The organism is Corynebacterium afermentans subsp. lipophilum, assembly GCF_030408375.1.
GTDB classification, from domain to species: Bacteria; Actinomycetota; Actinomycetes; order Mycobacteriales; family Mycobacteriaceae; genus Corynebacterium; species Corynebacterium lipophilum.
On sequence record NZ_CP046530.1, the window covers coordinates 449,280 to 562,034 of the forward strand.

Annotated in this window: 108 protein-coding genes and 1 pseudogene (2 of these 109 running past the window's edge); 63 read left to right on the forward strand and 46 right to left on the reverse strand. The window is 66.2% G+C overall.

Translation table 11 applies throughout. From position 1 onward, the window contains the following. Window positions 1-219 carry the start of an AMIN-like domain-containing (lipo)protein gene (locus tag CAFEL_RS02150; RefSeq protein ID WP_228496487.1) on the reverse strand. 369 nt of this gene lie to the left of the window's left edge, so the window shows 219 of its 588 coding nt (coding positions 1-219); the start codon lies at window positions 217-219; its stop codon lies off the left edge, out of view. Between the two features lie 139 nt (window positions 220-358). Here CAFEL_RS02150 and CAFEL_RS02155 point away from each other — a divergent pair, with 139 nt between their 5' ends. Further along, window positions 359-1,240: a sucrase ferredoxin gene (locus CAFEL_RS02155; RefSeq protein WP_194560799.1), complete on the forward strand. Its 882-nt coding sequence runs from the start codon at window positions 359-361 to the stop codon at window positions 1,238-1,240. A gap of 187 nt (window positions 1,241-1,427) precedes the next feature. Here CAFEL_RS02155 and CAFEL_RS02160 read toward each other — a convergent pair whose 3' ends face one another. Genes CAFEL_RS02160 through CAFEL_RS02180 form a run of 5 tightly spaced genes read right to left on the reverse strand, consistent with a single transcriptional unit; the run spans window position 1,428 to window position 5,764 of the window. After that, window positions 1,428-2,198 (reverse strand): HAD family hydrolase, encoded by a 771-nt coding sequence (locus tag CAFEL_RS02160; protein ID WP_194560800.1) that lies wholly within the window; start codon window positions 2,196-2,198, stop codon window positions 1,428-1,430. Window positions 2,199-2,209: 11 nt separating this feature from the next. Continuing rightward, window positions 2,210-2,911 (reverse strand): methionine ABC transporter permease, encoded by a 702-nt coding sequence (locus tag CAFEL_RS02165; RefSeq protein WP_194560801.1) that lies wholly within the window; start codon window positions 2,909-2,911, stop codon window positions 2,210-2,212. Next, entirely contained in the window at window positions 2,908-3,936 is a 1,029-nt protein-coding gene (locus CAFEL_RS02170) for a methionine ABC transporter ATP-binding protein (RefSeq protein WP_194560802.1), read from the reverse strand. Before CAFEL_RS02170 ends, CAFEL_RS02165 begins: the two co-directional genes overlap by 4 nt. Beyond that, the gene (locus tag CAFEL_RS02175; RefSeq protein WP_194560803.1) at window positions 3,937-4,827 is read right to left on the reverse strand and encodes a MetQ/NlpA family ABC transporter substrate-binding protein; all 891 of its coding nucleotides are present in this window, start codon (window positions 4,825-4,827) and stop codon (window positions 3,937-3,939) included. Between the two features lie 40 nt (window positions 4,828-4,867). After that, window positions 4,868-5,764, reverse strand: a complete 897-nt coding sequence (locus CAFEL_RS02180; RefSeq protein ID WP_194560804.1) for a MetQ/NlpA family ABC transporter substrate-binding protein — start codon at window positions 5,762-5,764, stop codon at window positions 4,868-4,870. Window positions 5,765-6,043: 279 nt separating this feature from the next. Between CAFEL_RS02180 and CAFEL_RS02185 the strand changes: the two genes are divergently transcribed. From CAFEL_RS02185 to CAFEL_RS02195, 3 genes are all read left to right on the forward strand, one after another. Next, entirely contained in the window at window positions 6,044-9,232 is a 3,189-nt protein-coding gene (locus CAFEL_RS02185) for an error-prone DNA polymerase (protein ID WP_194560805.1), read from the forward strand. 237 nt (window positions 9,233-9,469) lie between these two features. Beyond that, the gene (locus CAFEL_RS02190; protein WP_228496488.1) at window positions 9,470-9,964 is read left to right on the forward strand and encodes a PH domain-containing protein; all 495 of its coding nucleotides are present in this window, start codon (window positions 9,470-9,472) and stop codon (window positions 9,962-9,964) included. Continuing rightward, on the forward strand, window positions 9,961-11,364 hold the full coding sequence (locus CAFEL_RS02195) for a PH domain-containing protein (protein WP_290172123.1): 1,404 nt from the start codon (window positions 9,961-9,963) through the stop codon (window positions 11,362-11,364). The genes CAFEL_RS02190 and CAFEL_RS02195 overlap by 4 nt, the downstream gene beginning before the upstream one ends. Here CAFEL_RS02195 and CAFEL_RS02200 read toward each other — a convergent pair. Beyond that, on the reverse strand, window positions 11,311-11,784 hold the full coding sequence (locus tag CAFEL_RS02200; protein ID WP_194560942.1) for a tRNA (cytidine(34)-2'-O)-methyltransferase: 474 nt from the start codon (window positions 11,782-11,784) through the stop codon (window positions 11,311-11,313). The two genes, CAFEL_RS02195 and CAFEL_RS02200, sit on opposite strands and share 54 nt — an antisense overlap. A 15-nt stretch (window positions 11,785-11,799) precedes the next feature. Between CAFEL_RS02200 and CAFEL_RS02205 the strand changes: the two genes are divergently transcribed. The 7 genes from CAFEL_RS02205 (at window position 11,800) to CAFEL_RS02235 (ending at window position 18,976) form a co-directional block, all read left to right on the forward strand. Then, window positions 11,800-12,672 carry a bifunctional methylenetetrahydrofolate dehydrogenase/methenyltetrahydrofolate cyclohydrolase gene (locus CAFEL_RS02205; protein WP_194560806.1) on the forward strand — a complete coding sequence of 291 codons (873 nt, stop codon included), beginning with the start codon at window positions 11,800-11,802 and terminating at the stop codon, window positions 12,670-12,672. A gap of 60 nt (window positions 12,673-12,732) precedes the next feature. After that, a complete protein-coding gene (locus CAFEL_RS02210; protein ID WP_194560943.1) occupies window positions 12,733-13,071 on the forward strand; it encodes a DUF3017 domain-containing protein in 339 nt (112 codons plus the stop codon). A 138-nt stretch (window positions 13,072-13,209) separates the two neighbouring features. Next, window positions 13,210-14,169 carry an ABC transporter ATP-binding protein gene (locus tag CAFEL_RS02215; RefSeq protein WP_228496489.1) on the forward strand — a complete coding sequence of 320 codons (960 nt, stop codon included), beginning with the start codon at window positions 13,210-13,212 and terminating at the stop codon, window positions 14,167-14,169. Between the two features lie 32 nt (window positions 14,170-14,201). Continuing rightward, window positions 14,202-15,263 (forward strand): ABC transporter substrate-binding protein, encoded by a 1,062-nt coding sequence (locus CAFEL_RS02220; RefSeq protein WP_194560808.1) that lies wholly within the window; start codon window positions 14,202-14,204, stop codon window positions 15,261-15,263. A 9-nt stretch (window positions 15,264-15,272) separates the two neighbouring features. Then, complete coding sequence (locus tag CAFEL_RS02225) at window positions 15,273-16,931, forward strand: ABC transporter permease (RefSeq protein ID WP_194560809.1); 1,659 nt, start codon at window positions 15,273-15,275, stop codon at window positions 16,929-16,931. A 63-nt stretch (window positions 16,932-16,994) separates the two neighbouring features. Continuing rightward, window positions 16,995-18,290 carry a hypothetical protein gene (locus tag CAFEL_RS02230; protein ID WP_194560810.1) on the forward strand — a complete coding sequence of 432 codons (1,296 nt, stop codon included), beginning with the start codon at window positions 16,995-16,997 and terminating at the stop codon, window positions 18,288-18,290. 20 nt (window positions 18,291-18,310) lie between these two features. Then, window positions 18,311-18,976, forward strand: coding sequence for a metallophosphoesterase family protein (locus CAFEL_RS02235; protein ID WP_194560811.1), 666 nt, complete (start codon window positions 18,311-18,313; stop codon window positions 18,974-18,976). Here the strand turns inward: CAFEL_RS02235 and metX are convergent. After that, on the reverse strand, window positions 18,973-20,109 hold the full coding sequence (gene metX, locus CAFEL_RS02240; RefSeq protein ID WP_194560812.1) for a homoserine O-acetyltransferase MetX: 1,137 nt from the start codon (window positions 20,107-20,109) through the stop codon (window positions 18,973-18,975). The two genes, CAFEL_RS02235 and metX, sit on opposite strands and share 4 nt — an antisense overlap. Further along, entirely contained in the window at window positions 20,110-21,444 is a 1,335-nt protein-coding gene (locus tag CAFEL_RS02245) for an O-acetylhomoserine/O-acetylserine sulfhydrylase (protein WP_194560813.1), read from the reverse strand. A 187-nt stretch (window positions 21,445-21,631) separates the two neighbouring features. Between CAFEL_RS02245 and CAFEL_RS02250 the strand changes: the two genes are divergently transcribed. After that, a complete protein-coding gene (locus CAFEL_RS02250) occupies window positions 21,632-22,510 on the forward strand; it encodes a DUF559 domain-containing protein (RefSeq protein ID WP_194560814.1) in 879 nt (292 codons plus the stop codon). Window positions 22,511-22,757: 247 nt separating this feature from the next. Here CAFEL_RS02250 and CAFEL_RS02255 read toward each other — a convergent pair whose 3' ends face one another. Continuing rightward, window positions 22,758-24,944 (reverse strand): NADP-dependent isocitrate dehydrogenase, encoded by a 2,187-nt coding sequence (locus tag CAFEL_RS02255; protein WP_194560815.1) that lies wholly within the window; start codon window positions 24,942-24,944, stop codon window positions 22,758-22,760. Window positions 24,945-25,004: 60 nt separating this feature from the next. On the opposite strand from CAFEL_RS02255, the gene CAFEL_RS02260 reads away from it, so the two are divergent. From CAFEL_RS02260 to bsaP, 3 genes are all read left to right on the forward strand, one after another. Beyond that, window positions 25,005-25,919, forward strand: coding sequence for an exodeoxyribonuclease III (locus CAFEL_RS02260; RefSeq protein WP_194560816.1), 915 nt, complete (start codon window positions 25,005-25,007; stop codon window positions 25,917-25,919). 75 nt (window positions 25,920-25,994) lie between these two features. Then, window positions 25,995-27,056 (forward strand): biotin synthase BioB, encoded by a 1,062-nt coding sequence (gene bioB / locus CAFEL_RS02265; RefSeq protein ID WP_194560817.1) that lies wholly within the window; start codon window positions 25,995-25,997, stop codon window positions 27,054-27,056. Window positions 27,057-27,069: 13 nt separating this feature from the next. After that, complete coding sequence (bsaP, locus tag CAFEL_RS02270; protein WP_179154827.1) at window positions 27,070-27,273, forward strand: biotin synthase auxiliary protein BsaP; 204 nt, start codon at window positions 27,070-27,072, stop codon at window positions 27,271-27,273. A gap of 18 nt (window positions 27,274-27,291) precedes the next feature. Here the strand turns inward: bsaP and CAFEL_RS02275 are convergent, their stop codons facing one another. Genes CAFEL_RS02275 through CAFEL_RS02285 form a run of 3 tightly spaced genes read right to left on the reverse strand, consistent with a single transcriptional unit; the run spans window position 27,292 to window position 29,005 of the window. Then, window positions 27,292-27,975 carry a hypothetical protein gene (locus CAFEL_RS02275; RefSeq protein WP_194560818.1) on the reverse strand — a complete coding sequence of 228 codons (684 nt, stop codon included), beginning with the start codon at window positions 27,973-27,975 and terminating at the stop codon, window positions 27,292-27,294. Further along, window positions 27,972-28,655 (reverse strand): ATP-binding cassette domain-containing protein, encoded by a 684-nt coding sequence (locus tag CAFEL_RS02280; RefSeq protein WP_194560819.1) that lies wholly within the window; start codon window positions 28,653-28,655, stop codon window positions 27,972-27,974. Before CAFEL_RS02280 ends, CAFEL_RS02275 begins: the two co-directional genes overlap by 4 nt. Then, window positions 28,652-29,005 carry a GntR family transcriptional regulator gene (locus CAFEL_RS02285; protein ID WP_194560820.1) on the reverse strand — a complete coding sequence of 118 codons (354 nt, stop codon included), beginning with the start codon at window positions 29,003-29,005 and terminating at the stop codon, window positions 28,652-28,654. The genes CAFEL_RS02280 and CAFEL_RS02285 overlap by 4 nt, the downstream gene beginning before the upstream one ends. Before the next feature lie 493 nt (window positions 29,006-29,498). Here CAFEL_RS02285 and trpS point away from each other — a divergent pair, with 493 nt between their 5' ends. Beyond that, complete coding sequence (trpS, locus tag CAFEL_RS02290) at window positions 29,499-30,509, forward strand: tryptophan--tRNA ligase (protein WP_194560821.1); 1,011 nt, start codon at window positions 29,499-29,501, stop codon at window positions 30,507-30,509. Between the two features lie 39 nt (window positions 30,510-30,548). Here the strand turns inward: trpS and CAFEL_RS02295 are convergent, their stop codons facing one another. Both CAFEL_RS02295 and cmtR read right to left on the reverse strand, forming a co-directional pair. Beyond that, on the reverse strand, window positions 30,549-32,441 hold the full coding sequence (locus tag CAFEL_RS02295; protein ID WP_194560822.1) for a heavy metal translocating P-type ATPase: 1,893 nt from the start codon (window positions 32,439-32,441) through the stop codon (window positions 30,549-30,551). Beyond that, entirely contained in the window at window positions 32,438-32,797 is a 360-nt protein-coding gene (gene cmtR / locus CAFEL_RS02300; protein WP_034662574.1) for a Cd(II)/Pb(II)-sensing metalloregulatory transcriptional regulator CmtR, read from the reverse strand. The genes CAFEL_RS02295 and cmtR overlap by 4 nt, the downstream gene beginning before the upstream one ends. A gap of 149 nt (window positions 32,798-32,946) precedes the next feature. Here cmtR and CAFEL_RS02305 point away from each other — a divergent pair, with 149 nt between their 5' ends. Then, window positions 32,947-34,041 carry a YhjD/YihY/BrkB family envelope integrity protein gene (locus CAFEL_RS02305; RefSeq protein ID WP_194560823.1) on the forward strand — a complete coding sequence of 365 codons (1,095 nt, stop codon included), beginning with the start codon at window positions 32,947-32,949 and terminating at the stop codon, window positions 34,039-34,041. Here CAFEL_RS02305 and CAFEL_RS02310 read toward each other — a convergent pair. The 5 genes from CAFEL_RS02310 to CAFEL_RS02330 form a co-directional block, all read right to left on the reverse strand. Beyond that, on the reverse strand, window positions 34,001-35,257 hold the full coding sequence (locus CAFEL_RS02310) for a D-alanyl-D-alanine carboxypeptidase family protein (protein ID WP_194560824.1): 1,257 nt from the start codon (window positions 35,255-35,257) through the stop codon (window positions 34,001-34,003). The two genes, CAFEL_RS02305 and CAFEL_RS02310, sit on opposite strands and share 41 nt — an antisense overlap. Beyond that, window positions 35,258-36,394 carry a trimeric intracellular cation channel family protein gene (locus tag CAFEL_RS02315; protein WP_194560825.1) on the reverse strand — a complete coding sequence of 379 codons (1,137 nt, stop codon included), beginning with the start codon at window positions 36,392-36,394 and terminating at the stop codon, window positions 35,258-35,260. Between the two features lie 67 nt (window positions 36,395-36,461). After that, window positions 36,462-37,700, reverse strand: a complete 1,239-nt coding sequence (locus CAFEL_RS02320) for a SatS C-terminal domain-containing protein (protein ID WP_194560826.1) — start codon at window positions 37,698-37,700, stop codon at window positions 36,462-36,464. Window positions 37,701-37,710: 10 nt separating this feature from the next. After that, complete coding sequence (locus tag CAFEL_RS02325; protein ID WP_228496490.1) at window positions 37,711-38,805, reverse strand: C40 family peptidase; 1,095 nt, start codon at window positions 38,803-38,805, stop codon at window positions 37,711-37,713. Then, complete coding sequence (locus tag CAFEL_RS02330; protein WP_194560827.1) at window positions 38,802-39,083, reverse strand: hypothetical protein; 282 nt, start codon at window positions 39,081-39,083, stop codon at window positions 38,802-38,804. Before CAFEL_RS02330 ends, CAFEL_RS02325 begins: the two co-directional genes overlap by 4 nt. Window positions 39,084-39,169: 86 nt before the next feature. On the opposite strand from CAFEL_RS02330, the gene upp reads away from it, so the two are divergent. The 4 genes from upp (at window position 39,170) to CAFEL_RS02350 (ending at window position 43,072) form a co-directional block, all read left to right on the forward strand. Then, window positions 39,170-39,805 carry a uracil phosphoribosyltransferase gene (upp, locus tag CAFEL_RS02335; protein WP_194560828.1) on the forward strand — a complete coding sequence of 212 codons (636 nt, stop codon included), beginning with the start codon at window positions 39,170-39,172 and terminating at the stop codon, window positions 39,803-39,805. A 105-nt stretch (window positions 39,806-39,910) separates the two neighbouring features. Then, complete coding sequence (locus tag CAFEL_RS02340) at window positions 39,911-40,312, forward strand: helix-turn-helix domain-containing protein (RefSeq protein WP_194560829.1); 402 nt, start codon at window positions 39,911-39,913, stop codon at window positions 40,310-40,312. 61 nt (window positions 40,313-40,373) lie between these two features. After that, window positions 40,374-41,600, forward strand: a complete 1,227-nt coding sequence (locus CAFEL_RS02345; protein ID WP_194560830.1) for an amidohydrolase — start codon at window positions 40,374-40,376, stop codon at window positions 41,598-41,600. A gap of 65 nt (window positions 41,601-41,665) precedes the next feature. Beyond that, on the forward strand, window positions 41,666-43,072 hold the full coding sequence (locus tag CAFEL_RS02350) for an NAD(P)H-quinone dehydrogenase (protein ID WP_394354804.1): 1,407 nt from the start codon (window positions 41,666-41,668) through the stop codon (window positions 43,070-43,072). Between the two features lie 10 nt (window positions 43,073-43,082). Here CAFEL_RS02350 and CAFEL_RS02355 read toward each other — a convergent pair whose 3' ends face one another. Beyond that, a complete protein-coding gene (locus tag CAFEL_RS02355; RefSeq protein ID WP_290172145.1) occupies window positions 43,083-43,292 on the reverse strand; it encodes a short-chain fatty acyl-CoA regulator family protein in 210 nt (69 codons plus the stop codon). A 40-nt stretch (window positions 43,293-43,332) separates the two neighbouring features. On the opposite strand from CAFEL_RS02355, the pseudogene CAFEL_RS02360 reads away from it, so the two are divergent. After that, a pseudogene (locus tag CAFEL_RS02360) lies at window positions 43,333-43,503 on the forward strand (citrate/2-methylcitrate synthase); the annotation flags it as partial. A 155-nt stretch (window positions 43,504-43,658) separates the two neighbouring features. Continuing rightward, window positions 43,659-47,087 (forward strand): pyruvate carboxylase, encoded by a 3,429-nt coding sequence (locus tag CAFEL_RS02365; protein ID WP_194560832.1) that lies wholly within the window; start codon window positions 43,659-43,661, stop codon window positions 47,085-47,087. A gap of 173 nt (window positions 47,088-47,260) precedes the next feature. Here CAFEL_RS02365 and CAFEL_RS02370 read toward each other — a convergent pair whose 3' ends face one another. Beyond that, window positions 47,261-47,764 carry a GNAT family N-acetyltransferase gene (locus tag CAFEL_RS02370; RefSeq protein WP_194560833.1) on the reverse strand — a complete coding sequence of 168 codons (504 nt, stop codon included), beginning with the start codon at window positions 47,762-47,764 and terminating at the stop codon, window positions 47,261-47,263. A gap of 23 nt (window positions 47,765-47,787) precedes the next feature. On the opposite strand from CAFEL_RS02370, the gene CAFEL_RS02375 reads away from it, so the two are divergent. After that, entirely contained in the window at window positions 47,788-48,717 is a 930-nt protein-coding gene (locus CAFEL_RS02375) for a chymotrypsin family serine protease (protein ID WP_194560834.1), read from the forward strand. 8 nt (window positions 48,718-48,725) lie between these two features. Here the strand turns inward: CAFEL_RS02375 and CAFEL_RS02380 are convergent, their stop codons facing one another. Both CAFEL_RS02380 and CAFEL_RS02385 read right to left on the reverse strand, forming a co-directional pair. After that, window positions 48,726-50,510 (reverse strand): acetyl-CoA carboxylase biotin carboxylase subunit, encoded by a 1,785-nt coding sequence (locus CAFEL_RS02380; RefSeq protein ID WP_290172148.1) that lies wholly within the window; start codon window positions 50,508-50,510, stop codon window positions 48,726-48,728. 92 nt (window positions 50,511-50,602) lie between these two features. Then, window positions 50,603-51,487 carry a sulfurtransferase gene (locus CAFEL_RS02385; protein ID WP_194560835.1) on the reverse strand — a complete coding sequence of 295 codons (885 nt, stop codon included), beginning with the start codon at window positions 51,485-51,487 and terminating at the stop codon, window positions 50,603-50,605. A gap of 273 nt (window positions 51,488-51,760) precedes the next feature. Between CAFEL_RS02385 and CAFEL_RS02390 the strand changes: the two genes are divergently transcribed. Then, entirely contained in the window at window positions 51,761-52,822 is a 1,062-nt protein-coding gene (locus tag CAFEL_RS02390; protein WP_194560836.1) for a Cj0069 family protein, read from the forward strand. 213 nt (window positions 52,823-53,035) lie between these two features. Here the strand turns inward: CAFEL_RS02390 and CAFEL_RS02395 are convergent, their stop codons facing one another. Together CAFEL_RS02395 and CAFEL_RS02400 are read right to left on the reverse strand one after the other, a co-directional pair. Beyond that, complete coding sequence (locus tag CAFEL_RS02395; RefSeq protein ID WP_194560837.1) at window positions 53,036-53,758, reverse strand: hypothetical protein; 723 nt, start codon at window positions 53,756-53,758, stop codon at window positions 53,036-53,038. A 6-nt stretch (window positions 53,759-53,764) separates the two neighbouring features. Further along, window positions 53,765-54,163 (reverse strand): DUF3151 domain-containing protein, encoded by a 399-nt coding sequence (locus CAFEL_RS02400; RefSeq protein ID WP_194560838.1) that lies wholly within the window; start codon window positions 54,161-54,163, stop codon window positions 53,765-53,767. A gap of 107 nt (window positions 54,164-54,270) precedes the next feature. Here CAFEL_RS02400 and CAFEL_RS02405 point away from each other — a divergent pair, with 107 nt between their 5' ends. The 3 genes from CAFEL_RS02405 to CAFEL_RS02415 are packed head-to-tail and all read left to right on the forward strand — an operon-like array spanning window position 54,271 to window position 55,862. Then, the gene (locus tag CAFEL_RS02405) at window positions 54,271-54,792 is read left to right on the forward strand and encodes a hypothetical protein (protein WP_194560839.1); all 522 of its coding nucleotides are present in this window, start codon (window positions 54,271-54,273) and stop codon (window positions 54,790-54,792) included. Between the two features lie 9 nt (window positions 54,793-54,801). After that, window positions 54,802-55,329 (forward strand): hypothetical protein, encoded by a 528-nt coding sequence (locus CAFEL_RS02410; RefSeq protein WP_194560840.1) that lies wholly within the window; start codon window positions 54,802-54,804, stop codon window positions 55,327-55,329. Window positions 55,330-55,340: 11 nt separating this feature from the next. Continuing rightward, a complete protein-coding gene (locus CAFEL_RS02415; RefSeq protein ID WP_194560841.1) occupies window positions 55,341-55,862 on the forward strand; it encodes an ankyrin repeat domain-containing protein in 522 nt (173 codons plus the stop codon). Between the two features lie 19 nt (window positions 55,863-55,881). On the opposite strand, the gene CAFEL_RS02420 is transcribed toward CAFEL_RS02415, so the two are convergent. The 5 genes from CAFEL_RS02420 to CAFEL_RS02440 form a co-directional block, all read right to left on the reverse strand. Beyond that, complete coding sequence (locus CAFEL_RS02420; RefSeq protein WP_194560842.1) at window positions 55,882-56,472, reverse strand: Maf family protein; 591 nt, start codon at window positions 56,470-56,472, stop codon at window positions 55,882-55,884. Beyond that, window positions 56,472-56,657 carry an acyl-CoA carboxylase subunit epsilon gene (locus CAFEL_RS02425; RefSeq protein ID WP_194560843.1) on the reverse strand — a complete coding sequence of 62 codons (186 nt, stop codon included), beginning with the start codon at window positions 56,655-56,657 and terminating at the stop codon, window positions 56,472-56,474. The genes CAFEL_RS02420 and CAFEL_RS02425 overlap by 1 nt, the downstream gene beginning before the upstream one ends. A gap of 10 nt (window positions 56,658-56,667) precedes the next feature. Next, window positions 56,668-58,182 (reverse strand): acyl-CoA carboxylase subunit beta, encoded by a 1,515-nt coding sequence (locus tag CAFEL_RS02430; protein ID WP_194560844.1) that lies wholly within the window; start codon window positions 58,180-58,182, stop codon window positions 56,668-56,670. A gap of 94 nt (window positions 58,183-58,276) precedes the next feature. Next, entirely contained in the window at window positions 58,277-59,524 is a 1,248-nt protein-coding gene (locus CAFEL_RS02435) for an ATP-binding protein (protein WP_194560845.1), read from the reverse strand. A 174-nt stretch (window positions 59,525-59,698) separates the two neighbouring features. Continuing rightward, complete coding sequence (locus CAFEL_RS02440; protein ID WP_194560846.1) at window positions 59,699-61,879, reverse strand: catalase; 2,181 nt, start codon at window positions 61,877-61,879, stop codon at window positions 59,699-59,701. A 95-nt stretch (window positions 61,880-61,974) separates the two neighbouring features. Here CAFEL_RS02440 and CAFEL_RS02445 point away from each other — a divergent pair, with 95 nt between their 5' ends. Further along, on the forward strand, window positions 61,975-62,706 hold the full coding sequence (locus tag CAFEL_RS02445) for a biotin--[acetyl-CoA-carboxylase] ligase (RefSeq protein WP_194560847.1): 732 nt from the start codon (window positions 61,975-61,977) through the stop codon (window positions 62,704-62,706). A gap of 22 nt (window positions 62,707-62,728) precedes the next feature. Next, a complete protein-coding gene (locus CAFEL_RS02450) occupies window positions 62,729-63,190 on the forward strand; it encodes a hypothetical protein (protein WP_194560848.1) in 462 nt (153 codons plus the stop codon). Between the two features lie 175 nt (window positions 63,191-63,365). On the opposite strand, the gene budA is transcribed toward CAFEL_RS02450, so the two are convergent. Beyond that, window positions 63,366-64,100, reverse strand: a complete 735-nt coding sequence (budA, locus tag CAFEL_RS02455; RefSeq protein WP_194560849.1) for an acetolactate decarboxylase — start codon at window positions 64,098-64,100, stop codon at window positions 63,366-63,368. Window positions 64,101-64,140: 40 nt separating this feature from the next. On the opposite strand from budA, the gene CAFEL_RS02460 reads away from it, so the two are divergent. The 3 genes from CAFEL_RS02460 to CAFEL_RS02470 are packed head-to-tail and all read left to right on the forward strand — an operon-like array spanning window position 64,141 to window position 66,290. Next, complete coding sequence (locus CAFEL_RS02460; protein WP_290172154.1) at window positions 64,141-65,322, forward strand: 5-(carboxyamino)imidazole ribonucleotide synthase; 1,182 nt, start codon at window positions 64,141-64,143, stop codon at window positions 65,320-65,322. A 4-nt stretch (window positions 65,323-65,326) separates the two neighbouring features. Next, complete coding sequence (gene purE / locus CAFEL_RS02465) at window positions 65,327-65,830, forward strand: 5-(carboxyamino)imidazole ribonucleotide mutase (protein WP_194560850.1); 504 nt, start codon at window positions 65,327-65,329, stop codon at window positions 65,828-65,830. Next, window positions 65,823-66,290: a YdcF family protein gene (locus tag CAFEL_RS02470; protein ID WP_194560851.1), complete on the forward strand. Its 468-nt coding sequence runs from the start codon at window positions 65,823-65,825 to the stop codon at window positions 66,288-66,290. Before purE ends, CAFEL_RS02470 begins: the two co-directional genes overlap by 8 nt. Before the next feature lie 234 nt (window positions 66,291-66,524). Here the strand turns inward: CAFEL_RS02470 and CAFEL_RS02475 are convergent, their stop codons facing one another. From CAFEL_RS02475 to CAFEL_RS02490, 4 genes are all read right to left on the reverse strand, one after another. After that, the gene (locus CAFEL_RS02475; protein ID WP_194560852.1) at window positions 66,525-66,860 is read right to left on the reverse strand and encodes a hypothetical protein; all 336 of its coding nucleotides are present in this window, start codon (window positions 66,858-66,860) and stop codon (window positions 66,525-66,527) included. Between the two features lie 78 nt (window positions 66,861-66,938). Further along, window positions 66,939-67,598 (reverse strand): TIGR03089 family protein, encoded by a 660-nt coding sequence (locus tag CAFEL_RS02480; protein WP_194560853.1) that lies wholly within the window; start codon window positions 67,596-67,598, stop codon window positions 66,939-66,941. A 27-nt stretch (window positions 67,599-67,625) separates the two neighbouring features. Further along, on the reverse strand, window positions 67,626-69,269 hold the full coding sequence (locus tag CAFEL_RS02485; RefSeq protein ID WP_394354805.1) for an AbgT family transporter: 1,644 nt from the start codon (window positions 69,267-69,269) through the stop codon (window positions 67,626-67,628). Between the two features lie 157 nt (window positions 69,270-69,426). After that, window positions 69,427-71,022 (reverse strand): LCP family protein, encoded by a 1,596-nt coding sequence (locus tag CAFEL_RS02490; protein WP_194560855.1) that lies wholly within the window; start codon window positions 71,020-71,022, stop codon window positions 69,427-69,429. A gap of 96 nt (window positions 71,023-71,118) precedes the next feature. On the opposite strand from CAFEL_RS02490, the gene CAFEL_RS02495 reads away from it, so the two are divergent. From CAFEL_RS02495 to CAFEL_RS02505, 3 genes are all read left to right on the forward strand, one after another. Further along, window positions 71,119-72,051, forward strand: coding sequence for a glycosyltransferase family 2 protein (locus tag CAFEL_RS02495; RefSeq protein WP_290172158.1), 933 nt, complete (start codon window positions 71,119-71,121; stop codon window positions 72,049-72,051). A 36-nt stretch (window positions 72,052-72,087) separates the two neighbouring features. Next, window positions 72,088-73,206 carry a mannose-1-phosphate guanylyltransferase gene (manB, locus tag CAFEL_RS02500; RefSeq protein ID WP_194560857.1) on the forward strand — a complete coding sequence of 373 codons (1,119 nt, stop codon included), beginning with the start codon at window positions 72,088-72,090 and terminating at the stop codon, window positions 73,204-73,206. Window positions 73,207-73,534: 328 nt separating this feature from the next. After that, window positions 73,535-73,783, forward strand: coding sequence for a WhiB family transcriptional regulator (locus tag CAFEL_RS02505; protein ID WP_172796738.1), 249 nt, complete (start codon window positions 73,535-73,537; stop codon window positions 73,781-73,783). A 3-nt stretch (window positions 73,784-73,786) separates the two neighbouring features. Here the strand turns inward: CAFEL_RS02505 and CAFEL_RS02510 are convergent, their stop codons facing one another. Further along, window positions 73,787-74,260: a metallopeptidase family protein gene (locus CAFEL_RS02510; RefSeq protein ID WP_194560858.1), complete on the reverse strand. Its 474-nt coding sequence runs from the start codon at window positions 74,258-74,260 to the stop codon at window positions 73,787-73,789. Between the two features lie 93 nt (window positions 74,261-74,353). On the opposite strand from CAFEL_RS02510, the gene CAFEL_RS02515 reads away from it, so the two are divergent. The 4 genes from CAFEL_RS02515 (at window position 74,354) to manA (ending at window position 78,466) form a co-directional block, all read left to right on the forward strand. Next, window positions 74,354-74,818, forward strand: a complete 465-nt coding sequence (locus CAFEL_RS02515; RefSeq protein WP_194560859.1) for a DUF3499 domain-containing protein — start codon at window positions 74,354-74,356, stop codon at window positions 74,816-74,818. 61 nt (window positions 74,819-74,879) lie between these two features. Further along, window positions 74,880-76,250, forward strand: a complete 1,371-nt coding sequence (locus CAFEL_RS02520; protein WP_194560860.1) for a phosphomannomutase/phosphoglucomutase — start codon at window positions 74,880-74,882, stop codon at window positions 76,248-76,250. Between the two features lie 25 nt (window positions 76,251-76,275). Beyond that, window positions 76,276-77,274 carry a hypothetical protein gene (locus CAFEL_RS02525; protein ID WP_194560861.1) on the forward strand — a complete coding sequence of 333 codons (999 nt, stop codon included), beginning with the start codon at window positions 76,276-76,278 and terminating at the stop codon, window positions 77,272-77,274. Window positions 77,275-77,284: 10 nt separating this feature from the next. Then, a complete protein-coding gene (gene manA, locus CAFEL_RS02530) occupies window positions 77,285-78,466 on the forward strand; it encodes a mannose-6-phosphate isomerase, class I (RefSeq protein WP_194560862.1) in 1,182 nt (393 codons plus the stop codon). Here manA and CAFEL_RS02535 read toward each other — a convergent pair. Continuing rightward, the gene (locus CAFEL_RS02535) at window positions 78,463-79,575 is read right to left on the reverse strand and encodes a hypothetical protein (protein ID WP_194560863.1); all 1,113 of its coding nucleotides are present in this window, start codon (window positions 79,573-79,575) and stop codon (window positions 78,463-78,465) included. The genes manA and CAFEL_RS02535 overlap by 4 nt on opposite strands. 224 nt (window positions 79,576-79,799) lie before the next feature. Between CAFEL_RS02535 and CAFEL_RS02540 the strand changes: the two genes are divergently transcribed. From CAFEL_RS02540 to secA, 8 genes are all read left to right on the forward strand, one after another. Then, complete coding sequence (locus CAFEL_RS02540; RefSeq protein ID WP_194560864.1) at window positions 79,800-80,150, forward strand: hypothetical protein; 351 nt, start codon at window positions 79,800-79,802, stop codon at window positions 80,148-80,150. A 4-nt stretch (window positions 80,151-80,154) separates the two neighbouring features. Then, entirely contained in the window at window positions 80,155-80,763 is a 609-nt protein-coding gene (locus CAFEL_RS02545; protein ID WP_194560865.1) for a dTMP kinase, read from the forward strand. 51 nt (window positions 80,764-80,814) lie between these two features. Beyond that, the gene (gene mtrA, locus CAFEL_RS02550) at window positions 80,815-81,498 is read left to right on the forward strand and encodes an MtrAB system response regulator MtrA (protein WP_063938587.1); all 684 of its coding nucleotides are present in this window, start codon (window positions 80,815-80,817) and stop codon (window positions 81,496-81,498) included. 33 nt (window positions 81,499-81,531) lie between these two features. After that, on the forward strand, window positions 81,532-83,169 hold the full coding sequence (gene mtrB / locus CAFEL_RS02555) for an MtrAB system histidine kinase MtrB (protein ID WP_290172164.1): 1,638 nt from the start codon (window positions 81,532-81,534) through the stop codon (window positions 83,167-83,169). After that, on the forward strand, window positions 83,162-84,865 hold the full coding sequence (lpqB, locus tag CAFEL_RS02560; RefSeq protein ID WP_194560866.1) for an MtrAB system accessory lipoprotein LpqB: 1,704 nt from the start codon (window positions 83,162-83,164) through the stop codon (window positions 84,863-84,865). Before mtrB ends, lpqB begins: the two co-directional genes overlap by 8 nt. A gap of 10 nt (window positions 84,866-84,875) precedes the next feature. Further along, entirely contained in the window at window positions 84,876-85,502 is a 627-nt protein-coding gene (locus CAFEL_RS02565; RefSeq protein WP_228496493.1) for a ComF family protein, read from the forward strand. A 499-nt stretch (window positions 85,503-86,001) separates the two neighbouring features. Further along, a complete protein-coding gene (gene hpf / locus CAFEL_RS02570; protein WP_194560867.1) occupies window positions 86,002-86,694 on the forward strand; it encodes a ribosome hibernation-promoting factor, HPF/YfiA family in 693 nt (230 codons plus the stop codon). Window positions 86,695-86,896: 202 nt separating this feature from the next. Next, complete coding sequence (gene secA, locus CAFEL_RS02575) at window positions 86,897-89,458, forward strand: preprotein translocase subunit SecA (protein ID WP_194560868.1); 2,562 nt, start codon at window positions 86,897-86,899, stop codon at window positions 89,456-89,458. 26 nt (window positions 89,459-89,484) lie between these two features. Here the strand turns inward: secA and CAFEL_RS02580 are convergent, their stop codons facing one another. Beyond that, entirely contained in the window at window positions 89,485-89,772 is a 288-nt protein-coding gene (locus tag CAFEL_RS02580) for a hypothetical protein (protein WP_194560869.1), read from the reverse strand. A gap of 300 nt (window positions 89,773-90,072) precedes the next feature. On the opposite strand from CAFEL_RS02580, the gene CAFEL_RS02585 reads away from it, so the two are divergent. After that, window positions 90,073-90,486, forward strand: coding sequence for an HAD family hydrolase (locus CAFEL_RS02585; protein WP_194560870.1), 414 nt, complete (start codon window positions 90,073-90,075; stop codon window positions 90,484-90,486). Next, on the forward strand, window positions 90,486-90,989 hold the full coding sequence (locus CAFEL_RS02590; RefSeq protein ID WP_194560871.1) for a DUF6912 family protein: 504 nt from the start codon (window positions 90,486-90,488) through the stop codon (window positions 90,987-90,989). Before CAFEL_RS02585 ends, CAFEL_RS02590 begins: the two co-directional genes overlap by 1 nt. Here the strand turns inward: CAFEL_RS02590 and rsgA are convergent. Continuing rightward, window positions 90,963-91,988 carry a ribosome small subunit-dependent GTPase A gene (gene rsgA / locus CAFEL_RS02595; RefSeq protein WP_194560872.1) on the reverse strand — a complete coding sequence of 342 codons (1,026 nt, stop codon included), beginning with the start codon at window positions 91,986-91,988 and terminating at the stop codon, window positions 90,963-90,965. The genes CAFEL_RS02590 and rsgA overlap by 27 nt on opposite strands. Further along, window positions 91,988-93,268 carry a 3-phosphoshikimate 1-carboxyvinyltransferase gene (gene aroA, locus CAFEL_RS02600; protein WP_194560949.1) on the reverse strand — a complete coding sequence of 427 codons (1,281 nt, stop codon included), beginning with the start codon at window positions 93,266-93,268 and terminating at the stop codon, window positions 91,988-91,990. Before aroA ends, rsgA begins: the two co-directional genes overlap by 1 nt. Window positions 93,269-93,281: 13 nt before the next feature. Between aroA and CAFEL_RS02605 the strand changes: the two genes are divergently transcribed. Continuing rightward, window positions 93,282-93,944, forward strand: coding sequence for an SOS response-associated peptidase (locus CAFEL_RS02605; protein WP_194560873.1), 663 nt, complete (start codon window positions 93,282-93,284; stop codon window positions 93,942-93,944). 15 nt (window positions 93,945-93,959) lie between these two features. On the opposite strand, the gene ybaK is transcribed toward CAFEL_RS02605, so the two are convergent. Further along, complete coding sequence (ybaK, locus tag CAFEL_RS02610; RefSeq protein WP_194560874.1) at window positions 93,960-94,424, reverse strand: Cys-tRNA(Pro) deacylase; 465 nt, start codon at window positions 94,422-94,424, stop codon at window positions 93,960-93,962. Window positions 94,425-94,469: 45 nt separating this feature from the next. Here ybaK and CAFEL_RS02615 point away from each other — a divergent pair, with 45 nt between their 5' ends. The 3 genes from CAFEL_RS02615 to CAFEL_RS02625 all read left to right on the forward strand — a co-directional run bounded on the left by CAFEL_RS02615 (window position 94,470) and on the right by CAFEL_RS02625 (window position 97,253). Beyond that, window positions 94,470-95,108 carry a sigma-70 family RNA polymerase sigma factor gene (locus CAFEL_RS02615; protein ID WP_228496495.1) on the forward strand — a complete coding sequence of 213 codons (639 nt, stop codon included), beginning with the start codon at window positions 94,470-94,472 and terminating at the stop codon, window positions 95,106-95,108. Further along, window positions 95,108-95,386, forward strand: coding sequence for a mycothiol system anti-sigma-R factor (locus CAFEL_RS02620; RefSeq protein ID WP_194560876.1), 279 nt, complete (start codon window positions 95,108-95,110; stop codon window positions 95,384-95,386). The genes CAFEL_RS02615 and CAFEL_RS02620 overlap by 1 nt, the downstream gene beginning before the upstream one ends. 535 nt (window positions 95,387-95,921) lie before the next feature. Further along, window positions 95,922-97,253, forward strand: coding sequence for a zinc metalloprotease (locus CAFEL_RS02625; protein ID WP_290172168.1), 1,332 nt, complete (start codon window positions 95,922-95,924; stop codon window positions 97,251-97,253). Window positions 97,254-97,347: 94 nt separating this feature from the next. On the opposite strand, the gene CAFEL_RS11275 is transcribed toward CAFEL_RS02625, so the two are convergent. Beyond that, window positions 97,348-97,422: a 50S ribosomal protein bL37 gene (locus tag CAFEL_RS11275; protein ID WP_095066802.1), complete on the reverse strand. Its 75-nt coding sequence runs from the start codon at window positions 97,420-97,422 to the stop codon at window positions 97,348-97,350. 93 nt (window positions 97,423-97,515) lie between these two features. Beyond that, window positions 97,516-97,779 carry a WhiB family transcriptional regulator gene (locus tag CAFEL_RS02630; protein ID WP_034997533.1) on the reverse strand — a complete coding sequence of 88 codons (264 nt, stop codon included), beginning with the start codon at window positions 97,777-97,779 and terminating at the stop codon, window positions 97,516-97,518. A 575-nt stretch (window positions 97,780-98,354) separates the two neighbouring features. Between CAFEL_RS02630 and CAFEL_RS02635 the strand changes: the two genes are divergently transcribed. Continuing rightward, window positions 98,355-98,723, forward strand: a complete 369-nt coding sequence (locus tag CAFEL_RS02635) for a hypothetical protein (protein ID WP_290172170.1) — start codon at window positions 98,355-98,357, stop codon at window positions 98,721-98,723. A gap of 33 nt (window positions 98,724-98,756) precedes the next feature. Here the strand turns inward: CAFEL_RS02635 and CAFEL_RS02640 are convergent, their stop codons facing one another. Continuing rightward, a complete protein-coding gene (locus tag CAFEL_RS02640; RefSeq protein WP_194560878.1) occupies window positions 98,757-99,968 on the reverse strand; it encodes an Rv3212 family protein in 1,212 nt (403 codons plus the stop codon). Further along, entirely contained in the window at window positions 99,965-101,224 is a 1,260-nt protein-coding gene (locus CAFEL_RS02645) for a DEAD/DEAH box helicase (protein WP_228496516.1), read from the reverse strand. The genes CAFEL_RS02640 and CAFEL_RS02645 overlap by 4 nt, the downstream gene beginning before the upstream one ends. A 102-nt stretch (window positions 101,225-101,326) precedes the next feature. On the opposite strand from CAFEL_RS02645, the gene CAFEL_RS02650 reads away from it, so the two are divergent. The 8 genes in view from CAFEL_RS02650 to CAFEL_RS02685 are tightly spaced (at most 17 nt apart) and all read left to right on the forward strand, a layout consistent with a single transcriptional unit that may run on beyond the window. Continuing rightward, a complete protein-coding gene (locus tag CAFEL_RS02650; RefSeq protein WP_194560880.1) occupies window positions 101,327-101,551 on the forward strand; it encodes a DUF3107 domain-containing protein in 225 nt (74 codons plus the stop codon). Between the two features lie 11 nt (window positions 101,552-101,562). Next, on the forward strand, window positions 101,563-102,744 hold the full coding sequence (locus CAFEL_RS02655; RefSeq protein WP_194560881.1) for a DUF3152 domain-containing protein: 1,182 nt from the start codon (window positions 101,563-101,565) through the stop codon (window positions 102,742-102,744). Between the two features lie 10 nt (window positions 102,745-102,754). Beyond that, window positions 102,755-103,486 (forward strand): hypothetical protein, encoded by a 732-nt coding sequence (locus tag CAFEL_RS02660; RefSeq protein ID WP_290172172.1) that lies wholly within the window; start codon window positions 102,755-102,757, stop codon window positions 103,484-103,486. Between the two features lie 17 nt (window positions 103,487-103,503). Next, entirely contained in the window at window positions 103,504-106,626 is a 3,123-nt protein-coding gene (locus CAFEL_RS02665; protein ID WP_194560882.1) for an ATP-dependent DNA helicase, read from the forward strand. After that, entirely contained in the window at window positions 106,619-109,930 is a 3,312-nt protein-coding gene (locus CAFEL_RS02670) for an ATP-dependent helicase (protein ID WP_228496496.1), read from the forward strand. The genes CAFEL_RS02665 and CAFEL_RS02670 overlap by 8 nt, the downstream gene beginning before the upstream one ends. Next, window positions 109,927-111,003: a potassium channel family protein gene (locus tag CAFEL_RS02675; protein ID WP_194560883.1), complete on the forward strand. Its 1,077-nt coding sequence runs from the start codon at window positions 109,927-109,929 to the stop codon at window positions 111,001-111,003. Before CAFEL_RS02670 ends, CAFEL_RS02675 begins: the two co-directional genes overlap by 4 nt. A 4-nt stretch (window positions 111,004-111,007) precedes the next feature. Next, entirely contained in the window at window positions 111,008-111,784 is a 777-nt protein-coding gene (locus tag CAFEL_RS02680) for an NAD(+) diphosphatase (protein WP_194560884.1), read from the forward strand. After that, window positions 111,775-112,755, forward strand: partial view of an ATP-dependent DNA helicase UvrD2 gene (locus CAFEL_RS02685; RefSeq protein ID WP_194560885.1) — the 5' portion only. The gene runs 1,068 nt beyond the window's last position; only the first 981 of its 2,049 coding nucleotides appear in the window; the start codon lies at window positions 111,775-111,777; its stop codon lies beyond the right edge, outside the window. Before CAFEL_RS02680 ends, CAFEL_RS02685 begins: the two co-directional genes overlap by 10 nt.

The window sequence follows — 112,755 nt, forward strand, 5'->3', positions numbered from 1 at the left end:
GCCGACCACGGCCAGGCGCGACGGCGCGGACGGGCGCTGCGTCTTCGGCGACGAGTCTGCGGTGCCCAGCGGCTGCAGCTTCGTGGTAGGGGAGGCCAGACTGCCCGTCAGCGTTTTTCCAGCACCGTCGCCGATGACGCTGCAGGCGCTGCAGGCCACAGAAGTAGCTACGCACGCGCCCGCGAGCGCCGCGCGGGAAAGACCGGAAAATTTAAACACCCAGTCACCGTAGCCAGCGGGCAAGTGAGAACAAAAAGAAAAAGTGCGAAATCGCAAAAGGTTATATAACCGTTACAACTTGGAGTGGTGTTCAAGAGGGCGACTTACAGGTTAGGGCACGCTTAGCTATGGTGGTGCCATGCAACAACTGCCCTGCTCTGACGTAGAGGTTGAACCGCTGCCGGGAACCGCCAAACCCGGCTCTGTGTACGTGCTTTTTGAGTGGCCGGAAGCCTGGCCCCGCGACGTCATGGGCGACGCCGCCCTCGGCGAGGGGCTCACCGCGAAACTTGCGCCCATGCTGGAGGCTCACGACGCCACGCTGCTGCTCATCCGCCACCCAACGCGCGAGGGGCGCAACATCAGCGACCACCACCTCTATCTCGTCTTCGCCGACGAGGCCGTCACCGAGGTCAAGCATATCGACAGCCCCGACGAGCTGCTGGAGCTGGATCTTTCCGGCCCGGGCCGCAACGGCGCCGAGCGCCGCGAACGCCCGCTGCTGCTGATTTGCACCCACGCCAAGCGCGACCGCTGTTGCGCCGTCAAGGGCCGCCCGCTGGTCAACGAGCTGCACGCGCGCCACCCGTTCGGCCCCGGCAACGACGTGGTGTGGGAGACCTCCCACATCAAGGGCCACCGCTTCGCGCCGACGATGCTTCTCTTGCCGTGGGCCTACAGCTTCGGCCGCATGAACATTGAGGCCACCGACGCCATGCTTGCCGACGCATCCGAGGGCCGCTACTTCGTCCCCGGCAACCGCGGCCGCGGCACCCTCGGACCCGCCGAGCAGGTGGCTGAGCTCGCCGTCGCCGCAGAGGTGCCCGGTGCACGCTACGGCCAGTTCGAGGTCGCAGCGCCTGATGGTGGTTCCGTCCTGGTCACCGACACGGCGTCCGGCCAGGCGTACGAAGTCCAGCTGGAGCAGCGCCCGGTATCCGGCGTGGTCGACTCGTGCGGAAAGGCGCCGAAGGAGAGCACGGCCTGGGTCGCAGCGTCGGTTGCTCCCGTGGCGCGGTAAGTCTGGGGGGTCGGGCGCGGATCGTCTAGCAGCATCGCCGCCCTGCTAGACGATCAGGCCGATACTGGCAATCATGTTCATTATCACCTGGGCAAACGCGGCCACGTTGTACGGATCGTCTAGCAGAGTTTCCTCGACTGCTAGACGATCCGCGCGTGAGCCTAGGGGACGCGCATACACCAGGCCGCTACATGTACTCGCCCAGAACCTCCGCCACGGAGCCGATGACGTGGTCCGTGGCGGCGCGTACCTCTGCGGGGGAGTGGTGGAAGCTGTGGGAGGCATCCGCGATGGCGTGCATGGGCAGGTCGTTCCAGGAATCGCCGAATGTGTAGAGCTGGAGGGATTCGCGGGGGAGGCGGAGCTCGTCGAGAAGCTGCAAGATCCCTGCGCCTTTAGAGCGGCCCGGGGCCATGAGATCGATGTAGTCCTGGTTCTGAGCGACCTCGACCTCGCCGAGCGTGGAGGCCCAGTCGACGACCTCCGCGCGCAGCTCGGCGTTGCCGGGCACCCAGATGGGCACGACGGCGAAGCGGTGGTCGGGGATGTCCGCGGGAGTCATCTGCGCAAAATGCGCGGTGAAGGTGTGGGTGATGCCGGTGTTGTTAGCGAACACCCCGTCGACGTGGCCCAGGGTGGTGCCGAAGATGGCCAGGCCGTCGCGGGGCCCGAAGGCGTCCAGAGTCGCCTGCAACACGGAGCCTGCGACCTCGTGGCCGTAGATGAGCTCCCGGTTCGCCCCGTCCGTGGCGGAACCGCCGTTGGACAGCACCTGGTAGTCGAAGGTGAGCTCGCTGCCGCGCATCCCGTGGGCGAGCGCCGTGCGGGAGTGGCCGGTGGCAGAAAAAGCGAGATGCCCGGCAGCGCGCCAGGCATCTATCGCGGCGATGTCCTCCTCGCGGAAACCGTGGGGAGGGTGGTGGAGAGTGCCATCGAAGTCGAACGCCGCAACCTTCATGGCACCCAAACTTACCGGCGCATGACCTTCTTGGACAGCCAGTTGCCCAGGAACTGCGCCAGCTGCACGATGACCACGATGACCAGCACCGCAGCCCAGGTGACCTGAGGCTCGAACGCTCGGTAGCCGTACACGATGGCGAAGTCGCCCACGCCGCCGCCGCCGATGTAGCCGGCCATGGCGGACATGTCGATCACCGCGATGAAGATGAAGGTGTAGCCCAAAATCAGCGGGCCGAGCGCCTCCGGCAGGATCACCGAGGTGATGATCTTCCACGGGCTCGCACCCATGGAACGGGCCGCCTCGATCACGCCCGGGTCAATGGCCACCAGGTTCTGCTCCACAATGCGAGCAACGGTGAACGTGGCGGAAAAACACATCACAAACGTGGCGGCGGCGCGGCCGATGGTGGTGCCCACCACCTGCAAGGTCAGCGGGTAGAGCATCGCGATCATGATGATGAACGGGATGGGGCGGAAGAAGTTCACCGCCACGTTGATGATGGTGTACACCGCCTTGTTCTGCAGGATGCCGCCCGGGCGGGTGGTGTACAGAAACAGGCCCAGAAGCAGGCCGAAGAAGCCGCCGACGACCATGGTGATGGCCACCATCCACAGCGTGTCGCCGATCGCTTCGAGGAAGGTGGGGCCGAGGGTGTCCCAGTTCGGCTCGGCGAGGATGTACTCGGTTACGCCAGTGTTCAACGCGGTCATCGGGTGATCTCCTCAATCTCGGTGTTTCGCTGCAGGGTGGCCAAAAACTCGTTGATGGCGGCATCGTCGCCGTTAAGGCGCACGGTCATCTTGCCGAAGGAGCGCTCCTGCAGGGTGGTGATGCCGGCGTGCACCGGCTCCACCGTTACGCCGCGCTCGCGGGCGGCCTCGGCGGCGCCGAAGAACCCGGAATCCTCGGTGAGGTCCACGGTGAACAGGCGGCCCGGCTTGGCCAACAGCTCGCGCGCCTCCACTTCGTCGGGGCGGTTGCGCAGGCTGGTGGCGGCGAAGCGCTGCGCCACGGAGGTCTGCGGGTTGGCGAACACGTCGTAGACGCTGCCGTATTCCACCACCTTGCCGTCTTCCATGACGGCGACCTTGTCGGCGATGGCGCGGATGACGTCCATCTCGTGGGTGATCACCACGATGGTGATGCCCAGTTCCTCGTTCACACGGCGCAGCACGCCGAGGACCTCTTGGGTGGTTTCGGGGTCGAGGGCGGACGTGGCTTCGTCGGCAAGCAAAAGCGACGGGTTGGTCGCCAGCGCACGGGCGATGCCCACGCGCTGCTTCTGGCCGCCGGAGAGCTGCTCCGGGTAGTTTTCGCCGCGCTCGGAAAGGCCGACGAAGTCGAGCAGTTCCGCGACGCGGCGCTTGCGCTCCTGCTTGTCCACACCGGCCAGCTTCAGCGGGTACTCGATGTTGCCGGCGGCGGTGCGGGAGGAAAAGAGGTTGAACTGCTGGAAGATCATGCCGACGTTGCGGCGGATCTCGCGCAGTTTGCGCTCGGGCATGCCGACGACGTCGGTGCCGTCGAGAAGTAATTGCCCCGAGGTGGGCATGTCCAGGCCGTTGATGAGGCGGACAAGCGTGGACTTGCCGGCACCCGAATAGCCGATCACGCCGAGGATCTCGCCCGGCTCGACGGTCAGGGTGACGTCGTCGACGGCCGTGACCTCGCGGTCTTTGGTTTTGAAGACCTTGGATACGTTCCGGAACTCAATCCGGGTGCCGGTTTTTGTCATCTACTTGTACTCCTCCACGAGTCGGTCGAGGATCTCGTTGAGGTCCTCCTTGGAGCGCTGGACCTGCACGGCGGTGCCGTTGGAGTCCTCGTTGAGCGCCGCGGTGACTTCCTCGGACTGCCAGACGTCCACGATCTTTTCGTAGGTCTCGTTGTCCAGGTCGTCGCCGGAGACGGTGAAGACGTTGATGTACGGCTCCGCCAGCTCCGAGTTCGGATCATCCGCGGCCACCGAGGAGGCCGGGTCGATGCCGGCGCGCGCCAGCCAGTTGTTGTTGATCACGGCCGGGCGGCCTTCGTTGTAGGCGTTCGGCGTCTGGGAAGCGTCTACGGCGACGACCTTGACCTTGGAGGCGTCCTTGTCAATGTCGGCCGGCGTCGGGGTCAGCTTCGGCGCGCCGTCACGCAGGGTGACCAGGCCCGCCTGGACCAGCACGTTGATTGCGCGGCCCTGGTTGGACGGGTCGTTCGGGATGGCGACCTCGGTGTCCTCGATGCCGTCGAGGGAGTCGTGGTCCTTCCAGTACAGGCCCAGGATGTTGATCTCGCCCGAGCCGATGATGCGCAGGTCCTCGCCGGCGGTGGCGTTGTACTGGGCCTGGTAGTTGATGGTCTGGAACTTCGAGATCTCAATCTGGCCCTCGACCTGTGCCGGGTTGACCTGCGGGTACTCGGTGAACCGCATGATGTCCAGGTCGATGCCGGCCTTCTGCGCCTCGTCGGCGAAGACGCTCCAGGCCTTCTGGTCGGCGTCGGTGGTGCCGATCTTCACGGTGACCTTGTCGCCGTCGCCATTGCTTGTCGACGACTCCGTCTCCGACGAACAGGCCACCAGCCCGGTGGCCGCGATGAGCGATGCCGCCGCAGCGGCGATAACGCGCTTGGTACGCATAAAGCGTGCTCCTTTTGCTTAGTTGGGTGTTTGTGGAGACTTACTTGTTCTGGAGGCGGTCCAGAATCTCGTTGAGCTCAGCCTGCTCGCGGTAGACCGGCACGGAGGTGCCCTTGGAGTCCTTGGCCGCTGCCTCGGCGACCTCCGGGGTCTGCCACAGCTCAACCAGCTTGTTCAGGGTCTCGTCGTCGATTCGGTCTGCCTGGGCCGCGAAGACGTTGATGTACGGCTCGGCTTCCTTGGACTCCGGGTCGTCCTGGAAGACGGCCAGACCCGGCTCGATGCCGGCGCGGTCCAGCCAGGTGTTGTTGATGATGGCCGGCTTGCCCTCGTTGTAGGCGTTCGGTGTCTGGGATGCGTCCACCGGGGTGACGGTGACCTTGGAGGCGGCCTTGTCGATGTCGGCCGGGGTCGGGGCGAGCTCGTCTGCGACGCTGTCGCTCAGGGTGAGCAGGCCAGCCTGGACCAGCACATTGATGGCGCGGCCCTGGTTGGACGGGTCGTTCGGGATGGCGACGGACTCGCCCTCGATGCCGTCGATGGATTCGTGGTCCTTCCAGAACAGCGCCAGCGGCACGATTTCGGTGGAGCCGACGACGCGCAGGTCGTTGCTGGAGGCCTTGTTGTACTCGGCGAGGTACTTGATGTGCTGGAACTTGTTCACGTCCAGCTCGCCCTGCGCGAGTGCCTCGTTGACCGGGGAGTAGTCGGAGAAGGAGACGATGTCCAGGGTGATGCCGTTGTCGGCGGCCAGGTCCTTGAACACGCGCCATGCTTCCTGGTCGGCTTCGGTGGTGCCGATCTTGACGGTGGTGGTGTCGCCGTCGGCGGCTGCGGTGGTGCCGGCGGTGTCGTCGGACTCGTTGGAGCAGGCGACCAAGCCGGTGGTGGCCAGGGCAGCCGCGGCAACGGTTGCGAGGGTGCGCTTGATACGCATTGGGGTCTCCTTGGGTTGGGAATCTATGACGGGTCAGAATCTAGCACCCTATGTACCGCTTAGTCTATTTCTGGTCGAATTCCTTAACCGAGCTGTCTGTCGGGGTGGGCCTTTTCGCGAATCCAGCTAGTAAGGCCCAGCTATCCGACCCCTGGGGGCGATTAGCTGGATCCTTGTAGCTGGATTTGGCGGTGGCGGCTGCCGGCGGGTGGTGGCGGCGACCCGAAAGGGTACCGCTCGAACTAGTACACAGTTTCGAACAGTGGTAGCGTTCCCGCCATGAGGTTCAACGGGGGAGCGTCGCTGTCGTGGTCGCGGCTCGAGCGCATCCTCTCCGGCCGCCCCGGCCCGGAGCCGGTGCCGGTCGGACACACCGGCACACCCGCAGGCGCCGCGTACGGCAAAGCGCAGCCGGCACCCCCGCAGCAAGAACAATGCCTATCGACGACACCGTTCGCCGAGCTGCACGCCGTGAGCTCCTATAGCTTCCTCGGCGGGGCGAGCGAGCCGGAGGATTTGGTTGCCAGGGCTGTTGAGCTGGGGCTGAGTGCGGTGGGTCTGCTGGACCGGGACGGGTTTTACGGCGCGGTGAAGTTCGCGGAGGCGGCCGCCGCGGCCGGGCTGGACACTGTCTTCGGGGCGGAGCTGACGCTCGGCGAGACCGTCCTGCCCGTGATCGCCCGCGGGCCGGAGGGCTACAAGCGCCTGTCGCACCTGATGGCGGATGCGCACATGGCCACCCGCGAGAAGGACAAGGTGGCCTACCCGCCGCTGGAGATTATCGGCGATCAGCTGGGCGGCACCTGCGTCGTGCTCGCCGGCTGGCGGTGGGCGGGGGAAATCGACCACCTGGTCGACGTGTTCGGTGCGGACAATGTCGTGCTGGAGTACGAGGTGTCCATGACGCCGGAGGACGCGGACCGGCACGCAGCGCTGGACCGGGCGCGGGACGCGCACGCGGAAGAACACGCAGCGCAGCTCCCTGCCATCGTCACGGCGCTGCCTGCCGCGGCCACACGCGACCACGCCAGGCTGGCGCAGGCGAAGCGGGCGCTGGCCAGGCGCGAGTCGCTGGCCCAGGCGCACGGGGACCTGCACCCGATGGGGGCGAACTGGCTGCGCTCCGGCGACCAGCTCCAACGCATGTGCCCGGGCTGCGAGGACAAGCTCGCCTACAGTGTCGAGCTTGCTCGGGCGTGCGCGTTCACGCTCGACTTGGTCGCGCCGGAGCTGCCGCGCTACCCCACGCCGGACGGCCGCAGCGAGATGGACCACCTGCGAAATCTCACGCTGACGAGCGCGCAGTTTCGCTATGCGGCGCGCTCGCCGGAGGTGCGTCGTAAAGCAATGGCCCAAATCCGCTACGAGCTGGAGGTGATCGAGGAGCTGAACTTTCCCGGCTACTTCCTCATCGTGTACAACCTGGTGGATTTCTGTGCGAAGCAGAACATCATGTGCCAGGGGCGGGGCAGCGCGGCGAACTCGGCGGTGTGCTTCGCGCTGGGCATCACCAATGTGGAGCCGATCGAGGCAGGCCTGCTGTTCGAGCGTTTCTTATCCCCGGACCGCGACGGCCCGCCCGACATTGACTTAGACATCGAGTCGGGTCGGCGCGAAGAGGTGATCCAGTACGTCTACGACACCTACGGGCGCGACAACGCGGCGCAGGTGGCCAACGTGATCACGTACCGCACCAAGGGCGCGGTACGTGATGCAGCGCGTGCGCTGGGGTTTGCCCAAGGCGCGGCCGACAGTTGGGCGAAGGGGATGACGGAGGTGCCGGAGGCCGTCGAAAAGCTTGCGGCGCAATTCAAAGGGCAACCGCGCCATCTAGGCATCCACTCCGGCGGCATGGTGATCTGCGACCGCCCGATTGCGGATGTTGTGCCCGTGGAGTGGGCGCGGATGGAAAACCGCTCGGTGGTGCAGTGGGACAAGGACGACTGCGCCTCGGCCGGTCTGGTCAAATTCGATCTGCTCGGCCTGGGCATGCTGGAGGCGCTGCACCACATGGTGGACCTGGTGGAGGAGACCACGGGCCGCACGGTGCACCTGTGGGAGCTTCCGCTTGACGACGCCTCCGTGTACGACATGCTCTGCCGCGCCGATTCCGTCGGTGTGTTCCAGGTGGAATCGCGCGCGCAGATGGGCACCCTGCCCCGGCTGAAGCCGCGGCAGTTTTTCGACCTGGTGGTGGAGGTGGCCCTGATCCGGCCGGGCCCGATCCAGGGCGGCTCGGTACACCCGTACCTGAGGCGCCGCGACGGCCTGGAGCCGGTGACCTACGACCACCCGGTACTGGAGAAGTCCCTGGGCAAGACGCTGGGCATCCCCCTGTTCCAGGAGCAGCTCATGCAGATCTGCGTGGATGCGGCCGGCTTTTCGGGCCGAGAAGCCGATGCGCTGCGACGCGCCATGGGCTCGAAACGATCCCCGGCTCGCATGGCGGCGTTGAAGTCGCGCTTTTTCGAAGGGTGCTGGCGCACCAACGAGATCGGTTCGGACGTGGCCGAGGGACTCTGGCAGAAGATCGTTGCCTTTGCCGCCTACGGTTTCCCGGAGTCGCACTCGCAGTCGTTCGCCTCGCTGGTGTACTTCTCCGCCTGGTTTAAGCGCCACTACCCGGCGCAGTTCTGCGTGGGGCTGCTGCGCGCGCAGCCGATGGGGTTCTACTCCCCGCAGTCGCTGATCCAGGACGCGCGCCGCCACGGGGTGGAGGTGCTGCCGGTGTGCGTGAACAACTCCGGGCGCGAGGCGTCGTGCGTGGATTCCTCCACCATCCGGGTGGGGTTGAACCTGGTGCGGGGCCTGGGCGTGGACGCGGCGGACCGGATCGAGGAGGCCGCGCCTTTCGACAGGATCGCGGACCTGGCGCGCCGGGCCGACCTGTCCGTGGAGCACGTCGAGGCGCTGGCCCGGGCGGGGGCGCTGGACTGCTTCGGGGTGACGCGCAGGCAGGCGCTGTGGCAGGCGGGCGTGGCGGCCACGGAGCGCGACGGCATGTTGCCCGGGTTGTCGTCGGTGGTGGCGCCGTCGCTGCCCGGCATGAACCCGTTTGAGCTGATGGCCGCCGACGTTGCGGCCACCGGTGTCACGCCCGGGCTGATGCCGGTGGAGATGGTGCGCGCGGTGTTGTCGGCGCAGGGCGTGGTGCCGGCGGCCGAGCTGTTGCACGGGGTGGAGGACGGCACCCGCGTGCGCGTGGCCGGCGTGATCACACACCGCCAGCACCCGGCCACCGCGGGCGGGGTGACCTTTCTGGGAATGGAGGACGAGACCGGCCTGATCAACGTGGTCATCTCCGTCGGGCTGTGGAACAAGCAGCGGGTGTTGGCGCGCACCGCCAAAGCACTGGTCGTGCGCGGGATTGTGCAGAACGCCTCCGGTGCGGTGTCCGTGGTGGCGGACCGGCTCGAGCCGCTGGCGATGGGGGAGCTGCTCTCCCGCGGGTCCCGGGACTTCCGGTGATGGGTGCGTGCTCGGGTCGGATGAGCCGGGTGTTGACTGTGGATGCTTACCCCAGGATGCTTACCGCCCGAGGATGCTTACTTCTAAACGCTTACTTATCGAGATACCCAGGGCAGTTCGGGGCGCCGCACTCGATGGATAAGCATCCTGGAGTAAGCATCTACGTCGAGTAAGCATCCTGGGGCAAGCATCTATGCCGGAACAGCCCACTAACCCCGAGCTGGTAGCGTGAGCGCCATGTCAGACGCACCGCTGCAGCCTTTGCCCACCTCGGTGGAGACGATGCACAAGGTCTCCCCGAAGCTGATGTGGCCGAAGTTGGTCAGCAACGCCATCTGGGCGCTCATCGTCTGCGGCGGACTCTACCTCTGCTACCGCGAGTGGGGCTGGGGTTTTCTCATCCCGCTGGGTATTTTCGGCGTCTTTTTCATCTGGCGGTTCTTCCTTATCCCGTTCCAGGTGCGCAACATGGGCTGGCTGGAAACGGACAATGAACTGGTGTTGAGCAAGGGCAAGATGTTCCACACCATCACGGTGATCCCGTACGGGCGCATCCAGTTCGTGGACGTGGAGTCCGGGCCGATTTCCCGTTCCCTCGGCTTGAAGGAGTTGAAGGTGCACACGGCGTCGAGCTCGTCGGATTCGGATCTTCCGGGCCTGCTCGCAGAGGATGCCGATGCGCTGCGCGACCGCCTGGCCGTCAAAGCCCGCGAGCGGATGAGCGGCCTGTGAGCACTGCACACCAGGCGCGCAACCTCCACACCACGCCCGGCATGGAGGGCTACCGCCGCATCCACCGCCTCACGCCACTCCTTCGCGTCTGGACGTTCGTGCTGGCGCTGGCCACGATTGCGCTGTTCAACTTCACCATGCCCATCTACCACTGGGCGCAGCGCGAAAACGTCGGTGCGCGCGAGATCGCGTGGGCGGCGGCGGGGGCCGTCGCAGCGCTCGCGGTGCTCTTCGCGGTCTCCCAGATTTGGTGGCGACGCAGCGGCTTCAAAATCGGCGAGGAGGAGGTGGAGGTACGCCGCGGCGTGCTCACCAACCAGGTCCGCTCCGCGCGTTACGACCGCATCCAGGCCGTCGACGTCATCGAATCTTTCGCGCCGCGGCTCTTCGGCCTCGCGTCGGTGCGCATCGAGGCCGCCGGCAACTCCCAATCCGCCATTGACATCACTTACCTGCCGCGTGATGAAGCGGAGGAGGTGCGCGCCCAGTTGCTGCGCCGCATCGGGGGACAGCAGGAGCAGTTGCCTATCGACGCCACCGGCCCGAACCTGGTTCCCCCAATCCCCATCCGCAGATCGCTCATCGGCACCGCGTTCCAGATGTCCACGCTGTTCACCATCGTGTGGGCGTTCGTGCCGATTTGGACGGACCTGACCGCCGCGGCGATCATCCCGGTACTGGTGGGTTTCTTGCCAAGGATCTGGCGCACCATCGACCAGTCCTGGCGGTTCACCTGCACGCAGGAAGGGGAGATGTTTCACCTCACGTACGGGCTGGCCAACCGCCGCCGCCAGGCGGTGCCTCGCTCCCGGATTCACGCGGTGCAGCTGCGCCAGCCGATGTTCTGGCGGCTGTTCGGCTGGTGGACCGTCTCCGTTGTGGTGGCCGGCTACGGCTCGGAGCGCAACAAGCAGACCGGCACCTCGAAGCTTCTGCCGGTGGGGACGTGGGAGCAGGCGAAGGCGATGGTGGACGCCATCGGGCCGATGACAGGTAACGAGCTGACGGACCTATCCGCAGCCGATTACCGCTCGCCGCGCAGCGCACGGTGGGTCTCGCCGATCGATTGGAAACGCCAGACCGTCACCATCCGAGACGGCGCCGTCGCGGCGACCGCCGGCCGGCTGGGCCGCTGGTACCAAATGGTGGAAACGCCCCACATCCAGGAGCTGGCCTTCGAGCAGGGCCCGCTGCAGCGCGCCCTCGGCCTGGCCAACGTCGACCTCGACATGGTGCCCGGCCCGTTCAGTGTCTCCTTGCGCGATGTGGGGGAGGCGCAGGCACGTGAAATCGTCGATAAGCTGCGGGCCCGCAAGCTCCCACCGATGCAGGTGACGGACCCCTTGTCAGATACCGCCGACGAAGCCGAGCTGGCGCCACGCCTCGTAGACGGCGACTGACGCGGAGTTGGTCAGGTTCATGCTGCGCCGCGCCGGCAGCATCGGGATGCGCACCTCGCGCGTGATCCGCGGGTGGGCCAGGTGTGCTTCCGGGATGCCGTTGGCCTCGTTGCCGAACAGCAGCGCGTCGCCGTCCTGGTAGGACACCTCGTGGAAGTGGTGCTCGGTGTGCGCGGTGAACGCGAAGATGCGGGAATCCGGGATGGAGTCGAAGCAGGCGTCGATGTCCGGGTGGATGATCACATCCGCCAGGTCGTGGTAGTCCAGGCCCGCGCGTTTTAAGTGCTTGTCGTCGAAGTTAAAGCCGAGCGGTTCGACAAAGTGCAGCTGCGCCCCGGTGTTGGCGGCGAGGCGGATGGCGGCGCCGGCGTTGCCGCCGATGGCCGGGTTGTCGTAGATCAGGTGGAGCACGCCTGACAGTCTAGGATTGGGGCCGTGACTGCGATCAAACTGGACGGAAAACTCTACCGCGAGGAGATTTTCGCGGATTTGAAGGAGCGCGTGGCTCGTCTCAAAGCTGAGCACGGCGTGACCCCGGGCCTGGCCACGGTGCTTGTGGGGGAGGACCCGGCGAGCCAGAACTACGTGCGCATGAAGCACAAGGACTGCGAGGAGCTGGGGATCGCGTCCATTATGAAGGAGCTACCGGGCGACTGCACTCAGGAGGAGCTGGAGAAGCTTATCGACGAGCTGAACCACGACCCGGCCGTCACCGGCTACATCGTCCAGCTGCCGCTGCCGAAGCACCTGGACGAAAACCGCATCCTGGAGCTGATTGATCCGGCGAAGGACGCCGACGGCCTGCACCCGGTGAATCTGGGAAAGCTCGTGCTCAACGAGTCCGCGCCGCTGCCGTGCACCCCGAACGGCTCCATCAAACTGCTGGAGCGCTTCGGCGTTGATTTGAACGGCGCGATCGTGTGCGTCATCGGCCGCGGCGTGACGGTGGGTCGCCCGATTTCGCTGATGCTCACCGCCCGCGACGTCAACGCCACCACCGTGCTGTGCCACACCGGCACCAAGGATCTCGCCGCCGAGACCCGCCGCGCGGACGTGATCATCGCCGCCGCCGGCAAGCCGCACATGATCACCGCGGACATGATCAAGGAAGGCGCCGCGCTTCTCGACGTCGGCGTCTCCCGCGTCGACGGCAAAACCGTCGGCGACCTGCACCCAGACGTGTGGGAGAAAGCCAGCTGGGTCTCCCCGAACCCGGGTGGCGTGGGCCCGATGACGCGCACGTTTTTGGTGCGCAACATCGTGGAAAACGCAGAACGCCAGGCCGGCATCGGCCAGGACGCCAGCTAGGGCGCCGGTTTGGCCAGCAGCAGGATCCAGCTGCCGGGGAGCGACCGGTTGGGCGACCGGTTGAGCACTGAGCTTCCCGACGGGCTCACGCTGGACAACCCCCACGACCGCGGCACCGCCGCCTCCCCGCTGCCCGTTGTGGTGCAGCGGGCGATGGCCGCGCTGTTCGTGGTGGGGTTCGTGCTCTCCGGCGTCTACGCCGCCACGGAGCACTGGCGCCGCGCCACGTTCACGCTCGGCGCGGCCATGCTGTGGCTGACCGTGATGCGCCTGACCTGCGATTCGAAGGTGATCGGCCTGGTGGCGGTGCGTTCGAGGCGCTTCGACGCGCTGTTTACCACCGCCCTCGGGGCGGCCATGCTGTGGCTGTCCTGGTCGGTGGACGCCCTAGGGTCGTAGCGCCACCAAACCTTCACCGCGAATTTACCTGAGCGTCGACTTGACGTCGGCAGGCGGCAACCTTGCGCCTCTAGCGTGCCACGGGTGAATTCTGGAAACGGTGCTGAAAAAACTGCAAACGATACGACCCAAGTCTCCTTGAGGGGAGTCCGTCGTGAGTTTGCGGACGGCACTGGGCTCCACGAGACCTCCCTGGACATTGCGACAGGCGAGTTCGTCTCCATCCTCGGCCCTTCCGGCTGCGGCAAGTCCACTCTGCTGCGCTGCATCGCCGGGCTAGAGACGCCGGACGCAGGCGTCATCGAGTTCGCCGGCCGCGAGGTCTTCGGCCCTGGCACCAACGTGCCGGTGAACAAGCGCAACCTGTCCATGGTGTTCCAGGACCTCGCGCTGTGGCCGCACATGACGGTGGCCAAAAACGTCGAGTTCCCGCTGACCACCGGCAAACAGAAGGTGGCAAAGTCCGAGCGCGAGAAGCGCGTGGCCCGCGCGATGGACATGGTGGGCATCGGCGCGAAGGCCGAGCAGCGCCCCAACGAGCTCTCCGGCGGCCAGCAGCAGCGCGTCGCCATCGCGCGTGCGCTCGTCTCCGACCCGGAGCTTTTGCTTATGGACGAGCCCCTGTCCGCCCTCGACGCAGCCCTGCGCACCCAGATCCGCTCGGAACTGACCCGCCTGGCCTACGAGCTCGATCTCACCGTCATTTACGTCACCCACGACCAGTCTGAGGCGCTGGCCATGTCGGACCGCGTTGCGGTGATGAACGCCGGCAACGTCGTGCAATTCGCGGACCCGGTGGAGCTCTACGACCACCCCGCGGACGACTTCGTCGCCGGTTTCGTCGGCGTGACCAACACCCACGAGACCCTCCCGTCGAACCGGCCGGAGGACCTCGAGGTCACCCCGCTGCATGGAAAGCGACCGGATGCACTTCCGGCGAACTCCATCGTCGGCGAGGTGGTGGAGAGCCAGTACACCGGCGGGCGCTACGAAATCCGCAGCGTCGTGCCGGGTGCGCCAGAGCCCTGGCTGGCCTACACCAGGCACCGCTTGGGCCGCGGCGACGACGTGTTGCTGACGGTCACCCCACGTTCCTAATCCCGTTTCCTTCTATTCAGGAGTTTCCCAACATGAAGAAGTTCATCGCCGCCCTTGCGGGCGCATCCGCCGCGTTCGGCCTGGTGGCTTGCGGCTCCGTCGAGTCCAGCGACAACGCCGAGTCCACCGGCGCGAACAACGAGACCGTCTCCGCCGACGAGTGGAAGGCCCCGGAGGGCCTGTCCGGCTCCATCGACTACTACTCCGCAAACCCGCAGGGACTGACCGACGCGCTCGTCGAGGCCTTCCAGGACCGCACCGGCGTGACCGTCAACGTGTTCGCCGGCACCACCGGCGAGGTGACCGCCAAGATCAAGGCCGAGGAAGCGAACCCGCAGGCGGACGTGGTCTACCTGGCGTCCTGGAACGCCGCGAACAAGCAGGCTCAGACTGGTGCCCTTGAGTCTTACAAGCCGGAGAACATCGAGGACGCCAACGCCGATTGGAACGCAGACGACGACACCTTCCACGGCCGCGACGGCTCCGCGCTGGCCCTGGTGGCCAACACCGATGTTGTCTCCGACATCCCCTCCGACTGGGAGGACCTGGCAGACCCGAAGTACGCCGACCAGGTGATCATGCCGGATCCGCGCGAGTCCGGCACCGCCGCCGACCTGCTCACCGCCATGATCTCCGAGTGGGGCGAGGACAAGACCTGGGAGCTGTTTGACAAGCTCTTCGACAACGGCATGATCGTCCAGGGCGCCAACGGCCCGGCGCTTGACCAGGTCACCTCCGGCTCCAAGGGCATCGTCTTCGGCGGCGTGGACTACTCCGCCTACTCCGCCAAGGGCAAGGGCGAGCCGCTGGAGGTTGTCATCCCGTCCTCCGGCACCACCGTGACCCCGCGCCCGGTAATGATCATGAACTCCTCCGACAACATGGACGCCGCCAAGGCTTTCGTGGACTTCATGTTCTCCGAGGAGGCACAGCAGATCTCCGCGTCGAAGAACATGATCCCGTCCAACAAGAACGTGGACCCGAAGAACGGCCCGAAGCTGGCGGAGATCAACCAGATCTCCGACGACTGGGCTGCCATCTCCAAGGAGTCCAAGAACGTCCGCGAGCAGTTCGCTGACCGCTACCTGAAGTAACAGGCACCAATGACGACGAAGACGAAAGCCAACCCCGGGGTCTATCCGGTACTGCTCATCCTGCTGGTCCTGGTCGCGGCACCGCTGGTGTCCGTCCTGGTCACAGCCGTGACCGGCTACCGGGGCGAAGACTCCGCCCTCGATAGCCTGCTGCGACCGGAGATGCTGCGGGTCATCCGCAACACGGTCTGGCTTTCCGTCCTCGTCGTCTTTTTCGCCACCCTTTTCGCGGCACCGCTGGCATTCTTCCGCGCCTGGACGCCCATGCGGCGCGCCGGGTGGGTGGAAGTGCTGGTCATGGTGCCGTTTATGACCCCGCCATTCGCCGCGGCAATGGCGTGGATGGACTTCACCCGTCTGCGCGGCGTGGCGGACATGCTTTTGGGGCCCACGCTTGGCGACGCCGTCCGGTCCGCCATCAACTCAGTGTGGGGCATGGGTTTCATCATGGCCGCCGAGCTATTCCCGTTCCTCTACCTGATTCTGCGCAACGCGTTCGCGTCGATCCCCGCCTCGCAGCTGGAGATGGCGCAGGTGGCGGGCGCCAGTCGGTGGCAGCAGTTCAGCCGCGTGGTCGTCCCCGCGGTGGTCGGGCCTTATTCGCTCGGCGCGCTGATCGTCTTTATCAAGGCCGCCGGCGAGTTCGGCACCCCGGTCACCCTCGGCAATGCGATCGGCTACGAGGTGCTCGTCTCCTCCATCTACCAGGACGTGACCATCGACCCGCTGAACTTCTCCAAGGCGGCGGCCTCCTCGAGTGTGCTGTTCACCCTCGGCGTGATGGCGTGGGCGGTGCAGCAGTGGGCCGGCCGCGGGGTGCTCGCCTCCGGCGGCAGGGTCTCGCGCGCGGTCAACCTTCGGCCGTCGAGAGGCATGATGGCGCTTGCCTGGATCTACACCGCGATCGTGTTCGTACTCTGTGTGTTCATCCCGTACATTTCCATCATTCTGGCGGCAATGACCATCCTGCGCTCCAAGCCGCCGACACCGGACAACCTCACGTTCGACTATTTCCAGATCGTGCTGAGCATGCCGTCCGGCCAGGAGGCGCTGACGCGCTCCATCGCGCTTGGGGCCATCGGAGCGACCACCGCCGTGATCCTGGCGCTGGCGGTGACAGTGTTTACCATGCGCAGTCGCCGCTGGCCCGCGCGCTTCTCCGACTTTTTGGCCGTCGCCCCGGATACCGTGCCCGGCATCGTGCTGGCCATCGGCTTCATCCTGCTGTGGAACTCGCCGAGGCTGCCCTTTACCCCCTACGGCTCGCAACTAATCCTGGTGATGGCGTTTACCGTGCTGTTCGTGCCGATGGCGGTGCAGAACATCAAGACCTCCGCGGCCGCCATGTCGCCGACGTTGTCGGAGGCCTCTGCCGTCGCCGGCGCGACATCCTGGCAGACCTTCACCCGCGTCACCCTGCCCATGCTCGCCCCCGGCATCTTCGCCGGCTGGCTGCTCGCGTTCTTCGTGGGCATCCGCGAGCTGGTCATGTCCTCGCTGATCCGGCCGACGCGCATCAACCTGCTCGCGCCGTGGATTATGAACCAGTTCGAGCAGGGGCACCGCGCCGAAGCCATGGCCATGACGCTGATCGGCGTGGGCACCTCCACCGTCGTGCTGGTGCTGATCCGGTGGTGGCAGGGCAGAAGTAGCGCACACGTTCGGTAACCCGACGCTGCGTGTCGGCGGGATTCGTAGGGTTAAAGCTGCCGTTTCCCCAGGAGGTCCCGCATGACAGATTCCCGCCCGAGTTACTTCGCGCTCACCACCGACGTCCCCGGCGCCGAGGTTGAGGTGACCGTGATGGTGCAGTCGCTTTTTTACGACGCCCCGTCGCCGCAGCAGGTTGAATTCGCCCGAGAGCTGTCGGCGACGCTGACAGCAGTCGCGTCCGAGCACACGCCGGTGGAGCCGTGGCGCAACGAGTCCTTGGACGCCTACCTCGTGCTGGCCAACACCCACCAGCTGCTTGACCTCGCGCGCAATTCTGTGGATGCCACCCCGTCCCAGGCGCGCCGCTACTTCGCGGAGGCCGCAGACAACCTCGAGGTGCTCAAGGAATGGGACCCGCGCTTTACCAACGCCTACTACCAGGCCAGGAAGTGCGAACAGGCAGCCGGCAACTTCATCATGGATGAGCTCGAGGAGTTTCACGATTGCTTAGAGACGTGGCTGCCAGCGCGACTGCTAAGCACCAGCCACACAGAGCGAGTCGTGGTTGTAGACGATTTGCAGACGCCGGAAAGCTTCGCCGCCACGCTCACCCCGGACCACGAGGCCGTGAGCGTGAACATGCTGGGCGCCGACGAGGTGGATAGCTATACCGCCGTGGGCCGCACCGTCTACCCGGTGCCGATGTACCCGGACGGGACTATCAGGTCCCGTCTTGCCACCTCCATTTATGTCGACGGCATGCGCCTGACCTATATCGTCCACACGGACAACGAGGCGTTTCCGCTGCTGAAGAAGCTCGGGGAGGCCGCCGAGGTGTTCTGCAGCGTCACCTGCGGCTACACCCCGGTGGAGTACTACACCGAACTCGCCTACGCGAAGCAGCTGGACAACCTCGTGTATTCCCCGCGCTTCGACGAGGACGGGGTCTACCGCCGCAACCTGTTGGACATGTACGCGTACTCGCTATCGGTGATGAGCAACTTCGACGGCACGTTTGAAACGCCCCGGGACCTGGCCCGCAGCGCGGCGCAACTCAACGAGGAGATGCGGGCCGATGCGGCAATTGAGCTGGCCCGCACGATTGGGCACTGGCTGCCGCGCGACATTACGGACCTCATTCCCCGCGGCTGGACCGACGCCAGCAACGATGAATTTGCGATGAAACTTGAGGACGGGCTGAACATGCTGCCGGGGCGCCGCTTCGTGGTGGTGCTGGACCACCAGTCACCCGATGAGTACGAGCGGACGCGCCTGCCCAACCGGGAGAAGCTGTACCCGATGGTCTACGGGGAAATCGCGGACGTGGACATCTTCGACCTGCGCCACACCCAGATTTTCCTGGGCGACGTCTAGCCCGCGGATATCCTGGCACCATGCCTCACCTCGCAGCCGATCCCGTCCTCGTTGTCGCCGACATCCACCTCGGCCGAAAACAGCACGGCGATAAGAAGACCGGCCCGGGCATCGACTGGGCCCTGGACACCCTCGGACGCGGCGCGGAGGCAGGCGCCCGGCACCTGGTCATGCTGGGCGACGTCATCGACCGTAAGCGGTTCACCGACGCGACATACGGCGAGGTCACCAGGTTTTTCGACCGCGGGCTCGAGCTGTTCGACACCGTCGTGTTTATCGCGGGTAACCACGACGTGCACCACGACCTCACGGCAGTGATCCCGGAGGACGTGATCGTCGCAAAGCAAGAGCCCCAGACCATCCGGGCAGGCAGGTGGGCGCTGCACACCGCCGCGGTGGAGGTGGACCGGGACCCGCGTGAGCTCGTCGCAAAGTTCCCGACGCCGGTGGAGGGCGCGCCGAACCTTGGGCTGTTGCACACCTCGGTGACAGGGGAGTACTCCAACAACCCGTGCCTGCCCTGCACCCGCGACGAGCTGGCCGCCTGCGGGTACGGCGCCTGGCTGCTCGGGCATGTGCACGAGCGCATCACGCTTTCCAGCGCCCCGTTTGCCGGCTGGGTCGGCATGGGGAGGGCCTACCTGGCCACCGCGGACGGCACCGAGGTGCAGATCAACGACCTCTAGATGTCGTAGGCGCCGCGCTCCGCTGCGACCTCGCGCGCGGACGGGGTTTCGTGCGTCAGCGAGATGAAGTTGCGCAGGATCCGGTCCATCTGGCGGGCCTCCACCAGGAAGGCGTCGTGGCCAACCGGGGAGGACAGTTTCGCCATGGCGAGCAGGTTGCCCAGGTTGCGCGAGAGGTGTTCCTGCTGGTGGTAGGGGTACAAAATGTCCGTGTCCACGCCCACGATCATGGTCGGCACCGTCGACGAGGCCAGTGCTTTGTTCAGCCCGCCGCGGCCGCGGCCCACGTCGTGGCGGTTTAAGGCTTCGGTGAGGGTGACGTAGCTGGCGGCGTCGAAACGCTCGGTGAGTTTTGTGCCCTGGTGCTCCAGGTAGGACTGCACGGCGAAGCGCTCGCCGTCCGCGCGGAACTGCCCGAGCGGGTTCTCGCCCGACTGGGCGGCGGTGCCGAAGCGCTCGTCGATTTCCAGCTCGCCGCGGTAGGTCAGGTGCGCGATGCGGCGTGCGGCCGCCAGGCCGGCGTTCGGCGCGGTGCCGGTGGAGTGGTAGTCGCCACCGTGCCAGTTAGGGTCGTGGGTGATGGAGGTGATCTGCGCGGTCTGGATGCCAATCTGCCAGGCGCTGGCACGGGCAGACACCGCAAGCACCAGCGCGTAGTCCACGGCCTCGGGGTAGAGCAGGGTCCACTCCAGGGTGCGCGCGCCGCCCATGGAGCCGCCAATGATCGCGTGGACACGGCTGATACCAAGGGCTTCCAAGAAGGCGCGCTCGGCGTGCACCATGTCGCGCATGGTGATCGCAGGGAAGCGCGAGCCCCACACGCCGCCGTCCGGGTGATCGCTGGCCGGACCGGTGGAGCCGTAGCAGGACCCAAGCGCGTTGGTGCAGATCACGCACCACTCGTCGGTGTCCAGTGCCTTGCCGGGGCCGATGGCTTCGCACCACCAGTCGGCGGCGTCGGAGTCGCCGGTGAGCGCATGCTCGACCAGCAAGATGTTGTTTTTGCCGTTGAAGCTACCGCGTGGGACGCCCCACCGTCGATAAGCAATGTGCGCATCCTGGATCACCGCGCCTGCCTCGGTGCGGACGTCGCCGATGGCGACGGTTGCCAGCTCGCCTTCCGCAGCCAGCATTTACACCGCCGCGAAGCCGCGCTCGAGGTCCGCGATGATGTCCTCGACGTCCTCGATGCCCACGGACAGGCGCACTGTGGCCTGGGTGATGCCGGCGCGCGCGAGGCCCGCGGCATCCGACTGCGAGTGCGTCGTGGACGCCGGGTGAACCACCAGGGAACGCACGTCGCCGATGTTGGCCAGGTTGGAGTGCAGCTTCAGCGCGTCGATGAACTTCCAGGCCGCGGTCTTGTCGTCCGCATCGCCGGCGATGTCGAAGGAGAGCACCGAACCGGTGTATTTCAGGCCCAGCTTCTCTTGCGTGGCCTTGTACGGCGAGCCCTCCAGGCCTGCGTAGTTGACCTTGGCGACCTTGTCGTGGGCTGCGAGGAACTCGGCGACCTTCTTCGCGTTCGCATTATGCTTTTCGACGCGCAACGCCAACGTATCGATCCCCTGCAACGCCACCCAGGCATTGAACGGGGAAATCGCCGCACCCGTGTCGCGCAGCAGGCCGGCGCGGGCGCGCAGCGCAAATGCCGGGGCGCCGAGGTCCGCGTACTTCAGGCCGTGGTACGCCGGGTCCGGGGTAGTAAACAGCGGGAAGACATCCTCGCCGTCACGCTGGACGGTCCAGTCGAAGGTGCCGCCGTCCACGATCGCGCCGCCGATGGCCGCGCCGTTGCCGGTGTAGAACTTCGTGGTGGAAAGGACAACGATGTCAGCGCCGAGCTCCAGTGGACGAACGAGCGCCGCGGTGGCCATGGTGTTGTCCACGATCAGCGGGACCTGGTTGTTGTGGGCTACCTCGGAAATGGCCGGGATGTCCAGCACGTCCGCGATCGGGTTGCCGAAGGTCTCGCCGTAAAACGCCTTCGTGTTCGGCTTGACCGCGGCCTGCCAGCTCTCCGGATCGTCCGGGTTCTCCACGAAGGTGAAGTCGATGCCCAGCTTCGGCAGCGTGTGCTGGAAGAGCGTCTCGGTGCCGCCGTAGAGGCGCGGGGAGGTGACCACGTGGTCGCCCGCCTGGGCGAGGGTGAGGATCGCGGCGGTCTCCGCAGCCATGCCGGAGGCGAACGCGGTGGCGGCCACGCCGCCCTCGAGCGACGCGAGGCGGTCCTCCAGCGCGGACTGCGTCGGGTTGGTCAGGCGGGTGTAAATCGGACCCGCATCCGAGAGGTTGAAGCGGTTCTCAGCGTGCTGGGCGTCGTCGAAGACGTAGCTGGTGGTCATGTAGATCGGCTGGTTGCGCGCGCCGTAATCCTGGTCCACCTGCTGGCCGGCGTGAATGGAGCGGGTGCCGAACGACCATTCGCTGGCGTTGGAGTTGTCGTACTTCTGCTTCGAGTTCGTCATGGCAAGCAATGTAGTCCGCTTTGTCTGTCATTGCGTACCAAGCGGTCTATATGGGGTGTGGGCTGTGGGTTTGGCTGAATATAAATCTGTGAGGGAACCGCGGCGGACTTCCGTGCGCCTAAGAGGTATGGGGATGGACCGAGAAGACACACATGAACTGGGGCGTTGGGAAGAACGGAAAGGGGAGTTGAGGGCGGAGCTCGTCGATAAGCGAAGGCTCACGCACGACTTCTTCCCTGACGGGGAGTTTGTGGAGCTGGAACCGACTGTGTGGTTTCCGGCCGCGACGTGGGGCGAGCTGAAATACCACGAGCGGCAGTGGCTGCGCGTGGAGGCCGCCGCGATGGTGAGCAACGCCGCCGTGTTGGTGGGGAGGTCGGCGGCGCGGAAGCTGGGCATGTGGGTGATTTCACGCGGAGAGGAACCGGTGGAACTGACGCTGCCGTCGCGGAGTGTGTCGCAGAGCCGAGCCCAAAGTGGGCGCTACGCGTTTCGGTTTTCCAAGCTTCGGCGCGACGAGCAGTTGATCTACGAGGGGCACTGTCTTTCCACCCCGATCCGCACGTTCATCGACATCGCTCGCTACCACGGGTTCCTCGAAGGGCTCATCGCCGCCGACTACCTCCTGCGGCGCGGCATCGAACGGGACGCGATTGAAAAAGAGATCCGGAAGATGGGACGGGCGAAGGGGATCGGTGTGGCTCGGAAGTGTTTGGAGCACGCCATCCCGAACTCGGATTCGGCGTACGAATCCCTGGCCAGGGGGTTGTTAATCGAGGCTGGGATCGGGCCGGTGGTCGCCCAAGCCAGGATCGAGCGCTACTTTGCCGACCTTTTAGTTCAGGGATGGCTGATCATCGAGATCGACGGGGAGATCAAGTACGAGCGCGACGACGCCAGCGAGGTGTGGAAGAAAGAATTCAGCCGGCAGAAGCGGATCGGCAACAAGGGGTACGTCATCTTGCGGTTCGAGTCCAAGCTCCTGCGAGAACAGCCCCACGTGTTCATCGCGGAAGTTCGGGCTGCGTTGGCCGGCACCGAGGTGCTTGCGGCGCGGATGGGCTAGATGCTTACTGCAGGATGCTTACCCGTTGCTAGATGCTTACTCCCAAACGCTTACTTCTCGACGAACCCCCGGCTGGTTCTTGCACGTTACTCGCGAAGTGAGCATCCTCAGGTAAGCATCTAGCCGGGGTAAGCATCCTCGGGTAAGCATCCTGGGCGGGATAGCCGCTCAGGCAAATTACAGCGCAACAAAAACGGCCGGTGCCGGGGCGCGAAACCCCGACACCGGCCGATCTTAGATCAGCGAGTTACTTCTCCAGTTCGTCGATGATCTTGTTGAAGGTTGCGGACGGGCGCATGACCGCGGAGGTCTTTTCCTCGTCCGGCCAGTAGTAGCCGCCGAGGTCGGCAGCGTTGCCCTGGGCATCCAGGAGCTCCTTGTCAATCACATCAGCGTTGTCGCGCAGGTCCTTCGCGATCGGGCCGAAGACCTCGGCCAGCTCGGCGTCGTCGGACTGGGCTGCCAGCGCCTCTGCCCAGAACAGGGAGAGCCAGAAGTGGGAGCCGCGGTCGTCGATCTCGTTCACCTTGCGGGACGGGGACTTGCCTTCGTCGAGAAGCTTCTCGGTGGCCTTGTCCAGCGCGGCGGCCAGGACGCCGGCGCGCTCGTTGCCGTTCGTGTTCTTCTCGTGGCGGAAGGACTCAGCCAGCGCGAGGTACTCGCCGAGGGAGTCCCAACGCAGGTGGTTTTCCGCCTCGACCTGCTGGACGTGCTTCGGGGCGGAGCCGCCGGCACCGGTCTCGAACAGGCCACCGCCAGCCATCAGCGGGACCACGGAGAGCATCTTCGCGGAGGTGCCCAGCTCCAGGATCGGGAACAGGTCCGTGTTGTAGTCGCGCAGCACGTTGCCGGTGACAGAGATGGTGTCCTCGCCGCGGCGGATGCGCTCCACGGAGGTCTTGGTGGCCTCGACTGGGGAGGCGATGGAGATGTCCAGGCCCTCGGTGTCGTGATCTGCCAGGTACTTGTTCACCAGGTCGATCAGGTTGCGGTCGTGTGCGCGCTCCTCATCCAGCCAGAAGATGGTCTTCATGCCGGACAGGCGAGCGCGGTTGACGGCCAGCTTGACCCAGTCCTGGATCGGGGCGTCCTTGGTCTGGCAGGCGCGCCAGATGTCGCCGGCCTCCACGTCGTGCTCGATCAGCACGTCGCCGGCGGAGTTGACAACCTGGACCTTGCCGTCGGCCGGGACCTTGAAGGTCTTGTCGTGGGAGCCGTACTCCTCAGCCTTCTTCGCCATCAGGCCGACGTTCGGGACGGTGCCCATGGTGGTCGGGTCGTAGGCGCCATTTTCGCGGCAGTCGTCGATCACGGTCTGGTACACACCGGCGTAGGAGGAATCCGGGATGACGGCCAGGGTGTCCTGCTCCTGATCGTCGGCGTTCCACATGTGGCCGGAGGTGCGGATCATTGCCGGCATGGACGCGTCGATGATCACGTCCGACGGCACGTGCAGGTTGGTGATGCCCTTGGCGGAGTTCACCTGCGCCAGAGCCGGGCCGTCCTGCAGAGCCTTGTCGAAGGCGGCGCGGATCTCCTCGCCGTTTTCCAGCTCGGACAGGCCTTCGTAAATCGCGCCGAGGCCGTTCTCGCCGTCCAGGCCGGCTGCCAGCAGCTCCTCGCCGTACTTGTCGTAGACGTCCTTGAAGTAGGCGCGCACGACGTGGCCGAAGATGATCGGGTCGGAGACCTTCATCATGGTGGCCTTCAGGTGCGCGGAGAAGAGCACGCCTTCGTCCTTGGCGCGCTTCACGGCGTCCAGCAGGAAGGCGTCGAGGGCCTTGGCGGACATGTAGGTGCCGTCGATGACCTCGCTAGCTTCCACCTTGAGGCCGTCCTTCAAAACCTCCTCGCCGCCGTCAGCCTTGACGAGCTTGATGGTCAGGGTGTCTTCGGACGGCATAATGACGGACTTCTCGTTGTGGCGGAAGTCGCCGGCATCCATCGTGGCCACGTTGGTCTTCGAGTCGGAGGACCACTCGCCCATGGAGTGCGGGTGCTTCTTGGTGAAGTTCTTCACGGCCTCCGGAGCGCGGCGGTCGGAGTTGCCCTCGCGCAGCACCGGGTTCACAGCGGAGCCCTTGACTGCGTCGTACTTCTCCTGCGCGTCCTCGTAATCCGGGATGTCAAAGCCTGCGGCCTGCAGCTCGGCGATGGCCTTCTTCAGCTGCACTAGGGAAGCGGAGATGTTCGGAAGCTTGATGATGTTGGCTTCCGGCGTCTTCGCCAGCTCACCGAGCTGCGCGAGCGCGTCGTCGACCTCCTTGTCGCCGAGGCGGTCCGGGAACTGAGCGAGGATGCGGCCGGCCAGCGAGATGTCGGCGGTGTCCACGTCGATGCCGGCGCGGGAAGCGAAGGCCTCCACGATCGGCTTGAGGGAGTACGTCGCCAACAGCGGCGCTTCGTCGGTACGGGTCCAAATGATCTTCGCCATAATGCTCCTTAGGTATAAGGTGTCTGACTTCAGCCAACCAGACTACTAGGGTCATCACACATGAGTCTCACAATCGCGTCGGTCAACGTCAACGGCATCCGCGCCGCCACCAAAATCCGCAACGAAAACAATCCGGGCATGCTGGCCTGGCTCGCCGAAACCCCGGCGGATGTGGTGCTTATGCAGGAGGTTCGCGCCACCGTCGACCAGGCGCGCGCGGCGTTGGCACCCGCGCTCGAAGAAGGGTGGCACCTCGCCGTCGCCCCCGCGGAGACCCCCGGTGCGAAGGGGCGCGCGGGTGTGGGCATCCTGTCGCGCACTCCGCTTGACGACGTCACCTTCGGCATCCCCAGTTTCGAAGATGCCGGACGTTTTATCGCGGCCACGCTTCCCGGTGGCACCCGCGTCGGGTCGTTGTACCTGCCGTCGGGGTCTGCCGATACCCCGAAGCAGGACGAAAAGTACCGCTTCCTCGACGAGTTCGAACCGCTCCTGGAACAGTGGGCGGGCGAGTACCCGGACATGGTCATCGGCGGCGATTGGAACATCTGCCACCGCCGCGAGGATCTGAAGAATTGGAAGACCAACCGCAAAAAGTCGGGCTTTTTGCCGCACGAGCGCGCGTTCATGGACGCGGTGTTCGGCTGCTTCCCGGATGAGGAGCCGCAGGATGCGGACGTGAAGGCTGATGCCGTTTGGGCGGGCGCTGTGGAGTACGCGGCCGGAGGGCGTCGAGAAGCGAATGGCTCCCCGAAGTGGTTCGACGTTGCCCGCAGGCTGCACCCGGAGGACGCGCCGTACACCTGGTGGACGTTCCGCGGCCAGGCCTTCAACAACAATGCGGGCTGGCGCATCGACGTGCAGGCCGCCACCGCGAACATGCTGGAGCGCGCCGAACGCACCTGGGTGGACAAGGTGCCGACGGTGGAGCAGCGGTGGTCCGACCACTCGCCACTTTTAGTTGAATACCGCTAAATGCTGAACACCGTTCAAGGACGGGCTACACTGGCACCTACTTGTGATGTGAACCACCAAGATTGGAGTGCAGCGATGACTGACATCCTTGAAATCGCACGCGAAAAGGCCCTGGAAAACGGCGAGGGCCTGAACAAGGAGGAGCTCGTTCAGATCCTCAACATCGAAGACGAGCGCCTGCCGGAACTGCTCGACCTTGCCCACCAGGTGCGCATCAAGCACTGCGGCGTGGACGTCTCCCTCGAGGGCATCATCTCCCTGAAGACGGGCGGCTGCCCCGAAGACTGCCACTTCTGCTCCCAGTCCGGCCTCTTCGAGTCCCCGGTCCGCTCTGTGACCCTGGACATCAACGAGCTGGTGGAAGCCGCGAAGCAGTCCGAGAAGATGGGCGCGAGTGAGTTCTGCATCGTCGCCGCCGTGAAGGGCCCGACCCAGCAGCTGCTCGACCAGGTCGCCGAAGCTGTCACCGCCATCCAGGACGAGGTGGACATCTCCATTTCCGCCTCGCTGGGCATCCTCACCCGCGACCAGGCACACCAGCTGGCCAAGATGGGCGTGTCGCGCTACAACCACAACTTCGAAACCGCCGAGTCCTTCTTCCCCAACGTGGTGACCACCCACACCTGGCAGGAGCGCAAGGACACCCTGGAAAACGTGCTGGCAGAGGGCATGGAAACCTGCTGCGGCGGCATCATCGGCCTGGGCGAGACCATCGAGCAGCGCGCCGAGTTCGCCGTGCAGCTCGCGGAGATCCAGCCGCACGAGGTGCCGATGAACTTCCTTGACCCGCGCCCGGGCACCCCGTTCGCGGATCGCCCGCTGGTCCCGCAGGGCGAGGCGCTGCGCGCCGTCGCCGCATTCCGCCTGGCCATGCCGTCGACCCAGTTGCGCTTCGCGGGTGGCACGGAGCTCGCGCTTGGCGACGACGGCACCGAGGCCGGCCTCCAAGGCGGCGCCAACGCCATCATCGGCGGCAACTACCTGACCACCTTCGGCCGCCCGATGGAGAAGGACCGCGACGCCGTCGACCGCGTGATGGAGGGTGCAACGCCGGGCGTGAACCTGGGCATTACCCCGGTGGGCGAGAAGGCCAACTCCGGCCACGGCGTGCTCTACGACACCATCAAGTCGCTGTAGGTTTTCTCCGCGCATGAAGATTCCCGACAACACCGATCTCGCCGACGCCGTTTTGTCCGGCGAGATCGCCTGGCCGCTCGACCCGGCCCGCCCCTACGATGCCCCGCGCATCTGCCCGCTGTGCGGCCGCCGCATGGTGGTGAAAATTTCGCCGATGGCGTGGGAGGCGGCCTGCTCCCGCCACGGCCTGCTGCGCTCCGAGTGGGTGGAGAAGTAGCAGGGGCGGGAGTGGCTGCTAGCGCACGAAGCGCCTCGTGTTGCGAAACGCCACCGCGCTGACGGCGAGTGTGGCCAAGCATGCGGCGCTTACGCCACCGACGGCGGCGGTGTACCAATCGTCTACATGGGACTCAGTAGCCCAGTACAACGCGACCGCGATGAGGAACGTGGCAAATGCGGTAATGAGACCGCGCCCCGCGCCGAAGGAGGCGTAGACCAAGCCGAGCGCAACCCCCACGATGGCAGCAACGAAGAAGAACGCGATGTGGAGCAGCACCGTCCACGCCATTGACGAGGTGTCTTGCCCGGCATTCGCCATGATGTAGGGGGCGCCGTTAGTGTCCACCCAGGGCACGTCTGCGCCGTTGGTGAAGAGGAACAGGTCATAGGCTTGGTAGTACGGGCTCTTGAACTGGTTGTAGATCGAGGATGCCGCGGTGGGGACGCCCAGCGCCACTGCCGCCACGATGGATGTGAGTGTGGCTGAGTTCATCCACGTAGTAAAGCTTGCGCCGAGCTGGTTCAACGCACTCCACTGCGCACCTGCCAGGATGAACAGGACGGTCAGTGCGAAGCCTCCGAAGACGGTCCAGAGGGAGCCATCGCCCTGGTAGAAACGGCCCAGCGGGACTAGGACCAGCAAAACGGCCAGTGTTGCCAGGTAGGACAGTGGTTTGAAGGGGCTGAGGAAGAGTTTCATCGTTCGGGCCTTTCCGTCGCGAGGAGGTCAATGAGTTCGGCATCGTCCGGGTACTCGATGGGCAAGTGGACATCGGCCTCGCCGATAGGTTCGGCGAACGTCGCGCGTGTCGTGGGGCCGAGACTCGCTGTCTCGGCGACGGGGAAGCGGGCGATAAGGTCTTTGATCTCGGCGGTGGGGCCGGTGACCGTTGGAAAGCACAGGCGGGCGTCGTCGAGTGGGACTGGGCGCGAAACCACCCGATCAAAGACCTGGATGACATGGGTGGCTAGGCCGGCGAAGTCCTCGGGGCGATGTGATGCCATCACCACACTGCGCTGTGGGTTCTCCGCGATGTAATCGATCAGGCGCTGGCGGATCTGTTTGCGGGTGGTGGTGTCGATGCCGTCAAAAGGCTCGTCGAGAAGCAGTAGGTCCTTGCCTATGGCCAGGGCAATCTCGATGGTGAGGAGGCGGCGTTGCCCAACGGAGAGGTCTCTGATGCGGGCGTTGGGGAAGTCAAGATCCACGTGCGGGTAGATCGCTGCGACTGCACGCAGCTGATCATCCACGGTTGTGCCCGCAAACTTTGCGTCCGCACCAGCCGGCACCAACGCAGTGTGCGGGCCCATGAGCGTGTGCAGGTAGTGGGTTTTGCCGGCGGCGTTCGGGCCGACCAGCGCGTAAAAACCGGGATTCATCGGGTGCGCTCCTTTTCAATCATTGCGGTCAGCTCCTCGGTGGTGATGCCGAGTTGGTTGGCCTCATGGACAAACGGTTGGACAAAATCGCGGGCAAATGCTTCACGACGCGTACGTAACACCTGCTCACGCGCACTCTCCAGGACGAACATGCCAAGCCCGCGGCGTTTCTCCAGGAGGCCCTCGTTGAACAGCTCGGTGAGCGCCTTGGCGGAGGTGGTGGGGTTGACGGAGTAATAAGCGGACAACTCGTTAGTGGACGGCACCCGGTCGCCGGGGGCGAGGGTGCCAGCGCCGATGAGATCACGTAACTCATCTGCAATTTGTTGGTATATGGGTTTACCACTCATGTGGGTAACCATAAAACAGGAAATCCCGGCGCGTCAACCCCCAATTTTTGACGCGCCGGGTGAATCCGGTTAGGGCATGAAAGCTACTCGTCAGCGACGACGGTCAGAGGTCGAATGATGCGACGCGACGCATTTCGTCTGTCACCTTGATGTTGCCTCTTCCTTCACGGTCCCGTTTGAGGATCAGCTTCGCGATGGCGATTCGAACGCTAGGGGTCGAGTTTCCTCGACCTTTTGCTCGAGTCTCGGACGGTCACTCACGGTCATCGCTACTCCTTTCGCTGGTTTCATCGTAGCGGGCGAACCCGCTCATAAGAACCGCGTCGATAAGCACATTCTGATCGGGTGTAAGAAATGGGAGGTCCTCGATAGCCGCGAGGACATTTGTACCGGTAAGGACGGCAGTCTCATTGCCGGACGTGCTTAACTCAACAGCCCATCATTAGACACGCCCGCACCGCCGCCGGTTCCCTCCTCACCCCGGCCCACTACTATGAACCCCATGCAACGCGTGCTTTCCGGAATCCAGCCCACCGCCGACTCCTACCACCTGGGTAACTACCTCGGGGCGCTGAAGCAGTGGATCGACCTGCAGGACGGTTACGACGCCTTCTACTTCATCCCGGACCTGCATGCCATCACCGTGGACCAGGATCCCGAGGAGCTGCGCCACCGCACCCTCGCCGGCTGCGCCCAGCTGATCGCGCTCGGCATCGATCCGGACCGTTCTACTCTGTTTGTGCAGTCGCACGTGCCCGAGCACGCCGAGCTGACCTGGGTCCTGCAGTGCCTGACCGGCTTCGGCGAGGCGAGCCGCATGACGCAGTTCAAGGACAAGTCCGCCAAGCAGGGCCAGGACCGCACCTCCGTGGGCCTGTTCACCTACCCGGTGCTCATGGCCGCGGACATCCTCCTGTACTCCCCGCAGCTTGTGCCGGTGGGCGAGGACCAGCGCCAGCACCTGGAGCTGACCCGCAACCTCGCGGAGCGCTTCAACTCCCGCTACGGCAAGACCTTCACCGTGCCGGAGGGCATGATCGTTGAGGGCGCGGCGAAGGTCTACGACCTGCAGGATCCCACCTCGAAGATGTCCAAGTCGGGCGCGAATCCGAAGGGCATTGTGAACCTGCTGGACGCGCCAAAGACGTCCGCAAAGCGCATCCGCTCTGCCGTCACCGACAACGACGGCGTGATCGCCTACGACAAGGAGAACAAGCCGGGCGTATCTAACCTGCTGGTCATCCAGTCGGCGCTGACCGGCAAGCCTATCGACGACATCGTCGCCGGCTACGAGGGCCAGGGCTACGGCGCGCTCAAGGTCGACACCGCAGAAGCACTCGAAGCGTTCACCACGCCGCTTCGCGCCCGCTACGACGAGCTGATGTCCGACCGCGGCGAGCTCGAAGCCATCCTGGCCCGCGGTGCCGAACGCGCCCGCGAGGTCGCAGCCCCGCTGCTGGCGGACGTGTACGACAAGGTCGGCTTCCTCGCACCGAAGCGCTAGGGGCTCGCGGCGGAGCCGGGGTCCGCTTCCTGCGTAGCCTCAGCGCTTCGCTCGTGCGGCCCGTAGGCCGTTCAAGATGACGATGACTTCAGCGACCTCGTGAACCAACACGACCGCAGCCAGGCCCAGCACGCCGCTGATCGCAAGCGGCATCAACACGATGATGATGGCCAGAGACAGCACGATGTTTTGGTTGATGATCCTGCTGCCTCGGCGGGCGTGCTGCAGCGCTTGCGGGATCAGTCGGAGGTCGTGGCCGGTGAAGGCGACGTCAGCGGAATCGATCGCGGCGTCAGAGCCGGTCGCTCCCATCGCTATGCCCACCGTCGCGCCCGCCAGTGCCGGCGCGTCGTTGATGCCGTCGCCGATCATCGCCGTCGGTGTCTTGGAGGAGAATTCGGCGACGATGCTTGCCTTGTCCTCCGGGCGCAGCTCGGCGCGCACGTCGTCGATTCCGGCGATTTCAGCCAGCGCCCGGGCGGTGCGAGTGTTGTCGCCGGTGAGCATGCTCACTTCCACATCGTTGGCGCGCAGGGTCTGCACGGCTTCGGGCACCTCGGGCCGCAGCTCGTCACGGACACCGATCGCTCCGGCGAGGGTGTCATCGACGGTGACCAGGACGCAGGTCTGGCCCTCGGACTCCATGCGCTCAACGTCTGCCTTTAGCGGACCGGCGTCGATCCACCGGGGGCTGCCCACCAGCACCCGTCGACCTTCGACGGTGCCGCCGATGCCATGCCCGGCTTCCTCGCTGATGTCCAGGGCGGCGGGCGCTTCGGGCCCCGCTACCGCGATCGCCGCGGCGAGGGGGTGCGTCGATTGCTGCTCGACTGCCGCCGCGAAAGCCAGCACCTGCGCCCGATCGAACCCGTCTGCCGGGACCACGCCGGTAACCTCGGGCTGGTTGCGGGTAAGGGTTCCGGTCTTGTCCACCGCCAGGTGACGGATACCGCCAAGCCGCTCAAACGCCGCGCCGGACTTGATGACCACGCCGAACTGGCTGGCCGCGCCGATCGCCGCTACGACCGTCAGCGGCACGGAAATTGCCAGTGCGCACGGTGACGCTGCGACCAGAACCACCAGCGCACGGGTGATCCATGTCTCGGGGTCGCCCAGTAGCGAGCCGATCACGCCGACCAACACCGCCAGGATCATCACCCCAGGCACTAGGGGTTGGGCAATTCGGTCGGCGATCCGGGCGCGGTCGCCCTTTTCCGCCTGCGCCTGCTCGACCAGGTCCACGAGTGTGGTCAGCGAGTTGTCCGTTCCAGCTGCGGTCGTCTCGACCTCCAGCACACCGGCGGAGTTGATCGCTCCCGCGGGCACCTCGTCGCCGGGCGCAACCTCCTCCGGAATGGATTCTCCGGTGATCGCTGAGGTGTCAAGGCTGGAGCGCCCAGACCGAATGATGCCGTCCGTGGCCACCCGCTCTCCGGGGCGCACGAGCATCAGTTCGCCAGCCACGAGGTCCTTCGCAGCGACCTCGGCCGCCGTGCCGTCGCGCAGCACCGTCGCGGTCTGCGGTACCAACTTCAACAGTGCCCGCAGTCCGCCCTGTGCCCGGTCCATAGCCTTGTCTTCCAGCGCCTCGGCGATCGAGTACAGGAACGCTAGCGCCGCGGCCTCTCCGACGTAACCGAGGATTACCGCGCCGACCGCGCTGATCGTCATCAGCAAGCCAATGCCGAGCTTGCGCTTCGTGACAAGGTTCCGGATCGCGCCGGGCGCGAACGTATACGCCCCTAGCAGCAGGCCGGCCCAGAACAGTACTGTCGCGGGTGTCTCTAGCCCGGACCAGCCCAGCGCCAGGCCTAGGCAGAGGGCTACGCCGGAGAAGATCGGCAGTAGCAACTCGGGGTCCTTCCACCATGGCCGATCGAGCTCTTCGATCTCCGTGGCGGGTTCGTGTTCGCATCCACACGCCGAGCTCATGCGTCCGCTCCCTTCTCGCCGCAGCCGGGCACCGAGCACTCAGGGTCGATGCACGGGGCGTTTTCGTCGACAGCCAACGTCGCGTTCACCAGCGCGTTGAGCGCTGCCGCGAGGTGTGGATCGGCGATTTCGTAGCGTGTCTTTCGGCCCTCCGGCTCGGCGACGACGATGCCGCAGTCACGCAGGCAGGTCAGGTGGTTCGAGACGTTCGAGCGGGTCAGGTCCAGGTCGCGCGAAAGCACGGCCGGGTAGCTCGGGCCGTCGAGTAGGGTCATCAGGATTCTCGAGCGCGTCGGATCCGCCATGGCCCGGCCGAGCCGGTTCATGACGTCGAGGCGCGAAGCAATAGTCAGCATGAACTGAACTATACAGTATGAGCTGAACTATACAACATTGACTGAACTGACGTGGTGCTCGAAGAGTCTGCCGTCCCGCCCCCGCCCCGCCATCGCACGGCCTCCTCTACGATGTGTTTGGTAAATGACACATATTTGAAGGGACGTCGATGGCTACCTCGACCGCGCCGCGCAAGGCGTACACCGACGAACACGGCATTGAGCGCGCCTCGAAGCAGCAGAAGGGCGGCTTTGAGGAAAAGGTGGAGAAGAAGTCTCCCGCCGCTGGCCACCTGCTGCGGATGAATGACCGCTTCGGCACCGAAGGCGGCAACCAGCTAGCCGCTGGCATCACCTATTTCTCCGTGCTGGCGCTGTTTCCGTTGTTGATGTTGGTCTTCGCGGGCCTCGGTTTCTTCCTCAACGCCCGTCCAGATCTAATGGACGACATTCAAAACCAGATCACCCAGTCCCTGGACGGGGATTTGGGAGACATGGTCAACCAGCTGGTTGAGACCGCGATCGACCAGCGCGGCGCGGTTGCCGGCATCGGCCTGCTTACCACCCTGTGGTCCGGCTTGAACTGGATGAACCACCTGCGCGTGGGCGTGTCCGCCATGTGGAAGGTGGATGCGAACGAGGGCGGCAACTTTGTTACCAAGAAGCTCGCGGACCTGCTGGGCCTGATCGTGCTGATCGTCCTATTCATCGTCGCCGCAGTAGTGACTGCCCTGGGAGTGTCCAGCTGGACCAGCACCCTGATGGAGCGCCTCGGCATCGGCGACTTCCCAGGCGCGCGCCTTGTGGTGTGGGTTGTCGGTTTCCTCGTCAGCGTTTTGGCCAGCTTCCTGGTCATGCTGTGGGTGAACATGTACATGCCGCGCACGAAAGTCCCGGCCAAGTCTGGCTTGCAGGGGGCGCTGCTCGGCGCAGTTATCTTCGCCATCCTGCAGCAGTTTGCCGGCCTGGTCATTTCCTCGGCCACCGGCAACCCGGCGGGTGCGATCTTCGGCCCGATCATTACCCTGATGGTCCTGCTGTACCTGATCTGGCGCGTGGTGCTTTACGTCGCGGCGTGGACTGCCACCACCGAGGAGTCGCTCGCGTTGGCCCCGGCTGAGGTGCCGGAGCCGGCTGTGATCAACGTCCGCGCGGGCGCGGTCCGCGGCGGGGAGGAGTCCAAGCCGTCCGGCAAGGCGCTGGGGGTTGGCGCGGCGCTGGGCGCTATCGGCGTCGGCGTGGTTTCTCTCCTGTCCCGAGACTAAACGCGGTGGCCAGCGCGGCGAGCGCGAGTACGGCCACCACAATCAAGTAGGACCACCAGCGGTTCCAAGCCGTCTCCTCCCCAGCGCGTTCAGGCGCGGGGGTGGGGGCGGCCGTTGTGGTTTCTGGGGTGACGGTGGTCTTCTCAGCGAGAGGCTCAAGCTTTGCGACGGAGCTTCGCACCCCATACGCCTCGTGCAAGAGCATCTGCGCCTGCTCCCAGGGGCGGTGGTCGTATGCCGCGGTGTCCAGCACAACCGCGACGAGGCGGCGGCCTTCGTGGTTCACAGCGCCGACGAACGTGTGGTTCGCGTCGTCGGTGTAGCCGGTCTTGCCGCCGATGCCGTCCGGGTCGTTGAGGTAGAGCTGGTTGTCGTTCCACAGCTCGAACGGCGGCAGGTCGTCGAAGCCGGGGAAGGTGGTGTGCTCCGTGTCGACGATGCGGGCGAAGGTGGGGTCCGCGAAGGCCGCGGTGTAGGCCAGGCCCATGTCCCAGGCGGAGGTGGACATCCCTGCGCCGTCCAAGCCGGAGTAGGAGGTGGCGCGGGTATCGGCCATGCCGAGCTTCTTGGCCAGCGCGTTGACCTTGCCGAGTGCGAGCTCGTCTCCGCCGAGGGCTTGGGCGAGCGCGTGGGCGCAGTCGTTGCCCGAGGACAACAGCAGGCCGGTGAGCAGGTCTTCGACGGTGTAGTCGCCGCCTTCGCCGATGCCGGCGGCGGAGCCTTCCTGGCCGGCGGATTCGGCGGAGACTTCGACCTTCTGGTCTAGCGGCAGCTCGTCGATGACGGTCAGTGCCAACAGCACCTTGATGATTGAGGCCGGCCGGTAGCGACCGTGCGGGTCCTTCATTGCCACCACGTCGCCGGAATCTAAGTCGGCGACCAGCCAGGCGGAGGCGACTACGCCGTCGGGGGTGGTGTAGCCGTCGGCGGCGGTCACGCCGCAGGGGCCGTCGAAAAGCACCGGCAGCGGGTCAGGGGAGGCGGCGGCGCGCTCGGAGGTGGACACCGGCTCCGGCGGCCAAGTGGCCTGTGGGCAGTTGTCGGTGTCGGGCGCGCGGCCCCGGCTGGGCGGGACCCAGTTGCCGCCCTCGTCGTAGTAGCCGACGGTCGGGCCGGCCGGGGAGGTGGTTTCGGTCGGGGTTTCCGCGTCTTGGGCGTGAGCTGTCGTCGACAAGCAAAAGCTCAATGCTGTCGCCGCTGCGAGCACACGCTTCATCTAGGACTCCTTTTGGTCGTAGCGGGCCGCGAGCCGCTCGATGAGCTCGTCGGTCAAAGCCTCGTCGGAGAGAATAATATCCAGCATGTCCGCGTTCATCGCCTCCGTCTCGGCCGGGTCCGGTTCCTCGGCGTCTTCCTCGTAGGAATCGCCGGCCAGGTCCACGCCGATGCTGTCGAAGAGGCCCTCGTCTTCCGCAACCTCCGGCTCCGGCGCGACACCGACCGCCTCCGCCAGAACTTCCGCGTCGATGGCGGGGAACTGGGTGGTGAACTCGGTGAGGAAATCGTCCGCGTCGCTGACCGCCTCCGCCGGGCGCTTGCCCTTGCGGATCTCCGCCTCGATGCGGCGCTGCAGCGCCTTTTCCATCTGCCGGTGGCGCCACGAGCGCACCCGCGTCGGCTCCAACTCGCGGGCCACGGCGCGCGACTTGTTCTCCGCCTTCTTAGCTAGGTGCGCGACCTGCGTGGCCGTCATGTTCACTGTGGTGTTCACCGGCGCGAACTCGGAGTCTGTGGAAACGCGCCAGTTGCCCCAGTAGCCGGCGAGGAACAGTGCGAAGCTGACCACGGGGCCGATGACCATGCCGAGCGCCGGGTAGCCGGTGGCGTTGCCCACTAGCATGATCACCGCGCACGCCACCGCAGGGATGACGGTGGGCTGGTTACCGCCGAACACGCTGGGCTCGCGGCCGGTGACCACATCGCGGATCATGCCGCCGCCGGTGGCGGTGAACACGCCCATCATGATGGTGGGCAGCACCGGCAGGCCGTATTGGATGGCCTTGGATGCGCCGGTGGCGGCCCACAGTGAGGACACCAGCGCGTCGCCGTGGGACTGCAGCAGCTCCCAGGCTTTGCCCTTGAAGTAGGTGAACCGGGCGATCAGGGCACCGGTGAACGCCAAGATGAGGTACTCCGGCTGGCTCATCGCGGCGACGGTGCCCTGGTTGATCAGCACGTCGCGCAGCATGCCGCCGCCTAAGGAGGAGAGCATGGCGATGAAGAAGAAGCCCACGATGTCGTAGCCGAGCTGGCGGGCGAGCGTGCCGCCGATGATGCCCATCAGCAGCACGCCGGAGATGTCCATCCAGTGATAGATGGAGCTGATGAGCGGGTCGACCTGGTCCACTGACATGAGTGAATTGTAAAGGTCGCACGTTTGCCCGGCATGTCGACATGCCGTGGGCGCACGGCGAAACGGTTTAGAACTTGGAGAAACGCTTGATCAGCTGGTTTTCCATCTCGGTCCAGGCCTCCGCCTTATCGGTAAACGGTGCCGACGGCACGTAGCCTGCGGCGCGGGTGGAGCCGAGCATGTACGCCAGGTAATCCTGCATGCGTGGGTTGGCCAAAAGCAGGGAGTTCAGCGAGTCGTCCTGCGCCCAGTCCGCGGCGTCCGCGAGCAGCTCGTAAGCCTTGGACATCTGTGCGGTGTCCACGGCGTCGGGGCCCTTGTTGATGTCGGCGGCGATGCCGTTGAAGGAGTAGGAGTTGTCCGGGTGGACCTCCACCTTCAGCTCGCCAGCGTTGGCGGTGTCGATGAGGTCCTGCCAGGTGGACACGCCCGCCAGGTCGTGGTCGTCGTGCTCCAGGATCCAGCGGCCCAGGTGCTTGGTGGAGGGGAAGGTGATGATCTCGCCGTATTTGCCCAAAAACACCGGGGCACCGCGCAGGTAGGTGCGCAGCGTGTACACGCTCTGGCCCTGGATGGAGATCTTCACCGGGTCGATGCCGGCGCGGCCCCACGGGGAGGAGTCGTACGGGTCTTCCGCGGCGGCGCGCGCCTCTTCGTCCGCGCGTGCCTGCTCAGCGGCCGCGGCGCGGGCCTCGGTGGCGGCGGCGATGGCGGTGCCTGCGGCTGCGACGCGCTCGGCGTCGAGCTGATGCGTATCGACGACACGCACAGACTCATCCAACGACTTGACCACATTTTCCCAGTTCGCCAACACAACACGGCCGACGCCGGACCACTCGGACAGGCCGTTTTCGCCCGCGTAGTGGTCGGAGCCGCGGCTGACGTTGCCCAGGATGGAGTGGGAGGCGAAGAAGATCTGCGCCTGCTCGGCGGAGGCCACGTCCGCAAGCGAGCGGGAGATCTGGAACACCCGCGACAGGCGCGAGACGTTTTCGTGGCTCGGGCGGCCGGCCAAAAACTCAGGCGCGCCGATGATGTCGAAGTACTGCTTGTCGTTCGGCACCACGCGGTCGTCGCCCTGGGCCTGGAACTGCTGCCACTTCGGGTGGTCCGCTAGGTCGTGGGCGTTGGTCGTTTCCAGGTAGGCCAGGAGTTCCTCGGGGGAGTGGAAGGCCAGCACGGCTTGGTCGTCGCCGAGGAACGCCTGCCACTCGGCGCCCTTTTCCTTCCAGGTGGGTGCCCACAGGGTGTAGAAGTCGCCCTCGGTCAGGGAGATCTTGACGGGGAGAATCGCGCGCGTAGTCATGCGGGAAACTTTAGCCGGTCGGCCTCCAGAATCCGCGGAAGGTCATGCCCAGATTCTCTGTGCGCACCGGGTTCATCTGCACGGGGCTGCCCGCCTCGATCATCATCCCGTCTCCCGCGTACATGGCGGCGTGGCCGGACCACAACACCAGATCCCCCGGCTGCAGCTCCTCATACGACACTTGCCTGCCCACGGTCTGGTCGGCGGCGACGCGCGGGATCTCCAGCCCCGCCTGCCCGTATGCCCAGGAGGTCAGCCCGGAGCAGTCGAAGCCGCCCGGTGCGGCCCCGCCCCACACGTAGGGTGTGCCGATCTGGCTTTTCGCGGCTTCGACGGCGGCGGCGCCGACAGCGGATCCCTCCTCGTGCGCCGGAGCAGGCTCCGGCGGCGGGGCAGCCGCCGCGGCAGGTTCCGGTGGCGGTGGCGGGGCGACGGCGGAGGCCGGTTTCACCGCCGGTGGCGCGGGCTCAGGCGTCGATGATGCAGCAGGTGCAACCAGAGAGGCCAGGCGTTGCAGCTCCCCGTGGGCCTTCTCGGTCGCCGGGCCGGCGCCTGGCATGACGCGGTCCAACGCGGCGGAGGTGGCGGAGGTAAGCGTGTCCGCGATGGTCCGCAGATCCTTTTCCAAAGCGTTGAGCACCTGCGTGGCCTCGTTGATTGCATCGGCGATGATCCCGGCCACGTAGGCGGCGGCACCGAACAGGCCTGCTGGCGAGGTGGCGATCGCCGGCGCCGCCGTCGCCTTGTTGATGAGCGCTCCGGCGATGGTGACCAGATCAAATGCCGCGGTGCCGATCAGCACACCGCCGCGCAGCACCCCGTCGCTGATTGTTGCGCGGTAGTCCGCAAGATCCGCCGCGGCGCCAACGCGTGATGCCCCGGACGTGTTGGCCACCGCGGCCAGCGGGTCGAAGTCCTTGAAATCCGGCATGCTGAAACCCGGCAGGGTGGGCAGGTCGAAGGGCAGAAGTCTCGCCAGCATGCTGGCGGTGCCGTGCACGTCCAGGCTGACGTTGAGCGTGTGGTTGCCCGTGACATCCGGCGGGCCGGCGATGCGGTTGAGCAGGTCGATTGCGCTGCCGAATTCGGTCTTCAGGGAGCTCATAGCGCGGCTCCCAGCTTCCGGCAGGTGCAGGTGTCTACGGCCGCGGCGGCATCCACCGCAAGGTCCATCACCTCTGCGATGCGGTGGGCCTCGGCGCGCAGCGCTTCAGCGTCCGTGTTCGCTTTGGCGATGGACTCGGTCACCGCGGCACTGAATTCGCCGAGGGGCCAGGTGTGGGGCACGGAGACGTCGTTAAGCAATTGCAATCGTGCTGCGTCGTCGCGCAGCGAATCGGTCATGGCGGATACGGCGGCGGAGTCAATGTGAAATACAGTCATGGCCATTGGACGCTGAAAACACCGCCCCGGTTCCCTCGAGGGGGAAAATATTTTCGCGGCCCGCCGAGTGAACTAGCATGGCCGGCATGGATATCACGGTTGTCAACCACCCCCTAGCCGCGTCCCGCCTGACCATCATGCGCGACAAACGCTCCAACAATGCGGCCTTCCGCGCGGCGCTGGCGGACCTGGGCGCGATGCTCATCTATGAAGCGGCGCGTGACCTTGAGGTGGAGGAGTTCGACACCGAAACCCCCGTCGCAACCGCCCGCGGCGCGCGCCTGGCCACCCCGCCGATTATCGTGCCGATCATCCGCGCGGGCCTGGGCATGGTGGACCCGTCGCTGTCCATGATCCCGGACGCGCAGGTGGGCTTTATCGGGCTGGCCCGCGACGAAAAGACGCACGAGCCGGTGCCCTACCTGGAGGCGCTGCCGCAAGACCTGTCCGGCCAGCCCGTGTTCCTGGTGGATCCGATGTTGGCCACCGGCGGGTCGCTGATTCACGCCATCGACCTGCTGGTGGAGCGCGGCGCGGACAACATCACCTGTATCTGCATGGTCTCGGCCCAGCCGGGCGTGGACAAACTCGAGGCCCACGGCGGCCCGGTGCGCCTGGTCACCGCCACCATTGACCCGGCGCTCAACGAGGACGCCTATATCGTCCCCGGCCTGGGCGATGCTGGCGACCGCCTCTACGGCCCGCGCAATATCGAGCTTTAAGCTTGTCGACGTCCCACCGGTAGCGCGCCCGCACATTGCGCGCTACATTGCGTGGCATAGCTAGTTGACCGCTTTAGGGGAGCGCCGACAAACGGGGGAAAGACTATGGGGGAAGTACTGCCGCAATCGCACTGGGCGAGCTACGCACTCGGGCTGGGGGAGCGCGTGCGCGCTATCCGGCTCATGCGGGGGCTGAGCCAAACGCGCCTCGCGGAGCTGGCGGGCGTGTCGCGCTCGCTGATTTCGAACTTGGAGCGCAACGACTACAACTCCAAAGTGGCCGACCCCACCTTGAGTACCTGCTACCGGCTGGCTTCAGCGCTGCAGGTGCCGCCGGCGGCGCTTCTGCCCGGCGCGGCGGAAAACGTCGAGGGCCGTTTCCCAATGACGGATTCGCAAGCACCTGCACCCATCAGGTTTCAGTGGCCGCGCAGCGCGCAGGACACCGCAAGGTTCCACGACACGTACCTGCGCCGCGGCGCCCCGCAGGACACACCTGCGTTCTAACGGTCCGCGTCAACCACCACCGCACCGCTTTGTCTACTTTGTGGGAGGTGCGCGTACACTCATGTCAGCAAAAACTGATAACCGAAGCTGGATAGAGGGAGCGCACGTGGAAAACGCCGGAATCGCCGCCGCGGTGGACCGCTGGTTCACTGACAATCAGGAGCGCGTGATTGGCTGGCGCCGCCACATCCACTCCCACCCGGAGTTGTCCAACGAGGAAGTCGCCACCACCGACTTTCTCGTGGAAACACTGGAAAGTTACGGCCTGCATCCGGTGCGTTTCCCGGGCACTGGCCTGTACGTGGACTTGGGGCCCGCGGAAGGCAAGCGCCTGGCGTTTCGCGCGGACATCGATGCGCTTCGCGTGCCGGAACAGACGGGCTTGAGCTTCGCGTCCTCCAATCCGGGCGTGTCCCACTCCTGCGGCCACGACATCCACACCACCGTCGCCTTGGCGCTCGCCTGCGCGCTGTCCACGGTGGAGTTGGAGCACCCGGTGCGCATCATCTTTCAGCCCGCTGAGGAAGTTATGGGCGGCGGCGCCCTGGACGTGATTAGGTGGGGCGCGCTCGAGGGCGTCGGGGCTATCTACGCCGTGCACGCCGAGCCGCACATCAAGGTCGGCGAGATCGGTGTGCGCGCCGGCGCGATCACCTCGGCGTCCGACGTGATCCGCATCGAGGTTCATGGCCCCGGCGGGCACACCTCGCGCCCGCAGCTGACAGCGGACGTGGTCTACGCCATGGGCGCGCTGATCACGCAGCTGCCCGGCCTGCTGTCGCGCCGGGTGGACCCGCGCACCGGCACTGTGCTCGTGTTCGGGCATGCTGAGGCGGGCGATGCCGCCAACGCGATCCCGAAGCGCGGCCTGCTCGAGGGCACGCTGCGCACCGCGGACATCACCACCTGGCGCCAGAACGAGGACCTGCTCACGGACTTAATTGACCTCATCGTCGCGCCCACTGGCTGCACCTACCACTTGGACTACATCCGCGGGGTGCCGCCGGTGCTGAACGACGACGCCGCGACCGCGCTGGCCGTCGAAGCCGCCCGCGCGGTGGACCCCCAGTCGGTGGTATCCGCCCCGCAGTCCAGCGGCGGCGAGGATTTCTCCTGGTACCTCGAGCATGTGCCGGGCGCGATGATGCGCCTCGGCGCCTGGAGTGGGGAGGGCGAGTACCAGGACCTGCACCAGGGCAACCTGAACGTGGACGAGCGCGCCATCGGGGTTGGCGTGCGGTTGTTCGGCTCCATCGTGGAGGAGTACTTCCGTCCGGGCGAAGAATAAAAGTTCTCTGGGTAGACTGGCACGCAGTTTGGTTCCCTGTCACCCAACCAATGAGGAGTGCTGTTTTGTCCAAGAAGATTGTCATCATCGGTGGAGGCCCGGGCGGCTACGAGGCTGCGCTGATGGCGTCCAAGTACGGTGCGGACATCACCATTGTCGAGGACAGCGGCGCTGGCGGCTCGGCGATCCGGAAGGACGTCGTGCCGTCGAAAAGCTTCATTGCGGGCGCGAACATCAAAAACGACCTGCGCCGCGCGGACGACATGGGACTTAGCCATGCGCTGGGCGATTCGAAGCTGTCTCTGCTGGCGCTCAATGAGCGTGTGACGTCGCTCGCCGGCAAGCAGTCGGACGACATCCGTGCGCAGCTGGAGCAGGGCGGCGTGCGCTTTATCGAGGGCCGCGCGCGGTTTGCGGACGAGCAGAAGGGCCACACCACCCACAACATCGAGGTCGAGACTTCCGACGGCTCGACGGAGACGCTGACCTGCAACATGGTGCTCGTGAGCGTCGGTGCGAGCCCGCGCGTGCTCAAGGGCGCGGAGCCGGACGGCGAGCGCATCCTGAACTGGCGCCAGATGTACGACCTGAAGGACCTGCCGACGCACCTGATCGTGGTCGGCTCCGGCGTCACCGGCGCGGAGTTCGTCTCCGCATTCGCCGAGCTGGGGGTGAAGGTGACCATGGTGGCCTCGCGCGACCGCATCCTGCCTCACGACGACGCCGACGCCGCCGACGTGCTCGAGGACGTGCTGGCGGACCGCGGCGTGCAGCTGGAAAAGGACGCCCGCGTGGAGCGCGTGGAAAACACCGGCGAAGGCGTGGTCGTGCACACCACCGACGGCCGCGCCATCGAGGGCTCGCACGTGATGATGTCCATCGGCTCCATCCCGAACACCGCCGACCTCAACCTGGAGGCCGCCGGCGTGGAGGTCACCCCGTCCGGCCACATCCACGTAGACCGCGTTTCCCGCACCAACGTGGCGGGCATTTACGCCGCCGGCGACTGCACGGACCTGATGCCGCTGGCGTCCGTGGCCGCCCAGCAGGGCCGCATCGCCGTGGACCACGCACTCGGCGAGGGCGTCACCCCGATCCGTCTGAAGACCGTGGGCAACGCGGTGTTCACCCGCCCCGAGATCGCCGCGGTGGGCGTGACGGAGCAGCAGATCCGCGACGGCGAGGTTGACGCCGACATCTACAAGCTGCCGCTGGCGACCAACCCGCGCGCGAAGATGCGCTCGCTGCAGTACGGCTTTGTCAAGATCTTCGCCCGCAAGGGCTCGGGCCAGGTGCTCGGCGGCGTGATCGTTGCACCGACCGCGTCCGAGCTGATCCTGTCGCTGACCATCGCGGTGGCCAACAACCTCACCGTGCGCCAGCTCGCCGGCTCCATGGCGGTCTACCCGTCGCTGTCGGGCTCCATCACGGAGGCCGCGCGCCGCCTGGTCACCAACACCGACCTGGACTAGTTGTCCTGAACTAGTACTCCGGAAACGCCCGCTGCGGACACTTCGTGCGCGGGCAGGTGGCGCACCCGGGCCCGATCGGGGTGGCGGACGCCGGATCCACGTCGAGGCCGTCGGCGTAGACCAGCTCGTGCGCGTGCATCGCGTCGCAACCCAGCGCCACCGCATGCTCGCGCCGCGGTGAGCCGAACCCGACCGCTGGCCCCTGCACCATCCGCGCCACCCAGAGTTGCGTGCGCCCGTCCGGGGTTGTGGAGACCTGCCTGGATTTCCCGTCGGGCCCGGCGTACTACATCCTCGGCTTCGACATCGAGTTCTTCACCCCGCTGTTCGTGATGTCGCGCATCACCGGCTGGACTGCGCACATCATCGAGCAGTTCGAGAACAACTCGCTGATCCGTCCGCTGTCCGCCTACAACGGGCCGGAGCGTTAAATCGCACTACCCCCGAAACGCGGGCTGTCGCTTGTCGACGGCCCGCGTTTTTCCACCCCCACATTGTCCCCCAAAGTGCCCCGAAAATGATGTGATCTGTATTAAACTTGTGCTATCCCTATGACCGCAAAAACTTCCTTTGTGAAAGGCAACCGATGAACCCGGATAATCTCCCGCTTCACGACCTGCCCACCTTCAACAAGATCCTGGTGGCCAACCGTGGCGAAATTGCCGTGCGTGCCTTCCGTGCAGCGTTTGAGACCGGCGCGAAGACCGTCGCCGTCTACCCCCGCGAGGACCGCAACTCCTTCCACCGCCCGTTCGCGGACGAGGCTGTCCAGATTGGCGAGCCGGGTCAGCCGGTGAAGGCGTACCTGGACATCGACGAGATCATCCGCGCCGCGAAGCAAACCGGCGCGGACGCGATTTACCCGGGCTACGGGTTCCTTTCCGAGCGCGCCGACCTGGCGCGCGCGTGCCGCGACAACGGCATTAAGTTCATCGGCCCCAGCCCGGAAACTCTGGACCTGACCGGTGATAAGTCCGCCGCCGTCCAGGCCGCGGAGCGCGCCGGCCTGCCGGTGCTGAAGGACTCCGAGCCGTCCGACGACCCGAAGCAGCTGGCTGAATACGCCAAGGACTTCGAGTTCCCCGTCTTCGTCAAGGCAGTCGCAGGCGGCGGCGGCCGTGGTATGCGCTTTATTGAGCGACCGGAGGACGTCGAGAAGCTTGCTGCCGAAGCCTCCCGTGAAGCGGAGGCCGCGTTCGGCGACCCGAACGTCTACATCGAGCGCGCCGTGATCCGCCCGCAGCACATCGAGGTGCAGATCATGGCCGACTCCCACGGCAACGTCGTGCACCTGTTTGAGCGCGACTGTTCCGTGCAGCGCCGCCACCAGAAGGTCGTGGAGATCGCTCCGGCGCAGCACATCACCGAAGAGCAGCGCCAGCGCATCTGCCAGGACGCGGTGAACTTCTGCAAGGAGATCAACTACGAAGGCGCCGGCACCGTCGAGTTCCTCGTGGACGAGGCGGGCAACCACGTGTTCATTGAGATGAACCCGCGCGTGCAGGTCGAGCACACCGTGACGGAGGAAGTCACCGGCATCGACATCGTGAAAAACCAGATGTACATCGCCGCTGGCGCGCAGCTGGAGCAGATCCACCTCACCCAGGACCTCATCGAGGTCAACGGCGCCGCCCTGCAGTGCCGCATCACCACCGAGGACCCGGCCAACGGCTTCCGCCCGGACTCCGGCGTGGTCACCGGCTACGCGTCCCCGGGTGGCGCGGGTGTGCGTCTCGACGGCAACGTGGCCGTCGGCACCACCATCACCCCGAACTTCGACTCGCTGCTGGTGAAGATGACCTGCCGCGGCCGCAACTTCCAGGTGGCGGTGGACCGCGCGCTGCGCGCCCTGAACGAGTTCACCATCAACGGCCTGTCCACCAATATCGGCTTCCTGCGTGCCCTGCTGTCCGAGCCGGAGTTCCGTAACGAGCGCATCAACACCGGCTTCATCGCGGACCACCCGAACCTGCTCGAGGCTCCGGCCGCCGCCGACGACGCCGGCAAGATCCTCAACTACCTGGCGTCGGTGACGGTGAACCAGCCCAACGGCCCGCGCCCGACCAACATCCGTCCGTCGAAGAAGCTGCCGGAGGCAAACTACGGCGACCTGCCGCGCGGCTCCCGCGACGAGCTGCTCGAGCTCGGCCCGAAAAAGTGGGCGGAGAAGCTGCGCAACCAGACCGAGCTGGGTGTCACCGAGACCACCTTCCGCGACGCGCACCAGTCGCTTCTGGCCACCCGCATCCGCACCAACACCCTGGTCGCGGCGGCGAAGCACGTCGGCCACCTCACCCCGCAGCTGACCTCCGTCGAGGCCTGGGGCGGCGCCACCTACGACGTGGGCATGCGCTTTTTGCACGAGTCGCCCTGGATGCGCCTGGACGAGCTGCGCGAGGCAATGCCGAACGTGAACATCCAGATGCTGCTGCGCGGCCGCAACACCGTGGGCTACACCCCGTACCCGGACTCCGTGACCAAGGCATTCGTGCGTGAGGCAGCCACCTCCGGCATCGACATCTTCCGCATCTTCGACGCGCTCAACGACGTCTCCCAGATGCGCCCCGCCATCGACGCCGTGCTGGAGACCAACACCACCGTCGCCGAGGTGGCCATGGCCTACTCCGGTAACCTGATGGACCCGGCGGAAGACCTGTACACGCTGGACTACTACCTCAACCTCGCCGAGGAGATCGTCGAGGCGGGCGCCCACGTCCTGGCCATCAAGGACATGGCGGGCTTGATGCGCCCGGCAGCCGCCGCCAAGCTGGTCACCGCGCTGCGCGAGCGCTTCGACCTGCCGGTGCACGTGCACACCCACGACACCGCGGGCGGACAGCTGGCCACCTACCTGGCGGCCGCGAATGCCGGCGCCGACGTGGTCGACGTGGCGTCTGCGCCGCTGGCGGGCACCACCTCCCAGCCGTCCATGTCCGCCCTCGTCGCCGCATTCGCGCAGACGGAGCGCGACACCGGCATTGACCTGCAGGCCGTCTTTGACATGGAGCCCTACTGGGAGGCCGTGCGCCAGGTCTACGCCCCGTTCGAGTCCGGCATCCCGGGCCCGACCGGCCGCGTGTACAAGCACGAGATCCCGGGCGGCCAGCTGTCCAACCTGCGCACGCAGGCCAAGGCGCTGGGCCTGGAGGACCGCTTCGAGCTCATCGAGGACTACTACGCCGGCGTCAACGAGATCCTCGGCCGCCCGACCAAGGTCACCCCGTCCTCCAAGGTCGTCGGCGACCTGGCGCTGCAGCTGGTGGGCCAGGGTGTCAGCCCGCAGGAGTTCGCGGAGAACCCGCGCAAGTACGACATCCCGGAATCTGTCATCGGCTTCCTGCAGGGCGAGCTGGGCACGCCTCCTGGCGGCTGGCCGCTGCTGCGCGACCAGGCGCTTAAGAACCGCTCCGAGGTCGACCACACTGTCAAGGTGCCGGAGGAACTGGCCGTGGACCTTGACTCCGAGGACCACGACACCCGCCGCGCCGCCCTGGACAAGCTGCTCTTCCCGAAGCAGTACGCGGAGTACCAGGAGCACCTGCGCACCTACGGCATCACTGACCAGCTCGGCGATAAGACGTTCTTCTACGGCCTCGAAGAGGGCGAGGAGACCATGATCTGGTACGGCGAGATCGACGAGAACCGCCCGCCGCTGGTGGTCAGCCTCGACGCCGTGGGTGAGCCGGACGAGAAGGGCATGCGCCAGGTCATCCTGACTGTCAACGGCCAGGTTCGCCCGATCACCGTGCGCGACGAGTCAGCTGAGTCCACCGTGGCCGAAGTGGAGAAGGCCGATTCCTCGAACCCGGGCCACGTGGCAGCCCCGTTCGCCGGTGCCGTCACCGTCACCGTCAAGGAGGGCGACGAGGTCAAAGCCGGCGACCCAGTGGCTTCGATCGAGGCGATGAAGATGGAGGCTGCGATCTCCGCCACGAAGGACGGCACGATCGAGCGCGTCGCGTTCACCCAGCCGACCAAGGTGGAAGGCGGCGACCTGGTGGTGGTTATCGCCTAAGCGGGGAGCGTTGTCAGCACCGCGCGGACCGTTGAGCGGCCGCGCGGTGTTTGCTTTGCGGTCCGGGTTTTACGGATCTGCTAGTTGCCCGACCAAGGCTGCGTGGGGGAACTAGCAGATCTGCTACCCGGCGCGGTCGAGCACCGGCGCGGTCGAGCACCGGCGGCACCGGCCTAAGCGGTGAAGTCCTCCACGTCGACGACCATGACGTCGTCTTCGCCCTCGACGTTTGTGAAGCCGAACTTCTCGTAGCGGTGGCGCGCCCGGTCGTTGTCCGGGTCCACCCACAGCGCCACCTTGGGCGCGCCCTGGCGCTTGGCCAGCTCCACCGCGGCCTGCAAAAGCCGCACCGCGAGCCGGTTTCCCGCGTAGCGGTTTTCCACCGCGATGGCGATTTCGGGGATGTTGGGGGCGAGGTTCGCGTGGCCGTCGTCAGGCGATTGCCAGTACCGCAACCACACGCCACCTGCAGGCACATGGAATTGGTCGAATGCGACGATGCCGCTTTCGCGCTCCGGGTCCCACTGGCCCACATACGTCTCGGCGCCGTCGCGCTCGTCGTGGCCGATGTCGCCATCCTCGTCGCCGAAGACGTCGGCGAGGTAATTTAGCCGCCGCAGATAGGTGCGGTCGGACTCCGTGGCCTCGCGCAGTTGGAACTCAGGTGTGTAATCCATGCGCACCACGTTAATCTTTTGCCATGCTTCGACGCATTTGCCTATCGACGTCCACCGCCCTGGCCCTCGCCGCAACCCCGGCATACGCCGTGGCAGCGCCCGTGGTGAACGACGCCCCGCCAACCACCGGGGCTGCGTCGGGCGCCACCCCCGTAGTGGCCCAGGGCGACGTGGTTGACGTTGTGGGCAAAGGCCGCTGCACCATCGCGTTCAACGACCGGGGCCAAAACGTCAGCTACACCGCCGGGCACTGCGGCGAAAAGGGCGACCGCGCCATTGTGGTGGGGAAGGGGTTCCGCGCCTCCGGCACGTTCCACCCGTCGTCGGCGATGAACGCGGACGAGGGCACCGCCAACGACTGGGGCGTGATCCGCTGGGCCGACGGCGTGAAGCTGGGCGAAAACGGCATCACCGGCGACGAGGTGGTGGCGCCGTCGCTGATGCGCTCGGGCGACCCGGTGTGCGTGTACGGCGGCACCAGTAAAAAGACCACCTGCGGCAGCTTCGCAGGCGCCATCGGCAACAACCTCTACTGGGACGGCCCGTCCGGTAAACCCGGCGATTCCGGCGGCCCGGTGTGGGTGGAAGGCAAAGGTTTTCTGTCCATCTACACCGGCGTGAGTCTAGCGGTGGGCAGCAAGGGGGAGGAGGCCCGGCTCAACCGCAGCTCCGTGCCCGCCAACGGCCCGCAGGTGAGCCCCGAAGAGGAAATGGAGCTGCTGGCGGAGGCGAAGCGCATCACCACCCCGGTGGTGCACGAAACGGCGGTGCCCGGAGGCAAGCCGGAGCAGGTCAAAAACGGCGGCAGCTCGGACATGAGCGCGGTGGGAATCACCGCGATCGTGCTCGTCGCCCTCGCCGGGGTGCTGTTCGCGCTGCCGCAAATTGTCGGCGCACTGCCGCCGCAGTACCGCGAGCCCGCGCTGCGGATCATGCAGGGTTGGGGTACCTAGCGGAACGGCTACTTCAGCTCCATCAGCACGGCGCCTTTGTTCACCTGGCCGCCAACCTCGACGGCCAAGCCGGTCACGGCGCCGGCCTTGTGGGCCTTCACCGGGTTTTCCATCTTCATCGCTTCCAGCACGAGTAGCACGTCGCCCTCGGCGACCTCCTGGCCTTCCTCCACGTTGACCTTGATCACGCTGGCCTGCATGGGGGAGGCGACGGCGTCGCCGGAGACGGCTGCCTTGTTCGCGCGGCGCTTCTTCGGCTTGCGCTTGGCCGGGCCTGCCGCGACGAGCTCCTCGGGCAGGGCCACCTCGATGCGGCGGCCGTCGATCTCCACGGCGAAGGTGCGGCGGTCAGGGGCCCCGGTGTCCGCATCCGCGTCCTCGTCGGTCGCCGGGGTGGACGGCAGCTCGCCGTCCCACTCCTCCTCGATCCAGCGGGTGTAGACGCTGAAGCCGTCCTCGTCGCCGACAAACGCCGGGTTGTTCAGCATGGCCTGGTGGAACGGGATCACGGTGGGGAAGCCAGCCACGACGTACTCGCGCAGTGCGCGGCGGGCGCGCTCGATCGCCTCCCGGCGGGTGCGGCCTGTGACGATCAGCTTGGCCAGCATCGAGTCGAACTGGCCGCCCACCACGGAGCCCGCGCGCACGCCGGAATCCACGCGCACGCCGGGGCCTGCCGGTTCGGCGTAGGCGGTGACGGTGCCCGGTGCCGGCATGAAGTTCGCGGCCGCGTCCTCGCCGTTGATGCGGAACTCGATGGCATGGCCGTGGGCGGCGGGGTCGCCGTCGAAAAGCAAAGGCTCCCCGCGGGCGATGCGGAACTGCTCACGCACCAGGTCGATACCGGTGGTGGCCTCGGTGACGGGGTGCTCCACCTGCAGGCGGGTGTTGACCTCCAGGAAGGAGATCAGGCCGTCGGAGCCGACCAGGTACTCCACGGTGCCCGCGCCGAAGTACCCGGCCTCGCGGCAAATGGCTTTGGCGCTGGCGTGGATGCGCTCGCGCTGCTCGTCGGTGAGGAACGGCGCCGGGGCCTCCTCCACGAGCTTTTGAAAACGGCGCTGCAGGGAGCAATCGCGGGTGCCCACGACCACGACGTTGCCGTGCTGATCCGCCAGCACCTGGGCCTCCACGTGGCGGGCCTTATCCAGGTAGCGCTCCACGAAGCACTCGCCACGGCCGAACGCCGCGGTGGCCTCGCGGGTGGCGGACTCGTACAGCTCCGGGATCTCTTCAAGCGTGTAGGCGACTTTCATGCCGCGGCCGCCGCCGCCGAACGCGGCCTTAATTGCCACCGGCAGGCCGTGCTCTTCGGCGAAGGAGACCACCTCGTCCGCGCCGGCAACCGGGTCCTTCGTGCCCGGCGCCATCGGTGCCTGCGCGGCCTCGGCGATGTGGCGGGCGGTGACCTTGTCGCCCAACGCGGCGATCGCCTCGGGGGAGGGCCCGATCCAGGTCAGGCCAGCGTCGATGACCTTCTGCGCGAACTCCGCGTTTTCCGACAGGAAGCCGTAGCCCGGGTGGATCGCGTCTGCACCGGACTTCTCCGCCGCAGCGAGGACTTTGTCCATGTCCAGGTAGCTTTCAGCCGTGCTCGAACCGCCGAGCGCGAAGGCCTCGTCGGCCAGCTGCACAAACGGCGCGTCCGCGTCCGGCTCGGCGTACACGGCGACAGACGCGATGCCCTCGTCCACACACGCGCGGATGACACGCACGGCGATCTCGCCGCGGTTCGCCACCAGCACCTTGGTCACGCTGTTCGGCAGGTCTTTAGTCGCTGCAGTGGTAGGCACGAAGCAATCCCGTCCTTACAATCGGAAAAACAAACCGTTAGAAACGTCGGACAAACGTCGAACCATGTTACAGCGACACCGCGCCGACGCGCTTATTCAGCAGCGTTTTCGGGCGCGCCGCCCTTGACCACCGGCATGCGCACCATGTTGCCCCATTCGGCCCAGGAGCCGTCGTAGAGCGCGACGTTGGTGAAGCCCAGGATGTGCTTGAGCACGTACCACGTGTGCGAGGAGCTCTCGCCGAGCTGGCAGTACACCACCGTCTCGGCGTCCTTGTCGAAGTCGGCGTAGATCGCCTGGATGTCCTCCAGAGAGCGGAAGCGTGCGTTGGGGAACACTGAGCGGCCCCACGGCACGTTCACCGCGCCGGGGATGTGGCCCTGGCGCAGCGACGGTGCGGAGCAGGACTCAGGATTCGGGTCTTCGCCCAGGTAGAGGGGGGCCGGACGGGCGTCGATAAGCTGCGCTGGTGTGCGCTCCAACAACTCCGAAGCAAAGGCGCGGAAGGGCGCATCCTGGCGCTCAACCACCGGGTAGTCCGAGAGCGGGTAGTCCGGCACCACGAAGGAGGTGTCGCGCTCTTCGCCCATCCAGGCGTCGCGCCCGCCGTCGAGAAGCCGCACGTCCGGGTGGCCGAACAGCTCGAACACCCACGCGGTGTAGGCGGCCCACCAGTTGGAGGAGTCGCCGTAGACCACCACAGTGTCGTCGCGGTTGATGCCGCGCGAGCGCATCAGTTCCGCAAATGCCTCGCCGTCGATGAAGTCGCGCACCAGCGGGTCGTTCAAATCCCGCTTCCAGTCAATGCGGACCGCGCCGGGGATGTGGCCGATGTCGTAGAGGAACGCGTCCTCGTCGCTTTCCACGACCTTCAAACCCGGCACGCCCAGGCGGGCGGACAGCCACGCCGCGGAAACGAACTTTTCGGGGTGCGCGTACTGCTGGAACTGCGGGGTGTCGTCGAGCTCGATGCCCATGGCGGCAACCTTTCTTCTCGCTCGTGTGCGGTGTGTAAAACCACCGTCAACGATACAGAAACGAATGCGGGGAGCTTGATGTGTTTGGCCGAGAAATACGGCGGTGTGAACTTGCACACTATCAAATCGCTCGTCCGGTGGAACTCACTGCCGCCGGTTAAAGTCGGAGGTAGGAACACACAGGTTACGGCCCGTTTGTTCTGGGTATCTGACCAGCCCCGGCGGCACCGGCATGTGCGTGGCGCGGGGCGTGAACCATGAAAGGGACCAACCGTGCACAAGGCGATTGTTGTCTTCGAGGTCGAAGGCGGCTCCGACAAGTCCTTCGACGGCCACCGCAAGGACACCATGCCCATCGTTAACGCCATCAAGGAAAAGGGCTGGGACTCCGAGGTCGTCTACTTCCGCCCGGAGTGGGCAGACGACCTGTTCACCTACGTTTCCGAGAACTTCGACGCCTACATCTCCCGCGTGAACCCGGGCAACATCCCGGGCGGCGAGCAGGGCTACTTCGACCTTCTGACCCGCCTGTCCGAGGCCGGCCTGGTGGGCATGTCCACCCCGCAGGAGATGATCTCCTACGGCGCCAAGGACGCCCTGGTCAAGCTGAACAAGACCGACCTTGTGCCGGAAGATACCGCCGCGTACTACGACGTGGAGGAGTTCCACAACACCTTCCCGAAGTCCCTGTCCTACGGCGAGCGCGTGCTCAAGCAGAACCGCGGCTCCACCGGTTCCGGCATCTGGCGCGTGCGTCTTGCCGACGAGTCCCTGGCCGAGTCCGTCGAGCCGGGCACCGCCCTGCCGCTGGACACCAAGCTCAAGTGCACCGAGGCCGTGGACAACCACACCGAGGACCGCGAGCTCGGCGAGTTCATGGACTTCTGCGACCAGTACATCGTCGGCGACAACGGCATGCTCGTGGACATGCGCTTCATGCCGCGCATCGTCGAGGGCGAGATCCGCATCCTGCTGGTCGGCCCGCACCCGGTCTTCGTCGTGCACAAGAAGCCGGCAGAGGGCGGCGACGCGTTCTCCGCGACCCTGTTCTCCGGCGCGAAGTACACCTACCAGAAGCCGGAGGAGTGGCAGGAGCTCGTGGACATGTTCGCTGAGGCCCGCCCGGTCATCGCCGAGAACCTCGGCGGCGACAACATCCCGCTGATCTGGACCGCGGACTTCATGCTCGCCGACGACGACGAGACCGGCGAGGACACCTACGTCCTCGGCGAGATCAACTGCTCCTGCGTCGGCTTCACCTCCGAGCTGGACATGGGCATCCAGGAGATGGTGGCCGACGAGGCCATCAAGCGCGTTGAGGAGAAGCACGCCTAAGGGCGTTTCGCTTATCGACGTCTCAAGCGCCCCACCGCCCCGGCCCGCAGCACGCGGGACCGGGGCGGTTTGTGCGGATCGTCTAGCAGCCACAATGACCTGCTAGACGATCCGTTTCTTATTGGCCCCCATCTCCAACATCACCTGGGGAAACAGGTCGCCGGGTGCGTGATCGTCTAGCAGCATTCGTTGCGGTGCTAGACGGTCCGCCGGTTAGTTGAGCAAGTAGCCGACGGGGTAGTTCCAGCTTTCGTTGAACTTCTCGGTGTCGCCCGCGAAAGCTTCAACGCCGCTGTGGGTTGCGCGGATGTCGGCGGAGTAGTGGTTGGTAAAGCCGTCGGCGGTGTACTGGCCGCGCTCGGACCACTCAATCGTGGCGCCGCCGTTTTCCAGCGGGGTGACCTGGTCGATCCGGCCGAAGAGCTTCACCTCGCTCGCCGGTTCGCCGTTCACGTACAGCGCTAACCCGTCCGCGATCGATGCGGCAGTGCCCTGCGGCCTATCTGCGTTTCCGAGCGAGCCTTTGAAGGTGATCCAGCTCAGCTTGGCGCACGGGTCGTACTGGTTGTCGATGTCTTCGATCCAGTAGTTGTTGTCGGACCCGTTATCTGCCGGCATGCGGCCCGGGGCGGTGCCGGTGGCGTACTGCTGGCGCGGATCGGTGGGCAGGCTGGCGCAGTTGTCGCCCTCGGGTGCTGCTGCGGCAGGAGGGGCGGCCTCGCCGGCCGGCGGCTGCGCGGCAGCCTCGGTGACGGTCTTTTCCTGGATTTTCTCCTGGGTCACCGTCTCCGCCCCGGCGCCGCCGATGGACGCGGTGACAGTGGGCGCCTTCCCGCCGGTATCCGCTGTCGTGTCTTCCGTGGCGCTGCACGACGCAATCGCGAGCGTCGCCGGAACTGCAATGAGTAGCTTGGTCGCTTGGTTGATTCGCGTCATACCTCGTTAGGGTAGGAGCTTTGCCACGCTTTGCGGGTCGGCGTCAGAAAGCATCTGGCGGCAACGGTCGTATTCTGCCTGGTCACCGATAGCCTGTGAGGTTACTGCCAACATCGCAATGGCCTTCAACACGCCCTGATTCGGCTCGTGCGAGGCGGGGACCGGGCCCCAGCCCTTCCAGCCGTTGGCGCGCAGGCGGTCCAGAGAACGGTGGTAGCCGGTGCGGGCGTACGCGTAGGCGATGAGCTTGTCGCCGTCGCTCAGCTCGCGTTCCGCGCGGGCGGCCCAGACGGCGGGGGAGTCGGGGTGGGCGAGCGCGGTGTCGTCGGCAAGCAAATCCTTGCCCGCGGCCGGATCGGCGGGCAGCTCGATGGGCTTCGGGGCGAGCATGTCGTTGATTTCCATGGCCGCCAGGCTACTAGTTTCCTGGGAGCCCGTGCCGGGCCCGGCATTCGCGCATATTGTGGAGCGCGTAACCCGATGTGATCTGCGTCCCACACCGAGGAGCACCAATGGCAAGCCCGCTGTACGTCGCCCAAAGCGGCACCTACGAGGAGTTTCTGGAGGTCTACGACCCGGAAGCGCACGACGCGACGGAGATGCTGTGCGCGGGACTGATCAACCGCGACCCGGAGGCGCGCGAAAAGATCAGCAACGACATGCTGGACCGCGGCGCCGATGCGACGGTGGTGGATTACGGGCAGAACACGTTGACGCTGCTGCTCAGCCACGACCGGCTCGCTGAAGGCGACCCGACACTGGCGCACCGGCTCATCGACGGCGGTGCCGACGTGGACTTCCGAAACAGCGGAGGCGATGTGCCCATTCGGCTAGCAATTCGTATCCGCGTCGACGACGACGAGCAGCGCCGCCCGCTGTACGAGGCATTGTTCGCTGCAAACGTGGACTTGGACGAGCCGTCGAGTGTCCGCAACCCGATAAACACGATCGGGAAGTGGCTGCGCATGAACGTGGACGGACGCCCCGGCAAACTCGATGTCCTGGACGAGTTTCTCAAGGCCCGAGGCTACTAGGAGGTTCCCATGGCAAGCCCGACGTACACGGCGAAGAAGGGCACCTACGAGGAGTTTCTCGAGGTGTTCGACCCAGAGGTGAACGACCCGACGGACATGTTGTTTAACGGGCTCACCAACATGGATCCGGAAACCCGCGCCGCAATCTGCAACGACATGTTGGACCGGGGCGCGGATGCGTCGAGAGTCGAATACGGGCAGAATGCGCTGACTGTGCTGCTAGGCAGGCACCGTCACCTGGGGTCCGGTGATGCGGCGCTTGCGCAGAGGCTTGTCGACGGGGGCGCCGACGTGAACTACCGCGAACGACGTGGATCCCTGGTGGCGCAGCTGGCGGTTGAGATCCGGGTGGACGACGACGAGCAGCGTCGACCGTTGTACGAGGCCCTGTTTGGGTCAGGTGAGCTGGATCTGGACCTGCCATACACCGTGCACGACCCGGTCATGAGCATCGGGGAGTGGATGCGCATGAACACCGACCACCGTCTGGAAAAGCACTACGTCCTCGACGAATTCTTGAAAAGCAGAGGTTACTAGAAGGAGCACTTATGGCAAGCCCGCTTTACGTCGCCCAAAACGGCACCTACGAGGAGTTTTTGGAAGTCTACGGCCCGGAAGCGAACGACGCGACGGAGATGCTGTGCGCGGGACTGATCAACCGCGATCCGGAGGCACGTGCCCAGATCAGCAACGACATGCTGGACCGCGGCGCCGATGCGACGGTGGTGGATTACGGACAGAACACGCTGACGCTGCTGCTCAGCCACGACGATCTCGGCGACGGCGACCCGGCCCTCGTGCAGCGGCTTGTCGAAGCCGGCGCCGACGTGAACTTCCGCGAAAGCCACGGGGACACACCGATCAAGCTCGCGGTGAAGATCGGAGCGGAAAGTGACGAGCAGCGCCGTCCCATCTACGAAGCGCTGTTTAGCAAGGACGTGGACTTGGACGAGCCGTCGAGTGTCCGCAACCCCAAGAACAAGATCGGCGAGTGGCTGCGCATGTGCGTGGACCACCAGCCGGAGGGGCTCAAGGTCCTCGACGAGTTCCTCACCGCCCGCGGATTCTAGGGGCGAAAAGGCCAGCCCCTCACTCCCAGAGGTCGGAAGCGTTCAGCCCGAAGCGGTACAGGCAGCGGCGCAGCAGTGGCATGGACAGGCCAATCACGCTGGTGGGGTCGCCGTCGATGGAGTCGATGAACCAGCTGCCCAGCGCCTCCAGGGTGAATGCGCCGGCGCACTCAAGCGGCTGGCCCGATTCGGCGTAGGCCTGGATGTCGGCGTCGGAGACGTCGCCGAAGCGGATGGTGGTGGCAACGGTGTCCACCACCCATTCGCCACCGAACCACACCGCGTGGCCCGTGAGCAGCTGCGCAACCTTGCCGCGCTGCGCCTTCCAGCGCTCGACGGTCGCCTCCACGGTGTGGGGCTTGCCCAGCAATTCGCCGTCGAGGAGCAGCATGGAGTCGCAGCCGACCACCACGTCGTCGGGGAAGTCGGCGATGGCAGTCTCAGCTTTGGCGCGGGCGAGGGTGGAAACGGTGGTGGCCGCATCGACGCTGTGAAGCGATGCGATTAGCGCGTCCTCGTCGATGTGGGCGGGACGCAGCACCGGCTTCACCCCACCTTGCTCGAGCAGCATGCGCCGTGACGGCGACTGCGACGCCAACACCAGTCGCATTAGAAGTACGCCGCCGAGTCGAAGGCGTGCGGGTTGAACGCGGTGGCGGGGTGGGAGGTACCCCAGTAGTTCGCGTCCGGCTGCACCCCGGCCAGCTTGCGCTCGCGCTTAAGCTGCTCCAGCACCTGCGAAAGTGCCGCGAGTTCCGCCTCGGTGGGGTTGCCCTTGAGTACCTGAATGTCCACGTCAGCCTCCTTACAGCGGGATGTTGCCGTGCTTCTTCTGCGCCGGGTAGCCCACCTTGCGCTCCAGCAGACGCAGGCCCTCGAGCACGCGGTCGCGGGTGGCGGACGGCTCGATCACGGCGTCCACCAGGCCGCGCTCCGTGGCCACGTACGGGTTGAGGTTCTCCTCGGCGTACTGCTCGGCGTCGGTGCCGATGGCTTCGGCGGCGGTGGGGGCGTCTGCAAGCGCGATCTGGGCGGTCGGCCACGCGAACACCAGATCAGCACCCAAACCCTTCGAGCCGAGCAGGGCATACGAGGGGCCGAACGCCTTGCGGGTGACCACGGTGATCGTGCCCACCTGGGCCTCGGCGAACGCGTAGGCAAGTGCCGCTGCAGCGGCGGACGAGCCAGCGCGCTCCTCCTCGACGGCCGGCAGGAAGCCCGGCGAGTCCACAAACTGCACGATCGGCAGGTTAAACGCGTCGCAGGTGCGGATGAAGCGCGCGGTCTTGCGGGCGGCGTCGCGGGTCAGGCAGCCGGCCAGCACGCTCGGCTGCGTGGCGACGACACCAACGGCACGCCCGCCGACATGCGCAAACCCGGTGACCACAGAGCCCGCGAAGTCTGCGGAAAGCTCGAAGAAGTCCCCGTCGGTGATGGCGTTGATCACGTCGGCGACGTCGTAGGGCTGGTTGTCGTCGTCCGGGATGAACGTGTCCAGGTCAACACCGGAACCGGCGGCCTCAGCGCCCAGCGGGGAGGCGGCCTTGTTGTTTAGCGGCAGGTAGCCCACCACCGCGCGCGCCAGCTCCACGGCCTCTGCGTCGGTGGCGGCGGTCAGCTGCGCCAGGCCGGTCTCAGCGGCGTGGACGGCGCTGCCGCCGAGCTCCTCTGCAGTGGTTTCGGTCTCGGTCACCTTGCTCACGATGTCGGCGGTGGTCACGTGCATCGACGCGCCCTCGGCCATGACGGTGATGTCCGCCAGCGGCACGGTCGCCGCGGTCAGTGCCGCCGCGTCGCCGGCCACGACTGCGATCTGCGGGATCAGCCCGGAGGCGCGGGTGGCGGCGCGCAGGATCTGGGCCTGCATGTGCGCGGTGACAATGCCTTCCTTCCAGCGCGGGCCGGTGGAGTCGTAGATGCCGATCAGCGGCACGCCGGTCTTGGTGGCCAGGTCGTAGATCTTGAGCATCTTCTCGGCGTAGACCTCGCCGATCTGCCCGTCGAAGACGGTGGGGTCCTGGGAGAATAGGCATACCCTTCGGCCGTCGATAAGCCCGTAGCCTGTGACCACGCCGTCGGTGGAGGGCTTGGACTTGTCCATCTTGTACGCCTCGACGCGGTGCTTGGCCAGCGCGTCGGTTTCCACGAATGTGCCTTCGTCCACAAGCTTGAGCACGCGCTCGCGGGCGGTGGCGGCTCCGGCTGCGTGCACTGCGTCGATCGCGTCCTGACCGACCGGGGCCTGCGCCTCATCCAGGCGGTTGCGCAGATCCTCGATGCGGCCCGCGGTGGTGGTCATGTCGGGTTTGGATGAACTCATAACGCCTCAGTCTAGATTCCTTATGTGCCGCCATGCTTATCGACGGCTCCGCCGCCCACGTTTCACCCTCCACCGACGGGCAGTAGAGCGGAGCCTACGGGCCGAGAAGGGCGAGGGGCATGACGATGATTCCGTCGGGGCGGACGTATGCCTGTTTACCTGTGGTTACCACCATCAGGTTGGTTACCCGGTCCGGGATGCGATCGCGCAGCCACAAAAGGTGTCGGACGTCGGTGTCCTCAACCCGCGGCTTGAGTTTGACCTCAACACCGACGACTTCTCGTTCCGGCCCTTCGACGATGAAGTCGACTTCCCGTTCTCCGGCGTTTGATCGGAGATGGTACACCCGCGCTCTGGCTGCTTGAGCCAGCACACGGAGCGTGAGCGCAGTCAGGGATTCGAAGAGTGGCCCAAACATGTGGGCCGCGCGGTTGCTGAGGAGGCTGGATGCGCCGATGCCGAGCAGTCGTGCCGCGAGAGCGGGGTCGGCGAGGTGGTGTTTGGGACCCTGCTGCAACCGCTTGAACTCGTTATGTTCCGGAACCCACCCAGGGACTGGATCGAGCAGCCAAATCTTCGTTAGGTGCTCGCGGTATGCGAGCGTAGTTTTCTGATTCGGCTGCTCCACCTGGCCGCCCGTTGTGGCGTCGAGCAGCCTCGAGTAGGCGGTGGTCGTTGAAGTGGCCGCGGCATAGGCGCGCAGCCAGCTCCGGAGCGTTTCGGGCCGGCGGACTTCGTAGCCTGCATCGGGGATGTCGCGGTCGATGATGCGCTCGATGTACGAGTCGAGCATCAGTGTTTGGACCGTGGGATCAGTCGCGGCAATGGCGGGAAAACCACTGCCGGTAATGAGCTTGGCGTAATCGCCGACCTCAAAATCCGAGTGTCCCGACACATCGTTGTCTCCGGCCATGATCCTGACGAAGCTGCACGTGGGGTCGGAGACGCCGCGTTCATGGACCGCCATCGGGCGCATACGCAACGAGAAGATCCGCCCTGCACCCGAATGGGAACCCTTTGCATCGACGGGAGTGGCCGAGCCGGTGAGGAGAAAGCGCCCGGGGGCAGCTCCTTGGTCCACTTGGCGGCGAACTGCATCCCAAACCTGGGGGAGATGCTGCCACTCGTCGATGAGCAACGTGCCGTCCGGCGCCGAGGAGAGCGAAAAATCGGCCTCCGCAATGCTGCGCATATCCGGATCATCAAGGAACCAAGTGGTGTCGGCGCGGCGTTTGGCTGTGTCTGTTTTCCCGACACCTTTCGGTCCGTCAATGGCGATTGCGGACAGGTGGGGCATGAGAAGGTCGAGCTCGTCGTCGAGGGTGCGTCGGAGGTAGGCCATACGGGCATTGTACTGCACGAGAGTGTCCTACTACCGCATTTTCAGGACTCCTACTACCTGATTTTCAGAAGCTCTACTACTCGATTTTCAGGATTCCTACTACCTGATTTTCAGAAAATGCCCCACGCCGAAAATCCGGTGTGGGGCATCGCATCGTCTTAAGAGAGGAAGAAACTACCGCTCCCAAACGCGGTGGGACGCCAGCAGCTCCTTCACCGGCGCTGCGGCAGCGTCGGCGGTGTCGACCGCGACGATGCCCGGCTGGTCTGCTGGCACGCGGGCGCCCTCGAGTGCCTCCTTGCCGGTCTCACCCACGGCGATGATGGCCTTCTTGTGGCGCTCGAGCTCGCCGAGCATCGTGTTCACGTCGGTGTTTGTCGGCGGGTTGACCACCACGGCCGCGTCGAACTCGATGGAGCTGGCGGTCAGGTACGTGCGCGAGATGGACACGTCCTTGCCGCCAATCTTCACGGCCCCGCCCTTTTCGGCGACGAGCAGTGGGGTGGTGCCGGCGGCGAAGAGGTCGTCGACAAGCTTGCCCACAGCGTCGGCGGAATCACCCAGGTCGGTGGAGATGAGCACGCCGACCTGGCGGCCGTCGATAGGCCAGGTGCCGCCCATCTGGGACAGCGCCTCGGACGGCTTCACGTCGGCGACATCCTGCTTCTCCGGGTGCGGCAGGCCGAGGTTGTCGGCCACGGCCTCTGCGAGGGCCTGGTCCACGTGCGCGAGCACATCGAGGTAGCGCACCTTGACGGCCTCCTCGTAGCACTTGCCCAGCTCGAAGGACAGGGCCTGGGTGAGGTGGTCCTGCTCGACGTCGGTCAGCGAGATGTAGAACTGGCGCGCCTGGGAGAAGTGGTCGTCGAAGGACGCGGGCTGCTCACGGGTGATCTTGCCTTCCACGGCGACGGGAACGTCGATAAATGCGCCCTCGTCCACGGTGGCCTCGGCCGGGTTGTTCTCGTCCAGCGAGTTCGGCTTGTAGGGCGCCACGCCGGTGTGGGAGCCGACCTGGTGCATGCCGTCGCGCAAGTTGTCGTTCACCGGCGCCTGCGGGCGGTTGATTGGCAGCTGCGCAAAGTTCGGCCCGCCCAGACGGGAAATCTGGGTGTCCAGGTAGGAAAACAGGCGGCCCTGCAGCAGCGGGTCCGCGGTGACGTCGATGCCCGGGGGCAGGTGCGACGGGCAGAACGCGACCTGCTCAACCTCTTCGAAGTAGTTGCGCGGGTTCTTGTTCAGCGTCATCGTGCCGATGATCTCCACCGGTGCGAGCTCCTCGGGCACGAGCTTGGTCGGGTCCAGCAGGTCGATGCCCTCGAACATCTGGTCCTCCGTGTCCGGGAAGACCTGCACGCCGAGGTCCCATTGCGGGTAGGCGCCGGCCTCGATGGCGTCGTAAAGATCGCGGCGGTGGAAATCCGGGTCCATGCCGCCGGTGATCTGCGCTTCTTCCCACACCTGGGAGTGCACGCCGAACTTCGGCTTCCAGTGGAACTTGACCAGGGTGGTCTCGCCCGCATCGTTGATGAAGCGGAACGTGTGGATGCCAAAGCCTTCCATCATGCGCAGCGAGCGTGGAATACCGCGGTCCGACATGTTCCACAGCGTGTGGTGGGTCGCCTCGGTGTGCAGACCGACAAAGTCCCAGAACGTGTCGTGCGCCGACTGCGCCTGCGGGATCTCGCGGTCCGGGTGCGGCTTACCCGCGTGGATGACGTCCGGGAACTTGATGGCGTCCTGGATGAAAAACACCGGGATGTTGTTGCCCACCAGGTCCCAGTTGCCCTCTTCGGTGTAGAACTTCGTGGCCCAGCCGCGGGTATCGCGCACGGAGTCGGCGGAGCCGCGGGAGCCCAGCACGGTGGAAAAACGCACGAAGACAGGGGTCTCAGCGTCCTTCTTGAACACCTTGGCCTTGGAAATCTTCGACGCGTTGCCGTTGGCCACGAACGTGCCGTGGGCACCCACACCGCGCGCGTGGACGGCGCGCTCCGGGATGCGCTCGTGGTCGAAGTGGGTGATCTTCTCGCGGAAGTGGTGGTCCTGCATCAGCAGCGGGCCGCGCTCGCCGGCGCGCAGCGACTTCGAGGTCTCAGACAGGCGCGCACCCTGGGCGGTGGTGAGGTACTCGCCTTGCTGCGTGCGCGGATCCGGGGAATCCGAACCGGCACCGAAGTGGAACGGGCAACCGGTGGCAGAAACCGAGGCCGGCGGCTGCTGCGCGTCGGTGTCCTGCGGCGGGGTGGTCTTGCCGCCGGGCTGCGAAACGCCCGGCGTTGCGGCGCCCGGCTTACCGGGGGCGCTATCGCCCGCCGGCGACGCTGCGTTGGTGGATGGGGTCTTGTCGCTCATTCCAGTTCAACCTCTCAAGGTATGGGAGTAGGTGCCCGCCCGAGCGTAGCGATGCGTGCGCCGTGAGGCCGTGAAAAATTACTACGCTCGTCCACATGAGTGTGCGCAACGTGCAGCGAATCCAGGACGAAGTAGCCGAGTACTGGCCGAACGTGCGATGGGTGGAATCCACCGGCTCCACCAACGCCGACCTACTCAACGACAAAGCCGCGCCTGGCACAGTGCTCATCGCCGACGAACAGACGGCGGGCAAGGGGCGGCTGGGGCGGCAGTGGGTCACGCCGAAAGGCTCCCAGTTGGCCATGAGCATGGTGGTGGAAGTGCCGGAGACGCCGCCGCCGTTCGGCCTGCTGTCCATCGCGCCGGGCGTGGCGGTGACTGACGTGGTGCCGCAGGCGCGGCTGAAGTGGCCCAACGACGTCCAGATCGGCGGCCAGAAAATCGCCGGGATCCTCTCCGCGCTGGACATGCCGCGCGTGATCGTGGGCATCGGCATCAACGTGGCCATGCGCGAGGAGGACCTGCCCGTGGACACCGCCACCGCGCTCAACCTCGAGGGGCTGGACGTGGATTTCGACGATTTCACCGCCGACATTCTGCTCGCGATGGGCAAGCGGCTGACCCAGTGGCGCGAGGGCGACCCGCAGCTTTTGGAGGACTACCGCGCGGTGTGCGCCACCATCGGCCAGAGCGTGCGCCTGGAGATGCGCGAGGGCGAGGAGACCGTCACCGGCACCGTCACCGGGGTCAACGACGAGGGCGAGGTGCTTATCAACGGCTCCGCGTATTCCGTCGGCGACGTCCACCATCTGCGGCCGACGTCCTAGGCGTGCAGTACCCTGCCTGTTTATGGCTGGCAAAGCACCGTTTCGCATCGGCGGGGACGAAGTCGTCCTTGCCGACGTGTGCGCGCCGCTTTCCGCGCTGACCATCCCGCTGCTCGAGCTGGTGGCTGTCACCGGCGTGGCCTGGATGGCCATCGGCTGGATGGACGTGACCCCGCACGTGGACCCGGGCCTGCGCAACATCGTGGTGTTGATCTGGGCGCTGATCGTGCTGTGGCGGTTCATCGTCCCGCTGGTGGCGTCCAGGCGCCGGCGCTTCATCGTCACCGACAAGCGCATCCTGGCCCGCGGCCGGCGCGGTGCGGTGGATTCCATCCCGCTGCGCCAGATCCACTCTGTGCGCCGCGAGCGCGGCGGCATCAACGTGGCGGTGTACGGCTACGCGCAGCCGATCGTGTTCGAGCGGGTGGGCAAGACGCGCGCGGTGGAGAAAGTGCTGCAGCGCGCGCTCGGCGCGGCGCGGTAGGCCTGCGGCGCGCGGCCGGCGCCCGGCGCCGCGCGCCTCGCCTCGGGAGCCCCTACCTCCGACACTTCGTGGCGGAATCTGTCAGTGCGCCCCTATATCCCCAGGTCGGCACAAACGGCTGCCGTAATTTGTCAGGAACCCCGTCCGGCGCACCCTTTCCGCCCGGCGTTTTGCGCTACTTGTACCCCTTAATTTCTGTGGTGTGCAGCTGCTCGTCCAAGTCCTCGGGGGAGAGCTTGCCGCCCAAGAACTCGGCGGTGACCGGCAGGTGCAGCTCCATGTCGGTGCCGGGGCACAGCTCGATCACCGCTTCGTCCACGGTGTAGTCCAGCACGTGGCCGCCGCGCGAGTGCTCGTTATCGATGAAGTGCACGTGGCAGCCCGGCACACCGATGCCTTTGGCGTACATGGGGGTGCGGAAACCCCCGATGACGCCCTCGACGTCGGTGAAGACGTGCTCCGCGTCGTCGGAAACCGCCTCCGACATCGGCGGGTAGGGCTTTTCCTGCTTGGTCACCGTGCGCACCACCACTTCCTTGAACCGGCCGGTGATTTTCACGGCGGTGAAGAAGTTGTGGCTCGGCTCGGCGTCGTCGATAAATTTGGCTAGCTCGGAGCGGACCATGCCGGCGGGGGCGTCGAAACGCATCCGCGGCACGAAGTTGGTCACCACGGTAAACGGGGTGCGCTGGTCCAAATCGGCCACCCGCGCCTTGCCGTCGGAGGTGAGCTGGTGGCACACCCCGTCCAGGATGAGCATCTCGCCGTCGAGGGCGTCGAAGGTGCCCAAGCCGAAGTTGCCTTTGCTCAAGATGTCGCCGATGGTCAGCTCGCCGTCGTAGATGCCGTCGAGAAGCGCGGTCATCAGCGAGTTCTGGAAGATTGTGTGGCGGGCGATCGTTTCAGACATGGCTGCGATGCTAGTTGGAGGGGCGACTACAGTGTGCAGGGTGAGTAACGCCTATGGGATGCCAGTCGTCGCCGTCATCGGCGACGGCCAGTTGGCACGGATGATGCAGACGGAAGCGATCGAGCTCGGCGTGGAGACCCGCGTGCTGGCAGCGAACAAGGACGCCTCGGCCGCGCAGGTGTTCGGCGACGTGCGCCTCGGCGACTACACCAAGCTTGAGGACTTGCGCGCGATCGTGGACGGCGCGGATGCGGTCACCTTCGACCACGAGCATGTGCCCAACGAGTACGCGCAGTTGCTTATCGACGAAGGCGTGGCCGTCGAACCCCGCCCCGATGCCTTGATCTACGCCCAGGACAAACTCGAGCAGCGCCGCCGCTTGTCCGAGGCCGGCCTGCCGGTGCCGGCGTTTGCGGCGGTCGAGTCGGCCGCGGACGCCGAGGCGTTCTGGGACGAGACCGGCGGCCAGGTGTGCTTGAAGGCCACCCGTGGCGGCTATGACGGACACGGGGTATGGTTCCCGTCGTCGCGCGCAGAGTGCGCCGAGCTGGTCGAGGACCTGCTGGGCCGCGACCTGCCGCTGATGGCGGAGAAGAAGGTCGCGTTCACCCGCGAGCTGTCCGCGATGGTGGCGCGCAACCGCTCCGGCGACGTGCGCGCCTGGCCGGTGGTGGAGTCGCGCCAAGACGGCGGGATCTGCCGCGTGGCCATCGCTCCCGCGCCGGGCATGTCCGCGGAGCTGGCGGCGCGCTGCGAGGAGCTCGCCGTGCGCGTTGCTGAGGGCTTGGGCGTGACCGGCGTGTTGGCTGTGGAGCTGTTCGAGTACGAGGGCGAGCAAGGCCCAGAGGTGTCGGTAAACGAGCTGGCCATGCGCCCGCACAACACCGGCCACTGGACCCAGAACGGGTGCGTGACCTCCCAGTTCGAGCAGCATGTTCGGGCGGTACTGGACTGGCCGTTAGGTGCCGTCGATAAGCTTTCGCCCGCAACCGTCATGGTCAACACCCTCGGCGGCGACGAAGACCCCTCCGTGCCGATGGCCGAGCGCGTCGTCGAAGTGATGCGCAAGTACCCGCAGGCCAAGGTGCACCTCTACGGCAAGGACCACCGCCCCGGGCGCAAGATGGGGCACATCAACGTGTGCGCGGACAGCGTCGACGACGCGCTCGCGGTGGCGGAGGACGCCGCGCATTACATCATCCACGCAACCTGGAAGGACTAGACACATGGCACAGCCAGTCGTTGGCATCATCATGGGCTCCGACTCGGACTGGGACACCGTCGCCCCGGCCGCCGAGGTGCTCGCCGAATTCGGCATCCCGTTTGAAGTCGGCGTGGTCTCCGCGCACCGCACGCCGGAGAGGATGCTGGCGTACGCCAAGGAAGCGCACACGCGCGACCTGCAGGTGATCATCGCCTGCGCAGGCGGGGCCGCGCACCTGCCGGGCATGGTGGCCGCAGCGACCCCGCTGCCGGTGATCGGCATCCCGCGCGCCCTGGACACGCTGGACGGCCTGGATTCTCTGCTGTCCATCGTGCAGATGCCAGGCGGCGTGCCGGTGGCCACCGTCTCCATCGGCGGCGCGAAGAACGCAGGGCTTCTGGCCGCGCGCATCCTGGGTGCGGCCGATCCGTCAGTGCAGCGCAAGATGGTGGACTACCAGGCGCGCATGGCTGCGCAGGTGGAGCGTAAAGACGAGGCGCTGCGCAAGCGCCTGATGGGTGAGTAACCCAATCGTCGTGCTGGGCGCCCGCATCGTCGACGGGCGCCCTTCGCGCATGCTCGAGTTCCGCCTGCGCCGTGCGCTCGAGGTGTGGCGTGCAGCTCCCGCGCCGCTTGTGGTCTCCGGGTTTGGGGAGGCGGAGGTGATGGCCGACTGGTTGCTGGCCCGCGGGGTGCCGGAGGCGTCGATCGTGCTGGAGCCTAAGGCGCGCTCTACCAACGAGAACCTGGAGCGCTCCCGGGCGCTGTTCCCGGACGCTGCCTATCTCACCGTGGTGACCAGCGGTTTCCACGTTCTGCGCACCCGCGTGTGGGCGTGGCACCTGGGCATTCCGGTGCAGTTGGTGGCGGCGCCGACCCCAAAGACGTCCCGGGTGAAAAACTACGCGCGGGAGGTGGTGGCGCTGCCGCACTCCGTGGCGCGGGTGGTGTGGCGCCGTTTCGTGCGGCGGGTGCTCGGGCGGTAGGGGACAAGACCGTAGAGCTAAACCCTGGGATCCAAAGCCTGGGATCGGTCATAAAACGGCCGATCCCAGGCTTTGGATCCCAGGGTTTGTAGCTGGGGAGTGGCACACCTTCGGGCGGTGACGGATGTGACAACCGCGATGTCAGATTTGGCACTATGCCCAGGTCGCGCGGAACGGCCCGGTCATATCCGTCACTGGCGCCGGGGCGGGGGAGGGGCCGTCCGGCCGGAAGCGCTACTTCTGCAGGCCCGGCAGGTTCAGGCCCAGGTGCGGGCCCGCGAAGTAGAGGCCCGCGGCGCCGATGGTGGCCACGATGGCGATGATGCCGGCGAGCAGGCCGGCGAAACGCTTGGCGTTGTCGATCTCGTCCTGGGTGTACTCGGAACTGCCCGGGCCGCTGGACTGCTTGCCCTGGTCGGCCTGGTCAGAGGCCTGGTCGGTGGCTGCGGCGGTGTCGGTTGCCGGGGCGGCGGTGGCCACCGGGGCGGCGCCGGCAACGAGGGCGACGGCGAGCGCGGGGGCAATGGCGCGGCGGGAGATAGAGCTGGTGAGCATGGGAGGTCCCTTCATGGGCGTGAGTGTATCCGCCACAGAATAACCGACCGGGCCCGAGCGCCCAGCCTCAGGCCAGCCCACAAGGCACCGAAGTTACTGCCCGTCGATGAAGCGGGTGACCTTCTCCGCCTCGGCGATCTCCTGTAGCCGCTCTGCGGAGACCAGCCCGGTGACCACGACGACGGAGCCGCCGGCGGCGATGGGGCCGAGCACGTTGGAGGCGAACTCTTCGGTGGTGTGCCAGTCCTGCACCAGGTAGCGCTCCGCATCAAGGCCGGGCACCGCGAACGAGCTCAGCGCAGGGGATTGGCCGAAGTAGTCGTCGCCGTAGAAGCGCACGGTGGGGCCGAAGTCCACGGTGCCCACGGGCAGTTCGCCGCCGGCTTCCACCACGCCGCGCCCGAACGGGTCGTCGGAGACCACTACGCAATCGGGCACCTCGCTCCACCGCGCGGCGCCGTCCAGGGTGGTGAAGATGAGGTCGGGGGCGGGGGCACCGGAGGCGTCGATAAGCGGGGTGCGCGAGGAGTTGTACGCGCCGATCGCGATGACCGCCGCTTGCCACGACACCGGCAGGTCGATGGCGACCTCGTCGCCGGCATCGAATTCCTCGTCGAGCATGTTGGCGACCTTGCTGGCCCAGTTGTCCAGCGTCTGCGCCGAAAAATCCATGCGGACGCCGCGCGAGTCGTCGTAGACGGTCAGGCGCGGCGTCGAGGGGTCGGTCTGCATCAGCGGTGCGAGCATGCTCATGCCCGCCCATCGTAAGGGGCAATTGCTTTACGACGCCAACATGATCGACGCACCCGGCCCCAACGGCAAGTCGAATTGGTACCAGATAAACAGCAGCACCACCCAGAACAGCCAGAACACCACGGTGAACACGATCAGGCGCGACATCAGGGTGCCGATGCCGGCCTTCGGCTCGTAGCGGCGCAGCTGGGTGAGGATGACGATGATGTACGGGTTGAGCGGGGTGATGATCTGCGTCGCGGAATCGCCCACGCGGTAGGCGGCCTGGATGAACGCCGGGTCGAAGCCGAGCAGCGCGAACATGGGCACGAACACCGCGGCCATGAGCGTCCACAGCGCGGAGCCGGAGGTGATGAGCAGGTTCAGGCACGACGCGAGGATGATAAACGCGATGATCGCGCCGAAGCCGCCGATGCCCGCGGACTCGAGGGCCTCCGCGCCCTTGACTGCGGTCCAGGTGCCGATGCCGGACCAGTTGAACAGCGCGATGAACTGGCCGAGGATGAACGCGAGCACCAAAAAGCCGGTCATTTCCTTGATGGACGAGCCCATCATCTCCGTGACGTCGGTGACGCTTTTGATGGTGCCGGCGGCCTTGCCGTAGACCAGCCCCATGACCACGAAGTAGAGCACCACGATGAACACGGTGGACTGCATCAGCGGCGAATCCGGCAGGAAGGTGCCTTCCTCGTTGCGCCACGGCGAGCCGGGCACAAGCACGGCGATGGTGCCTGCGACAGTGAGCAAAAGCGTGGCCCACAGCGTGGCGGTCAGGCCGCGCTTTTCCGCGACGGAGAGCTCGGCGGTGATTTCGTTGCCGCCGGGGTCCAGGTCTGGGGCGTCCTCGCCTTCGGCGACCTCGGTGGGCACCTCCAGCTTGTGCAGGCGCGGCTCGAGCACCTTGTCGATGATCAGGCCGGCGATGAAACCCAGGATGGACGCGGAGGCGATGTTGAACCAGTAGTTAGACATCACCGTGACCTCGTTTGCCTCCAGGCTGGGCAGCGCCTCCATCACGGAGTTGGTGATGCCGGCGAACAGCGCGTCCAGGGAGCCGGGGAGGATCGAGGTGGCGTAGCCCGCGCCCACGGAGGCGAAACCGCCCAGCAGTCCGGCTACGGGGTGGCGTCCGGCGGCCTTGAACACCATGGCGGCCAGCGGCGGGATGACAATGAAAGCCGGGTCCGCGATCAGGGAGGCGGACACGCCGATCAGGCCCACCGCGTAGGGCAGGACGGTCTTGTTGGCGGAGCCGAACAGGCGGCGGATCAGCGCGGAGAGCATGCCGGAGCGCTCCGCGATGCCCACGGCCAGGATGATGGGCAACACGTAGACCAGCGGCGGGAAGCCGACGTAATTCTCGCCCAGGTTCACAGTGAACCAGGCCAGGCCCTCCTTGGTGAAGAAGCCGTGGATGGGGCGGACCTCGTCGGAGCCGGGGACCTGGACTTGGGCCCCGGACCAGGCCATCACCGTGGATATGACCGCGGTGATGAGGAACAACAGCAGGAAGAGGGTGAACGGCTCGGGGAGCTTATTGCCCACCTTCTCGATGGTGCCCAGGATGCGGTCGGTCGCTCCCGGCTTCTCGGAGGGCTTCTCGGTGGACTTCTCGGAGGACTCAGTGTTGTCGGAGTGGTTGCTCGCATGCTCGTTGGCGCTCGAGTTCACAGGAGTGAGGGAAGTGGTTCCTTTGGGTGACGGCTCGGGCCGTGATGTGCGAGTCATGCATCTTGGTTTTACCAAACCGTGTGCAGGATTTTCCTCAAATTCGGGAAAATTGTGAAATTACATTCCCGGAATGCGGAACGACGGGACCGGGGCGGTGCTAGTTCACGCAGCGGGGGCTGTCGCCGTCGGCGGTGATCTCGGGGGCGATCTCGGTGGCACCGAAGTCCTCGCCAGGGGTGCCCACCGGTGCCTCCTGCTGCGCTTCCTCCGCGGTCATCACACCCGGTCCTGCGTAATCCTCGGCCACGACGGCCACCATCGTGCCCGGCTCGAGCGAGGCGTTGGCCACCACCGGCACACCGCCGAGGATGCGGGCGAGCTCCTGCGCGGCAGGATCGTCGGCGTCGGGTGCCACCACCTGGCTCTGGTAGTACAGGCCCTCCATAGCGTTGGCTACCTCGGAGACCTGGACGCCCTGGCTGGAAAGTTCCTCGCCGACGCGGCCGGCCTGGCCCGGCACGGCTCCGGCATTGAGCACGATGACGTCCTGGGTGTCGAACACCGTGGAATCTGCGGCGGGGGAGTCTGAAGCGTCGGTGTCGTCTTCCTGGTCGTCTTCCTGCGCGGGCTTCACCGCGTCCTCCATGAACTGCTGCACCTGGGACACGTCGACGGTGATGATGGACTCGCCGTAGTCGCCGGTGCCGTTGACAGAGGTGACCGGGATCGTGGTGAACGTGACATTGTCGCCGGCCAGGCCGGAAAGCTGCTGCGCGAAGCGGACCACGTCCCAGTCCTTGTCCAGCGTGACGGAGCGCTCCGCCGCGTTGGCGAGTTCGCGCAGGCGGGCCGGGTTAGTCAAAGTGCCCGCGGAGAGCATGTTGCGCACCAGCGACGCCATGAAGGTCTGCTGGCGGACAATGCGGTCGAGGTCGCCGCGGGGCAGGTCGTGGCGCTGACGTACAAAGGACAACGCCTGGGTTCCGTTGAGCGTTTGGACACCGGCGGGGAAGTGGGCGCCGGACAGCGGCTCGTCCACCGCATTGTTCAGGCACACGGTCACGCCGCCCACGGCATCCGTGAGTAGGACGAAACCGAGCAGACCCACCTGCGCGAAGTGGTCGACCTCTACGCCGGTGAGGTTGGCCACTGCGTCGATGAGCCCCTCTTGGCCGGCGCGGGCGACCTGCTGCTCCAGCTCCGGGCCCTCGGACATCCCGTCCTCTTCGACCAGCTCTTCGCGCTTGTCGGCGGCGTAGGCGCCGTAGACGCCGTTGATCTTGAGGTTGCCGTAGGTGGAGTCGTGGATGTAGGTGTCGCGGGGGATCGACACGGCCGTCGCCTTGGAGCCGTCCTCCGGGATGCGGACCACCATGATGGTGTCGGTGTTGATCTCACCGTCGGCTACGCCGGCGTTGAGGCGGGCGAGCTCTTCCTCGCTTAAGGGGTTGCCCTGCGCGTCCGTGCGTGAATCGGAGCCGACGAGCAGGATGTCCACTGCGCCGTCGAGCGCGGCGTCGTCTTTATTGCCTTTGCCCTTGGATTTGCTCTGGGAGCTGACGTCGAGCTCCGAGGCGGAAAGCTGCCCGCCCAAGCGGCCGACGGCGAAGTAGCCGACGCCGGACAGGGTGATCGCCAGGGCAGAGACCACCGCAAGGACCCCTTTGACCACGGGGTGCCCGGATTGGGACACGTCTCGCGCTCGCGATGGTGCCGCCTGAATGTCGCGGGCACGCCGGTTGGGGTCAGTCACGCGGGGAAGTATACGACATCCCCGCTCGAATCCCTGCCGCAGTGCCTGTGCCGTACACCAATTTCGGCTCCACCGGTGGGTATGATTCCAGCCATTGTGAATGCAGACTTTCTCCACACACCTGAGGCAGCGGCGGGCGACCCGCCGCTTGCGGTGATTACGGTGACGTACTCGCCGGGCGAGCATTTGTCCTACCTGATTGCCTCGCTCGACGCGGCGACGCGCGGCAAGGTGCACTTGGTCTGCGCGGATAACGGCTCCACCGACGGCACACCGCAGCGCGCGGCCGACGAGCACGAGCACGTGGAGTTTCTGCCCACCGGGGGAAACATCGGATACGGGGCGGCGATTAATGCCGCGGCCGCGGCGCTGAGGAAGCGCAGAGAAGCGAATGCCATCCGAAACGACTACTTCCTCATCGTCAACCCCGACGTCGAGTTTGGCCCGGGCAGCATCGACGAGCTGATCCGCTGCATCGACGCCGCGCCCGAAGTGGGGGCGGCAGGCCCGCGCATCGAGGAAGCGGACGGCTCCGCGTACCCCAGCGCGCGCGAGGTGCCGGGACTTGCAACAGGCATCGGGCATGCATTGCTTTACGACGTCTGGCCGCGCAACCCGTTTTCCCGCGCCTACAAAGCAGACGCGAACATGCACGTGCAGCGCACCGCAGGGTGGCTCTCCGGCGCGTGCCTGCTGGTGCGGTGGGAAGCCTTCGACGCCATCGGCGGCTTCGACGAGCGCTACTTCATGTACCTGGAAGACATCGACTTCGGTGACAGGCTTTCGCGCGCCGGGTGGGATAACTTGTACTGCCCGTCGTCGGTGATCTTGCACGATCAAGGCCATGTGGCGGGCAAGTTCCGCAAGGTCACGGTGCCCGCGCACCACGGCTCGGCCTATCGCTTCCAGCGCGACAGGCACCCGCACCCGTGGCAGGCCCCGCTGCGTTGGGCGTTGTGGCTCGGGCTGAAGGTCCGCGGGGCGTTCCAGCTTGGGCTGCGCAAGCCGAGCCGGTGCAACAAAACTTAGAGAAAACTCCAGTAGGCAGGAAGAAAAGGACGAGCAATGGCAACTTCGGAGCACATCGGCGCCGCACAGGCGGCCGGCGGGGCAGTGGCAGAGATGGATGCGGTGATCCTGGTGGGCGGGCGCGGTACGCGCCTGCGCCCGCTGACGGTGTCGACGCCGAAGCCGATGCTGCCCACCGCGGGGTATCCATTCCTGGCGCACCTGTTGGCCCGAATCAAGGCCGCCGGCATGCACCACGTTGTGCTGGGCACGTCCTACAAGGCTGAGGTGTTCGAGGAGTACTTCGGCGACGGCTCCGAATTCGGCCTGGAAATCGAGTACGTGGTGGAGGAGGAAGCCCTCGGCACCGGCGGCGGCATCCGCAACGTTTTGGACAAGCTGCGCTACGACAACGCCATGGTGTTCAACGGCGACGTCCTCTCCGGCGCGGACCTGTCCGCCATCGCCTCCACCCACGTTGACAAGGACGCGGATGTCACGCTGCACCTGGTGCGTGTGCCGGATCCGCGGGCGTTCGGCTCGGTGCCGACGGACGAGGACGGCAACGTGCTGGCGTTTTTGGAAAAGACGGAGGATCCGCCGACCGACCAGATCAACGCTGGCTGCTACGTGTTCAAGCGCTCCGTGATCGAGCAGATCCCGGCAGGGCGTGTGGTGTCGGTGGAGCGCGAGACTTTCCCGGGCCTGCTGTCTTCCGGCGCGAAGGTGGTCGGGCACGTGGATTCGTCCTACTGGCGCGACATGGGCCGCCCGGACGATTTCGTCCAGGGTTCCTCGGATGTGGTGCGCGGCATCGCGTACTCGCCGTTGCTGGAGGGGCGCACGGGCGAGTCGCTTGTGGACGACTCCGCTGGCGTCGCGCACGGCGTCATCCTCATGGGTGGCACGGCTGTGGGCCGCGGCTGCGAGATCGGCGCCGGCTCGCGCGTGGACGATTCGGTGATCTTCGACGGCGTGACCATCGAGCCCGGTGCGATGGTGCGCAACTCAATCATCGCGGCAGGTGCGACGATTGGCGCGAACGCGCGTGTCACGGACTGCGTGATTGGCGACGGCGCTCGGATCGGGGCGCGTTGCGAGCTGCAGGCGGGCATGCGTGTGTGGCCGGGCGTGGAAATCCCGGATTCGGGAGTGCGTTTCTCTCCGGACGCGTAAGCGACACGCCAAAACCGGCAAATAGTTGCTCAAATCCCGGCCGCTACTAGATGTAGTACCCCCTATGTCCACCCCCATCTTCCCCCGCGTGTGACTGATGTGACTCGTGTGACGAGCGACGTGGGAAATAGGGAGCGCAGGCCGGAAACTGCGGAATTCTGGTTGCGGCTATTTAGTGTCGCGGTGTGTAATCACAACAGTGTTATCCGCAGAACCCGCCAACCGGGAACTGCGGTCACCACTCTTATACGACCGACAAGCAACTAAGGAAGGTAATGGCGTGGAAAACCAGGCAGACGCCACCCTCCGCGGTGCAGCCGCGGGAGGGATGACCCTCGACGAGTTGTTCGGCGCCGTCGAGCAGGAGTGGCAGGATCAGGCACTGTGTGCCCAGACCGACCCAGAGGCGTTCTTCCCTGAGAAGGGCGGCTCGACTCGTGAGGCGAAGCGAATCTGCAAGGCGTGCGCCGTGCGCGACGAGTGCTTGGAATACGCGCTCGAGCACGACGAGCGTTTCGGGATTTGGGGCGGGCTCTCCGACCGGGAGCGCCGCCGCCTGAAAAAGCAGATTAGCTAGGCCCTACCAGGGGAAGTCTGGGGCGATAGTCCTCGGATCCAAGTTGAGGTAATTGGCCACAAGAGCGGTCAGAACCCAAGTGAGGAGTTCTGACCGCTCTTGTGTTGTCGCGGTGCGGTGCTCGATGGGCATGCGAAACACCACGAAGCGCGCGCGTGTGGGGTTGCCCTGCCTGTCCACGCCCGCCTGCAAGACGCGACCGAGCGGCACCGGGCCGTCGGCGATGATCTCGTCCGGCAGCACCGTCATGTCGGGGCTCAATCGCATCCGCGGAATGGTGTCGACGGCGAGATCGACGCCGGCCAGCTCGTTGAAGTACTGGTTGTGAAGTGGCGCGTAGGCGTCGATGACCAGTTGGTCGAATGCGTTGGCGCGGGTGCGGTAGCGCGGCACACCGACCGGCAGGATGGGCCCGCGCACGCCCCGGCCGTGGCGGTTGCGGGCCGGTTGTACGTGGGAGGGGCGAGTGGAGCTCATAGCTGGCAATGCTATTTCGCGGCGCAGCAAAGGTGGCGTGGGCGCGCCGCGTTGCACTATCGAAATCTCAATGTGGGGTTTAGACTTGGCGCCGTGAATATCTACCGCCGTTGTTGCCGCCCAGGGTGCGGCCGGCCCGCCGTGGCCACGCTGATCTACGCGTACGCGGATTCGACGGCAGTGGTCGGACCGCTCGCGCCCGCCCCGGACCCGCACGCCTGGGATCTTTGCGAACGCCATTCCGCGCACATCACCGCACCGGTGGGCTGGGAGCTGGTCCGCGTCGAGCACGTCGAACTCGACGACGAGTCGGACGACGAAAACACCGACATCACCGCGCTCGCGGAGGCAGTGCGCGAAGCGGGGCGTGTGACCACCGGGCTGGTGGAAACCGGCCAGGACCCGATCGAGTATTCGGCGGACAAAGACTTCAACAACCCGGACACCTCCAACCACCCGGTGCACCGCACGAAGCGGGTGGAGGAGCAGATAGCCGCGGCCAAGGCGGCGCGGCGCTCCCATCTGCGTATCGTGCCGGACCCGGAGGCTGAGCAGTAGCTGCGGTGACCAAAGCGGTCTGCGCAGGACCGTGTCGGGGGCGCGCGATAAGATACCGCGCATGGCTATTGAGCACACGAACGAGACGCTGAAGAGCGTTATCAAGGCGTACGACGTCCGCGGCGTCGTCGGCGAGACCATCGACGAGGACTTCGTCCGCACCGCGGGCGCAGCGTTCGCGCACATCCTGCGCGGGGAGGGGGAGACCCGCATCGCGGTCGGCCACGACATGCGCCCGTCCTCGCCCGCGCTTGCAAACGCCTTCGCTGAAGGCGCCGCCAGCCAGGGCCTCAACGTGACCCTGCTGGGACTGACGTCCACCGACGAGCTGTATTTCGTCGCCGGCACGAAGCGCTGCGCCGGTGCGATGTTTACCGCTTCGCACAACCCGGCGCAGTACAACGGCATCAAGCTCTGCCGCGCGGGTGCAACCCCGGTGTCCACAGACACGGGCCTGGGCGAGATCGCCCGCATGATCCTCGAGGGTGTGCCGGAGTATGAGGGGGAAGCCGGGGGCGTCGATAAGCATGATGCCCTGGATGAGTACGCCTCCTACCTGCGCGAGCTTGTGCCGGTGCCTACGCGCCGCAAGCTTGTTGTGGCAGTGGACGCGGCCAACGGCATGGCCGGCATGACGGTGCCGGCGGTGCTGGGGGATATGGACATCCGCCCGCTGTACTTCGAGCTCGACGGCACTTTCCCCAACCACGAGGCGAACCCGCTGGACCCGAAGAACCTGGTTGACCTGCAGAAGTTCACTGTGGAGCAGGGCGCAGACATCGGTCTCGCCTTCGACGGGGACGCGGATCGCTGCTTCGTGGTGGACGAGCGCGGCGAGGCCGTCTCCCCGTCCGCGATCACCGCGCTGATCGCCACCCGCACGCTCAAGCAGCACCCGGGCGCGACGATCATCCACAACCTGATCACCTCGCGCGCTGTGCCCGAGCTGATTGAAGAGCACGGCGGCAACGCGGTGCGCACGCGTGTGGGGCACTCCTACATCAAGGCGCAGATGGCGGAACATTCCGCGCTGTTCGGCGGCGAGCACTCCGCGCACTACTACTTCTCGGAGTTTTTCAATGCCGACTCCGGCCTGGTGGCGGCGCTGCACGTGCTGGCCGCGCTGGCGGAGCAGGACGCGCCGCTGAGCGAGATGATGGGCGCCTACGAGCGCTACACCGCCTCCGGCGAGATCAACTCCGAGGTCGCCGACCAAGCCGCCGCCACGCAGCGCGTGGTGGACGCGTTTGCGGACCGCGCGGAATCCGTGGACACACTCGACGGCGTCACCGTGCAGCTCAAAGACTCCAAGGCGTGGTTCAACGTGCGCGCCTCCAACACCGAACCACTGCTGCGGCTGAACGCCGAGGCGCCGACGCGCGACGAGGTGGACGCGCTGACAGAGGAAATCCTCGGCATCATCCGCGCTTGAGGTTCCCCGCGTACGCTCGCGGGGTATGAGCGAATTTTCCAGGGAAGACGCCCTGTTTTTCGACATCGCCCACGAGGGCGCGCAGGTCCGTGCCGTGGGCCAGGCGGCGCACCTGCTCGAAGGCCTGCACGGCATGCAGCCCCGCAGCGTGGTCGTGCTGGCCACCGACCAGGTCGCGGCGGCCGCGGCGCGTGCGGTGGCAACCTTTGCCGCCCCGCTCGAGGTACCGGTGGTGGTTGTTGACGTGCTGCCGGCGTACATCGGAGCGCTCGATGTCGTGGTGGTTGTGGGCGACAACGCTGGACGCGAGCAGGATCTGCGCGGTTTGCTCACCGCGGCGGACCGCGGCGCAGAGACCATCCTCGCCGGCCCGAAGCAGGGGCCCTTGCTTGAAGACGCACCACAGGCCGCCACCGTCATTCCCGCCCTGCCCGACACAGCTGGCGCCTCCCCGCTGCGTACCTGCGCCGTCGTGGGGGCAGTACTGCTGGCGCTGCGCCAGCCGGCCGAGGTAGTGGCGGAGCGCTTCGAGCTGCTGGCGTCTGAAGTGGATGCGGAGCTGGAGTCTGTCTCGCCGCGGCGCGACGTGGCGGTCAACGCCGCGCGCAAACTGCGCGCCCAGGTTGACGGTGCTCGGGTGCTGCACACCGGATTCGGTATGGCAGGCAGTGCGGTGGCGGAGCTTGTCGCGTCGCTGTGGTCCACACACGGCATCCCGGCGTCCTTTGTGGACTACCATGAGCTTCCCTTTGCCGTCGAGCGTGCTCAGGAGGGTAATTCCGCCTCCGCCGCGGACGATATCTTCCACGACCCCTACCTCGACGGCCCCGCAAAGCTGGTAGGTTTAACAACCGTTGTTTGGACGTGCGAGGCCACCGATCCGGTGGCCCCGGCAGGCAGCCAGATGGAATCTGCGGAGACTGAAGCGGACGATCTGGCGGCTCGTGCGGCACGCCTGGTTGCCCGGGCCTACGCGGTGGTGGCGCTTGCTGCCGACGTCGATGCCGCCGCCACGGAGGAGTAGAAGGAGAACCATGGAGCACCTCGAAGGAGCTCTGCGCCCCTACCCCTGGGGTTCCCACACGTTGATCGCCCAGCTGCGCGGCGAGCCTTCGCCGAGCCCGCAGCCGCAGGCGGAACTCTGGTTTGGTGCCCACCCGGCCGCCCCGGCGACGGTGAACGGGCAGGGCCTAGACGAAGCCATCGCCGCCGACCCGGCCGTCGCGCTGGGTAAAAGGGTCACAGAAGCGCACGGCGACCAGCTGCCGTTTCTGGTCAAGCTGCTCGCCGCGGCCGCGCCCTTGAGCATCCAGGCCCACCCCTCGCTGGAGCAGGCGCAGGAAGGCTTTGCGCGCGAAAACGCCGAGGGCATCGCGCTGAACAGCCCGAACCGTAATTACAAGGACCCGAACCACAAACCCGAGCTCATTGTCGCGCTGACCGAGTTCCGCGCGTTGGCCGGGTTCCGTCCGGTTCCGGACACCGCCGCGTTTTTTGCCGAGCTCGGCAGCGCGGAGCTGGACCGCTACGCCACCTTGTTGCCCGCGGACGGCGAGGGCGATCTGCGCGCGTTGTTCACCACCCTGATTTCGCTGCCGCACCAGCCGCGGGTGGAGTTGATCGAATCGGTGCAGCGCGCGGCGGCAGAGCTTGCCCAGAAGCGCACTGCCCCTGAGTGGATGGTGGAAGCCGCGGAGGTGTACCTCGAGCTCAACCAGGCGTACCCGGGCGATGTGGGCGTGTTGGCGGCGTTGCTGCTGAACGTGCTCACGCTTGCGCCCGGCGAGGCGGCGTTTTTGCGTGCCGGCCAGCTTCACGCCTACCTGTCGGGTCTGGGGGTGGAGGTCATGGCCAACTCCGACAACGTGCTGCGAGGTGGGCTGACCACCAAGCATGTGGACGTGCCGGAGCTGGTGAAGGTGCTGGACTTCGGCACCTTGGAAAACCCGCGGGCGGAAGCGGTTGCGTCGAACGGCGGCGTGGAGTTCCAGCTTCCGGTGGACAGTTTCGCGGTGCGAGTGCATTCGCTTGCCGACGGCGAAACGTTGGCCATCGACGAAGACGGCCCAGCGATTGTGCTGTGCACCTCCGGCGAGGTGCGCGGCGCCGACGGGTTTGTGCTGTCCCAGGGCAACGGAGCCTGGGCGCCGGCGAGCGAAGGGGAAGTGGAGCTGACCGCCGAGGGCGCGGCCCAGGTGTTTGTGGCTACGGCCTAGCGGCCGGTGATCTTGTTCAACACGCCGCGGGCCGTCATGCCTTCATCTTCCTTCGGGTAGCCCGCAACGTCTTCCTTGCCCGCGACACGGGTCGGCGCCGCGGGCTCCTCCGCTGCGGCGGCCTCCGGGGCCACCTGCGACGCGGAAGCGGAGTCGGCGTCGTCAGTGAATTCGGCGCCCGCGGACGGCTGTGCCGCCGCGCCTGCGCCTTCAAGCCGCGTCTTTGGTGCCGGGCTCTGCTGCGCATCTTGTGCGTGAGACGGCTCCTGCTCTGACGGCTCTGCCACCTGGATGCCGGCCGCGCCACCCGCGTTGCCCGAGCCGCCCATGTCATCGGGGCCGTGCGACGGTCCGGAGCCGTGACCGGGCTGCGGCGTCTGCTCGGACTCGTCGGACGCCTCAGTGGTCTGCGGCTGTTCCGGCCGCTGCGACGGCTCCTGTGCCGGGGTGCGCGTCGGCTCGGTGGCCTCCGACGGCTGTGCTTCAGACCCGCCAGGTGCCGGCGTGGCAGGGGTGCTCGGCTGTGCGGCGCTGCTCTCGCCCGGCTCGCGCGGCGGGGTGCTGCCCGGCGTCTGCTGGGAGGGAGTGCGTGCGCTGGTCTGTGCGCCCGCCGGGGTTGGCTCTGCCGTCGAGTTGGCGCCCTGCGGCGCTGCCTGCGGACGGGCAGGGGAGGGCACGATGTTGGACGGCCGGTACACGCGGGGCGGCTGCCCCGACGCTTGTTCCGGAGCAACCACAGCGTGCGGCGGCAGGTACGGGTCCTGTGCCGCGTTGTAGCCGGTGGGCACGGAAGCGCCGGCGCGTGCTTCGTCGGAGCTGGCTCGACCGGCAGCGCCCGCACCGCGGTTGGCGTTGCGTCCGTTGTCGACGGCGCTTGCAGAGCTGCGCACGGTCCGGGTGTGTGTCTGGTTCTCCGTCACCGTTTCCGTTGTCGGGCTCGATGTGGTGGGCGTGGCGCTGGCATCGGTGGTTCCAGCGGCTTCCGCGGTGAAACCGGCGCGGTTGTTTTGCCCGGGCGAGGAGGTGGCCCAGACGGTGAACCCGACGAGGGCAGCAAGGAGTGCACCTGCGCCGATGAACACGGCTACCCGGCGTGCGGTCCCTTCCACGGTGACTCCTCCCACGGGGTGTTTCGGCCCCGCGTCTTAGTTACAAATTGGTAACGTTTTGCGTTGTAGCACTGTTTATAGCACGCGGATGGTAAATGCGGAACCCCTGCGCGGCGAGTCGTTGCGCGTTCGGCTGCCCCGGGGGCCCGTTTTGCCGTATACAGATGGGGGTAACACGTCGCGCGGGCGCCCGCTCGCGCACCATCTATGGAAGGAGCGCCGCAGTGAGCACTTGGGATGAGCAGATTTTCACGGTCGATGCCAACACCGACTTCCTGGACGAGCTGGTCGATCTTGACTTCGACGAGGTTTTCGAGGCGGTCCGTGATGCGGTCCTCCTCGCCGCGAAGCAGGATCCGAGCGAAGACGAGCTCCTCAACGGCGAGGCTGCGGCCACGATCGCCGCGATTTGGGCGGGTGCGCCGTTTTCTGCCGGTGAGATCGCTGAGACCTACCCGTTTATCCGTATGCGGCCGGACGAGATGGACGAGCAGTTGGTTGAGTCCGCGGCCACCGTGCTCGAGGAGGCGGACACCGAGCAGGATCTGGAGCAGTTCCTCGAGGCGCTGGCGTAACTGCATGATTGTCGCTGTTGAAGGCATAGATGGTGCCGGCAAAAACACGCTTGTCACCGCGTTAAAAGAGCGCTTCGGCGCCGAGACCTTGGCGTTTCCCCGCTATGAGACGTCCGTGCACGCCCAGCTGGCGCAGGACGCCCTGCACGGGCGCATGGGCGATCTGACAGATTCCGCGTTCGGCATGGCCACCATGTTCGCTTTGGACAGGCATGGGGCGAAGCAGCTTCTCGACGGCTTCGCTGGCCGACGAGACCGCATCATCGTCCTGGACCGCTACGTTGCGTCCAACGCGGCGTACACCAGCGCCCGCACAGGTGACGCCGCCGCGGTGAAGTGGGTGCACGACTTGGAATTTGAGAAGTTGGGTCTGCCCAAGCCGGATCTGCAGGTTCTGGTGGACACCACCCCGGATGTTGCCCGCGAGCGCGCGGAGGCCCGCGAGGCGCAGGACGCGACGCGCACCCGCGACCGCTACGAGCGCGACGTGGCTCTGCAGGTGGCAACCTTCCAGGCGTATTCGGAGCTAGCGGAGCGCAACTGGGTGAGCCGGTGGCTTCGCACCGCAGATCCGGCGGTTATTATGCAGGCAGTGAGCGAGCTGACGGAGTAGAAGAGCAGTTCAAACTGAGCGGCTCAGCGCGAAAAGGATAGAGGAGGACGCATGGCACCGAAGATCCTTGTGGTGGACGACGACCCGGCGATCAACGAGATGCTGACAATCGTGTTGGAGGCCGAAGGTTTCCAAACCAGCTCCGTGACGGACGGTGTTGAGGCGGTGCCTGCCTTCCGCTCGTTCGACCCCGACCTGATCCTTTTGGATCTGATGCTGCCGGGCATGAACGGCATCGACATCTGCCGCGAGATCCGCAAGGAGTCCGCGGTGCCGGTGGTCATGCTCACCGCTAAAACGGACACGGTGGACGTGGTGCTGGGCTTGGAGTCCGGCGCGGACGACTACATCACCAAACCGTTCAAGCCGAAGGAGCTTGTCGCCCGCATCCGCGCGCGCCTGCGCCGCACCGACGAGACCCCGGCAGACGTGTTCGAGGTCGGCGACCTGACTGTGGATGTGCCACAGCACACCGTCACTCGCGGCGACGAGGAAATCCAGCTCACGCCCCTGGAGTTCGACCTCCTGGTGGAGATGGCCCGCAAGCCCAACCAGGTGCACTCGCGAGAGGAGCTGCTGGAGTCTGTGTGGGGCTACCGCAACGCCTCCGACACCCGCCTGGTCAACGTGCACGTGCAGCGTCTGCGCTCCAAGATCGAGCACGACCCGGAGAACCCGGAGATTATCCTCACCGTGCGCGGTGTGGGCTACAAAACCGGTAAGTCGGAGGTGTAGCACCTGGACGCCATACGTCGTGTCAGCGACCGAGTGCGGCACGCCTGGTCCACGAAGCTGCAGGTCCGCTTCGTGGGCACGGTGCTGCTGGTGTCCACGGTCGTGATGTCTGTGCTTGGCTTCGCGCTGGCGTCCGTTGTCACGGACCGCATCACCGCGGCCAAGATTGAAACCGCCAGTGTGGAAATTGAGCGTGCCCGCTCGACCGTGGATTACCAGCTGGCCAACTCTGGGTCTTCTGCATCCTTGCAGGCGCGGCTGAATTCGGCGCGCGCCGGGTTGACGCAGCGCGTGCAGGAAAGCGGCGACTCCGCCAGCTTCTACGAGCCGGTGCTGGTGGTCGAAGCCCCGAACGGTTCCGTGACCTCCTCGCCGGAGGCCTACCAGATTCCGAAGCGGTTGGGCGATTATGTCAGGGACGGCAACGTCGCGTACCAGTTCGCCACTGTGGAGCGCCCGGACGGTTCGGCCTACGACGCGCTGATTGTGGGCACCCCGACCAACGCGGATATCCCCAACCTTCGCCTCTACCTGGTGATGAACATGGAAAGCGAAGCCTCCACCGTGGCGCTCATGCGCGGCATTTTGGCGTCTGCCGCGGTGATCGTCGTGGTGCTGTTGATGGGCATTTCCTGGCTCGCGTCCCAGCAAATTGTGGCGCCGGTGCGCTCCGCCTCGCGCACCGCGCAACGTTTCGCATCCGGGCACTTGCGGGAGCGAATGCCTGTCGACGGCGAGGACGAGATGGCCGTGCTAGCCATGTCCTTCAACGACATGGCGGACACCTTAAGCAAGCAGATCGAAAACCTGGAGGAGTACGGCTCGCTGCAGCGCCAGTTCACCTCCGACGTCTCGCACGAGCTGCGCACCCCGCTGACCACGGTGCGTATGGCGGCGGATCTGATCGCCGCGAATGAAGATTCGCTGGAGCCGGCGACCAAGCGTGCCTCGCAGCTGATGATCAGCGAGCTGGACCGCTTCGAGGCGCTGCTCAACGACCTGTTGGAAATCTCCCGCCATGACGCCGGTGTGGCTGAGCTGTCCTCGGCGAACGTGGATGCCCGACAGCCGGTGGAATCCGCCTGGCAGCAGACCCAGCACCTGGCCGAAGAGCTGGACGTGGACGTCATCTTCGACATCCCGGACGAGCCGCAGACTCTGGAAGGCGATGCCCGCCGCATCGAGCGTGTCGTGCGAAACCTCATCGCAAACGCCATCGACCACTCCGAAGGCAACCCGGTCACCGTTCGCATGCGTTCCAACGACGAGGCAGTGGCCATCACCGTCACCGACGGCGGCGTGGGTCTGAAGAAGGGCGAAGAAGACTTGGTGTTCAACCGGTTCTGGCGCGCCGACAAGTCCCGCAAGCGCCACTCCGGCGGTACGGGCTTGGGTCTGGCCATCGCTCGGGAGGATGCGCAGCTGCACGGCGGCACGCTCGACGCGATCGGCGAATTCGGCGTGGGCTCGCAGTTCCGCCTGGTGCTGCCACGCCACCTGGAGGCCGGGTTCACCGAGTCCCCGCTTCCGCTCGAGGCGCCGCGCGCTACTGCACCAGAGTCTGCAGAACCACTTGAAGGGGCGGAAACCTCTGCCGACAGCGCTGAAGGATTTGGCGGGGAAGGCGGAGCCGTCGATAAGCGAGTGCTCCAGGAGGACACCGATGCGTAAAACCCTTGCCTGCCTCATGGTTGCGCTGACGGCGCTGACCACTAGCTGCGCCTCGCTGCCCACGAACTCGGCGCCGCACGTCATCCGCTCCTTCACCCCCGATGAGACCGAAACGCAGGACGTCGGACCAAAGGACGGACAGGAGCCGGACCTTTTGCTGCGCGATTTCTACCACGCATCCGCGACACCCGACGGCGACTACGAGGCGGCACGCGCCTACCTCACCGAGGGCGCCTCAACGGCGTGGGACCCGACCGGGCAGCAGCTCGTCGTGGACAACATCGGCATGACCACGCTGCCGGGCTCCTCAGTGGGGCAGCGCAGCTTCGCGGTGCACGGCCAGGTTGTCGGCACCGTGCGCTCCGGCGGTTCCTACTCGCCGGAGCGGGGAGACTACGAGGCCACCATCGACATGGAGATGGTCGACGGGCAGTGGCGCATCGCCTCGCTGCCGGAAGGCGTGGTCTTCGAACGCACGGAGCTGCGCAACCAGTACCAGCCGTACAACCTGTACTTCTTCGACCAGGACAACCAGGAGCTTGTCACGGACCGTCGCTGGGTGCATTCGCGCCGCGAAACCCTGGCCAGCGACCTCATCGGACTGCTCATGGAGGGCCCCTCCGAGCGTCTGCGCCCCGCATTGACCGGTTCGCTGCCGTCGAGCGTGACGTACACGGGCGAGCGGGACGGCGTCTACACCTTCAGCGGTTTTTCGGGAGTGGGTGAGGAAGAGCGCGCCCGTTTCGCAGCCCAGGTTGTGTGGACGCTCGCGTCTGCGGGGGTGAACGGCCCGTACATGCTGGAGGCCGACGGGCAATCGCTTATCGACGGCACCGACGCCCTGGACACCGACGACTTCATCTCCGCGAGCCCCCTGGTGGAGACGGTAGGGGAGACGAAGCTCTACGCCCTGTCCAGCGGCAATGTTGTGCGGGTGGACGAGCGCTCCACGCAGCCGGTGGAGGGCAGCCTCGGCGCAGCCAACGATGTGTCATCGGTGGACATCGCCGGCGGCGGTGAGTGGGCCGCCATCTTCGGCAAACCCGGCGACGACGAGGACGATATCTTCCGCGTGGGAACCTTTGACGGTGCTGAAACGGAAGTCATGCGCGCGGGCACGTTTACCCGCCCCGCGTTCGAACCCGACGCGGCGGCGGTGTGGACGGTGGTCGACGGCAAGCAGATCCTGCGCACAGTGAGATCCGCGGCCACCGGGAACCTGACCACCGGCGAGGTCAAAGTCGAACTGCCCAAGGGAGTGGACGGCAACATTTCCGTGCTGCGCCTGTCTCGCACCGGCACCCGGGTAGTGATGGTCATCGACGGCAGCCTCTACACCGGGATTGTGCGCCGCCAGACCTCCGGCGAGCGCTCCATTGTCAACGTCTACGAGTACGCCCAAGAACTGGCCGGCAGCGTCATTTCCGCCGACTGGCGCCCGGACGGATCCCTGCTCGTGGGCACGACCTCCACCACGCCGGTGATGCGCGTGGAACAGGACGGCTCCTCCATGACCGCGATGTCCGCAGGCAACATCTCGGCGCCCGTGGTGGCGGTGGCGGCGTCGCCGAGCACCCTGTACGTCACCGACGCGAACGCGCTGTTGCAGGTGCCGGCCTCCGGCGCGGACAACCCGATCTGGCGCGAGGTTCCGGGCTTGGAAGGCGTGCGCGCGCTGCCGATCACTTCGCGCTAGCCTTTCCCGCATGGGGGAGATGTTGGGGCAGATCGGCGAGCTGCTGCTGCCGCGTAGATGCGCGGGCTGCCGCGCGCCGGGGCCGCTACTGTGCCCCTCGTGCCGCAAGGGCCTGGCGACGCCGCCGCAGCGGGTGTTTCCCAACACCACCCCGCACGCGCCGGTGTTCGCGCTCGGGCCGTACGCCGACCCGCACCGCGGGGTGATCCTGGTCATGAAGGAGCGAAACCACCTGGCGGTACGCCGCCATGTCGGCGCGGTGCTTGCGGCCGCGTTGGATTACCTGGAGGCGCGCGGCGAGATCCCCACCGGTGCGGTTTTAGTGCCGGCACCCACGCGCACACGTTCCGCGCGCGCTCGCGGCGGCGACCCGGTGGAGCAGGTCTGCCGAGCCACCGGAAGACAGGTCGCGCCCGTGCTGCGGCTGGACCCGCGGACGGCGGACCAGTCCGGCCTCGACGAAGCAGGACGGCGGGCCAACCTGGCGGGACGCGTGCAGATTTCCGGCGTGCCCGCCGGGCAGGTCGTGCTGGTGGACGACGTGGTCACCACCGGCGCGACGTTGCAGGCCAGCGCTGCTATTTTGCTCTCGCACGGGGCGGACGTCGCCGCGTGTGTGGCGCTGTGCGCGGCCTAGCCGGCGCCGGCGGGGGCCAGGCGGTTCGAGCCGAGCGGATTCCCAGGGATTCCTGACAGATTACGGCAGCCATTTGTGCCGACCTGGGGGTTTAGGGGCTGCCTGACAGATTCAGCCGCAATGTGTCAGGGCGTGGGCATTTGTTCACTCGCTCCACCCTTCCGAGTGAACACATCCCGATCCGCGGGCGAATTTGTTCACTTTGCCCAGGGCGGAAAGTTCCCAAGCGGAATCTATTCACTAGCCGGTGAATCAATGCGGGGCCGGCGGATTCCTGACAGATTGCGGCGACCGTTTGTGCCGACCTGGGGGTTTAGGGGCTGCCTGACAGATTCAACCGCGAAATGTCGGGGAGCGGCGCCGCTCGCGGTGCGCCGCGGCGTGTGGCCCGCCAACAGGTTCGCTCTCAGCGAGCGTTGTATAGAACCGGCCGAATTGGTCATAACCAGTTGTATAGTGGTGGTGGACACAGTTCCTACTACCGCAAGGGAGGACGCAGATGACGTCTGCAGACCGCAACCCGAACCTAGAGACGCTGAGCCCGGAAGCCCAGGTCACCATCACCGGTCGAAACGTCGAGGTCCCAGAGCATTTCCAGGAACGAGTAAACGGCAAGCTGGCCAAGATTGAAAAGCTTGATCCGACGCTCAAGTCGTTCCATGTGGAGCTGAAGCACGAGAAGAACCCGCGCCGCGAGGCAGAGGCGGAGCGCATCCAGATCACCGCCACCGGCTCGGGCCACTTGGCCCGCGCTGAGGCGAAGGAGGAGAACTTCTACTCCGCGCTCGAGACCGCGGTGGACAAGCTTGAGCGTTCGCTGCGCAAGGTCAAGGCGCGCCGCAACATCGCAATGTCCGGCCACCGCGCACCGAAGAGCACCGGTGTGCTGGCCGCGGAGATGGAGGCGGAGGCGAAGGCCGAGCAGGAGCGCGCGGCACAGGAAGCTGGCAAGTACGACGTGGACCCGTACGCCGACCAGGTCGAGGACGTTGTCCCGGGCCAGATCGTGCGCTCCAAGGTGCACTCCAACGCCCCGCGCAGCGTGGACGATGCGCTCAGCGAGATGGAGCTGGTGGGACACGACTTCTACCTCTTCGTCAATGAGGAGACCAACCGTCCGGCTGTGGTCTACCGCCGCCACGCGTTCGATTACGGTCTGATTGAGCTTGCCCCGGAGGCAGATGCCGAGTAGCGCGCATTCCCGCAGCTCAAGCTGGCAAGACCCGCCCCGGCCCGGTTCTGTTTCTGGATCTGGGCCGGGGCGGTTGTCGTCGATAGGCAATGGCTTGGCTGTGGAGCGCCTATGGGGTTGTCTATACCCCGGGAGGCGTGCGTACAATGGCCGGTTGTATCACCTTGGCCCTGTCAACCCATCAGTAAAGGACTTTGCACACGTGTTTGGACTGTCAAAGCTGCTCCGTGCCGGTGAGGGGCGCACCGTAAAGCGCCTTGCCAAGATCGCCGATCAGGTCATGGCGCTCGACGACGAGTACTCGGCGCTGACCGACGAGGAGCTCAAGGCTAAGACCGTCGAGTTCAAGGACAAGATCGCTGACGGCGCGAGCCTGGACGACATCCTGCTCGACGCGTTCGCCACCGCCCGCGAAGCCTCCTGGCGCGTGCTCGGCCAGAAGCACTTCAAGGTGCAGATCATGGGCGGCGCCGCCCTGCACTTCGGCAACGTCGCCGAGATGAAAACCGGTGAAGGCAAGACCCTGACCTCGGTGCTGCCGGCGTACCTGAATGCCCTGTCCGGCAAGGGCGTGCACATTGTCACGGTGAACGACTACCTGGCCAAGCGTGACGCCGAGATGATGGGCCGTGTCCACCACTTCCTGGGCCTTGAGGTGGGCGTGATCCTGTCCGACATGCGCCCGGCCGAGCGCAAGAAGGCTTACGACGCCGACATCACCTACGGAACCAACAACGAGCTCGGCTTCGACTACCTGCGCGACAACATGACGCGCTCCGTCGACGACATTGTCCAGCGCGGGCACAACTACGCCATCGTGGATGAGGTGGACTCCATCCTCATCGACGAGGCGCGTACCCCGCTGATCATCTCCGGCCCGGTGGACGGCTCCAGCCAGTTCTACAACGTGTTCGCGCAGCTCGCTCCGCGCATGCGCGAGGGCATCCACTACGAGGTGGACCAGCGCAAGCGCACCGTGGGCATTTCCGAGGAGGGCGTGGAGTTCGTCGAGGACCAGCTGGGCATTGACAACCTCTACGCCCCGGAGCACTCGCAGCTGGTCAGTTACCTCAACAACGCCATCAAGGCGAAGGAGCTGTTCGAGCGCGACAAGGACTACATCATCCGCCAGGGTGAGGTGATGATCGTGGACGGGTTCACCGGCCGCGTGTTGGCGGGCCGCCGCTACAACGAGGGCATGCACCAGGCCATTGAGGCCAAGGAGCAGGTGGAGATCAAAAACGAGAACCAGACCCTGGCCACGGTGACCTTGCAGAACTACTTCCGTCTTTACGACAAGCTGTCCGGCATGACCGGTACCGCCGAGACCGAGGCGGCGGAGCTGCACCAGATTTACAAGATGGACGTCGTGCAGATCCCGCCGAACCGTCCGAACCAGCGCGCGGACCGCGACGACCTGATCTACAAGACTCAGGAGGCGAAGTTCGCCGCCGTTGCGGAAGACATCGCGGAGCACGCGGCGAAGGGACAGCCGGTGCTGGTGGGCACCACCTCGGTGGAGCGTTCCGAGTACCTGTCGCAGCTGCTCACCCGCAAGGGCGTGAAGCACAACGTGCTCAACGCGAAGTACCACGAGGAAGAGGGCCGCATCATCGCCGAGGCCGGTCTGCCCGGCAAGGTGACCGTGTCCACCAACATGGCCGGCCGCGGTACCGACATCGTGCTTGGCGGTAACCCGGAGATTCTCCTGGACGCGAAGCTGCAGGCGCAGGGCCTGGATCCACTGGAGGATTCGGAGCGCTACCAGGAGGCGTGGGACGAGCAGCTGCCGGCGGCCAAGGAGCGTTCGCAGCAGCTTGGCGACGAGGTGCGCGAGGCCGGCGGTCTGTACGTCATCGGCACTGAGCGCCACGAGTCGCGCCGCATTGACAACCAGCTGCGCGGCCGCTCCGGCCGCCAGGGCGATCCGGGCGAGACCCGCTTCTACCTGTCCATGCGCGACGAGCTCATGGTGCGTTTCGTGGGCCAGTCCATGGAGAACATGATGAACCGCCTCAACGTGCCGGATGATGTGCCGATTGAGGCGAAGATGGTCTCCAACGCGATTAAGGGTGCGCAGTCTCAGGTGGAGAACCAGAACTTCGAGATGCGCAAGAACGTGCTCAAGTACGACGAGGTGCTCAACGAGCAGCGCAAGGTGGTCTACCGCGAGCGCCAGGAGATCCTGGGCTCGAAGGATATCGCCGGCCAGGTGCGCCGCATGATCGATTCGACCATCAGCGCCTATGTCGACGGCGCGACCGCCGAGGGCTACGTGGAGGACTGGGACCTCGACGGCCTGTGGAACGCGCTGGAGTCCCTCTACGGTCCGGCGGTCAGCGCGCAGGAGCTCATCGACGGCGACGAGTACGGCCGCGCCGGCGAGCTCACCTCGGAGCAGCTGCGTCAGGCGCTTGTCGACGACGCGAACGCGCAGTACGACAAGCTGGAGGAAAACGTCGCAGCGATCGGTGGCGAGGAGCAGATGCGCAACCTGGAGCGCATGGTGATCCTGCCGATCATCGACACGAAGTGGCGCGAGCACCTCTACGAGATGGACTACCTCAAGGAGGGCATCGGCCTGCGCGCGATGGCGCAGCGTGACCCGCTGGTGGAGTACCAGAAGGAAGGCGGCGACATGTTCAACGCGATGAACGAGGCCGTCCAGGAGGAGACGGTGCGCCAGCTGTTTACCATGCGCAAGCAGTTCGAGACCCAGGAAGCTGAGCAGGCGGCTGATGCGGGCGGCTCCACCGTCGTCTAGGCAGTCGCTTATCGACGTGCTGTCGCCTACAGCACCTTGAAGGCAACGAGCTTGCCGTCGCGGATTTTCGCGGCGTAGGCCCGCCTGGCGCCGTCAGTGGTTTCGACGGTGCCGAAGAATTCCCCGCCCTCGCGGGCGTGGCAGGTAACCACTTGGAGCCTGCCCGCCGCGGGGGCGGTACTTGTTGGCGGGTTTGTCAGCGCCGCAGCGTGCTGCCGGGCGCGGATGTGGGCGCGCACGGCGGGGGCGAAGCGCCACGCCATCATGGACGTGGCCCGGTGTTTGCTCATGGCGGCGCTGAGCGCTTCCGCCACGACGGGCTCCACCGTTGTTGGAGCGCCGGGCGGCGCAACAGCAGGCCGTTTCGTTCCCAGGGGCCGGCTCAGCGCGGCGGGTGTGTGGTTTCGCCGGGGTACGAGCACTTGCACGTGCCTGTGCCCTGGGGCTGTGTAATACATGGCGGGCATCCTCCCTCTTTTCACGCGGGAATGCGTGGTGGAGGGGGACGGGCATTGGGCGGGGTAGGTAGTATTGTCCACGTTCGCAGCCGCCCGTGTAAAGGGTGTGCTCACTACAGTAGGCATCCGCGACGCAACCAACGAAAGAGGGATCCCGTGCAGGGCTTGATCATCGACTACGCAGGAGTGTTAGACACCGGTGCAGAGGACGAGCAGCGCTGGAAAACCCTCATTGAGGCGGTGAAAGCGAAGGACATCGCCGTGGGCATCCTCTCCAACGAGGAAGGCGATGGTGAGATGGCCGACAAGATCCGTGAATGGGAGTTCGGTGGCCGGGTTGATGCTGTGGTGCTCTCCGGAGAGGTTGGGGCGGAAAAGCCGGAGCGTGCGGCGTTTCAGGCCGCGGCCGACGCGATCGGGGTGGACTTGAACGACTGTGTGATGGTCGACGACGACATCATGAACGTCCGTGCCGCAGTCGAGTACAACATGATTGGCATCCTGCACACCGCCATCGACCGCACCGCGGTGGAGATCCAGTCCCTGTTCGACGTCGAGGGCGAGTTCTAGTGCGCGTCTATATTCCCGCCACCTTCGGCATGCTCGCGGCGCTGGAGGACAACCGCCTGATGCACGCCCGCAGCGGCTGGGCGTTCGCCGCCACCGAGGCGCTGCACGAGTTTTTCACTTCCGGCGACCAGGAAGAGATTGAGGCTGTGGCGTTCGACGACGCGGCGATGGCGTCGATCCGCCTGCTGACCATCGGCGACGAGGAGCGCCACCCGCACCGCCGCGTGGTGGTCTCCGCGGATGTGCCGGATTCCCAGGCCACCCCGGATCCTGAGATGGGCGAGTCCGTGGTGAAGCTGTCCGCGCCGGTGCAGATCGAGGACATCGCCGCGATCCATGTGGACATCGCGGAATCCGAGGAGGCGACCGCGAAAGCGATTGAGGTCATCGATGCCGCCGATCTGGGCGACGAGGACGCCGAGCTTGCCGTGGGCGACGCCCAGGACAACTACATGGCGTTCTACGACCCGAGCGAGCTACCGGTCCTCGTCGAGCTGCTTTAGCTCCCAGTCGTTGTTGGAGTGCAGGGCCGCCAAAAGGCCCCGCACCGCGGCGGCCCGGCGCCCGACGGGGGAGGCCGGGTCCAGCTCGTCCCAGGCGCACTCCGGATCCGCCGGGGGACCCAAGTGCGTGCAGCCGCGGGGGCATCGCTGCGCCGCATCTTCCAAGTCCGGGAAGACGTCCACGATTTCTTCGGGGGAAACGTGCGCCAGGCCGAAGGAGCGGATGCCGGGGGTGTCGATGATCCACCCGCCGCCGGGCACCTCGAGGGCCACGGACTGGGTGGAGGTGTGCCGGCCCTTGCCTACGCCGGAGACCTCGCCGGTTTCACGGTCCGCGTCCGGCACGATGCGGTTGACCAGGGTGGACTTGCCCACACCGGAGTGGCCGATGAGGGCGGAGACGTGGCCGCGGATAAGCTCGCGCAGCTGCTCCACGCCGTCCTCGACGCCGGTGCGCAGCACCTTCACCCCCATGGCCTCGAGCTCGCGCTCGAAGTCTGAGGGGTCTGCCAGATCGGTCTTGGTTACGCACACCACCGGGGTCACGCCGCCGACAAAGGCGGCGATGAGGGCGCGCTCGACAAAGCCGGTGCGCGGCGGTGGGTCGGCGGCCGCGACCACGATAAGTAGCAGTTGCGCGTTGGCCACGATGATGCGTTCGTAGGGGTCGGTGTCGTCCGCCGTGCGGCGCAGCACCGAGGAGCGATCTTCGCGCTTGACGATGCGGGCGAGGGTGTCTTTCGCCCCCGAGGTGTCGCCGACCACGCCGACGCGGTCGCCCACCTCGATGGAGGTGCGCTTCAGCTCGCGGGCGCGGGTGCACTGCAGGCGAGTGCCGGCGGTATCGAGCACCACACCCCAACGGCCCCGGTCTTTGGCCACGACGAGGCCGAACTCGGCGTCGTCGTGCGTGGGGCGGTTCTTCGAGCGCGGGCGCGAGCCTTTGCCGGGGCGCACGCGCACATCGGACTCGTCGTAATCGGCGAAGCTGCGGCCCATTACTGCGCCACCACCTCCGTCCACATGTCGGCGAAGCCGGGCAGTGTCTTGGAGGTGGTGTCGATGTTTTCCACCTCGACACCGCTTACCACAAGGCCGATGATTGCCCCGGCGGTGGCCATGCGGTGGTCGTCGTAGGTGTGCCAGGCCCCGCCGCGCATCCGGGTCGGGGTGATGCGCAGGCCGTCGCCGAGCTCCTCGCAATTGCCGCCGAGCCCGTTGATTTCGCGCGAGAGCGCAGCCAGCCGGTCGGTTTCGTGGCCGCGCAGGTGGGCGATGCCGGTCAGCTCGCTCGGCGTTGTGGCGCAGGCGGCGATGGCGGCGACGGTGGGGGCGAGCTCGCCGATGTCGCTCATGTCGAGGCGGATGCCGCGCAAGTTGCCGGCCTCCGGGCCACGCACGCGCAGGGTGTGGCCGGCGCCGGCGGCCTCCAGCTCGACCTTGCAGCCCATGCGCTCCAGGATGGACTGCATGGTCGCGCCCGGCTGGGTGGTAGTCACCGGCCAGTTCGGGATGCGCACCTCGCCGCCCGTGACCGCCGCGGCGGCCAAGAACGGCGCGGCGTTGGACAGGTCTGGCTCGATCTCCCAGTACGTGCCGCGGATCGGCTGCGGCTCCACGGACCAGGAATTGGCGGTGGCCGTAACCTCAACGCCGGCGTGTTCCAACATGGCCACGGTCATCTCAATGTGCGGCATCGACGGCAGGGTGCCGCCGGTGTGGCGGATCTGCACGCCGCGCTCGAACCGGGGCGCGGCAAGCAGCAGGCCGGAGACGAACTGGGAGGAGCCGGACGCGTCGATCTCCACCGGGCCGCCCTCGGCGCAGCCGGTGCCGTGGACGGTAAACGGCAGCGCATCGCCCGCCACGGAGACACCCAGGGTGCGCAGCGCGTCCAGGATGGTGGCCATGGGGCGTTTGCGGGCGTGGGCGTCGCCGTCGAAAAGCACGGGCCCATCCGCGAACGCCGCGACGGGCGGCACGAACCGCATCACCGTGCCCGCCAGGCCGCAATCGACCTCGGCAGAGCGCAGCTTGCCCGGAGACACGCGGATGGTGTCGCCGTCCTCCTCGATGGCTGTGCCCATGGCGCGCAGCGCATTTTCCATCAGGTCCGTGTCACGCGAGCGCAGCGCGCCGACGATCGTGGACGGGCCGGACGCGAGCGCCGACAAAATATAGGCGCGGTTGGTCATGGATTTGGACCCGGGCACCTGTTGCGTGTGGGTGATCGGGCTGGGGTGAAACGGCGCAGGCCACATCTCGGTCATGAAAAACATGATAATGGAGCGCATGTGCGGACGATTCGTTCTTTTCACGTCAGGCGACGACCTCGTTGAGGCAGTGGCGGGCCTTCCCGGTATCGCGGAAGTTCAGGCCCCGGACGGCACCCCGCCGCCGCGCTACAACATCGCGCCCACCCAGCAGGTGCCGTTGATCAGGGTCGCGGAAAGCAGCGCGCGTATCGACGCCGCGCGGTGGGGCCTGTTGCCCACGTGGAAGAAGGATGAGACCGGGCCGCCGCTGTTCAACGCCCGGGGCGAGACCGTGGCAGAGAAGCCGTCCTTCCGCAGCGCGTTCAAGGCTCGGCGCGGGCTGATGGTGCTGGACGGCTACTACGAGTGGAAGCCCACCGAAAACGGCAAGCAGCCCTATTTCGTGCGCCCGAAAGAAAGCATGCTGTACGCCGCCGCACTGTGGGAGACGGGGCTGGACCGTTTATCCACCACGATGGTCACCACGGACGCCACAGAGAACATGGCGTGGCTGCACCATCGCCTGCCGCTGTTTCTGCGCGAGGACGAGATCCGCACCTGGATAGACGGCACGCCGGAGGAAGCCCTGGAACTAGTGCACCCCTCGCGTGTGGCGGACACCCTGGTGTGGAACGAGGCGGCCCAGGAAGTGGGCAATATCAGAAACGACTATGCGGAACTTATGGGCAAAGCCGACTGAATCTACGGACTGGAGCTAGGGCGCGCTGATCGGCGCGAACGTCGCCCCGGTCAGCTCTGCCAGGTCGCGCGGGCTCAGTTGCGCGGACAGGCCGCGCTGGCCGGCGGAGACGTTGATGGCGGGGAGGTCGGCCACGGAGGCGTCGATAAGCGTTGCCAGCTTTTGCTTCGTGCCCAGCGGCGAGATGCCGCCGACGACGTAGCCGGTCGCGCGCTGCGCCTTGGCCGGATCCGCCATCTCTGCGCGCTTCCAGCCGAGCGCTTTCGCCGCGGCCTTCAAAGACAGGTGGCCGTCCACGGGCACGCAGCAGATGGCCAGCTCGCGCTCGTGGGTGATCACCAGCGTTTTTAGTACCGACGCTGGATCTAATTCGAGTTCCTCGGCCGCGTGCTCGCCGAAGTGGTCCTGGCTGGGGGAGTAGGTCAGCACCTTGTGGTCGGTGCCCTGCAGTGCGGTCAGTGCGTGCGTCTTCTCTGCCATGGGCACAGGGTAGCGATTGCAAATGCTGGCCCTACAATGGCTCACATGCCCGAAACCGAGCCAGACGCAGGCGTGAGCGATGACCTGAAGGCGCGCTTTAACGAAGAAGCGATGCCGCTTTTGGACCAGCTGTACGGCGGCGCGCTGCGCATGACGCGCAACCCGCAGGATGCCGAGGACCTGGTGCAGGAGACCTATTTAAAGGCCTACAAAAACTTCGGCAGTTTCACCCCCGGCACCAACCTCAAGGCTTGGCTGTACCGGATTATGACGAACACGTACATCAACTCCTACCGCAAGAAGCAACGCCGCCCGCTGGAAACTTCGGCGGACGAGGTGACGGACAACCAGCTCTACACCTCCAGCTCGCACGACTCCACCGGCCTGGAGTCCGCGGAGGTGGAGGCGCTGAAATCCATGCCAAACTCCCGGATTTCGGAGGCGCTCAACGCGTTGAGCGAGGACTACCGCATGGTGGTCTACTACGCGGATGTGGAGGGGATGGCGTACAAGGAGATCGCGGAAGTGATGGAGATTCCCATCGGCACCGTGATGAGCCGGCTGCACCGGGGAAGAAAACAGCTTCGCGGGATGTTGAAAGACGTGGCGAAGGAGCGCGGTATCGGTCTCGACCATGCTGACATGGCAGATGCCGCCGGTAAGCAGGACGCGAAGGAGAAGTAATGTCCGCTGGACACACCCACACCGACGCTCACGGCTGCGACGCCACTTACCGCATGCTGTGCGAGCTGTTCGACGAAGACACCGCGCCTGAGCGACGCGAGGAGATCAAAAACGACCTGGCGGCTTGCCCGGAGTGTTTGGCCGTCGCGCAGTCTGAGCGTGACGTGCGCGCGATGGTGCGCGAGTGCTGCGGCGCCGTGAAGGCTCCGGAGCCGTTGCGCCAGCGCATCGTCGCTTCCATCACCACGGTGAGCTACACCGAAGTTCGCTATAGATAAGGTCCGTGTTCCTCGCCCGCAGCCCGAAGGTTGCGGGCTTTTTGCTTTGCGACGGCTCCGTGGCCCCGCAGCGGGGGTAAAAAACGGGGGTAGGGGGTAAAGCAGGATTGCTGAACAATCCGCCGATCTTTGAACAATCCGGTGCACACACCGGTATCTCACGGGAAAAACCGGGCTACCTGAGAAGCAATGAGTTGTATGTTCAACCCGAAAGCGCTGGTAGAGCCGTGATTAGCCAATATTATGCAAGAAAACACCTGAAAGTGCATAGTATGCAGTTGTGGTGGATTGTTCAACCATCTGGCACCGCACACGGTTCGATCGTTCAACAAAGCTGACGAAAACGCGGATCCACCACCCGGATTGCTGAACAATCCGCAGGCCACAACGGGTGGAAACGTTGAACAATCCGGAAAGAATGTTCAACGATTTCAAGGTTTTTCCAGGCTTTCCCCGAGCGGTTTACCAGCGCATATTTGGTGCATAAACTCGTGGATGTAACAAAGAGAACAAAGACCATCAAGGAGTCACCGAGATGCGAGCAGCATTCCGAAACACCATCGCCGCAGTAGTTGCCGCCGCCATCGCGGTGTCCGGCGTTACCGTCGCAGACGCAGCTGAGGAGGTTCAGCTAGCGCCAGTGCGCACTAACACCGCAACGCTTATCGACTCCGATGGCGACGGCCTGCCGGATATCTGGGAAGAACAAGGCGTCGTGTTAGCCGACGGCACGGAAATCCCCCTGCCGGACTGGGGCGCGGACCCCAACCGCCCGGATGTGTTCCTCCAGCTGAACTGGATGGCCTCCGAATACGACACCCTGGGCTGCAACACCACCGCCGCCCGCGAGTGCGCAGACGCCAACCGCACCTCCTACGCTCCGTCGACGCAGGCCCTGGATGACCTCGTGGACCTGTTCGACGACCACGGCATTAACCTGCACATCGACGCCGGTGCGCACTACACCAACATCGCCAACTACACCGACACTCACGGCGGCGAGAGCATCGACTACCGCGACGTCTACTTCAGCCCGAGCCGGCACGAGGCGTTCCAGCTCATCGACAACATCAACGCCCTCGGCGAGCGCGACAACATCTTCCGCTCCGGCGTACTCGGCGACCGCATGCGTGCAGGCTCGAATGCCACGGGCCTGTCGCTGGTGGGCGATAACGCCTTCTACATCGCCAACCCAGACGGTCGCGCCACCGACATGCAGGTGCGCAACACCATCCTGCACGAGTTCGGCCACACCTTGGGCCTGCGCCACTGGGGTGCCGCCAAGTACGTCGAGGACTTCGCTGAGGGCTCGCCGATGCAAGACGGCTACCACTCGGTGATGAACTACAACCACCAGTTCGACTACTTCAACTACTCCGAGCAGCCCTACTTCGCCAACACCCCGCAGGGCAATGTGTTCATCCCCGCCGACTGGGACAACCTGGAGATCGACAGCCCGCGTATCGGTGTCTACGCCGAATCCATCGGCGCCCGCGCCGACATCGCCGACAAGGCAGACGTTGAAGAGGTCGAGCAGCCCGAGGAAATAGTCGAGACCACCCAGCCTGAACCCGTCGAGGTCGCCGAAGAACACGCAATGGTCGAGCTCGTCCCGGCCGAGGAAATCCCCGCCGCTGACGCCGAGTCCCAGCCGGGTGTCACCCCCACCACACCGGCCCAGGACGAACCCAAGGACGAACCCAAGGATGAGTCCAAGGTCGAAGAGGTCAAACCCGCCAAGGCTGACACCCCGAAGCAGACCAACAACCAGCCCAACAACCAGCCCAACATCGCAATCATCATCGGCGGCGTCGTCGCAGCCCTGGCAGCCCTCGGCATCGGCGCAGCATTCTTCGCAATGCGCTAAGGCGTAAAAGCTACGGCTGGCCGGTAGGTAGAAGCCAAAAAGCGGGCCCTTCCCGAACTGGGAAGGGCCCGCTTGTTACTTCGTTTACCGCGCTTTAAGAGTTGGGGCGCTTACCGCGGTTAGCGCTCTTCTTGCGACGGTCCTTGCGCTTGCGACCACGCTTGCTCATGGGGGCCTCCTTTGAATTATGGGTACCGGTTACAGATGTTCCACTGTATCGCCCTGCACTGCTGGCAAGGTAATCCGGCGGAGTTTTATGGCCTTATGCCGACAGGCGAGCGCGGTTGCGGGCGCGAGCCTTGTTGCGGCGCTTGAGCGCGCGGCGCTCCTCCTCGGACAGGCCGCCCCAGACGCCGGCGTCCTGGCCGGTCTCGAGGGCCCACTTCAGGCACTGGGAGGTGACGGGGCAGCGGTGGCAAACCAGCTTGGCCTGGGCGATCTGGCTCAGGGCCGGGCCGGAGTTACCGACGGGGAAAAACAGTTCCGGGTCCTCGTCGCGGCAAATTGCTTCGTGGCGCCAATCCATGATGATGACTCTCCTTTTGGGTCGTGTGTGTTGAATCCTGCGTTCAATCCATGTGCAATTACGTGCGCACCACAAACACCCGCATTGTGGCGGATGCGTTGCAAACGAAGTTTGATTCCTGGCATCGGGCGGAGCTTCCCGTTGGATGCGGGACCCGTCTTCCGGTTTACCGGGCGTTAACCCTGTGGTGGCTTAGGGTTAAGGGCTGTTTAACCAGCCCGTTGTTTTTGCTACCCGGAAATAATGGCACGTTCACCTACACCGCGCTAGGGGTGTAAGCCAAAGTGTGACAGGAATCATAGATTCTAACCCTGTTTTCGTTGGACTGGGTTGGGGGCGGGATTCGTCCGGAGGTCGTCGATAAGCAATGTGAACTGCGCAAACACGGTTCCGGTGCGAGATGGGTCACCGTCAAATCGTGCAACACGAATGGGAGCGTGGGGTAGCGGGGCCTAGACTGCTTCGATGTGGAAACCAACAATAAACCCGCCCAAAGTAGGTCCGAAGTTGCGTTAGGAACCGTGCCCGCAGTGATGCGTTTCAGTGCGGTGGTGGTGCTTCTGCAGTGTGCAGCGATGTTTATTTACGCGGCCTCGCTGATCGTCTCCCAGTTCACTGAGCACACCTCGACGTTGGAGTCGCAGTCCCCGGCAGCGAACTACGTCAACATCGGCACCGCGACGTTTCTTGTGATCATCTTCGGCTACATCGCCTATGCCGCGGTGAGCACACTGAAGGGTAACCCGCGCGCGACCGGCGCGATCGTGCTGGTGGAAGCGATCTTGGCAGGCGTGGCGGTGTACATGTTCCGCGGCGGCGTGCCGCTTTTGGGAGCCGCGACGCTGGCCTCAGCCGTGCTCGCACTCATCGGTATCTTCCACCCGGCTACGCGCGAATACAGCGAGGCGCGCTACGCGCAACGCAAAGCGCGGCGCTCACAGTAAAGCGCCGCGCTCAAAGGTTGTGTGGCCGATGCGTTAGGTATTGGCTTTCATCACAACAACGTCGTCGCCGCGCTTTTCCACGATGGTGGCGCCGGCAGAGGAGATGTGCACCGGGCCGGAGTAGCCGCCGCGGTCGACCGGGATGATCTTGTCCACCGCGTTTTTATCCCAATCCACTACGGCAATGCCGTTGTCGGAGGCATAGAGCAGCTTCTCGCCGGCGGAGAAACCCGTGCCCAGCGCGCCCTGGAAAACGCCCGTGACGGCGAGCGCTGCTGGATCCATAAGCAGCAGGGAATTGTTCTCCCAGTACGTCATGTGGTGCGGCAAGTCAGCCACGGGCAGGTTCTTCACAATGCCGTCCGGGCCGAGCTCGGGGCTATCCATCTGCGGCACCGACGAGGAGCTGATGTTGGTGCCCTCCTTGTCGTAACCGCGCACCTCGGAGGTGGTCGGGTCATAGACCGCGGCCGCGTCCTGGGAGATAGACACCAGGTACGCGTCCGGGCTGATTTCCACGTTGGCGAGGACCTCGGGCTTGCGCGAATCTTCCGGCGTAGCCTCCTGCAGGCGCAAAAACGCGCCGTCGTCGCAAATTTCAGTGACGGCAACGAGCTCCGTGCGGGTCAGCGCAGACGTGATGGTGCACTCGTTGGGCTGCATGTCCGGCTCTTGCTTCGCCTCCACGTGCCCGTACTCCACGGTGCGCACCAGATCGGAGCGCCACACCTCGGCGCGCTCGGAGCTGGCGTAGCCCACACGGTCATTTGAGGCTAAACGCACCACCTCGTCCGGTGCGATGGCCGAGCGTGTGCCGGCGTACTTGCCGGTCTTCGCGTCGATGGCCACCACGTCGCCGCAGCCCGCGTTGTCGCGGTAGGTTGCCACAACCTTGCCCCAGGCCTGGTCCACCAGGCATAGCTCGTTGGGCCGCTCGTACGTCCACACGGTTTCACCCTCCGGCGTGGTGGCGGAGAGGGTGTTGTCGTTGTAGGTGATCACCATGCCATTGGACACCAAGGGCTGGTCGCGGCCAGAAGTGTCCGGCAGGGAAAACTCCTCGCTGAACGATTTCGGCACTACGGCGAGCTGGCCGTAATCTTCCTGCTCTTCTTCCGCGGCAACCAAGTGTGCGTCGCGGGCGGGGGCGGTGAAAAAGGCGGTGCCCAGCAGCAGCGCTGAGACACCTGCGATTACTCCGGTAGCGATCAGGTCGCCGCGGGTGCGACGCAGAGGAGAATTCATCGCCGTTTCCTTCCTGAGGCTCGTGCTGGGCGTGCTCCGAGCACTTTACGCGGGCGCCCCACTCGTGCAGTAGCCGAGTCCGGGATATTCAGCGCCTCGTGCAGCTCCGGGGAGGTGGAAAACCACTCGGGCAGCTCGCGGGCATCTAGCGAAAGCTCGTCGTTAATCGCCTCCCACTTGCGCACCTCGTCGTAGCCCACCAACGTCACGGCCGTGCCTTTCTTGCCAGCGCGGCCGGTGCGGCCGATGCGGTGCACGTATGTCATTGGGTCATCCGGCGTTTGGAAGTTGATCACGTGGGTGACGTCTTCGACGTCGATGCCGCGGGCGGCGACGTCGGTGGCGACGAGAATGTCGGCCGAACTGCGGCGAAAAGCATCGAGCGCCGCCTCACGCGCACGCTGGCCAAGATCACCGTGGACCGCCGCCACGGTAAAGCCGCGCTGCGCGAGATCTTCCGCCAACTCCGCGGCGGAGCGCTTCGTGCGGGCGAAAATGATGGTGCGCCCGCGGCCGTGGGCCTGGAGGATGCGCGCAACCACCTCGGGCTTGTCCATGCGGTGGGACTTCAGGGCGACCTGGCGGGTGGTGTCGTGGGTTCGCGGCGCGTCGGCGGACTCGGCGCGGATATGCACCGGCTTGTTCATCTTCGCCCGCGCAAGCGTCAGAATCGGGCCCGGCATGGTGGCGGAAAACAGCATCGTCTGCGCGTCATCGCGCACCGCCGCCCAGAGCCTTTCGATGTCGGGAAGAAAGCCCATGTCCAGCATCTCGTCAGCCTCGTCGAGCACCAGAATCGCCACGGCGGAAAGGGTGAGGTCCCCGCGCTCGTGCAGGTCAATCAGACGCCCGGGCGTGCCGACGACAACGTCCACGCCCGCTTCCAGCGCCGCAATCTGGTCCTCGTAGGGCCGGCCGCCGTAGATCGTGGTCACGCGCACCGGCGTCTGAGACGCGGCGAAGGCGAGGTCGTCGCCCACTTGCACGGCGAGCTCGCGGGTGGGCACCAGCACCAGCGCGCGTGGGGTGCCGTCGAGCTCGTCGATGTCCGCGTCGTCAAACACACGGTCTACAAGCGGCACGCCGAAGCCGAACGTCTTACCCATGCCGGTGCGGGCCTGGCCGATGATGTCCCGGCCCGCAAGCGCGCGGGGCAGCGTCAACTCCTGGATGGAGAAAGGTCGAGAGATGCCGCGCTGCGCCAGCGCATCGGTGATTTCGGCGGCGACACCCAGCTGAGCAAACGTCGGCGGCAGCGATTTCTCGCCGGCCGGGGCGCCAGTTGAGGCGCGGTGGTGTTCACTCTCAGCTGAATAGGGCACGCGATCATCTTAACTACAGGTCGTTACAATAGCGCCATGGATATCAAGATCGGTCTTGCAGACAGCCCCCGCGAACTCACGATCAAGCTGCCGGAGGGGCAGGACGACATCATCGCAACCGTCGAGCAGGCCATTGACGGCGGCCAGGCCACCTTGAAGGTGGAGGACGACAAGGGTCGGGTCTACCTCATCCGCACCGACCGCATCGTGTACGTGGAGCAGGGGACTGCCGCAGCCCGATCCGTCGGGTTCATGCGCTAAATTACGCATTTATGGCACAACGGCACGGCGCACATGAGCGGGACGCCCGCGGCGGCGGCTCCATCGAGGGCGGCCACGGAGCGCACCGCCGCCCCAGCGACGGCGAATACAACGCTAGTGACGCCGCCGACGATGATTTCGGCGACTGGTTTGATAGCTGGGACCTCGAATCCGAAGGCGCCGACCCTGCTCACGCGCCCAGCCGCACCGAGGAACGCCCGCAAAAACGCGGGAAGCTTTTCGACGCCTCAGGGGGGTCCACATCCCGCGCCGCACACGCCGAAGCAGGCGATAGCAAGCTCGCCGCGTTTGCGCAGGAGTACGGCTGGCGCGCCTACGCCATCCCCGTGCTGGCCGTGATCACCGTTTTTGTGCTGATCAACATGTTCCAAAACCCGGAGGACCTCGCGGTGGGGGCCACCGGTTCCTCTGCTGAGGCGGAGGATTCCGCAGCCGCCTCGCCCGCGCAGGGTGAGGAAGACCCGGAGGGTGGCGTGAAGCCGTTGGAGCCGGCGAAAATCGCGGAGGGGGAGTTCGATCCCCACGATCTGCCGCCGGGTGGGCCGTACACCACCACCGGCGCCGGCACCTTCTACGAGGTGGGCGCACCGGGCATGAGCGCCGGCGAGGGCACCGAAATCGTGGTGCGCTTCGCCGTGGAAGTGGAGCACGGTATCGACACCTCCGGCTACGGCGGAGACGAAGCGTTTGCGCACATGGTTGACGCGACGCTGAGCGATCCGCGCGGTTGGATCAACGACCCGCGTTTCCGCTTCGAGCACGTCGGTGTCAACGACAATCCGTCGCTGAAGATCCGTCTGGCCTCGCTGGACACCACCGCGGAGCTGTGCGGTGTGCAGATCGGCACCGAAACCAGCTGCCGCACCCGCATCACCGGCGAGGACACGGTGCTGCTCAACGAGTCGCGCTGGGTGCGCGGCGCCGTGCCGTTCCAGGGTGATCTGGGTAGCTACCGCCAGTACCTGATCAACCACGAGGTGGGCCACGCCGTGGGCTTTGCGGAGCACGTGCCGTGCCCGGAGCCGAATGCGCTGGCGCCGATCATGATGCAGCAGACCCTGAGTCTGAACAATGCGCAGCTGCGTCAGATGAGCCCGGAAGACAACTACCCGGACAATCCGGACACGTGCCGGCCGAACCCGTGGCCCTACCCGCGTCCAGCGGTGCTGTAGGAGGCAGGCGGTGGCGCAGCGCACAGCACAGCACATCCCCGGGCATGTTTTGTCAGCGTTCCAGCTCGACGGCCGGGCAGGCATACCTTTAGGTCCGGAGTGGGACAACGGTGTCCGCTTCGGCCGGGTCGTGGTCTCCGAGGCGAGCGACACGGCCGCCTGGTCCGGCAAGGCCCGCGACCATGCCGGCGAGTTCGGCGCAGGCATCGCAGTGTCCCGCCCGGTGCGCGCCACCGACGGCCGCCTGGTGGTCGGCGGTTTCAAAGCTAGCGAGTTCGTTGAGGGGCGGGTGCTCGCGCGTATCGACGAAGCCGTGTCCGCCGCCCTGCGTTACGACGAGGCGATGGCCGGAGTCGACGCGCCGACAGCGGACCGCGGCGACGCCTTCGCGACAGCAGAGCGGGCGGTGTGGCGCGACTACACGCCACAGCCCGGCGACGTTGTCGCACACATGGACTTCGCGTCCTGCCTGCTCTTTTCTGGGGATATGGTGCCGACGTTGACGGACCTTGTGCCGTCTTCAAGCAAGCGCCCCCGCGGTTTTACCGCGGCGCTGGTGATTGTGGACGGGCTGCTGGCTCAGGCCTGTGATGCGGCCGTTATTGACCGGTGGGCGCATGTGCCGGGTCTGCGGGAGCTCGCAGGCCACGCGCTGGAGTACCGCGTGGCCTGCGCGAGAGCTGCGGGTTCGGACATACGTTCGATAGCTGAGAGGGTTGATCAGGCGCTCGTGTCGGAGTGAGTGACACAATCAACGGCATGACTTCCACCAGACCCTCTCCCGTGCCCCCGGCGATACTCGAGCCGAAGGCCCACCTCGTGCCACGCACGCGCCCGGACACGCAGCGCGAATGGCCGGTTGAGCTGCCCCAGCAAGGCCTGCACAAGGTGACCGGAGAGCCGGGCTCGGGAGTATCGAGCTTCCTGCTGGACACCGCCGCAGCTGCGATGCGCAGGCACGCAGGCAGCGAGGCGGAACACGGCCCGGGCGGGGTGCTGGTGCTCACGGACTCCAAGGAGACCGGCGCGCGGCTGCGCGCGGAGCTGGCGGACACGCTTGCCGCCTCCGGGTTTGTCTCCGACGAGCCGGTGGTGCGCTCCGTGCACTCGCTCGCGTTCGCGCTGGTGCGCCAGCAGATGGACGAACAGTTGCGGTTGATCTCCGGCGCGGAGCAGGACGCGGTGATCCGCCAGCTGCTGCAGGGCCACGCCGAAGACGGCGGCGGCACCTGGCCTGAGGAGCTACGCCCGGCGCTGCCCATGGTGGGTTTTGCGCGGCAGTTGAGGGACTTTTTGTTACGCGCCATTGAGCGCGGCCAGGGCCCGGATGATCTGGTGGAGCTGGGCCAGCGCCACGATATTGGCATCTGGTCCGCCTCGGGCGATTTCTTGCGTGAATACCAGCAGGTGATGGCACTGTCCGGCGCGCACCGCCTGTCGGCGTCGGAGTTGATCGCGGCCGCGCTTGAGGTGGAGCTGCCGCGAACGTGGCATACCGTGATAGTGGACGACGCGCAGCACCTGGCGCCGGCTTCAGCGGCGCTGGTGCGAAAGCTGTTGGAGCAGGCGGACCTCGGGGTCGTCGGCGGGGATCTGGAGCAATCCGTGTTCCACTTCCGCGGCGCCTCCCCGGCATTCTTCCAGGACTTAGGCGGGCTGGACCACGAGGTGATCAACCTCGGGGCCACCCGCAGGGCGCCTGCGCGGTCAGCGGCGATCGCAGAATCCAGCGCGGCGGAGCTTTCCCTGGTGGCGGACACGCTGCGCCGCGCCCACCTGGAAGAGGGCGTGGCGTACCGCGACATGGCGGTGGTGGTGCGCTCCACGCCGCTGCTTGAGCCGATGCGGCGCGCCCTGCTGCGCGCCGGGGTGCCGGTCGCACTCAACCCCACCGACCTGGTGCTGGGGGAGCAGCGCATTGTTTCGGCGCTGCTGCTCGGCGTGCGCGCGCTGTATGAAGAACTCAACCCCACCGAGTGGCGCGACCTGCTGTTGAGCCCCGTCGGCGGTGCTGACCCGGTGACGCTGCGCAGGTTACTGCGCGGCCTGCGCCGCTGGTCGCCGGAGGTCCGCGCGGAGGAAAGCCTGCGCGAGCTGCTTCTCACTCCGGCCGGGCTGCCGGATTTCGGCACCGTGCTCACGGACCGCGAGCTGGACATCTTGCACCGCGTGCGCGACGTGCTCGACGCCGGGCGCACTGTGCTTGCTCACGGCGGCACGGTGGAGGAAGTGCTGTGGGCACTCTGGCACGCCACGGGCTTGGCTAACCGTCTGCTGGCATCTGCGCTGCGGGGAGGCGCGACCGGTTCGCAGGCGGACAGAGATCTCGATGCCGTGATGGCGCTGTTCGACGCGGCTGGCGACCACACGGAGCGCAGGCCCAGCGCGGGCATCGAATCCTTCGTCGCCTCGATTACCGAGCAGGAGCTGCCCACCGGCGTGCGCGACCGCCGAAACGCCACCCCGGACGCCGCCGCACTGCTGACCGCCCACGGTGCGGTGGGCCGCGAGTTCCGCCGCGTGGTCGTGGCTGGCGTGCAGGAGTTGACCTGGCCGAGCCTGGGGGAGACCGGGTCGCTGTTCCGCCAGGAAGACCTGGTGGACCTCATCGACAACGACGTCGACCCCGGTGTGCCCGTCTCCCACATCAACGAGCGGCTGGTGGAGGAGCGCCGCCTGTTTACCGTGGCAACCAGCCGCGCCACAGACCAGCTCCTGGTCACCGCCGTGGAAAGCGACGACGGCGAAGAAGTGGAGCAGCGGTCCAGGTTCGTGGAGGAATTCTGCCGGGACTATGGCGTGCAGCCGCGCCCGGTGCGTATCGCGGGCTCGTCCGCGGACGCCTCCCGGATCTCCGGGCAAAACACAGGTACCGCCGCTGACGCCGAGGATGCCAGCGCGGTGGTGCGTGTGCTCGCGCACGACGACCTGATCGCCGAGTTCCGCCGCGTGCTGGTGGATCCTGCATCCACGGAAACAGAGCGCAGCCAGGCGTCGCGCCAACTCGCACGTTTGGCGGACGCAGGCGTGTTGGGCGCGGACCCTGTGCAGTGGTGGACGACCACGGAGCCGTCTACAAGCGAACCGCTCGACGTCTCGCCGGCGCTATCGCCGTCGCGGGTGGAAAAGCTGCTCGCATGCCCCATGCAGGCCGTGCTGGAGCGGATGTCCGGCCTGGATGAATCGCTGGACATGATCTACGGCGCTATGGCGCACGCCTACTTCGAGGCGCTGGGCAACGGCATGGACGACACCGAGGCGCTGGATGCGACCGTGGCGGCGCGCCGGGCCGCGGATAACGCCCCGGAGTGGAAGGTCGAGCGAGACATCGCGGACTTTCGGGCCATGCTCGAGCGCGCCCACGGCTGGCTGCAGGCCAGCCGCGGGGCGTTTGAGCAGGTCGCCGTGGAAGCAGATGTGAACGTCCAGGTCAGCGACAACGTCCGTATCCGCGGCAGACTGGACCGCCTCGAGCGCGATAGCAGCGGTGCGGTGCACATCGTGGACTTGAAAACGAGCGCGTACCCGCCGACCGGCGACGCCACCGCGGACAACCCCCAGCTGGCCACCTACCAGCTGGCGCTGGCGCACGGCGAGTTCGATGGCGGCAAGGTCGTCACCGCTCGCGACGGCGCAAATGCCCTTTCCGTGGGCGGGGCGGTGCTGGTGTACCCAAACGCCAGCAAGACCACGCTGAGCACCCGCGAGCAGGCGAAGAAAACCGACGACGAGCTGGAGGCGCTCGCCGCCGCACTCGACGGGCTGCCCGAGGAAACCGCAGGACCGACGTTGCTCGCCGTGGTCGGCCCGCAGTGCGACCGCTGCGCTGTGCGAGCGCTGTGTCCAGTCCAGCCGGAAGGAGCGACGATCCACCATGTCTAACCCCACCCCGATGTCTCCCGTGCTGCTGTCGCGCTACCTGGGCCAGCAGTACCCGCCGACAGACCAGCAAGCCGCCGTGATCGGCGCGGAGCCCGGCCCGCTACTGGTGGTCGCCGGTGCCGGCGCCGGCAAAACCGAAACCATGGCCGCGCGCGTGGTGTGGCTGGTGGCCAACGGCTACGCCAGGCCGGACGAAGTTCTGGGCCTGACGTTTACCCGCAAGGCCGCCCAGGAGATGGGCAAGCGCATCCGGGACCGTCTGGGCACGCTCGCGGCCAACACCGATTTGGTGCACCGCCTGGACCCGTCCGGCGAGCTAGCGGACAACCTGCAGGTGATCGCGCCTTCGGTGTCCACCTACGACTCGTACGCCGGCGAGCTGATCCGCGAATACGGCCTACTGGTGCCGGTGGAGCCGGACGCCCGGTTGATCACTGACGCGGAGCTGCACGCCATCGCCACCGACGTGGTGGTCAACTACTCCGGCGGGCTGATCACGGAGATGGGATCCAACCCGTCGCTGGCCACTGTGGTGGAGGACCTGCTGGCGTTGACCACGGCGATGGGCAACGAGCTGGCTTCGCCCGAGTGGGTGCGCGGGCACGCGCACGACTTCCTCGCAGAAACCGAGTCCTATCCCATGGCCCCGGGTGCCCGCGTAGAGTTCACCAAGGTGCTCACAAAATGGCGCTCCAAGCAGGAAATGCGCGTGAACATGCTGCCCCTGGTGGAGGAGCTGGCGGCGGAGCTGCGCCGCCGTGGCGTGGTCACGTTCAACGAGCAGATGTCCGTGGCAGCAAAGCTGGCGCGGGACCATAAGACGGTGGGGGCATCGCAGCGCTCCCGCTACCGCGTGGTCATGTTGGACGAGTACCAGGACACCTCGCACGCGCAGCGCGTGCTGCTGCGCAGCCTGTTCGGTGAGGGCGCGGACCCGTCGCTGACGGTGACCGCAGTGGGCGATCCGATGCAGGCGATCTACGGTTGGCGCGGCGCCACCGCGGCCAACCTGGCCGCGTTCGTGGAGGATTTCCCGTCTCCTGCAGGCGCGGCGCCGAAAAAGCAGCTGACCACCTCCTGGCGCAACCCGCCCGAGGTGCTGAAGCTGGCCAACGGCGTGTCCGACGCGGTGCTGGGCACCGCCGAGAACCGGGCGGTGGCTGCGCTTCGGGCGCGACCGGCTGCGGAGGCCGGAGACGTCACCCTGGGCTTCTTCCCGGACCAGGACGCGGAGATCGCCTACGTGGCTGACGCGCTCGCACAGGAATATCAGGCGGCAGTACAGGAAGGACGAGCGCTTTCCGCAGCCGCGCTGGTGCGCAAGAACCGGCACTCGCCGCTTTTGGCGGCGGCCCTGGAGGAGCGCGGGGTGCCCTACGAGATTGTGGGCCTAGCCGGGCTTCTCGACGTCCCGGAGGTCGCCGACACCGTCGCCATCGCCACGATGCTGGTGCGCCCGGACGACACCGCGGCCGCGTTGCGCCTCCTCGGCGGACCGGCCGTCGGCCTGGGCCTGGCAGACCTGCAGGCGCTGGCGTCGCGGGCGAACAACCTGCACGGCTCGACGCTGGACACCCCGCCGGAGGCCGCCCCGGCGGACGCGGCGGAGCACCTGCACGCCCAGCTGGATGAGCTCGTGGCCCGCGCCGCGGAAATCTCCGCCAGCTCGGACAAACCCGAAGGGCTCACGGACGCTTTGGCGGACCTGGGTGAGCCGGAGCGCTACAGCGAGGAAGGCCTTGCGCGCATGCGGGACACCGCGGCGAAGCTGCGTTGGCTGCGCACCCACAGCCTGGGCAAGCGCCTAAGCGACCTGTTCGCCGACATCATCCACGTCTTCGGCATCCGCACCGAAGTGCTCGCCCGCGGCTCCGCCACGGGTGCAGTACACCTGGACCGGCTGCTCGAAGAGGTCGCCGCATACCCGGGCGCGAGCCTGGACGGGCTGCTGCACTTCTTCGAACTCGCCCGCAGCTTCGAGGACGGCTTGGCCCCGGGCTCGGTGGCGGTGAAGGAGGACCGGGTGCAGATCCTCACCGCGCACAAGGCCAAGGGGCTGGAGTGGGACACCGTGGCGGTGCTGCACGCGGACGCGGCAACGTACAAGTCCAAGACGGAAACCTTCCTCACCTTCCCGCGGTACCTTCCGACGGAAACGTTCGGCGACCCGGACGTCTACCCGGTATTCGCGGACGTGGAGAACCGCTCGGACTTTGAAAAAGCCGGCAAGGCCTGGCTCAAGGAAGTCGCCGGGGATCTGGCTGAGGAAGCGGCCCGGTTGTTCTACGTGGCGGTGACCCGCTCCGGGAAGAAACTCATCGTCACCGGCTCGCGCCGCCGCGAAGGCGTCGCGCGGGAGGCGGGACCGTATGAGCACTTCGCCGCCATGCGCGAGCGGGTGCCCGAGGAGTGCGTGGTGGTCTGGGACGACGGTACCGAGCCTGACATCGCAGAGGAAGCGAGCGAGAAGGAGGCGGCCACACCGGAGTCCGGACGCTGGCCCCACTACTCGCCTGCGGCACGCGACCTCGCGGCCGCCCAAGCGGTCCGTGCCGCCATGGACTCGCTGCCGGACTACACCGAAGGCGAACTCTTTTCGCTCTGGGAGCGCGACGCCACAGCCTTGATTGAGGAGCACGACGCCGCCCAAGCCGCAGACGTGCCGGTGGTCATGCCGGGCGAACTCACCGCCTCCGACGTGGTGGCGCTGAAGGCGGACCCGGAGCAGTTCGCCCGCCGCGCCCGCCGCCCCGTGCCGTTCAAGCCGAACACCTACGCCAAACGCGGCACCGCGTTCCACGAGTGGCTGGAGCAGTTCTACGGTGCGCGCCCGCTGCTGACTGAAGACGAGCTGCCGGGCAACGATGAGGCCGAAGTGGACCGCGCCGTCCTGGAGCGGCTCAAACGCAACTTCGAGGCCAGCGAGTGGGCCGGGCGCACGCCCGAGTACGTCGAGCACCCCTTCGAGCTGGCACTGGGCGATTCGGTCGTGCGCGGGCGCATGGACGCCGTGTTCGCCGACGACGACGGCTGGGTCGTGGTGGACTGGAAGACCGGTGAGAAGCCCGGCCGCGACGCGATGGAATCGGCTCAGCTGCAGCTCGCGGTCTACCGTGAGGCGTGGCGCCGGATCGCACGTGACGGCAAGCCGGTGCGGGCGGTATTTTTCTACGTGCGCACCGGCGAGACGTTCGCGCCCCGCGCCTTGCCGGATCTCGACCAGCTCGAGACAATGCTCGGAGGCGCGAGAGCCGGCACGCCCGGTGAAGAAATAGCAAGAGAAAGCGAGGAGCGGCAGGGATGAAGCTTCGGAGCCTGTTGTCGCTGCGCGCAGACGCGACCAACCTCACCGAGATCCCGGTGCACAGCCTGCTCGATGTGGTGAACATCCCCACCGCGGCGCGCGCGACTCCGTGGTCGCTCATCGCGCGGCGCTTCGGCTACGCCTTGCTGCTCATGGTCGCCATCGCGTTCGTGGCCTACCTCGACCGTGACGGTTACTCCGAGCCGCTGACGTTCATCGACGCGCTGTACTACTCCGCGGTGACGCTGTCTACCACGGGCTACGGCGACATCACGCCGGTGACGCAGACGGCCCGCCTCGTCAACATCTTCCTCATCACCCCGGCCCGCGTGGCCTTCCTGATGCTCCTGGTCGGCACCACGTTGTCGGTGCTGACGGAGGATTCCCGTAAGACGCTCCAGATCCAACAGTGGAGGAATAGCGTGCGCAACCACACCATTGTCATCGGCTACGGCACGAAGGGCCGCTCGGCCATCGACGCGTTGATCGCGGGCGGCACCGCGCCGTCGTCGGTCGTGGTCATCGATCCGGACCCGGCCGCCCTCTCCGTGGCAGAAAAGCGCGGTCTGATCACCGTGCACGGCAACGGCACCAAGTCGGACGTGCTGCGCGTGGCCGCGGTCAGCCGCGCCAGGTCTGTCATCGTCGCGCCGTCGTCGGACGACACGGCCGTGCTGATCACCCTATCGGTGCGCGAGATGGCGCCGAGCGCGATGATCGTGGCCAGCGTCCGCGAAAGCGAGAACCAGCACCTGCTCATGCAGTCGGGTGCGGATTCTGTGATCGTCTCCTCCGAAACCGCGGGCCGTCTGCTCGGTATCGCCACCGTCACCCCGCCGGTGGTGGAGATGATGGAGGACCTGCTCAGCCCGGACGAAGGCTTTGCGGTTGCGGAGCGCCAGATCGCGGACGACGAGGTCGGCGCGAACCCCCGCCACCTTGCGGACATCGTGCTGGGCGTGGTGCGCTCCGGCGAGCTCTACCGCATCGATTCCCCCGAGGCGGAAACGGTCGAGCCGGGCGACCGCCTGCTGTACGTGCGCATGAACGGCGCAATAACCAACCGGGATTAGCTGGATGTTCCTGCTCATCGATGCTGCCGGGCGCTTCCCGCTCGGCGACGACGGGGAGCCGAAGCTTTTTCACGCACCTCCGGCCTCCACCGAAATCTCCTCCCACGTGCACGTGACCCGGGAGGTCACTGCGGCCCGCGTGCACGGTGTTGATGCGGCAGATCTTGCTGGGCCGCACGGAGCGACCGGGGACGCGCGCACTCACGCCAGCCACCCGCTGGCCGCCCGCGCCGTCGGTTTGGTCAACGCCCGCGAGCGCACCCGCTTCGACCCGGCAGATGGTTCCGAGGTGCGCTGGGGCGACGGCGGCATCGTCGCGCGCGGCGCCACCGGCCGGCCGATCTTCCCGCGGCTGGACCCGTGCGTGATCGGCCTGGTGGAGGATCCGGCGGGCGAGCGGATCCTGCTGGTGGAAAACGCCCGCCGCCCCGGCTACCTCACCCTGGTGGCGGGCTACGTGGACGTCGGCGAGACGCTTGAGGCCGCGTTCGCCCGCGAGGTGTGGGAGGAAACCGGCCGCCGGGTAAGCGGCGTCCGCTACCTGCGCTCCCAGCCGTGGCCGCTCTCCGGCGCGCTCATGCTCGGCATGGCGGCGCGCACGACGGATACCGATGCGCAAGCGCCCACCGACGGAGAGCTGACCCGCACTGTGTGGGCCAGCCGCGCCGATCTGGACTCCCTCACGCTCGCCGCGGAGGGCACCATCGCCCGCGCACTCATCGACTACTGGGCGGACACACCGCACACACCCACCCCGGAAGGAGCACACCCATGGCGATAGACCTCAGCGTGCTGGATGAGGACCAGCGTGTGGCGGCGGAAGCGCCGCGCGGGCCGGTGTGCATCCTCGCCGGCGCGGGCACGGGCAAAACCCGCACGATCACCTACCGCATCGCCAACCTGATTGACCGCGGCCAAATCGCACCCAACCGCGTGCTGGCGGTGACGTTTACCAAACGCGCCGCCGGCGAGATGCGCGACCGCCTCACCGCCATGGGCATCGGCGGGGTGCAGGCGCGCACGTTCCACTCCGCGGCAACGCGCCAGCTGCAGTACTTCTGGCCCCAGATTGCAGGCGATCTGCCGTGGCGGGTGCTGGACAACAAGTTCCCCATCGTCGCCCGCGCCACCCGCGCCGCAGGCCTGGACACCGGCAAGGAAATGGTGCGCGACTTGCTCAGCGAGATCGAGTGGGCGAAATCCTCTGTCATCGGCCCGGAGGACTACGTGCAGCGCATCGCCGAATCCCCGCGCACGCCGCCGGCGGACGCGCAGAAGGTCGCCCAGGTCTACCGTTTCTACGAGGAGGCGAAGACCAGCCCGGAAGGCATGCTGATCGATTACGACGATCTGCTCATCCACGTCGCCGGCGCGCTCGAGAACGCGCCGGCGGTGGCGGAGGAGTTCCGCGCGCAGTACCAGTCGTTCGTGGTGGACGAGTACCAGGACGTCACCCCGCTGCAGCAGCGCGTGCTGGAGGCCTGGCTGGGCACCCGCGACGACCTGACGGTGGTCGGCGACGCCAACCAGACCATCTACTCCTTTACCGGCGCGACCCCGGACTACCTTTTGAACTTCTCGCGCACGTACGAGCACGCGACCGTGGTGAAGCTGCAGCGCGACTACCGCTCGACCGTGGAGATCACGGAGCTGGCCAACACCGTCATCGGCAAGGCCACCGGCCGCATCGCGGGCACCCGCCTGCAGCTTGAAGGCATGCGCGGCCACGGCCCGGAGCCGCAGTTCAACGGC

Bases quoted from the DNA above. Each gene is read 5' to 3' on its own strand.
- CAFEL_RS02165 (WP_194560801.1), bottom strand. From the start codon at position 2,911: ATGACCGCGTTGAACACTGGCGTAACCGAGTACATCCTCGCCGAGCCG.
- CAFEL_RS02545 (WP_194560865.1), top strand. From the start codon at position 80,155: ATGATTGTCGCTGTTGAAGGCATAGATGGTGCCGGCAAAAACACGCTT.
- cmtR (WP_034662574.1), bottom strand. From the start codon at position 32,797: ATGCTGACTATTGCTTCGCGCCTCGACGTCATGAACCGGCTCGGCCGG.
- CAFEL_RS02185 (WP_194560805.1), top strand. From the start codon at position 6,044: ATGAGGTTCAACGGGGGAGCGTCGCTGTCGTGGTCGCGGCTCGAGCGC.
- CAFEL_RS02190 (WP_228496488.1), top strand. From the start codon at position 9,470: ATGTCAGACGCACCGCTGCAGCCTTTGCCCACCTCGGTGGAGACGATG.
- metX (WP_194560812.1), bottom strand. From the start codon at position 20,109: ATGCTGGCTGCGGAAGGCGAGCTGGCAACCGTCGCCATCGGCGACGTC.
- CAFEL_RS02415 (WP_194560841.1), top strand. From the start codon at position 55,341: ATGGCAAGCCCGCTTTACGTCGCCCAAAACGGCACCTACGAGGAGTTT.
- CAFEL_RS02670 (WP_228496496.1), top strand. From the start codon at position 106,619: ATGTCTAACCCCACCCCGATGTCTCCCGTGCTGCTGTCGCGCTACCTG.
- CAFEL_RS02505 (WP_172796738.1), top strand. From the start codon at position 73,535: ATGACCCTCGACGAGTTGTTCGGCGCCGTCGAGCAGGAGTGGCAGGAT.
- CAFEL_RS02255 (WP_194560815.1), bottom strand. From the start codon at position 24,944: ATGGCGAAGATCATTTGGACCCGTACCGACGAAGCGCCGCTGTTGGCG.
- CAFEL_RS02650 (WP_194560880.1), top strand. From the start codon at position 101,327: ATGGATATCAAGATCGGTCTTGCAGACAGCCCCCGCGAACTCACGATC.
- CAFEL_RS02525 (WP_194560861.1), top strand. From the start codon at position 76,276: ATGAGCGAATTTTCCAGGGAAGACGCCCTGTTTTTCGACATCGCCCAC.
- CAFEL_RS02285 (WP_194560820.1), bottom strand. From the start codon at position 29,005: ATGAGTGGTAAACCCATATACCAACAAATTGCAGATGAGTTACGTGAT.
- CAFEL_RS02385 (WP_194560835.1), bottom strand. From the start codon at position 51,487: ATGGGCATCGAGCTCGACGACACCCCGCAGTTCCAGCAGTACGCGCAC.
- CAFEL_RS02450 (WP_194560848.1), top strand. From the start codon at position 62,729: ATGGCTGGCAAAGCACCGTTTCGCATCGGCGGGGACGAAGTCGTCCTT.
- CAFEL_RS02160 (WP_194560800.1), bottom strand. From the start codon at position 2,198: ATGAAGGTTGCGGCGTTCGACTTCGATGGCACTCTCCACCACCCTCCC.
- CAFEL_RS02320 (WP_194560826.1), bottom strand. From the start codon at position 37,700: ATGACTACGCGCGCGATTCTCCCCGTCAAGATCTCCCTGACCGAGGGC.
- upp (WP_194560828.1), top strand. From the start codon at position 39,170: ATGGATATCACGGTTGTCAACCACCCCCTAGCCGCGTCCCGCCTGACC.
- CAFEL_RS02275 (WP_194560818.1), bottom strand. From the start codon at position 27,975: ATGAAACTCTTCCTCAGCCCCTTCAAACCACTGTCCTACCTGGCAACA.
- CAFEL_RS02340 (WP_194560829.1), top strand. From the start codon at position 39,911: ATGGGGGAAGTACTGCCGCAATCGCACTGGGCGAGCTACGCACTCGGG.
- CAFEL_RS02605 (WP_194560873.1), top strand. From the start codon at position 93,282: ATGTGCGGACGATTCGTTCTTTTCACGTCAGGCGACGACCTCGTTGAG.
- CAFEL_RS02675 (WP_194560883.1), top strand. From the start codon at position 109,927: ATGAAGCTTCGGAGCCTGTTGTCGCTGCGCGCAGACGCGACCAACCTC.
- CAFEL_RS02295 (WP_194560822.1), bottom strand. From the start codon at position 32,441: ATGAGCTCGGCGTGTGGATGCGAACACGAACCCGCCACGGAGATCGAA.
- CAFEL_RS02655 (WP_194560881.1), top strand. From the start codon at position 101,563: ATGGCACAACGGCACGGCGCACATGAGCGGGACGCCCGCGGCGGCGGC.
- CAFEL_RS02400 (WP_194560838.1), bottom strand. From the start codon at position 54,163: ATGGAAATCAACGACATGCTCGCCCCGAAGCCCATCGAGCTGCCCGCC.
- CAFEL_RS02175 (WP_194560803.1), bottom strand. From the start codon at position 4,827: ATGCGTACCAAGCGCGTTATCGCCGCTGCGGCGGCATCGCTCATCGCG.
- CAFEL_RS02620 (WP_194560876.1), top strand. From the start codon at position 95,108: ATGTCCGCTGGACACACCCACACCGACGCTCACGGCTGCGACGCCACT.
- CAFEL_RS02625 (WP_290172168.1), top strand. From the start codon at position 95,922: ATGCGAGCAGCATTCCGAAACACCATCGCCGCAGTAGTTGCCGCCGCC.
- CAFEL_RS02235 (WP_194560811.1), top strand. From the start codon at position 18,311: ATGCCTCACCTCGCAGCCGATCCCGTCCTCGTTGTCGCCGACATCCAC.
- CAFEL_RS02260 (WP_194560816.1), top strand. From the start codon at position 25,005: ATGAGTCTCACAATCGCGTCGGTCAACGTCAACGGCATCCGCGCCGCC.
- CAFEL_RS02615 (WP_228496495.1), top strand. From the start codon at position 94,470: ATGCCCGAAACCGAGCCAGACGCAGGCGTGAGCGATGACCTGAAGGCG.
- CAFEL_RS02370 (WP_194560833.1), bottom strand. From the start codon at position 47,764: ATGGATTACACACCTGAGTTCCAACTGCGCGAGGCCACGGAGTCCGAC.
- CAFEL_RS02520 (WP_194560860.1), top strand. From the start codon at position 74,880: ATGGCTATTGAGCACACGAACGAGACGCTGAAGAGCGTTATCAAGGCG.
- trpS (WP_194560821.1), top strand. From the start codon at position 29,499: ATGAACCCCATGCAACGCGTGCTTTCCGGAATCCAGCCCACCGCCGAC.
- rsgA (WP_194560872.1), bottom strand. From the start codon at position 91,988: ATGGGCCGCAGCTTCGCCGATTACGACGAGTCCGATGTGCGCGTGCGC.
- CAFEL_RS02630 (WP_034997533.1), bottom strand. From the start codon at position 97,779: ATGGATTGGCGCCACGAAGCAATTTGCCGCGACGAGGACCCGGAACTG.
- CAFEL_RS02365 (WP_194560832.1), top strand. From the start codon at position 43,659: ATGAACCCGGATAATCTCCCGCTTCACGACCTGCCCACCTTCAACAAG.
- CAFEL_RS02375 (WP_194560834.1), top strand. From the start codon at position 47,788: ATGCTTCGACGCATTTGCCTATCGACGTCCACCGCCCTGGCCCTCGCC.
- CAFEL_RS02170 (WP_194560802.1), bottom strand. From the start codon at position 3,936: ATGACAAAAACCGGCACCCGGATTGAGTTCCGGAACGTATCCAAGGTC.
- budA (WP_194560849.1), bottom strand. From the start codon at position 64,100: ATGTCTGAAACGATCGCCCGCCACACAATCTTCCAGAACTCGCTGATG.
- CAFEL_RS02225 (WP_194560809.1), top strand. From the start codon at position 15,273: ATGACGACGAAGACGAAAGCCAACCCCGGGGTCTATCCGGTACTGCTC.
- purE (WP_194560850.1), top strand. From the start codon at position 65,327: ATGGCACAGCCAGTCGTTGGCATCATCATGGGCTCCGACTCGGACTGG.
- CAFEL_RS02310 (WP_194560824.1), bottom strand. From the start codon at position 35,257: ATGAAGCGTGTGCTCGCAGCGGCGACAGCATTGAGCTTTTGCTTGTCG.
- CAFEL_RS02635 (WP_290172170.1), top strand. From the start codon at position 98,355: ATGTTTATTTACGCGGCCTCGCTGATCGTCTCCCAGTTCACTGAGCAC.
- CAFEL_RS02315 (WP_194560825.1), bottom strand. From the start codon at position 36,394: ATGTCAGTGGACCAGGTCGACCCGCTCATCAGCTCCATCTATCACTGG.
- aroA (WP_194560949.1), bottom strand. From the start codon at position 93,268: ATGTTTTTCATGACCGAGATGTGGCCTGCGCCGTTTCACCCCAGCCCG.
- bioB (WP_194560817.1), top strand. From the start codon at position 25,995: ATGACTGACATCCTTGAAATCGCACGCGAAAAGGCCCTGGAAAACGGC.
- CAFEL_RS02280 (WP_194560819.1), bottom strand. From the start codon at position 28,655: ATGAATCCCGGTTTTTACGCGCTGGTCGGCCCGAACGCCGCCGGCAAA.
- CAFEL_RS02405 (WP_194560839.1), top strand. From the start codon at position 54,271: ATGGCAAGCCCGCTGTACGTCGCCCAAAGCGGCACCTACGAGGAGTTT.
- mtrA (WP_063938587.1), top strand. From the start codon at position 80,815: ATGGCACCGAAGATCCTTGTGGTGGACGACGACCCGGCGATCAACGAG.
- manB (WP_194560857.1), top strand. From the start codon at position 72,088: ATGGCAACTTCGGAGCACATCGGCGCCGCACAGGCGGCCGGCGGGGCA.
- CAFEL_RS02330 (WP_194560827.1), bottom strand. From the start codon at position 39,083: ATGACTGTATTTCACATTGACTCCGCCGCCGTATCCGCCATGACCGAT.
- CAFEL_RS02180 (WP_194560804.1), bottom strand. From the start codon at position 5,764: ATGCGTATCAAGCGCACCCTCGCAACCGTTGCCGCGGCTGCCCTGGCC.
- CAFEL_RS02440 (WP_194560846.1), bottom strand. From the start codon at position 61,879: ATGAGCGACAAGACCCCATCCACCAACGCAGCGTCGCCGGCGGGCGAT.
- CAFEL_RS02325 (WP_228496490.1), bottom strand. From the start codon at position 38,805: ATGAGCTCCCTGAAGACCGAATTCGGCAGCGCAATCGACCTGCTCAAC.
- CAFEL_RS02640 (WP_194560878.1), bottom strand. From the start codon at position 99,968: ATGAATTCTCCTCTGCGTCGCACCCGCGGCGACCTGATCGCTACCGGA.
- CAFEL_RS02420 (WP_194560842.1), bottom strand. From the start codon at position 56,472: ATGCGACTGGTGTTGGCGTCGCAGTCGCCGTCACGGCGCATGCTGCTC.
- bsaP (WP_179154827.1), top strand. From the start codon at position 27,070: ATGAAGATTCCCGACAACACCGATCTCGCCGACGCCGTTTTGTCCGGC.
- CAFEL_RS02395 (WP_194560837.1), bottom strand. From the start codon at position 53,758: ATGACGCGAATCAACCAAGCGACCAAGCTACTCATTGCAGTTCCGGCG.
- CAFEL_RS02565 (WP_228496493.1), top strand. From the start codon at position 84,876: ATGGGGGAGATGTTGGGGCAGATCGGCGAGCTGCTGCTGCCGCGTAGA.
- CAFEL_RS02510 (WP_194560858.1), bottom strand. From the start codon at position 74,260: ATGAGCTCCACTCGCCCCTCCCACGTACAACCGGCCCGCAACCGCCAC.
- CAFEL_RS02475 (WP_194560852.1), bottom strand. From the start codon at position 66,860: ATGAAGGGACCTCCCATGCTCACCAGCTCTATCTCCCGCCGCGCCATT.
- CAFEL_RS02245 (WP_194560813.1), bottom strand. From the start codon at position 21,444: ATGACGAACTCGAAGCAGAAGTACGACAACTCCAACGCCAGCGAATGG.
- CAFEL_RS02665 (WP_194560882.1), top strand. From the start codon at position 103,504: ATGACTTCCACCAGACCCTCTCCCGTGCCCCCGGCGATACTCGAGCCG.
- CAFEL_RS02430 (WP_194560844.1), bottom strand. From the start codon at position 58,182: ATGAGTTCATCCAAACCCGACATGACCACCACCGCGGGCCGCATCGAG.
- lpqB (WP_194560866.1), top strand. From the start codon at position 83,162: ATGCGTAAAACCCTTGCCTGCCTCATGGTTGCGCTGACGGCGCTGACC.
- CAFEL_RS02305 (WP_194560823.1), top strand. From the start codon at position 32,947: ATGGCTACCTCGACCGCGCCGCGCAAGGCGTACACCGACGAACACGGC.
- CAFEL_RS02480 (WP_194560853.1), bottom strand. From the start codon at position 67,598: ATGAGCATGCTCGCACCGCTGATGCAGACCGACCCCTCGACGCCGCGC.
- ybaK (WP_194560874.1), bottom strand. From the start codon at position 94,424: ATGGCAGAGAAGACGCACGCACTGACCGCACTGCAGGGCACCGACCAC.
- CAFEL_RS02410 (WP_194560840.1), top strand. From the start codon at position 54,802: ATGGCAAGCCCGACGTACACGGCGAAGAAGGGCACCTACGAGGAGTTT.
- CAFEL_RS02230 (WP_194560810.1), top strand. From the start codon at position 16,995: ATGACAGATTCCCGCCCGAGTTACTTCGCGCTCACCACCGACGTCCCC.
- CAFEL_RS02445 (WP_194560847.1), top strand. From the start codon at position 61,975: ATGAGTGTGCGCAACGTGCAGCGAATCCAGGACGAAGTAGCCGAGTAC.
- CAFEL_RS02435 (WP_194560845.1), bottom strand. From the start codon at position 59,524: ATGGCCTACCTCCGACGCACCCTCGACGACGAGCTCGACCTTCTCATG.
- hpf (WP_194560867.1), top strand. From the start codon at position 86,002: ATGACGTCTGCAGACCGCAACCCGAACCTAGAGACGCTGAGCCCGGAA.
- CAFEL_RS02220 (WP_194560808.1), top strand. From the start codon at position 14,202: ATGAAGAAGTTCATCGCCGCCCTTGCGGGCGCATCCGCCGCGTTCGGC.
- CAFEL_RS02155 (WP_194560799.1), top strand. From the start codon at position 359: ATGCAACAACTGCCCTGCTCTGACGTAGAGGTTGAACCGCTGCCGGGA.
- CAFEL_RS02680 (WP_194560884.1), top strand. From the start codon at position 111,008: ATGTTCCTGCTCATCGATGCTGCCGGGCGCTTCCCGCTCGGCGACGAC.
- CAFEL_RS02345 (WP_194560830.1), top strand. From the start codon at position 40,374: ATGTCAGCAAAAACTGATAACCGAAGCTGGATAGAGGGAGCGCACGTG.
- manA (WP_194560862.1), top strand. From the start codon at position 77,285: ATGGAGCACCTCGAAGGAGCTCTGCGCCCCTACCCCTGGGGTTCCCAC.